The following is an 81,372-nucleotide window of genomic DNA, read 5'->3' on the forward strand; positions in this document are numbered from 1 at the left end:
GCTGTTCCTTCAGAATCTGATTCAGGATAAAGTGAAAGAATGGGGCAAGGCTTAGGGTTGTCATTAAGTGTACGTGATACAATTATAACTCACTGTTTACTAGCTATGTTCGTTTGTAACTGGTGGGTGCGTTAACTCTGATTTTTATATCGTCTCTAAGGGTATCTTGGTAAAGTTATATTTTATATTAAATGTAACTCTTTGGTGCTTACTGAGTACTTCGTGTTTTTAGCCCTAGTTTCATTTTAATACTTCTTTAATGTAGGTTTATGCAAACGTTCCCGACAACGGTTGCATAAATAAATATCGGAAATCATTTTATTATTTCTTGATAAATACATAAATCAAATCGGGTTTCAGGAATAGGACAATTTGATTATTTTTTGGAATTCCTGCTTTATCACAATTCTTTCTTTCATCAAATTTCTTAGTAGAACAGCATTTTATGCAATCGGTTGAAGTGTCCGTATAAAAATTTTCAGTTACAAATTTTATTATGATTATATCAATTTTATTTTGAATATTTTTACTTAAATAAATCACCTTTATCAGTTTTCAAAGTCAGCTTTTTAATTAAAAATCCATAACAAGTATGAAACAAAACTTTACCAGTATTAGTCGTTATCTGCTCGGTTTAGCTCTTACGGGAGTGCTGGGTATGAGTAACGTCGCTCACGCGAAATCCCTTCCATTGGTGATCAAGGAGCGAACAGTAGACAGAACTGTTTCAGGGACTATCGTGGCAGCAGAAGATAATCTTGCGGTGCCCGGAGTTTCGGTGGTGTTGAAAGGAACGCGTTCAGGTACAAACACGGATGCAGATGGAAATTTCAAAATTGACATTGTGGATGATAAATCAGTTCTGGTGTTTTCGGCGGTAGGGTTTGTGACACAAGAAGTGGTTGTGGGAAACAAATCAACTTTTGCTATAGCGCTGGTGAGTGATATGAAAGCGTTGAGTGAAGTGGTTGTGGTAGGATATGGAACGCAAAAGAAAAGTCAGACAACGGGCGCTATTTCATCGGTTTCGGCAAAAGAAATCACTGAAATGCCTATTACCAACCTTGGGCAGGCATTGCAGGGGCGTACAGCAGGTGTGGATGTGAGCCAGTCGGGGTCGAAGCCAGGTGCGGCACCTAAAATTCTGATTCGTGGTCGCCGTTCATTTAATGCGGGAAATGATCCTTTGTATGTTGTGGATGGTATTCCATTGTCGGCAGGATATGAAGATATCAACCCCAATGATATTCAGTCGATGGAAGTATTGAAGGATGCGACTGCAACTGCGATTTATGGAGCACGTGGTGCGAATGGTGTGGTGCTTGTAACTACCAAACGCGGTGGTGCAAAGGGGAAAACGACAGTTACTTATGATACCTACTTTGGTCAGTCGCAGGCGCTTAATAAATTGGAATTATTCAGCGGTCCTGAATTTGCTGAGTATGTCAGAGAAGCATATCGATCTACAAAAAATAGCCAGGGGCAAATCATCTATACGGATGCTAATGGTAACTACGTTCCTACAGGAAAATCTGATCCTGCGGCGGATGCGAAAATTGCGGTGTTAGGTGGTGATCCTAACGTGAAGGCGGGGATAGATGCAGGAAGAAGTACAGACTACCAGGATCTTATTCTAAGAAAAGGATTCCAGCAAAATCATACTCTTGGTGTTCAGGGAGGAAGCGACAGAACTCAGTTCTATATTTCTGCTGGTGTGTTTCAGGATAAGGGGATTACCAAAGGACTTGACTTTACCAGAACTTCAGTCAGAACGAATATTGATCATAGTATCAATAAAAGGCTGAAAGTGGGGATATCTTCGTATTTGATGTACAGCAACAGAAACGGAGAAACCCTGAATCCATACAGTTTCACGATCAATCAAAACCCGCTGGGAGCTCCGTATAAGGAAGATGGGAGTATCAACTTCGCTCCTACGAACGATGCCCTTCTGACCAATCCATTGGCAGAAATTGTTGACGGTGCTCAGGTAGATAATACTAAAAAATACCGGATCTTCAATAGTATTTATGCTGAAGTGCAAATTCTGGACGGTTTAAAATACCGTGTCAATTTCGGGCCGGATATTACCGTAACACGTTGGGGCAGATTTATCGGTGCGCAAACCAATGCCCGTAAAGGTGGAGATGCGCAGGCAAGTAATCTGAATCGTTTTGGTTTCAACTGGACGGTAGAAAATATCCTTAGTTACAATAAAACGTTCAACAACAAGCATAACCTTGGTGTAACTCTGGTTCAGTCTATCCAGCGCGACAGATTTGAAAATTTCGGTACCAATGTTCAGGGTGTCCCTGTTGAAAAACAGCAGTTTTACAACATGGGAAATGCCAGTTCAATCCTGCAAACAGTAAGTGGTTTAAGCGAATGGACAATCAATTCTTTTCTTGGACGTCTTAACTACGACTTTAATGACAAATATCTGATCACGTTAACATTACGTCGTGATGGTTCGAGCCGGTTTGGAGAAAATACCAAATGGGGTAACTTTCCTGGCGTAGCGGTGGGCTGGAACATTAGCAATGAACCTTTCCTGAAGAGCACGCCATGGCTGGATCTGTTAAAATTGAGAGCTGGTTGGGGTAAAGTGGGTAACCAGGGTGTGGCACCTTATCAGACTCAGGGATTGCTTGCCAGAACTGTTTATGCATGGGATAACACAGGTGCATTCGGTTACAGACCAGGTTCCATCGGAAATCCTGATCTGCGCTGGGAGAGTTCTGCTTCCACTAACGTAGGTGTCGATTTCAGCCTTTTAGCTGGTCGTGTACAGGGATCTCTTGAAGTGTATCAAACCAATACCACTGATCTTCTTTTGTCTGATCAGCTTCCGGGATCAATTGGATTCAGTGCTGTAACGCGTAACGTAGGTGAAACCAGAAACAGAGGTATTGAATTAGGTATCACTACGACCAACGTTAATTCAAAAGGTGGGTTTAAATGGAGCACCGATTTTCAGTTTACTAAAAACACTGAGGCAATTGTTTCTCTTTATAACGGAAAAGTGGATGATGTTGGTAACAGGTGGTTTATTGGTAAGCCATTAAATTCATTCTTTGACTACAAAAAAGCAGGGATCTGGCAGGTCAGTGAAGCTGAGCAGGCTAAAAAATTCTATCCTGGTGATCAGAACAATGCTTTGGGAGCTGGTGTAGGTCAGGTGAAAGTACAGGATACAAATGGTGACGGTGTCATCAATGCGCAGGACCGTGTTTTGCTTGGATCTGATGTGCCGGATTTCAGCATGGGACTAACGAACCGTTTCTCCTACAAAGGGTTTGACCTTTCTTTCTTCTTCTTCGGACGTTTCGGTCAGACGATCATAAGTGGGTTTCATCAGAATAACAACGCTTTGGCTGGTCGTTATCAGCAGATTAAAGTTGATTACTGGACGCCAGATAATCCGGATGCACAATTCCCGAGACCATTCAGCAGCCAGGAGTTTCCTCAGTATAACACAACGCTTATTTACTTTGATGGTTCTTTCATCAAACTTCGTAACATTAACGCCGGCTATACTTTCCCAAACCGCTTAACGAGCAAACTGGGGCTGGAATCTTTGAGGATATTTACCAGTATTCAGCAGCCTAAAATCTGGTCAAGCTTCATTTCAAAATACAATGGTGTTGATCCCGAAACTGACGGAACAGCTGTTAATAATGGTATTACACCGGCTACCAGAGTATGGACATTTGGGTTAAACGTTAAATTCTGAGACGTGTTTTCGAAAAGAAGCAAGTCATAACTACTAATTTTACAAGACATGAATTTCAAATATATAATAACAAAACCCGCCAAAATTATGGCCTTAGCTGCCTTGATGCTTTCCGGGCAGGCGTGTAATCATTTGTTGGATGAAGAAGTAATATCAGGAATTGATACCAACTACCTCAATACAGCCAAAGGATTTGAGGATGGCGTAAATTCGGCTTATTCTGCACTGCGTATTTATTATGCTACTCAGCTTGGACTGACGATGACCGAATTCGGGACTGATATTTATGCTACCGGAGCGGATGGGGGATACAAAGGGTTCCATTTTTATGATACACAAATGAACCCGACCGTAGATTATCTGGCTATTTTGTGGGATGAGTTTTATCGTGGCATCAATACTTGTAATGCTATTATCGACAGAGCACCCAATGTTTCTGGAGTCGCAGATGATATCAAAAAGTTACGTATTGCTGAGATGAAATTTCTGCGCGCGCATTATTATTTCATCCTGTTTCAGCAGTATGGTGGAGTGGATCTACGCCTGACTGAAACATTATTGGCAACGAAAGAAACCAAAAGGTTTACTGATGCAGAAATGTATGCTGCCATAATTAAGGATATGACGGAGGCAATTACTGATCTGCCGGCAACATCTGCTCAGTATGGTCGTATTATCAAGCCTGTTGCCGAGATGGGGTTGGCGAAAGTATATCTGGCTAAGGCGTATTCTGCGCAGAAAGCAGCAGATGATTTTACCAAAGCCGCAGACCTTTGTAATAATGTAATCACAAAATATAGTTTTAAGCTACAGGATGACTTTGCAAGCGTGTTTGATGAAGGAAATCAGAGAAATACAGAGATCGTATGGGCGGCGCAGTATACATCTGATCCACTTACGAACCTGACAAACAATACGGGAGCAACCAATGGAGGAAACAACCTGCACTTATTTTTTGGAATGCAGTATGATGTACAGGCAGGTATGCAGCGCGATATCCTGAACGGTCGACCATTCAAACGTCTTCGTCCGACGACTTACTGCACAGATGTTGTTTTTGGGGAAAGAGTGAACGATTCACGCTACAAGAAAACGTTCAAAGACACCTGGTTGTCTAACAAGCCAGGTACCTATAATACAGCTTTTGACGATTCAAAAACCAGTGTAACTTTCGCAGCAGGAGATACAACGATCTTTATTCCTGGTTTTGAAATGTCTAAAGCAGACAGAGCGAAAAAGAAATACCAGGTGCTGGTTCCAAGCAAATATTCCGAAGCATTGTTTCCGACTTTGCGCAAGTTTTTTGATACCAAACGTCCTGATATGACATATGAAGCAGGAAGTCGCGATTACTTTATTTTCCGTTTGGCAGAAACTTATCTGATGTTGTCAGAAGCCCAGTTAGGTGCAGGGAAAGCTAAGGAAGCGACAGATGCGATCAATATGGTACGTGCAAGAGCGGGCTGGGCAGGTAAAAAAGAAGCCATGGCAATTACGCAGGCGCAAATGACATTTGAATTTCTGATGGAAGAACGTGCGAGAGAATTGGCAGGCGAGCAGTCACGTTGGATGGATCTGAAACGCTGGGGAAATCTTGTAGATCGTGTGAAAAAATACAATCCACAGGCGGCAGCAAACGTAGGTCCACAACATTTACTGCGACCTATCCCTCAAACACAAATTGACCGTAGTGCTAAAAATACTGAAGGCGTTTCAGTATTTGCTCAAAATCCGGGTTATTAATTCCAGGATCTTGAAAAGATTAACTTAAGCAAACAGGGCTGAGGAATTTTCCTCAGCCCTGTTTGCTTAAGTCGTTATCATAAATGGAATTTAGCTCCATCCTTGCGCTGTAATCGGTACTCTGTTGTCTCCTTTTGTATGCAGCACAATTTCTTCTTTATTATCAGTCACATACCCTATAACTGTAATTTTTGGATTGTTTTTAACTAACTCGTAGGCATCCTGAGAAATTGTAAACAAAAGTTCATAATCCTCGCCGCCGTTCAACGCTGCGGTAATCGGGCTTATATTGAGCTCGGTGGCAGCAAGGAATGTATGGTCATCGATAGGTAATCTTTCTTCATATACGATGGCTCCTACCTGCGATTGGGCGCAAAGGTGAAGTAAATCTGAAGCAAGTCCGTCAGACAAGTCGATCATGGCAGTTGGAAGTACGCCTGCTTCTGCAAGTTCATATACCACATCCATTCTGGCCTCAGGACGAAGCTGGCGCTGGATTACGTAGTCGTTCCCCTCCAGTTCGGGCTGCATATTAGGGTTTGCAAGGAAAACTTGTTTCTCTCTTTCCAGTAGTTGTAAGCCAAGGTAAGCACCGCCTAAGTCGCCGGTAACGCATAGAATATCATTGGCTTTGGCTGTGTTACGGTACGTAATCAGATCTTTCTTCACTTGTCCGAACACACTCACAGAAATCAGCAGTCCTGATCTTGAAGAAGAAGTATCTCCTCCGACGAGGTCCACGTTGTAGTCTCTACACGCAGCATGAATACCTGCATAGAGCTCGTCTACTGCTTCTACAGAGAATCGGTTGCTCAATGCAAGACTTACAGTAACCTGCTTTGGAATACCATTCATGGCTGCGATATCAGAGATATTAACGGCAATTGCCTTATAGCCCAAATGTTTCAGCGGGAAAAATGTAAGATCAAAATGGACGCCCTCCAGGAGCATATCTGTAGTGAGCAATCCGTAATTTGTATCCAGATCTATAACTGCTGCATCATCGCCGATACCACATACGGTTTCAGGCAATGAGGTTTTAAATCCTTCGTTAATTTTCTTTATAAGGCCAAATTCGCCTAAACTGCTTATTTCTGTTCTTGCTTCCATACTGTAAAATTACACAAAAAAACGGAGCCGCTTCCCGTCTGGAAAAGGCTCCGTTTTTTAAGCTATTTCAAATGCTTTTAGTTCCTGATTAACGAATGAGTGATCAGGGATTGGTAAGCGTATATTCGTTGATTGTATCGCCCGTCTTTTTACTGGGATTTACATTTTTAATCACCAGTTTAGAGTCATCGATTGATATGATATTAAACTCTACGGTGCCACCTGTACCTGAGGGTTCAGGATTTAATCCTTTCAGAATCAATTTTGAATCTCCTTGTAATTCCCAGGTTCCTGCAAAGGTCTTATTGTCCCATTCTGTATAAACAGCACCATTAGAAGCTCCCGTAAGGTTAAGCCTGAAATTCGAATAGCCTGGAACAGAATTGCCGGATCCGCCACGTACATAAACGGATGTAGTGTTGTGTTTAACAGCTTCCGCAGTCCATGCTTTTGCGATTCGCTCAGAAAGAGGTTTTACTTTTTTCTTGCAACCTGCCGAGAAAAAGATGAGGCTCATTGCCAGGCAGCAGAGGAACGCATAGTTTCTTTTCATATTATAAATATCAGAATTTACCTTATTAAGGTGCCAAGTTCATACTTTTTGCTGTTATTTTCAAAATATTAGTCATTAGTAAAATAAAAATTAAGTCAAAAAGCCGAATGATTAAATTGCAGGCTAAAATTTATCTTTGATGAGAGAATATACCAAAGCGCAGCTGGCATTACGTAACGGGCAGGATCGTGAGGAAATCTGGTGTGCATATAAGGGCATTATTTATGACGTGACATCATCCCGGCTTTGGAGAAACGGACATCATTATGAGCATTGGGCAGGGCAGGATTTGACAAAGGAGCTTGGCGATGCGCCACATACAGACCGTGTTTTTGAGAAATTTACAGCCATAGGCAAGTTAACTACAAGCTGATAACTCACGAATTAATTCACACACCAAATATATTGTTTTATGAATTTGGAATTCAGTTTGCTCATTGCAGATAGTGGTTCTACTAAAACCGACTGGGTGTATCTTTTTGGAGATAGTAAGATCCATTTTCAGTCATCAGGATTAAATCCTTTCTATCAGTCCAAGGAGGAGGTTTTTAAGGTGCTGGAGCAGGAAGTAGCTCCACATATCTCCGGGAAGGTGGATTACATTTTCTTCTATGGGGCAGGCTGTGCAGATGCAGCTTCTTCCAAACCTATATCTGATGCGCTCTCTCAGTGCTTCACCGATACGATTGAAGTCGAAGTGGCATCTGATATGTTGGGTGCATCACGTGGGCTTTGTGGCCATGAACCAGGGGTGGTCTGTATACTGGGAACGGGCGCAAACAATGCGGTTTATGACGGGAAATATAATATCCGATCTGTAGGTTCGCTTGGTTTCTGGCTGGGAGATGAAGGGAGCGGCTCGTATCTGGGAAAAAAACTGGTCGTACATTTCCTTCAGAAAGAGTTACCGGAGGATTTGTCGTTGCGGTTTGCAGACAGTTTTCCGGAAATTAACCGTCTTTTCGTTTTGGATAAAGCTTATAAACAGCCGTTTCCTAATCGCTTTTTTGCAGCTTTTACACGATTCATAGGACAAAATGTTACACACCCGTTTTTGAATGAAATGATTGCGGCAAGCTTTGCGCTGTTTATTGAGAAATATGTACTGAAACACCCGGAATCAAAGACACTTAAAGTCCATTTTGCCGGGTCAGTGGCTTATTTTTTCAAAGAGATTCTTGAAAATTGTCTGAATAGTAAAGGCTTAATGATTGGGAATATAGTAAAAGCGCCTATGGAAGGGCTGATTCACTATCATACTGTGACACAGCAGAAATAAAAATGGATGAATCGAATTTTACAGTAGTAATCACCGTTACATAACGCATAGACAATAGAGCTGTAACTTTTATGTCAGCCGGGAAGATCAATCAGAATTAAGGATGTCGAGAAGAACTATTCAGCTGCTTACTCTATTTTCAGCGTTACTTATAATAGGTGTGGTTATCACACAGATCTATTGGGTTAAACAGGCTGTTGAATTGAGGCACCGCCAGTTCAACCAAAATGCGCATGTTGCACTGCAGGACGTGGCTTCAAAACTGGCGCAGGTGAATGGTGTAATGCAGACGACAAATCCTGTGGAGCAACTTTCCCCGGAGTATTTTTTGGTGAATACCAATGCGACTACACAACCTGACCTTCTCGAACTTTTTATCAAGGATAGTTTTCAAAAACATAAACTGATCACCGATTTTGAAGTAGGTATATATGATTGTACCACAAACCGGATGCGGTACGGGATGGCTCTCAGCACGAAAAATAACGAGAAGTCTCCCACAGCAACATCCGGCTGGTTCAAAACAGATAAGTATCCCTATTATTTTGGTGTCAGGTTTCCTGAGCAGGTGACCTATCTGGGCGGAAGTATCAATGGAGCCATCTGGTCGTCGATACTGGTACTTGTGGCGGTGTCATTTTTTGCCTACGCTCTGTTTGTCATTTTGCGGCAAAAACAGCTTTCGGAGGTGCAGCGTGACTTTGTCAATAACATGACGCATGAACTCCAAACGCCTATTTCGACTATACGCATCGCAGCAGATGTGTTGAATACTGAGACGATTGTGCAGCAACCGGAACGACACAACCGCTATGTGCGCATTGTACAGGAAGAAATCTCACGGTTGCAGGGGCAGGTGGAAATGGTTTTGTCGATGGCGAAAGCAGAGCGTAATGCACTGATACTAAAAGAAGAAATCATTAATGTCAATGATGTAATCGCATCAGTTTTGGTTCCCTTTGAAGGTAAAATAACTATTCTGCCGGAAGCGTCAGCCAGCATTGTAAAAGCAGACCCCTTTCATTTTCGCTGTATGCTGACTAATCTGATTGATAATGCTTTGAAATATTCTGATACGGACCCACAGGTAATTGTAAAAACTGTTAATAAAAATAATAATCTTGTGGTTTCTGTTCAGGACCAGGGAATGGGTATCGCCCCGGAATATCAGAAAAAAATCTTCAACCAGTTTTTTAGAATACCTTACGGAGACGTACACAATGTGAAAGGATTTGGGATTGGTCTGAGTTATGTGAAACAGATTGTGCGTGCCCATGGTTGGATTCTGAACCTCGACAGTGAACTGGGGAAGGGTAGTACTTTTACCATTACAATCCCCTCCGCCAGATTGAATGCGGATAATGTCTGATTATTGTTGAACTTTTAATACACTATAACGAATTGAAAAAGAAGATTCTATATGTAGAAGATGATCCCAATCTGGCGTTTGCCACGAAGGATAACCTGGAGCAGTTCGATTATGAGATTGTGCATGCCCAGGATGGGGTAGAGGCGCTGGATATATTTGGTAAGGAACATTTTGATATTTGTGTGCTGGACGTAATGCTTCCTAAAATGGACGGTTTTACGCTTGCAGAAAATATCAGAAAAGCGGACAGCCAGGTGCCGATTCTTTTTTTAACTGCCAGATCGCTGCTGGAAGATAAGATAAAAGGATTGCAGCTGGGTGGGGATGATTATGTTACCAAGCCTTTCAGTATTGAAGAGCTCCGGTTGCGTATTGATGTATTCCTGAGAAGAAGCAAGGCAGATCAGCCTGCTTCCGCGAAACCTGATTCTAACAAGGTAGGAAGGTATGTTTTCGACTTCCAGAAATTGACTTTATTGCTGGATGGGAGCGTGCAGACACTTACATTCCGGGAAGCGGAAGTACTCAAATATTTGGCAGACCGCCCCGACCAGGTAATCAAACGGGACGACTTACTGAAAGCCATTTGGGGTGACAACGACTATTTTATGGGAAGGAGTCTGGACGTTTTTATTTCCAGGTTACGTAAATACCTTTCGCTGGATTCTGACATCAAAATAGACAATATTCATGGTGTAGGCTTCCGTATGCGGTGGTAATCAGCTTTTTTTGCAAAATTTTTTAGGTAAAACTTGCGGTTCAAAAAAATAGTACGCATATTTGCACCCTCATTTGGAAAAATAGTAAGGTCATGGCTAAGGTTTGTCAAATATCAGGTAAAAGAACTCGTGTTGGAAATAACGTTTCCCACGCTAACAATAAAACTAAACGCAAATTCTTCCCGAATTTGCAGAAGAAGCGTTTCTTCCTTCCTTCAACTGGAGAATGGGTTACGCTTAAAGTAGCAGCATCTGCACTTCGAACCATCAACAAAAATGGTATAGAAGCTACTATTCAAAAATCTTACGAAAAAGGAACACTTACGTTCTAAGAAATTTACGAATTTATTGGAAAGGACTTCTCTCTATCGGGAAGTCCTTTTTTTCGTATTCTTTCATGAATCAATCAATGGAGCAATCAACTGGAAAGGTTTATTTACTTCTGGGTTCTAATCTGGGTGACAGGTCAAGAGTATTGCAACTTGCCATTGATCGCATCGGTGAGCGTGTTGGTAAAGTGGTTCGTGTTTCAGGAATATATGAAACAGCTCCGTGGGGTGTTGTTGATCAGCCTTCATTTCTGAATCAGGTAATTGCTGTAGAAACTCTGTATGCACCAGAAGAGGTGCTCAGGCTTGTTCTGGACATAGAGCATGAACTTGGGCGTGTCCGTTACGAACGATGGGGAGCCCGCGTAATTGATATTGATATCCTTTTTTATAACGACCTGATTCTGGATTCAGCCAGGTTAACAGTTCCTCATCCCCGCTTGCACGAGCGAAGATTCACCCTCATTCCTCTCGCTGAAATAGCTCCGGACTTTGTTCATCCCGTTTTTAACCAATCTCTTACAGAGCTTCTCGCTGCCTGTGCTGATGACAGTGAGGTAAATCCTTTTTGAGAAGAAATTTGATTTTTCTAATTGTACTGTAAAATTTCGGCTCTTCCGCTCATTCCACTTTTTCGGCACTTTATCATTTAATAATATCCTGCAAGGCTTTTTATGGCGTGTTTTACGTTGAGTTTTATATCCGATAAAATTATTTTTTTTTAGGGTATACGTCCTTTGGGTTGTCAAGGGATTGAAAAAGTCAATTTTACACCACCTAAAATGAGTCATGATTAACAAACTATTGAAGACCTGGCTGTGCGTTTGCCTCATATGCATCAGTCTCACATCATCCTTTGGGCAAGGAAAGCAAACAGTAAGTGGTTATGTGAAAGATGCGTCTAACGGAGAGGGCCTGATAGGTGTTTCTGTATATGTTCGCGAAGCCGAAACCGGAGTAGTAACCAATTCTTACGGATTTTACTCCATTACATTGCCGGCAGGAGATTACACACTGGTATACACCTACATGGGTTATCAGAAAACGAAGCAATCAGTTGCGCTTACTTCTGATAAGACTGTTAGCATTGAAATGAAAGATGAAAGCAATGAACTTGCTGAGGTGACTATTTCGACCAAAAAAGACGATGAAAATGTGAAAAGCATTGAGATGTCTGTCAATAAGGTGGAAATGAAAACCATCAAAAAAATGCCGGCGTTATTCGGAGAAGTTGATCTTGTACGTAGTATTCAGCTATTGCCGGGTGTAACTACTGTGGGTGAAGGTGCATCGGGTTTCAATGTTCGTGGAGGAGATGTATCTCAAAATCTGGTTTTGCTGGATGAAGCTCCGGTATATAATTCTTCTCACTTATTCGGTTTCTTTTCAGTTTTCAATCCTGATGCAGTTAAAGATGTGAAACTGATCAAAGGAGGAATTCCTGCGCAGTACGGTGGTCGTATTTCTTCCATTCTTGATGTAAGGATGAAGGAGGGTAATTCCAAAAAAAGAGAGATTAACGGAGGCTTAGGGACCATTTTCTCCCGCTTAACTTATGAGCAGCCATTTGCAGAAGGAAAAGGATCTTTCATTGTAGCGGGCCGCCGTTCCTACATCGATGTATTGGCAAAGCCATTCTTGAATAAAGACCTTAGGGATTCGAAATTCTACTTTTACGATCTTACCGGTAAGGTCAATTATCAGCTGGGCGACAAGGATACGTTTTATGCCTCGGGTTATTTTGGAAAAGATGTGTTTGGAGGTGGAGATTTTGCATTTGGCTGGGGGAATGCAACTGCAACTGCAAGATGGAACCACATTTTTTCGAGTAAGTTGTTTATGAACCTGACTGGTTTCTATAGCAACTACGACTATTCGCTCGGACAAAATGTAAATGATGATAGCGCAACTGATAAATTCGATTGGAAATCAAAAATTATCAGTACAAGTATCAAACCAGATTTTACATATTACCTGACTCCTAATAACCAGATTACCTTCGGTGGGCAATACATTCGCTACGACTCACGTCCCGGTACTGCCACAGCTATTTCAGAAGGAGAAGAGACTAACATCAGTCAGGAGCCTCGCTACGGTGATGAATGGGCATTGTACGCAGGAAATGAGCAAAAGTTAACAGACCGTATATCCTTGCAATATGGTATCAGATATTCCTATTTCAGAAGTCTGGGTCCCGGAACTGAATACGATTTTATACCTGGTAAAAAAGGAGAGCGGGAAACTCCGGTGATTCCGGGAAGAGAATATGGTAAAGGTGATGTGATTAAATCATATGGTAACTGGGAACCACGTTTTGCTGTAAACTTTGGCTTATCATCATCAACTTCGTTGAAAGCAAGCTATAACCGTACTTCTCAATATCTGCACTTGTTATCCAACACAGCTGCAAGTTCACCGCTGGATGTCTGGACATTGAGCTCTTCAAGAATAGCACCGGAAAAAGCGGATCAGGTTGCTTTAGGTTGGTTCAGCAACTTCAAAGAAAATACTTACGAAGCGTCTGTTGAGGTGTATTACAAAAAGCTATACAACCAGATAGACTATGTTCCGGGCTCGGAGTTGCTCCTGAATTCCTTCGTAGAAGGAGATTTGCTTTCCGGAAAAGGCCGTGCTTACGGAGCGGAGTTTTATGTAAAGAAAAACAAGGGAAAACTTACGGGTTGGATGAGCTATACGCTGTCACGTACCGAAAGACTTGTCGAGACGATCAACAACGATGAGTGGTTTCCTGCCCGTTTCGACAAACCTCATAATTTTACGGCAGTTGCAATCTATGAATTGAAAAAAAGACTTTCGTTGTCTGCCAACTTCACTTTTGCTACAGGTACACCGGCTACATTTCCAACGACGCGGTACTCTGTTGGGGATATTCCTGTAGGTGAGAATTACAGTGGCGCAAGAAACAACAGCCGCATTCCTGCTTACCACCGTCTGGATTTGGCGGCGACGCTTAAGTCAAAGAAAAAGCTGTTTGGTGTAGGAGAGGGCGAATGGGTATTCTCAGTGTATAACGCCTACAACAGGAGAAATGCCTTCTCAGTATACACCAGAGCTAATCCTGACACGCCACTTCGTACAGAAGCGATCCGTTATTCAGTAATAGGAAGTTTCATCCCGGCGATTACTTACAATTTCAAGTTCTAAATTTCAGCTATGAAAAAGCAAAATCATATATATATAATCAAGCATGCAGTATTGAGCGTTTTTTCATTATTCCTTCTTGCAGGTTTAACCAGTTGTGAGGATGTAATTGACCTCAATACGGCAACCGGTCCTACCCAACTTGTGGTTGACGGCTGGATTAATAATCAGCCCGGTAATCAAAAGATCAAGCTGACTTGGTCTGCCAATTACTTTGATAACTCGGCTCCGAAACCAGTACAGGGTGCGGAAGTGACTGTGACTGATAACCTTGGAAATGTATTCGTGTTTGAAGATCTGGCCAATGACGGCAATTACATCTGGAAAGGAACGGGTACTGATACGTTAGGTAAAGTCGGAAGGACGTATGCGCTCAGTATTAAAAATGGTGAAGATGTATACACCGCAAGCAGCGAAATCAAAAGGGTTCCTAAAGTTGACTCAGTAGTTTACCAAAAAGAAACGTTACCGTTCAATCCCGACAAAGGGCCGAAGGAAGGTTACATCGCCTCATTTTATGCACGTGACTTGCCGGGAGAGGGAGACAGATATTGGATTAAGCCTGTGGTGAGTGGAAAGATAGCGATTAGTAAAGCGTCGGATCTGACAGTCGCTTATGACGCAGGTCCGAGTGCAGGTGCTCCATCCGACGGACTGATATTTATTTTGCCACTGCGTCAGGCTATCACCCGGGATTCTCTTTATCTGGCAGGAGCATCCGTGGGAGTAGAGTTGCATAGCATTACACCGGAGGCATTTGAATTCATCAAACAAGTAGCAGAGCAAGGCTCTAACGGTGGATTATTTGCGACACCGGTTGCGAATGTAAAGTCGAATGTGACAAATACAAATCCTAACGGCATCAGACCATTGGGCTTTTTTGGAGCGACGGCAGTTAGCAGAATGGAAACAACCATTGATCCTGCCAAAGCACGGCCGGAAGATTGAACGAACTGAAAATATTAATAGAGCCACCTGTAACAATCTTGCAGGTGGTTTTTTCGTATATGAGCTAAAATGTTTTCCCTGATTCTATGAAAAGCCTTTCTGTGTTGATTTTCCTTGGTCTGGCAACCGTTGCACAGGCACAACAGCGTGCGCGCGAGTTGGGAATTAAAATGGGTGTTTTACCAACGGGTGCATTAAATGCAATTACCGATGTGGAAGGTGTCAAAGTAGGCCAAATTACTTTGCTGGAAGGGGAAAATGTACGAACCGGTGTTACTGCAATTTTACCGCATTCGGGGAATATCTTTCAGCAAAAAGTACCTGCAGCGATTTACATCGGAAATGGTTTTGGAAAACTGGCTGGTTATTCCCAAGTCGAAGAGCTGGGTTCTTTGGAAACACCGATCGTATTGACCAATACACTGAGTGTGCCTGTAGCCTCTGATGCATTGATTGACTGGACATTGGGGCAGGCAGGAAATGAAAATGTGCGGTCGGTGAATCCTGTGGTGGGCGAAACGAATGATGGTTATCTCAACGACATCAGAAGCAGGTATGTAAAAAAGGAACATGTATTGAATGCACTGGCTCAGGCCGTAGGAGGTGCTGTACAGGAGGGGAATGTAGGAGCTGGAACGGGTACTGTCAGTTTCGGATGGAAAGGTGGAATAGGGACGTCGTCGAGGAAATTACCTCAGAAGTTGGGCGGATATACAATAGGTGTTTTGGTTCAGACGAATTTCGGAGGCGTGTTGAAAATTGATGGTGTACCAGTTGGAGAAGAGCTGGGCCAATATGCCTTTAAGGAAGCATTGGATAAGTCCTCAGATGGATCCTGTATGATGGTCGTTGCTACTGATGCGCCTCTTGATGCTCGTAATCTGAAAAGGCTTGCGAAGAGAGTATTGCTCGGTTTGGCGCAGACGGGCGGTATCGCTGCCAATGGAAGCGGGGACTATGTGATCGCATTCTCAACTGCAAACCGGATTCTGCATGAAACGCCGCAAGCTACTTACGGAGCTACCTACCTTCACAACGATTATACTTCTCCACTTTTTATGGCCGCGATAGAGGCCACAGAAGAAGCGATTGTCAATTCATTGATGATGGCAAAAACCAGTTCAGGAACACAGGGACACAAAATAGAGGAACTTCCCAAGGACAAAGTACTTGAATTAATGGAGCGTTATGGGCGGCTGAAGAAATAGGCTCAGATTAAAATAAGTGCCTGATATTTGCGATTGTAATATTTTACATTAAAATTTGCGGTTTAGTAGAGAAACGACAAAACGTGCAGACCAGACGCTTTATAAATCAGGCAATTACTTTACTCATGGCAACCATGCTTCTGATGGTGGCCGGTGTGAGGTCGTGGGATGCAGAACAAACGTTTTTTAAGACCGGGAAAATCGCTCTTTCTGATATTGCCGGTGACGATGCAACCAAGGCTCCGGTGGGAGACCCGGTTGGCGATCAGGCGATGGTCAGTTCACTTTCTCTCAATGCAGTAATTACACCTGCAATTTCCTTCGATTTTTATCAATACTTTTATTTTCTCCCGTCTGCTATCTGGAGTTTCGAACCTAAAGAGGTCGTTTCTGAGGTAGCCTATGCTGAGACTACCTATCTGCTTTCCTGCTTCAACAGGATTTTTGGCCGGTATATAGTCACCAACGCTCCCTGATCATCGGGGTATCTCACTTTTGTTTATAGGTTTTATTTTGAATAGTAATTCGATAATACTATTCCTAGAATTATAGCAATTAGCATTTTGTGCTCTTCCAATCTTTGTAAATAACAATCAATTTATAATACCGATGACCAATAAAAATGGAGTAATTGGGTTAACCCTGGTGCTCGCCCTTATCAGTGTGTATTACCTTTCTTTTACGTTCGTTTCGCGTAATATTAAAGGTAAGGCAGAAACCTACGCCACCGGTGCCGATGGCAAAGTAGATGTTTCCAAAAAACAACATTACATCGATTCTCTGTGGAGAGAAGATGTATACCTTGGACAAACGCTTCAGGAAGTAATGGAACGCGAGCTTAGCCTCGGTCTTGACCTTCAGGGCGGTATGCACGTAGTGCTTGAAGTTTCTCCGGTAGACATTCTGAAAGGAATGGCGGGTGGAAATGCGCGTAGTGCAGCATTCCAGCAGGCGCTTAAAAAAGCAGGTGAAGATAAAAAAGCCAGCAACAGTACTTTTATTAACCTTTTTGTAAAGGCATTTAAAGAAGCTGCTCCTAACACAAGCCTTGCAAGTGTATTTGCCAACAGCGCTAACCGTGGAAAAATCAACAGTACTTCTTCGGACAGCGATGTAATCAAAATGCTGAATACGGAGGTTGATAGTTCAATCGAACGTGCTTTGCAGATTACTCAGGCTCGTATTGATAAATTTGGTGTAACCAACCCGAACATTCAGCGTCTGCCTGGTAAAAACCAGATTCTGGTAGAACTTCCTGGTGTTGATAACCCTGAGCGTGTTCGTCGTCTTTTGTCAGGTGCTGCAAAACTTGAATTCTCTGAAGTATACCTGACCAACGAACTGGCTTCAGGATTGGATCAATTGGGTAAATACCTTTCGAAGCAAGCAGAAATTGAAAAAGCATCCGCAAAAACTACCGCTACTACAACTGCAGCAGCTGCTACAGATACAACCAAGAAAACTGGATTGAGCGGATTGGCTGCTCAGCTTGAACAAAAAGGTGCCGATTCAACTCAGACTGATTCTTCTGCTTTGGCAGCTCAGAGTGCAGCGTTGACAAACCTGTTTGTACCAATGCCACAAGGTTTGGGCGTATACATGAAAGATACTGCACGTGCGAACGAAATCCTTGCTCGTCCTGAAGTTAGATCTTTCTTCCCTGCTGATCTTGTATTTATGTGGGATCGCAAAGGAATGGATGGAGCTAACAACCAATTGATCCTGCCTTTGTACTTCATTAAGAAAAGCAATGGCCAGGCTGCTATGGAAGGTGACGTGATCGTGGATGCAAATCATGACTACGATGACCGTGGCCGTCCGGAAGTAACGATGCGTATGAATGGTGAAGGCGCACGTAAATGGAAAACACTTACAGCAAGAAGCATTGGCCGTCCGGTTGCGATTATTATTGATAACCTTGTTTACACTGCTCCGACTGTACAGGGGGAAATTCCAAATGGTAACTCCAGTATCACTGGTAACTTCACAGTTGAAGAGACAAAAGATATGTCGAACGTGTTGAAAGCGGGTAAACTTCCTGCTCCGACGCATATTGTTGAAGAGGCTGTTGTAGGTTCTACATTGGGTGCTGAGGCTATCTCACAAGGTGTATGGTCTTCTCTGGTAGGTTTGGTGATCGTATTGGTATTCATGGTTGCATACTACAGCAAAGCAGGTTGGATCGCTGACCTTGCCCTGTTTATCAACCTTTTCTTCCTGTTGGGTATCATGGCTTCTTTGGGAGCGGTTCTGACTCTTTCAGGTATTGCGGGTATCGTGTTGACAATCGGTACCGCCGTGGATGCGAACGTACTGATTTATGAGGGTATTAAAATTGAGATTGAAGAAGGTAAGCCTTACAAACAGGCAGTAGTTGATGGTTTCAAAAATTCCCTTTCGGCGATCATTGACTCCAACGTTACAACCTTTCTGACAGGTATCATTCTTTACGTATTCGGTACAGGTTTGGTATTGGGTTTTGCTACAACGTTGCTGATCGGTTTGGTAACTTCGTTCTTCACAGCTGTATTTATCACAAGATTGATTCTTGAAAAACAAAGCGAAGCTGGTCACGTGTTTAAGTTCTATTCAGGACTGACTAAAAACTGGTTTAAGGATAACAATTTTGACTTCATCTCTCAGCGTCGTCGTTTTTATGTAATCTCTACCATCGTTATTATCATTGGTATTGGTTCGTTTATCTTCAAAGGATTCGGATTGGGTATTGATTTCAAAGGAGGTCGTTCTTATATCGTACGTTTCGAGCAGTCTGTAGAAACAGATGATCTTCGTGCTGCAATGGATGAAGTATTGGGTGCTCCAACCGAGATTAAAACTTACGGAGGTTTTGACCAGGTGAAAATCACAACTCCATATCTGATTGAAGATGTAACACCGGAAGCGGATAAACAAGCAGAAGCGAAAATCCTTGAAGGTGCTGCGAAATTGAAAGGAAATCCTGCTAAGATCGTGAGCTACTCGAAGGTTGGACCTACAATGGCTTTTGATACAATGATTTCAGCGGTATATGCCGTATTGCTTGCTCTGGCTGTAAACTTTGTGTACATCTTTATTCGATTCAGAAGACTTGCATTTAGTTACGGTGCTGTTGTGTCTCTGTTCCACGATGTAATTATCCTTCTGGCGGTTTACTCGCTGTTCAACGGATGGCTGCCTTTCTCATTGGATATCGACCAGGCGTTTATCGGTGGTATCCTGACGATGATTGGTTACTCAATGAACGATACCATCGTAATTTATGACCGTATCAGGGATTACATGAATGAAAACAAAAGCAAAGGTGAAAGTCTTTCAACGGTAATCAACAACGCATTGAACAGTACATTGAGCCGTACCGCCGTTACCGGTATTTCGGTAATTTTGGTACTTCTTGTACTGATGGTATTCGGTGGTGTTGTATTGAGAGGATTTACTTTCTGTATGTTGCTAGGGGTTATCGTAGGTACCTATTCTTCACTTTTCGTATCTGCACCTATCGTGGTTGACCTTCTGCAAAAAGACAATGCAAGGGAAGCACTTAAGATGGCGACTGACGAAGTTGCTCAGCCGGCAGCCAGTGGTAAAAAACTGAAAGCATAATAAATAAAGGATAATAGGGGGAAAGTACTTTACTTTCCCCCTTTTTTATTCTGCTATTGCGTATACTTAGCAAATTTTATTTTAGTTTTAAGGTACGATGGTCAAATAACTACGATAAATAACACTTTATGGCAAATCAACTTTGGCTGAAAAAGCCTATTGAGAAATTATTAAAAGAATCTACAGGAGAAGAAAATCAGTTAAAAAGGTCACTGGGCTCTGCAAGTCTTGTTGCATTAGGTATTGGTGCGATCATCGGAGCGGGTCTTTTTTCGCTGACAGGTATTGCTGCTGCGGAACATTCCGGACCTGCGGTTACTATTTCATTTATTCTGGCAGCAGTGGGATGCGGTTTTGCGGGTCTCTGCTATGCTGAGTTTGCTTCGATGATTCCTATTGCGGGTAGTGCGTATACGTACTCTTATGCAACCATGGGAGAGTTTGTAGCCTGGATTATCGGTTGGGATCTTGTGCTTGAATATGCACTGGGAGCCGCCACTGTATCTGTGAGCTGGTCACGTTACCTGCTCGAATTTTTAAGTAAATTTGATATTCACCTGCCAGCTCAGCTGGTATGCTCTCCTTTTGAAGTATTAAAGTTGAGCGATGGTACCATCATTGATAATGGTATCGTAAACCTTCCTGCAATCTTAATCGTATGTGCATTGTCCCTGCTCCTGATCAGAGGAACAGAAGGATCGGCTTTCCTAAACAACCTCTTAGTAGTATTAAAAGTGGCGGTAGTATTGGTTTTCATCGCTTTGGGATGGAGCCACATCGATCCACAAAATTATGTTCCTTACATTCCTGAGAACACCGGAAACTATGAAAACTTCGGATGGAGTGGAATCGCAACTGGTGCTGCCGTAGTATTCTTTGCATTCATCGGGTTTGATGCTGTATCAACTGCAGCTCAGGAAGCTAAAAATCCTCAGAAAGGAATGCCAATAGGTATTCTTGGTTCATTGATTATCTGTACAATTTTGTATATCCTTTTTGCTCACGTCATGACGGGGCTTGTAAATTATACAGAGTTTGCGAACGATGCTAAGCCTGCTGCCACAGCATTCGCTAAAACGGGTTATGACAGCCTTCAGACTGGCCTGATCATTGCTATTCTTGCCGGTTATACTTCTGTAATGCTTGTGATGCTTTTAGGACAAAGCCGTGTATTCTATTCTATGAGCAAAGATGGTTTGTTGCCTAAATTCTTCAGCCAGATTCATCCTAAATTCAGTACTCCTTACAAGACTAACCTGTTCTTTATGGCGTTCGTAAGCATATTTGCGGGACTTGTTCCTGTAAGTGATTTGGGACACATGGTAAGTATCGGAACATTGTTCGCATTTGCGCTCGTTTGCGTAGGCGTGTGGATGTTGCGCGTAAAGAGACCTGATCTTCCCCGCTCATTCCGCACTCCGCTGGTACCGTTCGTTCCAATCATGGGAATCGTGGTATGTGGCTATCTGATGTACTCATTGCCTATTGAAAGCTGGTACCGTCTGGCTATATGGCTGGGACTGGGATTAGCTATCTATTTCGGATACGGAAAGAAAAACAGTAAACTGGGAAAAGAGAGCGGTTTATAACTCATCGGAATTGACCATTGTGAAAATCGCCTCATTTGCATTGTGCAAATGAGGCGATTTTGTGTTGTAACAGGTCTGTTTCTAAACTCTTGCCAGCACTCTCTCGGAAATAGTTTGTCCGATTGACAGTGATGATGTAGCAGCAGGCGAAGGCGCATTACATACATTGATAGCACCTTTGTTCTCAATGATAGAAAAATCGTCCAGCAAACCTCCGTCATAGTCGCAGGCCTGGGCGCGAACGCCCGCTCCTCCGGGAATTAAGTCGTCTTCCTGAATATCGGGAATCAGCTCTTGAAGCGCTTTGGTAAATGCTGCTTTTGAGAAGGAACGGTAGTATTCTCCCATACCTGTCTTCCAGTATTTAGTAGCTACTTTACGGAATCCCGGCCATGCAAGAGATTCAAGCGTCTCAGATATATTGATGTCTGTCTTTTTATATCCTTCACGTTTGAAGGCGAAAACTGCATTAGGTCCCGCTTCAATACCTCCCTCGATCATACGGGTAAAGTGTACGCCGAGGAAAGGGAAATTTGGATCTGGTACAGGATAAATCAGGTTTTTAACGAGATGATGTTTTTCAGGCTTAATTTTATAATATTCTCCCCGGAAAGGAATAATTCGGACTTTGATTTTTTCTTCCTGGGTAAACTGAGCTACTTTGTCTGAGTACAAACCGGCGCAGTTGACGACCAAACGTCCCTGAAAAACCTTTCCTGATTCGGAAATAACTTCTGAGTGGGAACCCTGATTTTTGATAGCTGTAATTTTCTCTCCAAAGTGAATGTCTCCACCCGACTTCAAAAAGCATTCTGCATACTTTTCTGATACAGCTTTATAGTCAATAATACCTGTGTAGGGAACCCATATACCTTCTACCCCTTTTACATGTGGCTCTATTTCCTTGATTTCTCCGGCAGAGATCATTCTGTTTTTTACAAGCCCGTTTTGCATACCACGCTCGTACAGGTTGCGGAGTAAAGGCTTCTGTTCGTCGCTTGTAGCAACAACTATTTTTCCGCATAGGTCAAAAGGTACACCTTCCTTTTCACAGAAGTTGATCAACATTTCATATCCGCGGATGCAATTGGTGGCTTTGAGGCTTCCCGGTTTATAATATAGTCCGGAATGAATGACACCGCTATTGTGTCCTGTCTGGTGTTTTGCTACTTCGTTTTCCTTTTCTAAAACGAGTACCTTAAGGGAAGGTTTTTGCTCCTTGACACGTAACGCTGTGGCCAGGCCTACTATTCCTCCGCCGATTACAATAATGTCGTACATGAAATGTATAAAATCTGTTTAAAGTAAATGGTTAAACTAACCGGGAAATGATATTTTGCCCATAGTAACGAGAGGCACTCCGCTACTCGACTTGAAAGTATCACTTGTTCCCGCTACGGCTTCATTGGCGAGAACTGTAAACAGCACGGCTTCTTTGGCATCTCCTGATATGCCCAGGATATCAAGAGGTTGTAAAGTGAAATCAGGCAATTGTTCCTGAATTGCTTGCATCAGCACAGGGTTATGGGCTCCGCCTCCACTTGCAAAAATATGATATGCTTCGCGTTTGTTGACGATTTTTTTAATGGCATCTGTGATCGTGTCCGCACTGAAACGTGTAAGAGTCGCGATCAGGTCGGCTGATGGGATTTCTGAAAGTCCGGCTTGTGTTATTGCATTCTCCACATAGGTTATGCTGAATACTTCGGGACCCGTGGTCTTAGGAAATGGTGCTTCAAAGAAGGACAAATTTTTAAGAGCAATTAATAAGGCTTCATTTATATTTCCCTGCCTTGCAGTTTCTCCGTTATGATCATAAGGTTTGTCAAAATACTTTCTCATAAATGCATCAATGAGCGCATTTCCTGGGCCTGTGTCGGTGGTAAAAACCGGCTGATTACTTATTTCAGGATCCGGGAGAATGGTAAAGTTGGCAATTCCACCCATGTTGAGCAAAATGCGGCTTTCCCCTTTTTTTGAGAAAAGAAAATAATCTCCGTATACGGCTAACGGAGCGCCTTCACCACCAGCGGCAATATGCTTTTGCCGAAAATCACTCAAAGTAATTATGCCTGTTTGAACTGCAATGTGATCACCATCGCCGATCTGCAATGTGGCATTTGGAAAACCAGGTACTTGATGCTGATTACTCGGTGCATGATAAACCGTCTGCCCATGGCTGGCGATCAGATCAACATCCTCAGCAGCAACGTTCCAGGATTTCAGGCATTCCAGAATCATTCTGCCATGTTCAATGCCTACAAATGGATTGAGAACACACAGATGCTGAAAGTCAATTTCTTTCTTTGCGAATATTTTGCGTATCTGATCCCGAAAATTTTCAGTGTAAGCTACAGTTGAAAACTGCTCCACATGAACGCGGGTATTCGTGCCACTCTTTTCGATGTTACACAAAGCTACATCAAGTCCGTCAAGAGATGTGCCGGACATAAGCCCGATGATCTTTCTGGAGCTTTTATTGGCTATAGAATGCAGCTTTTCTACGTGCTGTTTCATAGGAAGAATTGGATAAATAAAAAGTCAGGGTTTGAAGAATACTTCTTTGCCTGACTTTTCTTTTTTAACCTGCCTTCGTTGGGGAAGGAGCTGCTTGTGGTTTGTTATTATTGCCGTTGCGGTTCCGCGGCTTATTCTTTTTCTTTTTCTTCTTTTTCTGTTCTTCGCTGTATTTACGATCCAGATTTTCAAGGTCGCTGTTCAGCTTTTGCGGCACTTTTTCTGCCGCAGGAGGTTCCGGCGTCAGAATTTCGAGCGACTCAGGAATAATATTGTTTTTGTTGAGTTCAACAATTTCCAATACTTTACTGATCGTTACCGGATACCAGTTTGTGTCCTTTTCGAAACCAAACCACATGATCTTCTTGAAAATATCTGTTTTCTGAAGCGTGGCAATTCCCTTTTTGGTCTTTAACGGAGCATCCACTGTGGGAATGTCCCTCAAAGCATCAATATAGGTTTCCAGCTCGTAATTGAGACAGCATTTCAATCTTCCGCATTGTCCTGAAAGTTTTGCAGGATTAAGCGACAGATTCTGATATCTGGCAGCTGAAGTCGAAATATTCTTGAAGTCGGTTAACCAGGTTGAACAGCACAGTTCTCTTCCACAGGATCCTAATCCACCTAAGCGGCTGGCCTCCTGTCTGAGGCTGATCTGCCGCATTTCGATACGTACCTTAAATTCCGACGCTAGAGATTTGATAAGTTCGCGGAAATCAACCCTTTCTTCCGAAGAATAGTAGAAGGTTGTTTTGGTATTGTCAGACTGAAATTCCACGTCAGAAAGCTTCATATTGAGCTTCATCTCCCGGATAATCTCACGCGTACGGTACAAAGTCGGCATTTCACGTGCCATTGCCTGTGTATGCTTGTCGAGATCCTTTTCGTTGGCAACTCTGTATATGACGTGCAGATCATCATTGATTACTACACCCTTACGTTTCATTTGCAGCCGGACAAGTTCACCCTGCAGAGATATCGTTCCGATGTGCTGGCCAGAAGCCATTTCGCACACAACATAATCTCCGGTAATGAACTCCAGCTGATTTATATTTCTGAAATACTCTTTTCTTCCTCCTTTGAACTTAACTTCTACAACATCAAAGCGCTGACTGGTCGGAACATCCATATTGCTCAACCAGTCAAATACGTTCATTTTATTACATCCACCTGTTCCACAGGTGCCGCTACTTCCACATCCGGATACTGCCGACCCACCGGTACTGCATCCTCCGGACGAACATGATCCACATCCCATAGTGTAATTCTCCTCATCTAATCGTTATAACGAATTAAATCCATACCAATGTCGTGCCTGAAATATTTGCCTTCATATTGAATCACCTGCGCAGCGCGCTGAGATTTATGAACTGCGTTTTCAAGAGAATTTGCCATGCCTGTCATAGCCATTACGCGTCCTCCATTCGTTACGACTTCGGTATTTCCATTGAAGGTAGTGCCGGCATGGAAAAGCTGAACATCTTCCACCTTTTCACTTCCGGTAATAACCTTCCCTTTTTCATAATCGCCTGGGTATCCACCTGATACCAGCACAGTGGTGACTGCCACCTGAGGCGAAATTTTTATATCAAAATCATTTAAAGTTCCCTTTGCAGTTGATGCCATCAGCATCGCAAAGTCAGATTGTATACGTGGTAATACCACTTCAGTCTCAGGATCACCCATGCGTACATTGTATTCAATTACATACGGCTCTCCTTTGATGTTCATTAAACCGATGAAGATGAATCCTACATACTTGATTCCTTCACTATTCAACCCGTGCAAGGTAGGCTTAACTACTTTTTCCTCTACTTTACGGAGGAAGTTGCTGTCGGCAAAGCTAACCGGAGAAACGGCACCCATTCCACCAGTGTTAAGGCCGGTATCGTTTTCGCCAATTCTCTTATAATCTTTGGCTTCAGGCAATATTTTATAATTTTCGCCATCTGTCAAAACAAAAACAGACAGCTCAATTCCTTTCAGGAATTGCTCTACAACCACCTTGTTTCCGGCTGCACCAAACTTACCGTCTACAAGCATCTCATTAAATGCTTCTACTGCTTCAGCATGTTTTTCAGCAATAATCACCCCTTTTCCTGCTGCCAGTCCATCTGCTTTCAAAACGATCGGGAGGGGCAACGTTTCAAGGTATTCCAGTCCGATTGCCAGTGAATCAGCTGTAAATGTTTTTGATGATGCAGTTGGAATTCCATACTTCTGCATGAAGTTTTTCGAAAAATCCTTGCTTCCTTCAAGCTGAGCTCCTGCTTTATTAGGACCTATCAGTTTGATTTTTGACAAGTCAGCCCTTGATTCAAAATAATCAACGATTCCATTAACGAGAGGTTCTTCAGGTCCAACGATGATCAGTTCAATATTATGCTCCAGAGCTGCTTTTGCAACGCCGTCAAAATCGTTGTATGAAACAGGGATATTGACGGCAACCAACGCTGTTCCGGCATTTCCGGGAGCTACAAACAAATTATCACAAAGGGTGCTTTGAGCAATTTTCCAGGCAAAAGCATGCTCTCTACCTCCTGAACCTAATATAAGTATATTCATAGTAAATTATAAATTTTGTCAAACCTTCGATACCACTGTTTCAGGTATAATTAGTTTGCCAATTCGGATAAAAACTTAATTCTCACCAATCTTAATTCCTCTTCAGGGATTTCATCATCTGAAAACTCATTGAGCGCCGCTGCAATATTATCAGTTTCTGCCGTCATAAAATAATCATAGATATCTTGCTGACGGTCGCGATCAATAACCTGATTGATGTAATAATCGAGATTTAACTTGGTGCCTGAGTAACAAATATGTTCTACCTCTTCGATGATTTCCGACAAAGCCAGATTTTTGACTTCGGCAATCTCATCAAGGCTAACTTTCCTGTCAACCTGCTGAATGATGTAGATTTTTATTTTTGATTTATTAACGGTCGATTTGATGACTACATCTTTCGCCGTCTCTATTTCATTCTCTTCAACGTACCGCGTGATCAGATCAATAAACTGGCGTCCGAATTTCTGTACCTTACCCATCCCGACTCCGTTGATCTGAGCCATTTCCTGCTGTGTGGTAGGATAGGTGGTAGCCATTTCTTCCAGCGACGGATCCTGGAAAATAACAAAAGGAGGAAGATTTTTCTCTTTCGCAACTTTCTTACGGAGTGCTTTAAGCATACCCAGTAAAGCTTCGTCGTAAGCGTGAGCGCTTCCGGTACCAGCTTCCTTTTCTTCGTCTTCAGCTTTTACCTCTTCTTCTTCGAAGTTGTGATCCTTTTGAAGTGTTACAGGATAAGGATCGTTGAGATACGCACGGCCCTTTTCGCTGATTTTGACAACACCGTAATTCTCAACATCTTTTTCCAGATAATTCAGAATGACAAGCTGACGGATGGCAGAAATCCAGAAGTCTTTCGACTCATTAAGTTCAAGTCCCTTGCCGTAAACATCCAGTTTATCATGCTCGTAACTCTTCACATATTGGTTATCCGTTGCCGTAATCAAATCTGCAATGTGCTCACCATCAAATCTTTGTTCTGTCTGGTAAACTGCATTGAGTATCAATACAACCTCATCCTGCACTTTTGACTTTTCAGTTGGTTTTACGCAGTTGTCGCAAAAGCCACAATCCTTGTCAAGATACTCTCCGAAATAGCTTAATAATTGTCTACGGCGGCAAACACCGAGTGTGGAATAGGCAACCATTTCATTCAGTAAATGGCGTGCATTATCGCGCTCTGTTACGGTTTTGTCCTTATTGAATTTCTCCAGCTTCTGAATGTCGTCATAGCTGTAGAACATCAGACAGTTTCCTTCCAGTCCATCGCGTCCGGCTCTTCCCGTTTCCTGATAGTATCCTTCCAGAGACTTGGGAACATCGTAGTGAATCACAAACCTTACATCCGGCTTGTCGATCCCCATACCGAAAGCGATTGTGGCAACGATTACGTCACATTCTTCATTCAGGAAAGCATCCTGATTAGCCATTCTTGTATTACTGTCAAGTCCGGCGTGGTACGGCAGCGCACGTACATCGTTCACTGAAAGTAACTCGGCTACTTCTTCAACTGTTTTCCGGCTCAGACAGTATACAATACCCGATTTTCCCTTGTTGTTACGAACGTAGCGTATCAGCTGTTTTTTGGTATCCTTTTTAGGACGGATTTCGTAGTAAAGATTTTTTCTATTGAATGAGGATTTAAAGGTTTCTGCTTCCTCCATCTGGAGGTTTTTACGAATATCCTGCTGCACTTTTGGGGTGGCAGTGGCAGTTAAAGCAATAATTGGCAGGTTACCAATATTCTCAATAATGCCATAAATTCTTCTGTACTCAGGACGGAAATCATGGCCCCATTCTGATATACAGTGAGCTTCGTCAATAGCAACGAAGGAGATTTTTGCTTTCTTTAGAAAATCCAGATTGTCCTCTTTGGTAAGAGACTCAGGAGCAATGTATAACAGTTTTAAAATTCCGTCCAACGCGTCATTTTTTACGCGTGTCATTTCACCCTTTGTAAGTGTGGAGTTAAGAAACTGAGCATTAATACCAAAAGCAGTTAACTGGTCTACCTGATTCTTCATCAGGGCAATAAGCGGAGAAATAACAATGGTTAACCCATCACTTACAAGAGCTGGTAGTTGATAACAGAGCGATTTGCCTGCTCCGGTTGGCATAATTACAAACGTATTCTTTCCCAGGAGAATGTTTTGAATGATTATCTCCTGCTCCCCTCTGAACTGACTATATCCGAAAATTTCTTTAAGTCTTTCTTTTAACGTGTCTAAAACGACAGTATCAACCTTTTTTACCATACTCTGTCAACAAAATGGTTATCCCAAACTTCTCTATCTTTGTTTTTTGAAATGAATAATTACAATTGGTCCCCAATAAAACTGTGTTTCAGATTTGAAATTACTAAAAAATATTCAGTCCATAGCAAAAGAAGTGATACTGAAAGAGGCTGTAGCAGTTCATAATCTGGTTGAAAGGATTGATGAGGAATTTGAAAAGTGTGTGAACCTCATTCTCAACTCAGGAGGACGGGTTGTGGTATCTGGAATCGGCAAGAGTGCAATTGTAGGACAGAAGATTGTCGCGACGTTGAATTCGACCGGAACTCCTGCTCTTTTTATGCATGCCGGAGATGCTATTCATGGTGATTTAGGAATGATACAACACAATGATGTTGTAGTCGTAATATCGCGTAGCGGGGATACACCTGAGATTAAAGTGCTTATTCCGCTGTTGAAAAGGACTGGTGTGAACATCATTGCTATGCTTAGTAACCGGGATTCTTATCTGGGAAGAAATGCGAATTTAGTTTTACACGCTTTTGCTCCTGAAGAGGCCGATCCGCTCAATCTCGCGCCTACAACCAGCACTACTGTCACCATGGCATTGGGTGATGCACTGGCGATTTGTTTGCTCGAAGCACGGGGTTTCACACAGGAGGATTTTGCCAAATATCATCCGGGCGGTTCGTTGGGTAAGCGTTTGTACCTGAAAGTTTGTGATATTTATCCCAACAACGCTCTCCCGGTTGTTTCAGAAAATGCCACACTCCACGAGGTTATTCTTGAAATTACATCTAAGAGGCTTGGGGCGACTTCTGTTGTAAGAGCAACGGACGGCTCGATGGCTGGCATTATCACTGACGGCGACCTTCGCAGAATGCTGAATGAACATTCAGGTGTAGTTTTACCCGGATTAACGGCTGCTGATATCATGACAGTGAATCCTATTTCAGTCGGGCCTGACGAGTATGCTGTGAACGCATTGGAAATTATGCAGTCCAAATGTATAACTCAGGTTGTAGTTGTTGAAAACAACCAACTGCTTGGTTTCGTGCACCTTCACGATCTTTTGAGAGAGGGCCTTGTATAGCAGCCCTCTCATCTTTCTTTCTCTTAACGGAATCTGTTGGATTGTTGTACTGCTTTTTCGTCTTTACGTATAAAGCGATTGGCAAAAACATTGGAGAGCATAGAAGCCATCAATCCGTAAAATCCGATTTCATAATTTCCGGGATTCCCTTCATCAAAAAGCTTTGCTGTGGTGTAATAGGTGTAGTAAATCACTAAGCCTATGATCACAGTCATCAGAATAGAATTAACCGCACAGAGTGCTGATTGCAAAACCCTGTTTTTAAAGCTTAAAATGGCATAGGCTGATACAATCGCCACCAGGATCGCAAGGATGATAAAAAAGTAAATAGGTTTTACTTCAGATTGTACCGGATTAAGCTGATGTATCAGTTTAAGCGCATTCAGTTCAGCATGTTGGTCGCCTGCTGCAGATACTTTTGTCCAGATCGGGAAGGAAAGAAAAAGGCCCATTCCGATAATTGTAATTGCTAAAAATATGGTTTGAATTCTTTGTAACATCTTGAAATAAATGAATTTGGCTATATTGGATTGGTTATTACGATTCAGTAATCAGGAGATTACATCTCCATAAAGATCGAACTCCTCTGCATTGTTGATTTTAACATTAGCGAAATCACCCAGACGAACATACTGAGTTGCCGGAACGAGCACTTCGTTGTCCACCTCAGGAGAATCCGACTCGGTACGGCCAATGAAATGTCCTCCTTCTTTTCTGTCAAACAATACTTTGAAAGTCTGTCCTATTTTCTGCTGATTCAGTTCATAAGAAATACCTTGCTGCAGTTCCATAATGGCGTCAGCGCGTTCCTGCTTGATTTCCGCAGGTATATCATCAGGCATGGTATAAGAATGCGTATTGTCTTCGTGCGAATATTGGAAAGCGCCGAGCCTGTCAAATCGCATTTTTTCAACAAAGTCATATGTTTCGTCGAACAATGCTTCAGTTTCACCCGGGTGACCGACGATGAGCGTTGTCCGCAAAGTAATTCCCGGAACCTTTTCGCGGATAGAATCGATCAGCGTTTCTGTTTTTTCTCTCGTAATCCCTCTTCTCATAGATTTCAGAATCTCTGTAGATCCTGTTTGAAGTGGCATATCAAGGTATTTACAAATGTTGCTGCGTTCGTTCATCACGTCCAGGATATCCATCGGGAATCCTGCCGGATAAGCATATTGTAATCTGATCCAGTCAATTCCTTCCACATCCGATAAATGTGCCAGCAATTCTGATAGATTACGCTTTTTGTAAATATCCAGACCATAATAAGTAAGATCCTGCGCAATCAGAATAAGCTCTTTAGTACCCCGTTTTGCAAGTGATTTGGCTTCTTTAACCAGATCTTCAATGGAGCGGGAAACGTGTCCGCCACGCATGAGTGGAATGGCACAGAAGCTGCAAGGTCTGTCGCAACCTTCAGCAATTTTCTGATAAGCATAATGCGTAGGAGTTGTAAGCAGACGTTCCCCAACTAGCTCATGCTTGTAATCGGCCTTTAGGGTTTTGAGCAGGCGAGGCAGTTCATTGGTTCCGAACCATGCATCTACAGTTGGAATCTCCACTGAAAGTTCATCCTTGTAACGATGAGACAAACAGCCGGTAACATAAACTTTATCCACCATTCCTGCGCTTTTTGCATCAGCATAGCGCAAGATGGTATTGATGGATTCTTCCTTCGCATTGTCAATAAACCCGCAGGTATTAATTACAACGATCTGAGAATTATCCTTTTTAGATTCGTGGTCCACATCGAAGCCGTTCCCCTTTAGTTGGGTATACAGGACTTCCGAGTCAACCAGGTTTTTGGAACAACCTAGTGTAACGATGTTGACTTTGTTTTTTACTATTCCTTTGGTTTTCATTATGTGATTGCTGATAGCCGTCAGCAATAGGCTATCAACATGTTATGTTTTTCAAATAAACCGGCAGGCTTTACTTACAAGTAATTGATATTGAGTAAGCAAAACGGGCAGCAAAGATCGGCAAATTGAACAGGAAATTCTATTTTATGTAAGGAAATAGTTTAATCGTCTGCTGAATGGGGATTTTCTTGAAATATTCATGTATGACCCAAAGACCAGGCATACGGTCTGTGAGGATGAATTTTTCTCCATTGTTGAGATGGTAGATAAAATGGGTGAAGCTATTTCTGGAATCATTAGTGACGATCGTTAAGCTCTCAATAGTGTCTTTTTTGAGAGTAACTTCTTTACCTGCTATGTCTAACTTAATCTCATGTTTGTCAGGTACAGAAGTGATCACCACATCTTTTGTAAACTTCCAATAGTTGTGTATGAGTAAAATGTTGTGTGCGGACAAAAACGTCAATGCCATGAACATAGTTAATAGGAGCATGAAACCAATCCACGCGGCACTTCCTGAAGAAGAAAAGTTCATGGTAAAAAGGAAGTATAGGAATATACCGGCCAGTGCCAAAAATGAGTAGGAAAACACATAATCAAATCCTAAAAAATAGCTTATTGCCGATTTTTTATAAACCCGTTCCACTTTAAGCGGAGAATTGTCTCCGTAAGTATCTCTGGCAGCGAGATAAAGTTTCCAGATACCCCAAGCTGCAAAACCAAATACAAAAAGAAAGATCAAAAGCACGTCCATATAGCTATCCGGATTTCGTGGATAGGTAATATACGTAATTTTGACCTGAGAGAAAAGTGAACGCTGGTTTATGAAAGAATGACTACCCGATCTTTTTGAAAAGTGAGTCTACGAATTCGCTTCTGTCAAACACCTGCAGGTCGTCCATCGCTTCCCCTACACCGATGTATTTAACCGGAATTTTAAATTCGTCGGAAATGCCTACCACAACTCCGCCTTTGGCAGTACCATCCAGCTTGGTCACAGCGAGAGCAGTTATTTCAGTTACTTTGGTGAATTCACGAGCCTGTATCACCGCATTCTGACCAGTACTTCCGTCCAGGACCAGCAGCACTTCGTGAGGGGAATCCGGAATGATTTTCTGCATCACGCGCTTGATTTTAGACAGCTCGTTCATCAGGTTCACTTTGGTATGTAACCTTCCGGCAGTGTCGATTATAATCACATCCGCACCGATTTCCATACCTTTTTTCAGTGCGTCATAAGCTACAGAGGATGGGTCGGTATTCATACCATGGTCAATAACAGGAACATCGACTCTCTTTCCCCACAATTTCAATTGCTCCACAGCTGCGGCACGGAAAGTATCAGCGGCCCCGAGCACAACTTTATGCCCTCTGGACTGAAACTGGTGCGCCAGTTTGCCAATGGTTGTTGTTTTACCTACGCCATTTACACCCACAACCATGATCACATAGGGTTTGGGGAGATGCGCTGTTTCAAAACTATCGGTGAAATCAACAGATTTATTTTCGGTAAGCAGGGCTGCTATTTCTTCACGTAGTATAACATCCAGCTCAGCCGTAGTCGCGTATTTGTCACGGGCTACACGCTCTTCAATTCGCTTGATGACTTTCACGGTCGTCTCTACGCCAACATCGGAGCTTACCAGAATATCTTCCAGTTCGTCAAGAACCTCTTCATCAATGGTTGTCTTACCCACGATAGCGCGCGAAAGCTTACCGAAGAAGCTGTCCTTGGTCTTTTCCAGACCTTTATCCAATGTTTCTTTTTTCTCCTTTGAAAAAAAATCAAATAAGCCCATATCAGCGTAGGTGAATGTCGGTGAATTAAGTGTGCCCGTGCTATTCTTTACACGGGTTTGCTATTATAAGCCAAAATTAAAACAAAAAAAGTCCCGATAGGGACTTTTTAAAATGCAATATTGTCAGCAATGACTGAAAAACGATTAGTTTCAGTTTTTCAATGCTCCTTGTACGCCGTCAAGAGGTACAATCTCTTCTTTGAAGGTATAAGCTCCTGTTTTAGGAGATTTTACGGCTTTAATGACTTTAGCAAAAGCCTTACCGCCTTCTTTTTTCAGGGTAGCAACTACTTTCTTTGCCATGTCTGTATATTTTAAGTGTTATCGGTTTATCAACAATATATATTCAAGACGAACTCTGATTAATTGTGATTAACCAGATACACCTTTCTAAATCTTAAGGCAGCCTTATTTAATCTCTTTATGCAGAGTATAACGTCTCAGGAAAGAATTGAATTTCTTCAACTCCATACGGCCAGGCGTATTCTTACGATTTTTTGTGGTCACGTACCGTGACATACCTGGTACACCGCTTTCTTTTTGCTCAGTGCACTCTAATATAACCTGTACTCTATTACCTTTCTTAGCCATTGCGTTAATCGTTTTTACAAATAGGACTGCAAAAGTAAGAACATTTCAGATTATTCACAATAATTTATTTCAAATAAAAAATAAAATTCTGAGAATAAAATTTTACAAGTTAGTTATATGTGTCTTTAAATGAGTTAATTATGAGTAATTAAAGATAGTTTTTATGATTGGGGAGGTAAAATTTATGAGGGAAATTTAACGCAAACTTAGTTTCTTCGTGGTATAGATTATCGGGAAACGCGATAACATGGCGGAAATTTTTTAAATTTTTAAAACAATGACACTTAAAAAAAGTACTTCGCTGGCAATTATTGCTCTGGCGGTTTCGGTATGGATGGGTTGTTCTTCAAAGGAAGATAAAGCAAAGTATGACGAATATTACGGATCAGCAAGCAAGGCTCGTGAGGAAGCGTCTCTTGTGAATATCCAGAATGACAAAAAGAATGCTAAGCCTGCTGAAGCACCTGCTGCGACTACCACAGCAACATCCGGTACTCCCGGAGATACAGCCAAAGCAGGTGAAGCTGCACCAGCTGCCGAAGCTAAGCCGCAACGTAAAGCTGTACCGGCTGAAGTGTCTGCATTGCTGAACAAACATGCATGTTTCGCTTGCCACCAGGCATACGATAAGGTGATCGGGCCGGCATATGCTGACGTAGCGAAGAAAAAATATTCTGTTGATGAGATTGTGGCGCTTGTTCATAGTCCTAAACCAGAGCACTGGCCAGGATTTCCTCCGATGGCTCCTATGACGCATGTTCCGAAAGGAGATATTGCTATCATTGCTAACTGGATCAACTCCCTATAGTAACAGATAGTTGACATCATGTCATTATAAAATACGGGTCGTTCATAACATGGACGACCCGTATTTGTATCTTTGTGAAAGCATTTGCAACATAATATGACTCAATCTGAAATTTCTCCCTCAACAATAAGTGAAGAAGTACTGGCCGGTTACGAAAGTGTGATTGGTTTGGAAGTTCACTGTCAGCTACAGACAGAATCCAAATTGTTTACTTCTGACCTGAATATGTTCGGGACGGAGCCAAATACCAATATTGGCCCCATTACGATTGCTCTTCCGGGAACGCTGCCTAAGGTGAATAAGAAGGCAATTGAATATGCTGTCAAAATGGGGCTGGCCTGCGATTGTTCTATCAGCCGCAGAACTATTTTTGATCGTAAAAATTACTTCTATCCTGATCTTCCAAAGGGATATCAGATTTCTCAGGATAAAAAACCGATCTGTGAAAATGGAGGGGTAACCATCACTACTAAGGGTGCTGATGGTAAAGACGTGGAGAAGAGAATACGATTTCATCATATTCACCTGGAAGAAGATGCAGGGAAATCAGTTCACGATGGGAGCGATACTGCCACGTTACTAGATTACAACCGGGCCGGAACTCCTTTGGTAGAAATGGTGTCTGAGCCGGATCTGCGTTCTGCAGATGAGACCGGCGCATTCGTTACCGAAATTCGCCGTATTGTACGCTACCTTGGTATCAGCGATGGGAATATGGAAGAGGGATCTTTGCGTTGCGATGTGAATGTTTCAGTGCGCAAAAAGGGTGATACAAAGCTTGGTGTGAAGGTGGAGGTGAAGAACATGAACTCCATACGGAATATGATGCGGGCGATTAATTTCGAGACAACCCGTCAGATTGGTTTGCTTGAAACCGGCGGACAAATTTACCAGGAAACGAGGATGTTCGATGTGGAGTCCGGCAATACGTACGGTATGCGTATGAAGGAAACCATGAATGATTACCGGTATTTTCCGGATCCGGATTTGAGTCCGGTTGTTATTTCGGATGAGTGGCTGGCATCAATACAGGCTTCTATGCCTGCCTTACCAAAGGAACTGCGTGAAAAATTTGTTGAGGTTTATGGTATTCCGGCTTACGATGCACTGGTACTGACTGATACAAAGGAAATTGCGGACTACTTTGAAGCAGTTTGCAGCAAAACGAATTTATATAAGCAGGCTTCTAACTGGCTGATGGGACCGGTTAAGTCGTACCTGAATGAGCATGAAGGAGATATCGCCAAATTCCCGGTAAGTCCTGATAGTCTGGCAGCATTGATTGAACTGAGTGAATCAGGCACAATTAGTCATTCTGTCGCATCTCAGAAGGTATTTCCGGTCATGCTTGCAGAGCCGCATCGCGCTCCGGCAGAGATTGCTGAAACAAATAACTGGCAACAGAACAGCAATACCAATGAACTGGAAACGTTGGTAAATGAAGTACTTGCAGCTATGCCCGATAAAGTGGATGCCTACAGAAAAGGTAAAAAAGGATTGCTTGGATTGTTCGTTGGAGAGATCATGAAAAAATCGAACGGAACAGCAGATCCTAAACTGGTAAACCAGCTTCTTGGCAAGCAGTTAAACTAATCGTTTCACTACTCTAATTTTAAAAGATGAAGAAGTCATATCAGAAGTTTTTTCTAACGGCTACTCTGCTATTGGGTACTCTGGTAACCTTTGCACAAATTTCACCATTAGAATTTACTGTGAATGGAAAAGTGCAGGGCGGTGCCAAAGGAGAAAAAGTGATTTTGTTACAGTCGGCTGCCAACGGGACAGGCGTTAAGGTAGATTCTGCGCAACTAGCTGCCGATGGAAGTTTTACTATTAAGGGTACAGAAAAAGACAGAGGTAGTTTTTTTACACTTAATATCGCTGATCGCCAAAGAGCGGTATTGCTTGTAGAAGGTGGTGAAACTTTTAATGTAAAAGCAGGAGGACAAGGCAAAGTGCTGGTGTCAGGTTCTAAAAATATGGAGTACTACTCCCAAATTGATGAGCTGATGCAAAATTTCGCAGCGAAGGTTACGAAATGGAACGAGGAATTCGCTGAAGCAGAAGAAAAGAAAAACACGAAGAAAGTACAGGAAATCCAGGCTGCCTATGCTGCGGAAGATAAGGTGAGACAGGATGTCATTAAAAAAATGTTACCGGAAATGGGTACGTCATTGGTTGCACTTTTTACAGCCAATAATTTCCTGAATCCGGATCAGGACATGGATATACTGAAAAGTTTGGCAGCTGATTTTGAAAAAGTAAATCCTGTTCCTACGCTGGCACAAGGCTTTATCGGACAAATTAAACGTGCCAAAGGAGTTGCTGTAGGAGAGATTGCTCCTGATTTTACGTTAAATGATCCGGAAGGTAAACCTGTTCAGTTAAGCTCGTTAAGAGGTAAACTGGTATTGATTGATTTCTGGGCTTCGTGGTGCGGGCCTTGCCGTCAGGAGAATCCTAATGTGGTAAGGATGTATGACAAATTCAAAGACAAAGGTTTTTCAATATATGGCGTTTCTCTGGATAAAGAAGCAAATGCATGGAAAGCAGCCATCAAAAAGGATAAGTTGACCTGGCATCATGGTTCTGATTTGAAATTCTGGAATTCGGTAGTAGCACAGACGTACGGTGTAAGCGCTATTCCGGCTACTTATCTTTTGGATAAAGAAGGAAAGGTTATTGCTAAAAACCTGCGTGGAGCTGCACTGGAAGCTAAATTGACAGAACTTCTTCCTTAATAAACAGAAGGTAATCAGATTCAATATGAATGTATGTCAAGTCCGCCGGATGTGTCTCCGGCGGACTTTTTTAGTTTATGGTTTCAATTCGTAATAGAACTCCAATGGATTGGGATACTTGAAATTGCTATCGTAGTGTTCATTTAGTTTGTCCCCTGAAATAATCTTGTAATCCGGAGCGGTTTCAGGTTCAAGATATGTGGGTGTTTCCCATCCGAATTGTTTGCAATTGCTGTCATATACCTCACGTCGGGTAGGATGAAGGGGAGCAACTACGTTAAATGTTTCATTCTGAATTTGTTGCTCAATCATCATTGCCATCACCGAAACTGCATCTTCGGGATGGATATAATTAACGGGTAGTGATCCCGTTGTCAGCCCTTTTTTACCCTTCACATATTTACCCGGTATTCTGTCTAAACCAATGAGACCCGCAAGACGGAGTATAGCTACTGTTCGTTCGGTTCGTAAGTTGGTAATCATGTTTTCGGCAGCAACCATTTCTGCCGACGCAGATTGTTCAGGTAAGTTGACGTCCGTTTCGTTTACAATACGATTGAGATCAGGATAAACACCGGTCGAACTCAGGAAAATAATTTCTTGTATTGAGGAGTCTTTAATTTTCTCAATTACATTTTTAACTTGCTGCAGATAATGTCCTGGCTCACTTTTGCTCAGGCGCGGAGGCAAAGAGATCACAAGTGTATCTGTATCGAAAAAGTGGGCTATCGTACTGTCCGGTGCTGTAAAGCTGGGGTTCAGGTTGAATAAAAATCCCTCAATTCCTTCGTTATTCAGGAGAGCTAACTTTTCCGGAGAAGTAGTACTGCCTTTTACCTGATATGAAATATCCTTTTGAAGCAGGCGTTTAGCTAATGGCAGCCCGAGCCAGCCACATCCCAGAATGCTTATTCGTTTTTTTTCTACTTTTGATTTTTCGTTTAACATTTCGTTTTCCTTTAAGCCAATGACCTTCTTTCGCAATCTGGCCATTTTAAGTTGTCTTTATTTTTTAGTCTCTGCCTGTAAAACTGATAACCGGGAAATAGCCGATGTGTCTTCGGTAGAAATGGATATTTCTTACGAAAATCTTGATCAGGAGCTTTTGAATAGTAAATCGGTTAAAGATGTACAAAGTTTCCTGAATCAGCATAATTACCTGAAGACGCAGTACTTCGCAGATGGACAAACAGATACATCCCGGTTGGCTGAACAGCTGTTTGGTATTATCCAAAATCCGGGATTTCAGGATTTCAGTACGCAGGTGGATTCCATTATCGGAGATAGAAAAAGTCAGATTATCGAGCCTTTGCAAGATGCGCTGAAGAGAGTTAAATTAATTTATCCTGATTTCAAAGCGCCTGAAATAAAGTTTATAAAAACCGGGTTTACCGGCAGCGATCTTTATGTATCGGACTCACTGATCATAGTCGGACTCGATTTCTTTGCAGGTCCCAAAGCCTATTTTCGCCCCAATGTATTTGATTATCAGTTGCGTAAATATCAGAAGGAGTACATTGTGCCATCAATTGTATTCTATTTGTCCAATCAATATAATCAGTTGGAAACCGATCCTACCTTACTTTCTGAAATGATTGGTTATGGAAAAGGGTATGCATTTGTTAAGCAAATAATGCCTCAGGAACCGGATAGCCTGGTCTTTGGATTGTCAGCTGAAAATTTGCAACGTACGTATAACAGTCAGCAGGATATATGGGCCTACTTTATGACTAATAAGCTTTTGTATGAAAAAAATGAGCTTAAAAAACAGAAGTATATAGGAGAACGACCTTATACAACGGAAATAGGAGATAAAGTACCCGGAGGAATTGCGAAGTGGCTGGGATGGCGGATTGTGGAGTTATATCTGAAAGAAAATCCTGATGTGACGTTGGCAGAGTTGATGAAGAATGGAAATTCTACGTTGATTTTACAGGAATCGGGGTATAAAGGGCAAAAGGACGAAGAGTAGTGAAGTTTGGATTACTTTTATGATTAATTTTACTTTGTCCAAATCACATTCCGTGACTCTATCTGATACATCGGAATGATATCAACGATTGATTTTCTGCAATGCCTGTAACATTACTTATTTTTCTTCTTGCTGTACCTGGTTTCGTAGTATTAGGTGTGTACCTTGAACGTAAGGTTTCTGCCTTTATACAAGACAGGATGGGGCCGATGGAAGTGGGAAAATGGGGTTTGCTTCAGCTTTTTGCCGATTTGCTCAAACTTTTGCAGAAAGAAGATATCGTACCCAAAGCTGCCGATAGAAAACTATTCCTGATTGCTCCAATTGTCATTTTTGTGTCTGTGTTTGCGGGCTTTGCAGTGGTTCCGCTGGCTCCTGGTTTGAGCGGATCGGGTGCTGCTGTAGGTGTATTCTTTCTGATGACTATTGTTTCTGTAGATGTAATCGGGCTGTTAATGGCAGGCTGGGGCTCCAATAACAAATTTGCTTTATATGGTGCGATGCGTGCAGTCGCGCAAATCATTTCCTATGAAGTACCGCTTGGTCTTACGATCCTTTGTGTGGTGATGCTTTCACAAACCCTGGATTTACAGGTAATCAGTTTCCAACAGGGTATATTCAGCGCTGAAAATATTTATTTGTTCGGGATTAAATCGCTTGGAATAGACGTGACGCAAATAGGAGGATTTTTAACATGGAATATTATTCGGAATCCATTTTTGCTGATTGCGTACATTGTATTCTTTATTGCTTCTCTTGCTGAATGTAATCGTGCTCCGTTCGATCTGCCAGAAGGGGAGTCCGAGCTTGTGGCAGGTTTTCATACAGAGTATTCCGGTATGCGCTGGGCCCTGTTTATGCTTTCAGAATATGGTATGATGCTACTTGTGTCTCTTCTTGGAGCGATATTGTTTCTGGGTAGCTGGAATACACCTTTCCCTAATATTGGCCCGCTCCGGTTGGCAGACTGGACCAGCGGTGAACCCGGCACCTGGTTCGGCTATATTTCGGGTGCTTTCTGGTTATTAAGCAAAGCTCTGGCAGGAGTTATCATCCAAATGTGGGTACGCTGGACATTCCCCCGTCTGCGGGTAGATCAGCTGATGTATCTGGGTTGGAAAGTACTTACGCCGGTTGGACTTGTGCTATTTTTTATATCAGGTATCTGGCGCCTGATCGGTATTTAAAACAATCTTTGGAGTCATTACTCTGTAATTTCTGCAGCGTCCAGAATGTAATTCATTTGATAAATATCATCAGCATTCAGCTTTAGAGTTCCTGTCAGAGTCAGACGTTCGTCTGTTTTGAACTTTCTTCCTTTTTTCTTGAAATTCAATGTCATTACAGTTTCAGGACCAGCTCCGCCGCAAAAAAAACAAGCGCTGAATGGAAATGCAGAAAGGACATAAAGATTTGCGTCAAGGTCTACTGGTAATATGTAACCAGTAATAGTAACCTGTTGATTTTTAAGCTTCTGAACGCCCGGTCCGAATGTCGGGTGAAGCATGTAAATAGATTCTTCGGCATACCATTTTTTCTTAAATGTCACATCGCGTAATTGTTCCCAGGTTACCTTGATAGGCGCTTTAGGATCAGAAGCAGGCGTGAAAGCAGATAGAGATGCGATAAGAGCGAATAGAATGATGAAGCGAAAATATCTCATGTTCAGGATGATTGATTTAAAAAGCATAGATTCAGGCACTATAACAAAGCTACAAAGAATATCATTCCTCAGCCAGCGTACGTGATATATTGAGTCGGTAGATCCCTATGGATGGCAATGCAGCAGCAAGCAGTCCTATCAATATAGCACCGCCCAGTAACATTAACTCTTCGGGAAGTATGCTAAAATCTTTGAGCGAGTAATGAAAATCTTTTTCTGCTGAATGATTAAAAGCATACAATCCAGCGCGGCTTAAAATAATACCGGCCGCATAACCCATTACAGCAAGCATCAATCCTTCCAGAAGTAGCATCAGAAACAGTTTGGTTCTTGTTGCACCCATAGAAAGCATGAGAGCCATTTCGTATTTTCTTTCCTTCAAAGAATTGTAAAGCGAGATAAAAACGCTTACTCCCGCAATGCTGATAATGATGATGGCCAGTGCACGTAGCGTCTCTATACCTATGCCTAACAGAGAAAATAAGCGGTTGATCTCTATACTGGGTAGGGCAGCCTGCATGGAAGTATTCTCATTGATCTGGCGGGGAAGTGCAATCAATCCCATCGGATTTCTGAAGCGAATCAGCGCGCTGGTAACTTGTTTTTCTTCCTCATGATGCTGTTCTTCATGCTCTTCGTGAGCACCCTCTTCTGCATGCTCGTGAATATCCCATACGCTTGAAAGACCTGTTAATATCACCTGGTCAATCACAGAACCTGTGGCTTCATATATACCAACAACCTTGTATTTTTTATCCCCATGTTCATCTCCTCCGGCGTCCAATCCGTGCGAACTGGCAAATGTGCTGCCAATTTTGAGCGCGCCGGAAGCGGCGACTTTGCTGCCGATTACCACCTCCATCGATTCATCAAAAGACTTTCCTTGCGAAATTTTGGCTTCAAAATGTTCCGGATAGGCTGCTGTGGTTCCCACAATCCGAAAGCCATTGAAGTTGTCACCCATGGAAAGTGGGATCACTGTTTTTACAAAGGGGTTTCGTTTTAAAGTATTTACTTCGTTGAGAGGAATGTTTCCTGTAGGAGCATCAATCTGATAAATACTGGATAAAATAATTTGTAGCGGACTTCCCTTTGCCCCGACAACCATATCAATGCCACGGATATTTCTTCTGAATTGTTCATCAAGCTGTTTATTCAGAAGCAGAAGCAGAGAGATTATGCCTATACCAAGCGTCAGGAGCAATACACTCAGGAAGCTATTGAGCTTTTTTTCTTTTAAATTGGCTATACTGATTTTGAAGAGATTCATATTGTATCATTGCCTGTATCCGGCGGGAACTCTGTTAGAAATGTAATTATAGAAAGACGCGGTTATGAAATTCGTCTTTCAGGCGCTGATCATGCGTCACGACTACAAGACTAGCTCCTATCTCAGCGGACTGTGTTTTGAGCAGACTGATTACTCTGGCACAATTGTCGTCATCCAGACTTGAGGTGGGCTCGTCGGCCAGAATCACGCTTGGATTATTCATCAGCGCTCTGGCAATGCTTACACGTTGCTGTTCGCCTTGGCTTAATTGATTCGTCTTTTTTGAGAGGTGGTCTGCAAATCCCAGTTCCTGTGCAAGGAATCGCGCTTTCTCCTTGTCCAGTTTTTGTCCTGCGAAATAATTAGGTAGTAAAATATTATCAATCACTGAAAGTGAGCTTGTAAAATGAGCACGCTGGTAGATAATGCCGATCTGGCTTGCTCTCACGCTAGTGATTTCAGCTATGGAGAGGTTACGGATCAGCTTATTGTTGATCGCTATTTCACCATGCTGAGGCTTCAATAACAAGGCGAGCAAATGAAGCAATGTGGTTTTTCCTTTTCCGGATTGGCCAAGTATAAGTAAAGTTTCTTTATCACCACAGGCGATATCCGGAAATGTGAAGTGTTTGTGATTGGAATAGGAAAATTGCAGATTCTTACTTGTAATCATTACAATGCAGGATTTTGGACTATACAATTATAAGCAAGTTTTCACCTTGTTCCTGCCCGTAACCATTATTTTATTATTACAATGAGGCTATTGATACAGAGAATAACCTGTATGTAACTGAAATTCGAAAATAGGATTATATAAATTTTGTTCACTCTCCAAATAAATGAATGGGAAATACGTTGAAAAGGAGATATAATCTGTGGAAAACCATCAACTATTATATTTTTGCACAAAAAAGATTTCAAATGCGTAGAAAATCTGAACTGAAAAAAGTATCCGGAGCATTGTCAATGATCCTGATCTTAAGTTTTCTAATGACGGATGCCCGTGTGATGGCACAAAGCCGGGGTATCTTTATGCCCTACTCATCTGTAGGTTTTGGGTTGGGGACTTCCAACTATTATGGAGATATGGCTCCTTACAGAAGGCCGATTGCCTCAACATTTACCATGATGCGTTGGAGTGTTGCAGGAAACTATACAAGACACTTTACACCACGATTAGCTGCCAGAGCTAGTTTTACTTATGCACGTATTGCAGGAGATGATTACGTGATGAACAGAGGTTCAAAACACCAGAGTAATATTTTCTTTGCCCGCAACCTTCATTTCCGTAATGATCTGAAAGAATTTTCAGTACAAGGTATTTTTAAATTGACTCCTGACAACAGAAGCTATGACAGACGTCCCCAGTTCGGAGCTTATCTGTTTGCCGGGATTGCACTTACTGCTCACAATCCGAAAGCATTGGATTCTCTGGATAATGGAACCTGGGTGAAATTGCAGCCCCTGGGTACGGAAGGGCAGGGGAATGCAGGATATAAGGATAAATATTCTTTAATAACTTTCGCAATACCTGTCGGTGTTGGTGTAAGATATAAAATCAATTCACGATTTGATATTTCAGCTGAGCTGGGTTTCAGAAAGACTTTTACTGACTATCTGGATGATGTAGCGGGTGCCTATGCGGATCCTGCATTGTTTGCTGATAGTCCTGTTGCCGCTCACTTCGCAAACAGAACGCAGGATAGAGTTGCCGTGAGAAAAGGCGCAGACAGAACTGAAGGTCTCCAAAAGTTTGTACAAGCCAATTATGTCGGAACTGCTCCTGACGCTGATCCTTATGCAGTAATGCTTCAAAATGGTTTCGGCAATCCCGGGACAGACAGAGGTAATAGTCCAAGTCTGAAAGACAATTATCTGATCGGTCAAATCCAGATACATTACATAATTCCGGCTCAAATCAAATGCCCTCCATTGAGATAAAATGTTGTTCCTTTGACTACTAATCATACATATACTAGAAATAGATACTTGTCGTTACTGGCAAGTATTTGTTGTTTTATAATTTTTTTAACGTCATCTGCTTCAGCTCAGAAAATTGAGTTGGGAGCAGGACTCGGGGGCTTTAATTATAAAGGAGATATCGCGCCTCACCTGAGGCTACGTTTTTTTAAACCCGGAGGAAGTCTGTTTTTTCGCTATAATCCCAATTCGGCTTTATCCTTACGTGCAGAAATTGCAGGCGGGTTAATAGGAGCCGATGACGCTGTAAGCAATGATCCGTTTCAGCAGGCAAGAAATATGTCTTTTCGTACGCGCATTATTGAAGGAAGCGCGGTTGCAGAATATAATTTCCTTGATTATAAAGACAGACGTTTTGCCGTAAACTGGACGCCTTATGTTTTCGGCGGAATAGGAATAAATAGTTTTAAACCCAATATCGTAACATCTGAATATAAAACCAGTGGGCTTGTATTGCCTTACGGTGTAGGCATTAAGTACCAGTTTAAGCGCCCTTGGAATTTAGGAATTGAGTACGGGGCAAGGAAGACTTTTACAGATTATTTGGATAATTTGGGTGGCGATCCGATATCGACGGACAAACTCGTACAGGGTGATCCTTCAACAAAAGACTCCTATTATTTTCTTAAACTTTCTGTTACCTACACCTTCTACCGTATTTTCTGTCCCTGATTGCCTGTGAAAAAAGCGCTCTCCTTATCTTTTCTTTTTGCTTTTATAGTTATGGCGGGATTTTTCGGTTATCGTCGCTATAGCCGATCTTTAAGTCCGGCAGCTTCGGTGGTGTGGGAAAAAGATAAGTTGAATGTGGAAGTCCTGTACGGTCGTCCGGCAAAAAAGGGTAGGTATATTTTCGGAAGAGAAAAGGATAAAGCATTGGTTCCTTATGGAAAAGTATGGCGTACCGGGGCCAACGAAGCAACAGAGGTAATTTTCAAAGAAGACGTCAACTTTAGAGGTGAAAAATTGAATGCAGGCAGTTACTCGTTGTGGACAATTCCAGGTCCTGGTAGCTGGATTGTGATTCTTAATTCGGAAACAGGCCAGTGGGGAACAGAATATAATGACGGAAAGAATCTCCTAAAAGTAGAAGTGCCGATCCGAATTCATCCGAAGGCGCAAGAGCTGTTTTCTATATATTTCGAAGAAATTCAAGGTGGAGTCAATATGGTTCTTAGTTGGGACCAGACAGAAGCTGTTATTCCTATACAACCCAGGTAAATATTTACCAGCCCTTTTTCTATGTTTGTTGAAGCCATTGAGTCAGTTGATCAGTTTACCCGCCCCATTCATTTTATTCTCCGTTATTACAATGGCAGTGATATAGTACCCGGAACAGCTACCTTATTTTTTGTTAATCAGGATGGTTTTGCAGTGACTTGCAGGCATGTGGCCAGGCAAATCTTATACGCGAATTCTATTTACGAAAACTATGTGAAATTTAGTGGCGAGCTCAGAAAGTTTGAGCGTGACCCGGGGTTACAACGGCAGCGAACAATTCTGGAATCTAAGTACCGTATCAATACTGAAACACCGATCAGGATATTATTTAATTTTATTAATTGTGTTTCTGCTTACAAAAGCCTGACTATTCACCTGCATCCTACACAGGATCTGGCAATTATTCAGTTTCGTGACTTTGAGAGTGTTCAATATTCTGGTCATGCCAGGTTTCTGAAAGATACGCGCTTCATCAAGCAAGGGCGTTATCTCTGCAGATTAGGATATCCCTTTCCTGAATTCACAAACTACCGTTACAATAAAGACATTAACGATATCGAATGGCTCAAAACAGGGAGGATTCATACTCCGGGTTTTCCTATAGATGGAATTGTAACGAGACATATTGGTGACCAAAATGAAGTAACAGGCATAGAAATGAGCACACCCGGACTGCGTGGACAGAGCGGAGGACCTCTTTTCGACCGTAGCGGGCTGGTTTATGGTCTTCAGAGTTCCACCCGTCATTTACATCTTGGGTTTGATCAGATAAATAAGGAGGTAATGACAGATGGACAACGTAAGAGAGTATCCAACTATCCTTTCTTAAATGTAGGTCAATGTGTGCATGCTGATGTAATCAAACAATTCCTCAGAGAGAAAAAGGTAACATTTTACGAAGAAGACTATCAGTTATAAAATGTTAATCAAAGGATTAGCATTAACTCTTCCAGCCGTCTGATATCGTAAGTTGGGTTTTGATCAAATTTCAGTCCGGCCGGATTGTAATAAACTGTATCGAGCCCGAATTCGCTGGCACCCATAATATCTGCAATCCAGTTGTCTCCGATCATGATGCATTCGTCATGAGTTGCGTTGGCCTTATCCAGTGCGTATGCAAATATGCCGGGATCGGGCTTTTTTGCGTTTGCATTTTCAAATGTTACAATGTTTTCGAAATAATGGCTTATTCCGGAGCTGGCAATTTTCCGTGCCTGGATTTCCGTGAAACCATTTGTAACGATATGCATTGAGTAGCCACTTTCCCGGGCGTAATCCAAAGTTTCCAGAGCACCTTGCAACAGGTGCTTTTTGGAAGGAAGCGTATGCAGGTATAGTTCACCTATTTCCAGATGATTGGGAGGACATGCAATCCCAAGCTCTTCAAACACCATCAAAAAACGTTTTTCACGAATGTAGGAGTGAGGTAATCTGCCTCTGTCGAAGTCATCCCAAAGTTTAGTGTTTATTCGAATAAAGCAGTCTACAAAATTTTCCATAGAGCTTACACCATGATCGGCTAGTGATAACTGGTGAAAGATATCCTGAAGTGATTCGGAGGAGTTTTTCTCAAAATCCCATAGCGTATGATCAAGGTCGAAAAAAAGATGTTTATATTTCATTTCTCGGAATAATGCAATTCTGTTTTTTGGGTTATATTGTGTGTTTAAGGTATTTTTTTTGGGTATAAAACAAACCTTCGATCCAAAGCATATTTGCTTGTCGTATATTATTTGATAAGTTCAATATTTTGGAGTAATATGAATAGGAAAACGATTTTTTGAGGAAATAGTTATAATCAGGCCTCTAGATTGTTAACATCTGTTAATTGAAAATAATTTGTTCAAAAAAGAAACATAAACATTTGCAAATCATTTCCCAAATCCATTTCTTTGATTAACAATATTAAAAATCATCTGATTTTTACTTCATTATATCACTAAAACAGAAAGGAGAAACAATATCGGCCAACTGCTCTACGTTAACTAAATCGAATAGTAAAAATGGAGAAAGTCCAAGTTAGCGACAGTGAGTTGGTAACATTGTATATCCGTGGTAATGAAAAAGCCTTTGAAAAGCTTGTTCAGCGCCATAAATCCAGAATCTACACCACTATTTATCTGATTGTCAAAGACCAGTATGTTGCAGAAGACCTATTGCAAGATACATTTATAAAGGCGGTGGATACAATAAAGGGTGGTAGATATAATGATGAAGGCAAGTTTTTGCCCTGGATTATACGAATCGCACACAACCTCGCCATTGATTATTTCAGACGTGATAAACGCTACCCCAATGTAGTGTTCGAAGATGGTAGCAGTGTATTTAATACATTGGATTTTTCGGAGGATTCCGTTGAGTCGATCCAGATTCGTCAGGAGACTCATGAGCAACTCAGGGAGATGATCCAGAGGTTGCCCGATGTGCAAAAGCAGGTACTGATCATGCGTCATTATGAGGACATGAGTTTTCAGGAAATTGCTGATGCTACAGGTGTGAGTATTAATACGGCATTGGGTAGAATGCGTTACGCGTTAATTAACCTGCGTAAGCAATTTAACCAGCGTGCCCCGCAATATGACAAAAACTTTTACCTACGATGATGTTGTCCGGTATATCTACTGTGAAACGACAGAAAATGAAAATGATTTAATCGTTGAAGCCTTGGCGCTTGACGACGATCTGATGAGTTTTTACATTGATTCTCTGGAGATAAAAGGCCAGATGAACAAAATTGTCCGAACGCCAACGGAAAGGACGATTGGAAAAATTCTCGGTTATTCCCAACAATTTTCCACAAAGAGACCTGCTGCTCTCTCTTTTTAGAATGAGTAACAGGTCATTATTATGCCAGTCATTGTGTAACAGTGGCTGGTTGTTTGGGTTTATACCTAATTAACACCTGAATTGTATGCTGAGAAAAGAGCGTTTCAAAATGCTTCTGGATTATTTTACCACTAATTTTCCGGAGCCTGAAACAGAACTTGTTTATGGAAATCCATTTGAATTACTGGTAGCTGTGATATTATCCGCACAGTGTACCGACAAACGGGTGAATATTGTTACGCCTCCTCTTTTTGAGCGTTTCCCGGACGCCGAATCATTGGCTCTGTCAAATGCTGAGGAAGTGTTTGGCTATATCAGATCCATTTCTTATCCCAACAATAAAGCCAAACACCTTGTGGGAATGGGACGGATGCTGGTGGAGCAGTTTGATTCCCAAATTCCGGCTTCTGTGGATGAGCTTCAGAAACTACCGGGCGTGGGGAGGAAAACTGCAAATGTAATTGCATCTGTAATTTTTAATCAACCGGCAATGGCTGTAGATACGCATGTGTTTCGGGTATCGCACAGGCTTGGTTTGGTTCCTTCAACTGCTACTACTCCTTTGGCTGTAGAAAAAGTATTGATGCGTTATATTCCTTCTGAAATGGTACCTAAGGCACATCACTGGCTTATTCTGCATGGAAGATATGTATGTATCGCCCGCAGTCCAAAATGCAAATCCTGTGAGCTAAAGTCATTCTGTGCCTACTATGCCAAAAATGTAGCTGCATAATTTTTTTAGTAGTCGTTGCAACTCTTTCTCATTAGACGGAGTCTGGTAAGAAATGGTGTTATTAAAGTATTTGTAAATCAAAAGTAAAATCGAAATGGGTGGTAAGTTTTTGAAAATCGGGATTTTGGTCGCAGCGGTGGTAGGGATGATATCCTGCAACAACATCGAGAATCAGGATGAGCAGAGAATTATTGAGAATGAACAGGCAATTGAGAAATACATTGCAGATAGTTCATTGAGTCTGACAAAAGATAGCAATGGGTTTTATTACAAAATTACCCAGACGGGTTCTGGAGTTAAACCTGAAGTTGGAGAAGAGGTAACTGTGAAGTACGATGTTTATCTTTTGAACGGACTAAAAGTTTGGACATCTGCAAAGGACACTGTGAAGACAGCTAAATTTCCGGCCTTTACAGGTTATATGTTCGTTGTTCCCGGTATGGAACTGGCGCTTAATTTAATGAAACCAGGAGACAAAGCTACAATTCTTGCACCTTTTTATCTGGGGTTTGGAAATTACACGTCTATACTGTCCGGATTTTCGACAAATGCGACTATTCCGCAGTACTCACCTGTTCGTGTAGATATGGAATTTGTGAGTAAGCGCACGGAAGTACAACAGATTGATAGTTATCTGACAGCGAATAAACTGACTCCGACATACAGAACCTCCGACAATCTTATTGTTGTTAAAACTGCTACCGTAACTGAAGGAGATACTATCGGACCAAATAAAGTAGTTAAGATCAAATATGTTGGAAAGTTACTGAATGGGACTGTATTTGATGAAGGTAAAGATGTGTTGCAGTTTACGACCGGAACCGGGAACAGTAATCTGATTACAGGTTTTGATCGTGCTATCCGCAAAATGAAAGTGAACGAAAAAGCAACAATTATCCTGCCATCTGCAACTGCATATGGAAAAACAGGTAGAGCTAATTCACAAGGAAGCAATTTCGTTATTAAGCCTTACGAACCAATTATGTTTAACGTTGAGGTTCAGCCATAAGTGTTGACTTACTGACCCAAAAATATCTTTCGCTCATTCGGGTGAAGGATATTTTTGTTTATGAGTGATACATAATATTATTTCCCTCATTATTAATTCTTTCTCTTCCAGAGAAAGAGATGATCCCGACGGCAAACAAAGTCCTTCGGCAAAAAGCTGTTCACTGATCGAGCCACCAAAATAGGGAGCATTCCTGAAAAGCAGCTGCATATGCATCGGTTTCCAAACGGGTCTTGATTCTATGTTACAGCTTTCTAAATGTTTACGGAGTATTTCGCTTGTAGTTCCTGTTAGGTTTGGATCAATTCTGATTGCGGTAAGCCAGCGGTTAGAAATGACCTCTGCTGCCTCGGGCTGAAAGGAAATCCCTGGAAAAGGAGATAACATTGCATGGTAAAACGTATAATTTGCACGCCGTTGTCTGACGCGTTCATCCAGGACTTCAAGTTGCCCCCGACCTATTCCAGCCGAAATATTACTCATTCTGTAATTGTATCCTATTTCTGAATGCTCATAGTGAACGGCTTCATCCCGTGCTTGTGTAGCCAAAAATCTTGCTTTCTTGATCAGTTCAGAATCATCGGAAACCAGTGCTCCTCCTCCGGAAGTGGTGACGATTTTATTTCCGTTGAATGAAAATATCCCCATTTTTCCAAAGCTACCGGCTTGTTGGTTATTATAGATACTACCGAGTGCCTCGGCAGCGTCTTCAAGAAAAGGGACATCATATTTGTCACAGAGATAAAGAATTTCATCCAGCTTACAGGGCATTCCATAGAGGTGTACACCGATGACAGCTTTAGGTTTTTTGCCAATCCGATGGTAATACTTTAAAGCTGTTTCCAGCGCATCAGGACAAATATTCCAGGTATCCGGTTCGCTGTCAATAAATACAGGGATGGCACCCTGATATAAAACAGGATTGGCAGTGGCAACGAAAGTCAGTGATTGGCATAAGACGATATCATCCTTTTCTACATTCGCAAGAACTAATGCCAGATGAATTGCAGAGGTACCTGAAGATAACGCCGCAACATGGCTCATTCCGGTATATTGTCCCAGCTCTTTTTCAAATAAGGTAATGTGAGGACCAACTGGAGCTACCCAGTTCTCTGCAAATGCTTCATTTACGTAAGCATATTCTTTGCCACTCATGTGAGGCGGAGAAAGCCATATCCGTTTATCCATCTTCAGAATAGTGATTTAATAATACGTCCGGGATTCCCGCGAACAACCGAACCGTCAGGAATGTTGCGGGTAATGATGCTTCCTGCGGCTATACGACAATGCATCCCGATTTTTATTCCTGGAATTACCACACTGCCCGCTCCGACAAGCGTAAATGCGCCAATCTCTACATGACCGCACAGGATGCTGCCGGGTGCTATATGGACGTAATCAGCAATGAAACAATCGTGATCTATTCTTGCTCCGGTATTGATAATAACCTGCTCACCGATTTTTGCTCCTGTTTGAATGATACTACCGTGGAGAATTACGCTACCTGCTCCAATCTTTACAGATTCATCCACCAGTGCAGAAGGATGTACTTGTATGCCAAATGGATGTTTGATCCTCTGAGCAATCTGATAGCGTAATTGATTACTACCTATAGCGATTAAAACAGGCGTACCCGGATATTTATCAGGTTGATAAACACCGTCCACCTTGTAATCCAGAATCTGATGTTTTGTTTCATCGTCATCAAAAATAGCGTCAACCGGGAGACGGTTGGCTTTGAGGCAACTGATTAATACACGTGCATGTCCACCGGCACCGTAGATAAGCATGAGATAATTCGGATGGTTGTAGTCGTAGTACGGGAAAAGTGAACAGAGGTAATGGTTTCAGGAATATTGATGCCATTATCCTTTAAACTTTTCCGGAATTTCAGTTTCCCTTAGGTCTCCGAAAGGACGTTTTAGCAGTTTCAAGGCCGTGATCAGAATAATACGTAGGTCAAGTATAAAAGAGACATTTTGTGCATACCATACATCCATATCCAGCTTCTGTTCCCAGGTAATTGCGTTTCTGCCATTGATTTGCGACCATCCTGTAATTCCTGGTTTTACTGTGTGTCTCAGTTTTTGCTCCCGATTATATAACTCCAAATATTCGACCAACAGAGGACGCGGCCCGACTATACTCATTTCTCCTTTCATCACATTCCACAATTGCGGAATCTCATCCAGCGAAGTTTGTCTCAAAATTTTCCCTAACCGTGTAATTCGTTTTTTGTCTTCCAAATCACCTCTAACAGAGGATTCATCAGTCATGGTCCTGAATTTGACTATGTTGAAAGTGTACCCATTCAACCCCGGACGGGATTGAAGAAATAATGGATTGGAACGATCTATCAGATAGATCAATAGAAAAATACAAACAAAAAGCGGGAACAGGATGATCAATCCTGCTCCCGCAACAATGAGGTCCAAACATCTTTTTCCCCAACGCTTATACATGCTTTTTTATCTAGTAAAGCTCAGGAAAAAGTTGTGGGTCGGATTCATGCATCATCTTGTACACTGTATCCATTATATCGTCGGTATTAGGTTTTGTGAAGTAATCTCCGTCTGATCCATACGGCGGACGATGGTCTTTCGCTGAAATAGTTACAGGCGCAGAATCAAGCCAGCGGTATGCATTTTGTTTTTCTACAACCTGCTGCATCATATAGGCTGATGCGCTTCCCGGCATATCTTCATCTGCAAAAATTACCCTGTTCGTTTTCTTAATGGAATCTACAATGCTGTTGTTGATGTCAAATGGCAACAACGTTTGTACATCAATGACTTCAGCATCAATCCCCATTTTAGAAAGCTGCGAAGCTGCCTCCATCACAATCCGGCACATAGAGCCATACGTAACGATAGTAATATCTTTTCCTTCTTTCAGGATTTCCGGAACACCCAGAGGCAGGCATATCTCTCCAATATTATCAGGTAGAGTTTCTTTTTGGCGATATGAATTCAATGGTTCCACTACCAGTGCAGGATCATCTCCTTTCAGAAGTGTGTTGTAAAATCCTGAAGCCTGTGTGAAGTTACGTGGTACGATTACATGCAACCCTCTTAAACTACTCAGAATTGTGCCCATGGGAGATCCCGAGTGCCAGATACCTTCCAGCCTGTGGCCTCTTGTTCTGATAATCAAAGGGGCTTTTTGTCCCCCTGCAGTACGATATCTTAGTGATGCAAGGTCATCAGTTAGTGTAGCCAGTGCATAGTAGATGTAATCAAAATATTGAATCTCAACAATAGGGCGAAGACCGCGCATGGCCATGCCTATACCTTGCCCGATAATAGTAGTTTCGCGTATGCCGGTATCTGTAATACGTAACGGTCCGAATTTTTCCTGTAAACCAGCCATTCCCTGATTCACATCTCCGATCATACCCACGTCTTCTCCTATGGCAACAACACTTGCGTTGTTTTCAAACAAAGCGTTGAAGTAAGACCTTATCACTTCGCGCCCATCCACAACCGGACTCGTGTCGCTGTAAACAGGGAATACGGGCTCAACAAAAAGTGGTGACTCTGGTGAATCGCTGTATAAATATGTGCTGAAACGATCGGAATTGTCTTTCAGGCTTTTTCTAAGAGAGGCTTGTAATTGTATTTTTACAGATGAGTTATCATTGCTCATCAGTCGCAGCGCTTTGCGAACGCTGGAAACCATATCTTTTCTGGTTGGCAGATATGTCTTTGACAATTCCAATACCAGCTGGCTAATCTCATTTCCTGCATTACTTTCTTTTGAAGCATTTTGCAGAAGTTCTATTGTTGCCAGATATTCTTTGTCAAGTTCTTTCCTGTAAGCCTGCCATGCCTTATTTCTTGACTGGTTTGCAGTTTCCTTCGCTTCAGCTTCAATCTGTTCAAGCTCTTCCTCTGTGCAATATCCATTCTGTAAAATCCATTCGCGAAAACGTTTATTACAATCATGATCTGCTTCCCAGTTGAGTCGCTGGCGGGATTTGTACCTCTCGTGAGATCCGGAGGTAGAATGCCCCTGAGGCTGCGTAAGCTCTGTAACATGTACCAGTACTGGTATTTGTTGCTCCCTGCATAGTTCTGCTGCGCGTTGATAAGTTTCAACAAGTGCAGGATAATCCCACCCGGAAACAGTAAATATTTCTAATCCTGGTTCATCTTCATTGCGTTGCAAACCGGCCAGCGCTTTGGAAATACTTCCTTTGGTGGTCTGGTATTCTATTGGAACGGATATGCCATAGCCATCGTCCCAAACAGATGTAAGCAAAGGGATTTGTAATACTCCGGCAGCATTCATGGCTTCAAGGAACATTCCCTGAGATGTAGAAGCATCGCCTATTGTGGCAAAGACGATTTCGTTGCCGTTTCTTGAAAAATTCGAAAGGTATTGAAGATCTTTATTTTCTCTGTAAAGTTTGGAAGCATAAGCCAGACCGACAGAACGTGGAATTTGTCCGGCAGTAGAAGAAATATCACAAACAGAATTATAAAGTTTTGTCTGATCCAACCATTGTCCGTTTTCATCCAGCCATCTCGTGGAGAAGTGCCCGTTCATTGACCGGCCTCCTGTACTTGGTTCATGCTGAATATCGGCATGCGCATACATCTGCGCGAAAAAGCTTTGCCAGGATATATTTCCAACAGCAGCTTCAATAGTCTGGTCGCGGTAGTAGCCCGAACGGAAATCTCCCTGTCTGTAAGCCCTTGCGAGAGCAATCTGCGCTACTTCCTTTCCATCCCCGAAGATCCCGAATTTAGAGCGGCCGCCCATCGTATCCTTTCTACCCAACAAACTTACCTGACGGCTTTCGCACGCAATCCGGTAGTCGTTGGTAACACTTTCCTTACTCAACACGCTGGAACCAGTCAAACTATCATTCTCAATCATAAGCAAACATTACGGGTTTGAATCCGTAGTTAAGTTACATTTTTTTGGAAGCACCCCAAAATTATACAGGAAAATAATATTCATAACAATTATCTCCTGTTCTTTGAAGCCTTTGTTAATATTGGTTAATGTTTATTAAATTTAAGCTTTATCAATTAATCTTGTTCTTGAATTATTTTTCACCACTTAATATACCTATACAATTATGAAAGTTTTCTTTTCAGCATTAGTTCTGATCCTGGGCTTAACAACAGTTAGCTTTGCACAAAAAGGTGTTTTGAAATTCAAAGAAGAGACACACAAATTTGGTAAAGTACCACAAGGTACTCCTGTTACTCATGAGTTCGTTTTTACAAACACAGGTACTGAACCGGTAGTAATCTCAAACGTAACTGTTTCATGTGGTTGTACTACTCCTGTGTGGTCTAAAAATCCTGTTGCTCCGGGAAAAACAGGTACTGTAAAAGCAACTTTCAATGCAGCTGCATCAGGTCCTTTCAATAAGCCTGTAACTGTTTTCAGTAACACTGAAGGTGGTGCTATCACACTTTACCTGAATGGTGAAGTGGTGCCAAAAGCAGCGGCAAAAACTTCTAAATAATATTTAGAGATATAATTTATATGAGTAGCCATCCGAAAGGGTGGCTACTTTTTTTGTATACATACTTGTTCCGGTAGCTGCTGAGGTAATCCGAGGAAATCTTAATATTCACCCAAATCTCTGAATGAACGGCGGCGGGTAACTTTCAAATCCTGTAGTACACTTGATTTTACTTTCAAGGTAAAGCTGTAGTTACTCGCACGCATGGCACTTCCGGCGAATGGCGTCCAGCTGAAACTCATATCCCAGCAGTGGAGGTCGCGGTAAAGCGTAAGGGAGGTAATCGTCGGCTGAAAAGCAGCAAAGTCAAAACCTGTATTCACACTGACTTTAAAGTTCTTAGATAAACTCAAATCCCCCGTAACCTGTACAGCCTGAATAATTTGCGCAGCGGAAAGTCCCGGCTTGGTAAGGCCAAAGTTGTAGTTCAAAGATACGTTCCAGGGAATATTGAAATCCACATACATATCAGGATTGTTCTGTACAAACTCACGTTGTTCCGGGGTAGCTGTGCTATTTCCACCGGGCGCAGGTTTATTTTTATCAGAGGAAGATGACTTCGGAGAGAAATTCGTACCTAGCGTAAAGCCCAGATTTTGCAGGTTTGCTAAACCTTGTCCCTGCGTGATTGCGTATTTATTAACCTTACGTCCGGATAAACTTCCGTTTGCCTCATAAGCATAAGGATCCAGGTTCATGTTAAAGTTCAGGTTGAGATTTTTCCCGATCCTTGCATTGGCATTAATGGCGATATTGGATAAATTCAATGAGTCGGCCATGAGGTTATAATTACCTCCTAAGCTGAAGTTATCTAACAGCGATACTTTTTCAAACTGCTGCGCTGCTGTATCACTCTTTGATTTCAGCTTCATTTCGAAAGAGTTGTTCAAGCTGAAATTAATCACACTGGAAGCGCGTCCGTTACTCGTTGTGTTACCTACACCCCGGAAGCGCGAAAGACGCTTTGTATCTCCCATGATGTTGTACTGCACATTTTGATAAAAACCAAAGTTGTCGCCAGTAAAATCCGGCGTATAACTAAAAGATAGAGAAGGGATTACTGTATGCCTGATAGCTTCCAATCTTCTCCCTTTTACAAAGAAAGTACCGTAGAACCGCGTGTTAAGCCCACCTCCGAAGGAATAAGAATACTCAGTTCCGGCCTTATTGATCGTATCAATTCTTACATTATTTCCACCGACATAGGTATAATGGTACTGCTTGGTGAAAACTTCACCATTCAGTGACATACTTGGTGTAAGGTTAATGAATTTTAAAAGTTTGAAGTTAGGCAGCGATATAGGAAGACTATAGCGACCTGTAAATTGAGCATCTTTGAAAATAGCGGGAAAATTTCCCGAGTTAAATGCAACGATGTCAGTTTTGCCTAATCTGGCAGTATCTGCAATAAGATTTGTAACTTTGAATCCCAGTCGCGAATAGGATGTGTCGATAGCAGAAAGCGTATTACTCAATGCATAAGCTCCGCTGAAATCCAGTCCTAAACGAAAGCTCTCATACCATTTCCCTCGCCCACCATTCATAGCAAAAGGAGCAATCTGATTTACACCCATACTGAAATCAGATGAGACGTTTGTAGTCCCGTTCTCTCTCCTGCCTGTAACACTGTTCAGTTGTCCGAAGTTCTGGTTTACCCTGAGACTTGCAGCACCACGGACGTATTGCCCCATGGTGCGGGTATACTGTACAGAGGAAGTAGCTACGTTGGAGGTATATTTTGCAGTGGAAAGTTCCTGGGTCTGGTTATAGCTATTGCTGGTTATATTGACATTTGCTGAGAACGTCGAGTTGCCCCTTGCCTTTGGAGCATGTGACCAGATGAGGCTAAAGTCGTTGGTAACACCTTCGCCTGTTCTTTGTCGTATTTCGTCGCTTGACCGGTTTCTTGCTATTCTGAATGCAAAGTTACCGTTGTATTGATAGCGCTTGGAATAGGTTGAGGCAAGCCCCACACCCCAGCTACCAGACGAATAGATCTGGCCGGTAATAGCAGCGTTAACATATTCGCTGATGGCAAAATAATAACCTCCGTCCCGCAGATAGAAACCGCGGCCATTGGGCTCTTCTCCATAAGTCGGGAAAAGAATACCTGATGTTCCAATCTCCTTTTTCTTAGGGAATGGGAAGAAACCGAAAGGCAGGGCAATAGGCAGAGGCACATCTCCGATCACCAGATTAAAAGGTCCTGAAATGACCTGTTTCTGGTTCACCATTTTAATCTTAGGGGCATTGATAAAGTAGTGCGGGTGAGTCAGGTTACAGGTCGTATACATCGAATGCTGAATATAGAAATTGCCCTCAGCATCTTTTTTTACTTTCTCCCCCCGAATATTTCCATCGCCTTCAGTTGTTACAATTCCTTGAATAATAGCGCGTTTAGACTTGAAGTTATACCGAATTTCTTTGGTGTTGTAAATCTGGGCACCGTCCTGAAAGATGGGCTCCCCAGCCATTTTTTTAGCTGTTGAATCGTATGTGCCCACGGCATACACCTCATTGGTAACCCAGTTCAACCGGATATAATTGGCTTTCAGGTTGATTGTCCCATAGGTAACAACTGCATTACCATATAAGTGAACTTGTTTTAAAACTACATCGGATATGGTGGAATCTTCGGAATCATATTTGACCATGAATTCCAGATCATCTTTTGCAAGAGAATCGGCTGCAGTGGAATCAGAAGCAATGGCAACACTGTCCCGTACAGATAAGGTATCTCCGGGAGTCTTTATGGCAGCTTTGACGGTATCGGGCAATGATTTGTTTGCAGTTGTCCCGGCCATGGAAAGCGTGTCACGTTTTGGTACTACCTGGCTGGTTCCTTTTTCTTTATTAAGGTTTTTACCGGATCGCCCCAAGCGCAACTGCACACATCCCATCGTGCCGATCAGAAGAAACGTCACAAATCCTAGCGATATAATAATCGCCTTTCTTTTCAGTTCTAACAAATAGAGTATTTTTGCATAAGGAATATCAAAATTAGTGGAGAAACCCCTAAAGAATAACGCCGTAACTAAAAAATAATGTTAAAAGTTCTTAAAACCCTGATTTTAGCCTGTTTTCTATTCACGAGTCTTGCTTTTGTATATCAGGAAGGACCAGTTTCAGCATCTAAAGTCGATAGTAAAGTTAAAGTAGTGGTTATTGATGCCGGGCATGGAGGTAAAGATCCCGGAACTAGAGGGAGAAATACTAAAGAAAAGGATGTTGCTCTCAGTGTTGCACTTAAACTGGGGCGAAAAATAAAAGAAGAAACTCCTGATGTAAAAGTCCTTTACACAAGATCCACCGACGTTTTTATCGAGCTTGGTGAACGTTCCGCTTTCGCAAACAGAAATAATGCCGACCTTTTTATTTCGATTCACTGTAATGCTACTCCACGTTCCAAAAGCGTGAGGGGAACTGAAACGTTCGTAATGGGTTTACACAAAACGGAAGGTAACCTTGAAGTTGCAAAACGAGAAAACTCGGTAATCTTACAGGAAACGAATTATAAGCAGAAGTACAAGGGGTTTGATCCTGAATCTCCGCTCGCGCACATCATGCTTGCCAATTACCAGAGTGCATTTATTTCCAGTAGTTTACGATTCGCGGATCAGGTTGAGAAGAAGTTTCAGTCCGTATCCGGGCGTGATAGCAGAGGTGTAAAACAGGCCGGATTTCTGGTTTTGTGGAGAGCAGCTATGCCAAGTGTCCTGATCGAGACAGGTTTTTTATCTACTCCGGATGAGGAGGAATATCTGAGGTCTGATGATGGCCAGGATGAGGTAGCCAACTCAATTTTGCAGGCATTTAAAGTTTATAAGAAAGAAATGGATCAGTAGATAAACTGATACAGTTTCTGAATTTTGCGTATTATTTTCAATACTTTGGCCTGTGTCAAAGCAAATTTTTTAGGCCATGAAAATTTCTAAAGAAGCAAAAGTTGGGGCTATGGCATTGGTAGCTATTATCATGCTGTACTTCGGTTTTCACATATTGAAAGGATCCGATGTTTTTTCAAGAACGTATAAATATCACGTCATTTACGATAATATTGACGGCTTAACGGCGTCGAACCCAGTTCTGCTGAATGGACTTAATATAGGTCGGGTTCAGGGAATCAAATTGTTACAGAATCGGCAGAATAAACTTCTTGTAACATTGGATATACAAAAATCCATTTCTTTACCGAAAGGCACTGCTGCAACGCTTGCGGATGGTGGACTGCTGGGAGGAAAAGTGATACACCTGGCCATGGGGAAATCGGATAAATTCCTGACAGATGGAGATACATTATCTGCAATGAAAGAAGCCGGGATCTCAGCGCTGCTTCAGGAGAAAGCACTTCCACTGGTTACGCATGCCGATTCGCTGGTGCGAAACCTTGACTTGGTAGCATCGGGCTTCAAAGAAACCGGCCTGATATTGAATCAGGTACTTAAAAACTATGATCAGGCAGGTAGTGATGTACAGGGATTGTTGAAAGATAACCGTAAAAACCTGCTTGCCATCACCACTAATCTGAATAAACTATCCACTTCTCTTGTGGAGACAGAAAAGGAATTGAAACCTTTGCTTGGCAAGGCGGGTACGCTGGCGGATTCGTTGAATGCGCTAAGACTTGGAGAAACGGTGCAAAGCGCCAATAAAACCATTGCGGAACTGCGTCAGATACTGGCAAGTATTGAGGCTGGAAATGGGACTGCAGGCAAGCTGGTGAAGGATGAGACATTGTACAGAAATCTAAATAGCACGATGGTGAGTCTGAATAAGCTGATGACCAACTTCCGTGAACATCCGAAGAGGTATGTACATTTGTCTGTTTTTGGTAAAAAAGATAAAGGTCCTGCTGAGTCTCAGCCTGATACTACTACGTTGATAAAGTAAAGTGATTCCACTTCAGAAAAATCTGAGAAAGTCGTTTGCAAGTCCGCAAACGACTTTCTTTTTTACCGGCAATGTTGCAAATCGTGGTATTTGTGTTTATACTGTATAAAATTGAATTATCGGATTATGGTAAAACAACAAACTATTCAGGAATTGCTGGAGGTACTTCATCAGAAATATGAGCTGGTAAAACAAGGCGGTGGTGCGAAGAAAATAGAAACACATCATAAAAAGGGAAAACTTACAGCACGTGAAAGGATTGATTATCTGATTGACCCGGATTCGTACTTTTTGGAAGTGGGAGCCTTCGTGGCGGATGGTATGTATCAGGAAGAAGGCGGGTGCCCGTCGGGTGGAGTGGTAACCGGCATCGGTTATGTAGCAGGGCGGCAATGTATGATCGTTGCCAATGATGCCACCGTGAAAGCGGGTGCCTGGTTTCCAATTGCGGCCAAGAAAAACCTGCGCGCTCAGGAAATCGCAATGGAAAACCGTTTGCCGGTGATTTACCTTGTAGATAGTGCCGGTGTATATCTTCCGATGCAATCAGACGTTTTTGCTGATAAGGAGCATTTTGGGAGAATTTTCAGAAACAATGCAAAAATGTCTTCTATGGGGATCGTACAAATCGCCGCCATTATGGGGAGCTGTGTGGCCGGAGGCGCGTATTTGCCAATCATGTCGGATGAAGCCTTTATTGTGGAAGGAACGGGATCTGTATATCTGGCGGGCCCATATCTCGTAAAATCGTCGATTGGTGAAGATGTGGATTCAGAAACATTGGGAGGAGCAGAGATGCATTGTGAGATTTCAGGTGTTACCGACAATAAATTTCCGGATGATAAATCTTGTCTTGATGCGATCAGAAAACATATTGATAGAATAGGGCAACCTGCCTCGGCGGGGTTTGATCGAAAAATTGCTGTTGATCCTGCCAAAGATGCCCGGGATATTTATGACCTGATTCCTGCAGATCGTCTCAAACCGTATGATATGCGATCCGTCCTGGAATGTATTGTAGACGCTTCTGAACTGGATGAGTACAAACCTGACTATGGCAAAACGCTGATTTGCGCCTATGCCCGCGTGGATGGCTGGGCGGTTGGAATTGTGGCAAATCAGCGAAAGATGGTAAAGTCCGGAAAAGGAGAAATGCAGATGGGAGGGGTTATCTATGGTGAATCTGCCGATAAAGCTGCTCGGTTTATCATGAATTGTAATCAGAAGAAAATTCCGCTGATTTTTTTTCACGATGTGACTGGCTTTATGGTTGGGAGCCGTGCAGAGCAAGGTGGAATTATTAAGGATGGTGCCAAAATGGTCAATGCCGTTGCTAACTCAATAGTGCCCAAATTCACTTTTATTGTCGGGAATTCTTATGGCGCAGGTAACTATGCCATGTGTGGAAAAGCGTATGATCCCCGCCTGATTTATGCCTGGCCGACTGCACAAATGGCCGTGATGAGCGGAGCTACTGCTGCCAAAACATTATTGCAAATCCAGACTGCTACTTTGAAAGCAAGAGGAGAAGTACTTTCGGCGGAAGCAGAAAAAACGATGCTTGATGAAATTACAGATCGCTATAACGAGGAATTGTCACCTTACTACGCTGCCTCCCGACTGTGGGTAGATGGAATTATTGATCCTGTTGAAACCAGGAAAATTATATCAACAGGAATTGGAGCGGCCAATCAGGCGCCTGTTAATGAACGTTTTAGTGTGGGGGTAATGCAGGTTTGAACAATATATTTAGTACCTTAATGCTCTTTGATATGTAGCTCAACCTCCCTTCACATTTATCTAAAACTTTTATGTTAAGATTTGTATGTTTTTTTCTGGTTCTCTTTGCTACTGCTTTACCTGATAATGCTGTTGCGCAGAGAAAGAAAGTAAAATTACACCGGCTTACTATCGTGCAATTTGACGATTCGAAAGTGAAAGGCATATTGTATGATATTACAGAGAAGGGAATTATATTGATTCAAAAAAAGGATTTGAGAGATCCGAGATATGAGCTATTATCAGGTGCCGTAAAAGACGGTCTGATTCAAACAACTGATGTACCTTACAATAGCGTAAAGACGATATACGTACGTCGAAAAGGATCGGTAGGACGGGCTTTTGGAATTGGTGCAGCTAGTGCATTTGCGATTACGGGTCTGATTACCATGGGAAATACGGTTTTTGGGGATGGATGTGGCTGCGCTGGTCCACCAGCAGTTTTGATTTTACCTCCAATCGCTGGTATTCTTGGCGGTATTGTCGGCTCAATAGTAGGACTCGCTCCTAAAAAAACAATCCAACTGGACACTCACCGGCTATATGACAGTGCTGAGTCGAGGTTACGCAAATATTCACTGGCAGGGCAGGTTATGCAGGGAAACTGAAAACGTTAACCTGGTTCCTTGTATACCTAAAAAGCTGCCCTTTGAGCAGCTTTTTAGGTTCTTATTTTATTCTTCACGTGCTAGTTAGATTCGCTGAATTCCAATAACATTTCGTCAGTGATTTTGTTTGCTGATTTGAACTCAGAAACGGTTTCCGTGAATGACGAATGCAATCCTTCAATATTTTCAAGGTTTTTGTACGCGCCGTCATATACTTCGGAAATAGATTTTTCCAATTGCTGATTGCTCAGATTCATGTTTTCAGTTTCAATCTGCCCGATCTTTTTGATTACCGCAGTTTCACTGTTCTTTAGATCCTCTATCTCCCTCAGAATCTTTTCCATTGTCTTGAATTTCTCAATCTTATCCATAAAATTTTCATTTAATGATACAAGTTGGAGTTAAAATACCATGCCAGTCGTTAGATTAAATTTCTGATCCTGTTCTAATAACTGGTAAATTTTGTGGCTTCTGATCTTTTAAATACATGAAACAAATGTATCGGACGAGCGCGTTGTCATTTCTATATCTTTTAATTGTTTTGGCCTCATATGGGCAATCTGTTCCCGAAGTTGTAGCCGGGGCGAACAGCAATTGGAAAGGGTTTGAAAAAGTGGAGTTTCGGTTCAATGGTCGGGATGCCTGGTACGTAAAACCGAAAAATGCTGTACACGGAAATCCGTGGGTTTGGCGGGCACATTTTCCTGACTGGCACACCGAAATGGATAGTATTTTACTGAGTCGAGGTTTCCACGTAGCTTATGTAAATACCAACGACATGTTTGGTCATCCCAAAGCAATGCAGGTTTGGGATGCTTTTTATGACTATCTGACTGAACAAAAACAGTTTGCTCCTAAGGTTGCTCTGGAAGGTGTAAGCAGGGGAGGTTTGTATGTATATGGTTGGGCAAAACGTAACCCGGATAAGGTGAGTTGCATCTATGCAGAAGCGCCTGTATGTGATCCCAAAAGCTGGCCTGGCGGAAAAGGCAAGGGGCCTGGTTCAGAAAAGGATTGGGCGGCGTGGTTGCAACAGTATAATCTTACCGAAAAAGAAGCAGAAAATTTTGAAGAGATACCGCTGAATGATTTGAAAGGATTGGCTGCTTTCAAAGTGCCTGTTCTGCATGTGATAGGGCAACAGGATAAGCTGGTACCTCCTTCGGAAAATTCGGATTTACTTATTGAGAATTATATAAAACTTGGAGGGCCGGCCAGCGTGTACCCTATGACGCGCGGTGAGCAAACGCTGGAAGGACACCATTTCCCCATTGAACATCCTGAAATTTTTGCAAGTTTCATTTATGAAAACAGCGTTCCGGTTTTAAAGCCGTTGCAACGTCAGCCCTATATTGAAATAAACGCCGGACTGAAAAATGCATATGACAAATTCCAAAATGAAAAGAAGGGTACGGTGGCTTTTTTAGGTGGGTCTATCACGCATAATCCGGGCTGGCGGGATAAAACATCGCAATATCTGAAAGAGCGCTTTCCTGATACAGAGTTTACTTTCATAGCTGCAGGAATTCCCTCGCTGGGAAGTACGCCGCATGCATTTCGTTTTTCCCGTGATGTGTTAGCCAAAGGAACCCCTGATTTGCTGTTTCTGGAAGCAGCCGTGAACGACAGAGGTAATGGCTTTAGTGAAAAGGCGCAGATACGTGCGCTGGATGGAATCATGAAGCAGCTGTATGCGCACAATCCGAAGGCTAATGTAATCCTAATGGCATTCGCAGAGCCCCATAAGAATACCGATTACGAAAATGGAAAAGAGCCTGTTGAGGTAGCGGTACATCAAAAAGTGGCTAAATATTACGGAGCTGTGTACATCAACCTTGCAAAAGAGGTTTATGACAGAATTAAGGCCGGAGAGTTCTCATGGAAATATGATTTTAAGGACCTCCATCCTTCACCTTACGGACAGGAGGTTTATTTTCAAACAATTAAAGAATTGCTGAAGATTTCACCTTCTGCTACTCCAGTAGTGGTAAAAAAATCAGGAATGGATGTGTACGCGTATGAAAAGGCAGCGTATCGGGACATCAAAGAAGCTAAGCGGTTATCAGGCTTTAAAACTGAAGCCAATTGGAAACCGGTTGACAAAACACCAACCAGAGCTGGTTTTGTAGATGTACCCATGTTGACAGGTGAAACGTCCGGCTCCTCGTTTGCATTTGACTTCAAAGGCAGAGCTGTAGGTATCGCTGTTATTTCGGGTCCGGATGCCGGCAAAATAGCTTATAGCGTAGACGGCAAAAATCCGAAGACGTTAGATTTGTTTACGCCATGGAGCAATCAGTTACATTTGCCATGGTACCTGATGCTTGCGGACGAACTGAAGTCGGGCAGGCATACTTTGAAAGTTACGCTCTTGCCGGAAAAAAATGAAAAGAGCGCAGGTTATGCGCTGAGACTTGTTCATTTTCTGGTAAACGAGTGAGGGTTCCAGACCACCGAGCAGGATGACTCTATTTTTTGTATTTTAGTAAAAACTTTATGAATTCATCCAAACCAGAACCAATGCCTGAGATATCACGTTTTTTCGGAATAATAGTTTATATGTATTTCAAAGATCATTTGCCACCGCATTTTCATGTTGAGTATAATGGTCAGGAAGCGCAATTTTCAATTGAGACAGGAAATATAATTGTTGGAGACTTACCAAGAAAACAAACCCGGTTGATTCAAGCTTGGGTAGAACTTTACAGGGAAGACTTGTATAATAATTATGAAGAATCCCAAAAAGACAATGGACATTTGAGAAAGATAAAGCCATTACAATAATGAATCCGAGAATCGAAAAAATCATCTCTATAGATCCTTTCATTATAAGGGCTTTATGGACAGATAAACAAGTCAGGACTATCGACTTCGGAAGGTTTTTATCAGAATATTTTGATAAAGAGGAAAGCATTTTTCATAGAATATTGAATAAAAATGCTTTCCTGGGTGCCAAGACTGATGGCCGTACAATTTATTGGGAAGGAATTACTGAAATGGAGGACTATAACGGAGAAGTCATTTCAGCCCCTTTAGACTTTTGCCCGGACGTGCTTTTTGAACAGTCTGTATTGGAAGAGTAATCACTTCGAGGTTTGTGTCGTATACGTGCTTTCAAAGATTTTATCTGCATTAGCAGCTTCAAATCCATCACGACGATGCTTCCTGGTAATCTGATCTTTATGTAGATCCTGAAACTCCGGTAAAATCTTCCGCTCTGCAAATTCTACATAAGAACCTGAAATCCGAAGTGTTTCTCCATCTGCAAATGAGGCATTAATCATTTCCGCCACAGTCGCACTTTGGATCAAGCCACCATCCGGACTCGTTTTGACCTTACCACCCGAGGTATTAAGTTTTATGCCTATTCCCTCCAGAAACTGATTGAAATCGGCCACGGTATTATATCCTTCAGGCAGGTTATGTACACTAATCGTAAAATGATTCAGATAATACCGATTGTAAATCACCCAGGCTGCATATTCACTTTCTTTGAGCAATGTCTGGTACTCAGCGACAGTCGGAGTTCTCCATAATGGTTTATGCAAAAAATGATCTACTTCTTCTCCGTTATCAAGATTGAGTGAATCAGCCGGATCAGTTTTTACTTCATCTGTATAGCTGCGGATAATACGCTGACTTTCTTCTGATAAATCACCCACGCGCAGTTCACTCACGAAAATGCGCGGGTCTGTTTCTCTGGGTGGACTATACCACCATGCATCCAGCTTTTTGCCCTCGAAATAATAATGATCACGTTTCTTGTAACCATAATGCAGGAATATTTTCTCAAAAGACTTAACTCCGAGATGGGGTAGACCCATGGTACGGAAGGCGATATGGTCATTTTCAATGTCATTGCTGGTCGTGATCATGCCCGAAGTTACCATTGCATCCATAATCGTTTTCACATCAGGTACCCTTTCTGTATAGCGGCGCATCAGTCCGTTCAATATTATATCCAGGGTTTTTAAGTTTTGTGATGAATTTTCCATAATTTAATATCTGGTTGATTATTAAATATTTATATCTGTTTTTGATCGTGAAAGGATATAAATGCAGGTAGGATTTCTTTTGTACTGATTTAACCTGTTTGGTATTATATCTTTTCCAATCTCAATTGCTTATGATAAGATTGGAAAATGTGAGCTAAAAGAAAAATCTCTGCCAATAAATTTTATTTTTATAAATATATTGTGAAAAAATTTAATATAAATTAAGTCGTCATCCAATGAAAAAGCAGATTTCCCTCCTGATAGCATTGTCGGCATTCTTCGGGATCATTGCTTTTTCATGCTTTCAAAAAACGGGTGTACTGAATAAGAAGTCAGGCGACGCGATCAGCTACAATTTTGATGTGCGACCCATTCTTTCTGACAAATGTTTTGCCTGTCATGGTCCTGATGCTAATAAGCGTGAAGCGGGTTTAAGATTGGATCTTGCGGAAAGTGCCTATGCAAAGCTCAAAGATGGAAAAGGTGTAGCCATTTTCCCGGGGAAGCCTGAGCAGTCAGAAGTATATAAACGTATTACATCCGTTGATCCGGACTATCAGATGCCCACCCCGGAATCACATCTGGGATTGCTCACAGTGAACGAAACAGGGATTATTAAAAACTGGATTGAGCAGGGTGCCAGGTATGAGAAACACTGGGCATTTATAGCGCCGGTCAGTCCGAAAGTGCCGGAAGTGGATGGAGATTGGGCAAAGAATGAAATAGATCATTTTGTGCTCACAAATATGGAAAGCGAGGGTTTGAAACCTAATGATCAGGCAGACCAGAGCCAGTTGCTCAAAAGGTTATCTCTGGATCTGACAGGGTTACCTCCTTCACTTGAACTTCAGAAGCAATTTGAAGGCAATAGAAGTGAAAAAGCGTATGAGCAAATAGTGGATCACTTGCTCAATCAAAAATCGTATGGAGAAAAAATGGCTGTTTACTGGCTGGATCTGGCCCGGTATGCAGACTCGTACGGTTATCAGGATGATGAGGTCAGAACGCAATGGCCATGGCGCGACTGGCTGATTCATGCTTTTAATAAAAATATGTCCTATGATCAGTTCCTGACCTGGCAGATTGCCGGCGATATGTTGCCGGGCGCAAGTAAAGAACAGATTCTGGCAACAGCTTTTTTTCGAAATCATAAGTATACCGAAGAGGGCGGTGTGATTCCCGAAGAATATCGGATTGAATACAATATTGATAAGACCAAAACTTACAGTACCGGAGTGCTAGGATTGACCGTGGAATGTGCACAGTGTCATGATCATAAGTATGATCCCGTTTCCCAGGAAGACTATTACAGGTTGTTTGCTTTCTTCAACAATTCAAAGGAAGTGGGGTATGAAGGCGATGTTTCTCAATCGAAGCCAGCTAAAAATCCGATGATGTCTATCACTGATAGGGAAGCAAAATCGCTGTTGTCATTCATCAACCGTCCTGATACCAGCCGTCTGATTGTTTCAGTGCTGGGCGACCTGGATACACTCCGTCCCACGCATATTCTGAACCGTGGTGTATATGATGCGCCAGGCAAAATTGTAACAGCCAGGGCGCTCCCGGCAGTAATGAAGTTTGATACTGCAAAATTACCGCAGAACCGGCTCGGACTAGCAAAATGGACTACCAGTAAAAGCAATCCACTTACGGCAAGGGTTTTTGTGAATCAGATATGGCAGGAGTTCTTTGGCCGGGGTCTCGTGAAAAGTACCGGCGACTTTGGTATGCAGGGAGATTTGCCCACACATCCCGAATTGCTGGACTGGTTGGCGGTAGACTTCATGAATCATGGTTGGAATATCAAAAGGCTGGTGAAACAGATCGTCACGTCTGCTACCTACAGGCAGTCTGCAAAGAGTACTCAGGAAAAACTGAATGCTGATCCCGAAAATATTTATCTTTCCCGTGGGCCTCGTTACCGTTTACCAGCAGAATTGGTGCGGGATATGGTGCTGTCGTCAAGCGGTTTGTTGATAAGCAAAATCGGGGGGGCAAGTGTAAAACCTTATCAACCCAAAGGATTATGGGAAGCGGCTACTTCCGGTAGGGGGTCGCTCCGAACGTATCAGCAGGATCGGGGAGAAGCTTTGTACCGGAGAGGTATGTATACATTCATCAAACTCACTGTGCCACCACCGTCCATGATCATTTTTGATGCAAGCAACAGGGATCATTGTGAGATAAAACGCTCTAAAACCAATACGCCGCTGCAAGCTTTAGTGATGCTGAATGATCCCACAGTACTGGAAGCATCACGTGTTTTAGCAGAAAAATTAACACTGAAAACAATCAGTACAGAAGATAAAATCAAGGAATCTTTCCAGCGGATTATTTGCAGAAAACCATCTGACAAAGAGTTGAAACTGTTGGTCGAATATTACAGGGAAGAGGAGAAGGGTTTTGTTAAAGATAAAAAACAAGCCTTTAAAGTGCTGAACGTAGGAGAATACCGGCACGAGAAAAAGGTAAAGGAAAACGAGGCTGCAGCCCTGATGAGGGTGATTAATACGCTGTACAATATGGAAGAGGCGATCACGAAATCTTAGTGAGCTCTTAGCTTTGAGCAGTTGGCTTTTAGCTTTTCAAAAAATACTAACAGGAGCTAAATTGAGATATTCATCAGAAAGCAAGATTAAAGCTAATGGCTGATAGCCAGCAGCTAAAAGCTAACAACATGGAAAAACAGGTTTTTGATTTTGGAATGAATACGACCAGGCGGCATTTTTTGTCCAGGCTAAGTCTTGGATTGGGAAGTGCTGCGCTGGGCTCTTTACTGATTCCAGATATTTTTAAAGGAAATGCTGAGAGCGATGTGAATGATCTGGTGGCAGGTTTACCCCATTTTGCTCCGAAGGCTAAACGTGTCATTTACCTGTTTCAGAATGGAGCACCATCTCAGCTGGATCTTTTCGATTATAAACCATTACTTAATAAAATGCATGGGCAGGATTTGCCGGAATCCATTCGTGGCGGGCAGCGACTTACCGGCATGACGGCCAGTCAGGCTACGTTTCCGCTTGCTGGTTCGATCTTCAATTTTAAGCAATATGGAAAATCCGGTGCCTGGATGAGTGAGCTGCTTCCTTATACCGCCAGTATCGTGGATGATCTTTGTATTATTAAAACACTCAATACAGAAGCGATCAATCATGATCCGGCACTAACTTTCTTTCAGACCGGCGCGCAGGTAGGAAACCGGCCGAGTATGGGAGCATGGCTGAGTTATGGTTTAGGAAGTGAAAATCAGAATCTGCCTGGATTTTGTGTTCTGTTATCGAGGGGAAAGGGTAATGGACAAGGAGTTTATTCCAAATTGTGGACAAATGGGTTTTTGGATTCGGTACACCAGGGGGTGCAATTTAGCAGTGGAGAAAATCCGGTTTTGTACCTCAATGATCCCGATGGTATGGATCGTACGCAAAGACGTAAAATGCTCGATAAGTTGTCAGAGCTGAATCAGGGTACTTATGAGAACTTCGGAGATCCTGAAATAACTGCAAAAATTCAGCAGTATGAGATGGCATATCGCATGCAGACTGCCGTACCGGAAATTACCGATATGTCCAAAGAACCTGAATCCATCATCAAAATGTATGGCCCGGAATGTCTTGTCCCCGGTACCTATGCGGCCAATTGCCTTTTAGCCAGAAAGCTTTCCGAACAGGGAGTGCGGTTTATTCAATTGTATCACCAGGGATGGGATAGTCATGGCGGGCTTCCCAATGAAATTAAAGGTCAGTGCATGGATGTGGACCAGGCATCTGCCGCATTGGTGACAGATTTGAAACAGCGTGGATTGCTGGATGAAACGCTGGTCATATGGGGAGGTGAATTTGGCAGAACGAACTATTGTCAGGGAACACTCACCAAAGATAATTATGGTAGGGACCATCACCCGAGAGCATTTACTGTCTGGATGGCGGGAGGAGGTATCAAGCCGGGGATTGTGTATGGCGAGACAGACGACTTTGGCTATAACATTGTCAAAGATCCTGTGCATGTACATGACTTCCACGCCACAATCCTGAACCAACTCGGTTTGGATCATGAGAAGCTTATTTTTAAAAATCAGGGGAGACGCTACCGGCTTACAGATGTTGCCGGAAAGCTGGTAAACGGTATTATAGCTTAAATGAACCCGAAAAATAACCCTGCTCAGCATCAGTTTCCGGAAGAGAATACGAGAGAGAAATCAACGTCCTGGTGGGATCGTTTGGCTTATCATATCGCTTTTTTTCTGAATGGCTTACTCATTTTTCTACTCATTTTTGAGAGCCGGTTTGTTGCGCCGCAATGGATGAAAGCTGTCGGGAGAATTCATCCTCTTGTACTTCATTTTCCATTGGTGGTGCTGATGTTGTATGGAGTTTGGGTGTTGATATCAGGGAAAAAGGAGTCAGGAAGATGGAATCAGAGATTGGCAGAAATCCTTCTTTTGATCGGAGTTTTTACTGCTTCTGTTGCTGCATTTTCAGGTTTTATATTGTCCAAAGAGGAGGGTTACGAGCTGGAAACGCTGGTCTGGCATAAATGGACGGGTGTGGCAGTTTCGTTGTTCAGTATTATCTGGTACAGTTACCGCCATTATTTTTTGCCATGGAAAATTACTTCCAAAATCGTTGCTGTCAGCTTCATTGCAGTTCTTACAATCGCAGGTCATTTAGGAGGGAATCTAACGCATGGGAATGATTTTCTGATCTCTCCGCTTCCCGCTCCGGAAAAGAAGAAAGTGGCGATCGAAGATGCATTGGTATATGATGATCTGGTTCAGCCTGTGCTGCAGCAAAAGTGTTATGCGTGCCACAACGGAGAAAAGTCGAAGGGGGATTTGCAAATGCATACACGCGAATTACTGGCGAAAGGAGGCAAAAGTGGCATGCTTTGGGATACTACAAAGGCCGACCTGGGATTGCTGTTACAAAGGATTCATTTGCCGGCCGAAGATAAAAAACATATGCCTCCGAGAGGGAAAGTACAGCTGACAGATGATGAAGTGATGTTATTGGCTGCATGGATCAAAAGTGGTTCGAGGTTTGATCAGAAAGTAAGCACTCTTTCGCCGCAGGATCCTGTTTATAGCTATGCGATCAATATACTGGGTGGTGGCAGGATTGAAGAATATGATTTTGTAGCTGCTGACCCGGCAGCGATTCAGAAATTAAATACGAACTATAGGTTGATAAGGCCGCTCTCTGCTGAATCCCCGGCTTTGTCTGTGAACTTTTATAACAGAGCAAGTTTCAAATCAGAAGATGTAGCCGGTTTGTCGGCATTGGCGAATCAGATTGTTTCAATGGATCTGAGCAAAATGCCTGTAAAAGATGAAGATTTGAAATCGCTGGCTCAATTTCCTGAACTACGCAAACTAATCCTGAATTTTACAGATATAGAAGGCAAAACGTTGGGTGAATTGCGCAAGCTAACCAGGTTGAGGGAATTATCTTTAAGTGGAACACAGGTAACTATAGCCGACGTTAAGGTACTCGCCGGCATGCCTTCTCTTCAGAAAGTATATGTCTGGAGTACTTCGGTGAAGCCGGAAGACATTTCAGCTTTTAAAGTGCAGACTAAAATACAGTTTGAAACAGGTTACCAAAGTGATACCGTGATTCTCGCTTTGAATCCTCCTATTATTGAAAATCAAAATCAGATACTTTCGGGCAATGCAACCATAAAGCTGAAACATCAGATTCCTGGTACGACAATTCGCTACACCATTGATGGTTCAGAACCTGATAGTCTGACCTCGCTTGTTTACAAAGAACCAATTCGTATTGCTAAAAATACCAAGGTCAAAGCCCGTGCATTCAAATCAGGTTGGTATGGAAGCAAGGGAGCAGAGAAGTTCTTTTTTCTTTCAGCTTTTCCTATTGATAGCGTGAGACTCATTACCCCTCCCGATCCAAAGTATCCTGCACAGAAAGACGCTACTTTGGCAGATGGTATCAAAAGTGATAATTCACAGTCGAGCGGTAAATGGCTTGGTTACAGAGATACCGACTTTCAGACTTACCTGTTTTTTAGGAAGCCTGTACATGCTCAAAATGTTACAATTAGTATGCTTCAGTCGATAAACGGATACATTTTCCCTCCCGTAAAAGTTGAAGTGTGGGGTGGGGCAAATGAAAACAACCTCAAATTACTCAAAACGATTACCCCGGACAGGCCTGTAAAAGAGAGTCAAAATGTGGATAATCTGGCGATTGAAGCTGATTTTCAGCCACAGGATATCAGTTGTATTAAAATTAAAGCTGTTCCGCTCAACAAGTTACCAGCCTGGCATCCCGGAAAAGGTGAAAAGGGATGGATATTCGTAGATGATGTTTTTGTGAATTGATTACATAGAAAACGAACGCAGGATAAACCCGGCAACCAGCGCTCCGGCAATGGGGCCGACTACCGGAATCCAGCCATAGCTCCAGTCTGAAGAGCCTTTTTCGGGTATAGGAAGAATAGAATAAGCTAATCTTGGGCCTAAATCCCGTACAGGGTTAATGGCATAACCAGTAGTGCCACCAAGCGACAGACCTATACTCCACACCAGCATACCTACCAGATAGGGGGCAACACCGGACGGAATACCTCCTTTATCCGGATCGGCAGTCCCGGAATAACCGATGGCCACTATTCCGACGATCAGTATCACTGTGGCAATAAATTCACTGAGAAAATTAGGAATGGTTGCACGTACTGCAGGGCCAGTCGAGAAGCAGGCAAGTTTGCTACCTGCATCTTTGGTGAGTTGCCAATGAGGATAGTACTGTACCCAAACCAATACAGCACCCAGAAATGCGCCGATTAATTGTGCCAGAATATAGGAGGGAACCATGCTGTAATCATTTTTCAGAGCCGCAAAACCGAAAGTAACTGCGGGATTGAGATGAGCAGCGGCACTCCCGAAAGCATTGGCTGTAAAAACGCCGATCATTACTGCAAATCCCCATCCGGCTGTAATGACGATCCAGCCACCGCTTTCTCCTTTTGTATTTTTGAGGACTACATTGGCTACGACGCCGTTACCCAATAATATCAGAACCATCGTTCCGATTAACTCGCCAAGAAAAGGAGATTGCTGCATTTTAATTAAGATGTTCAGATTTGGTCAGCGAATATGCGAATTGTTTTAAAATATCTTACATAGATACTAAAAAGAATATTTCATAGACCTGTTACCGGTTTTCGATACCTATTTCTACTAACTTTGTACGATAATCTATTTTTCTGTATTGAAAATCATGTCATTAAACCAACTCACGGCTATTTCACCGGTAGACGGCCGTTACTACAAACAAGTCTCGGAACTTTCGGCCTACTTTTCGGAATACGCATTGATTTACTATCGCGTATATGTTGAAGTTGAATACTTTATAGCATTGTGTGAAACATCGCTTCCGCAACTTGCCGACTTCGACAAAAGTAAATATGCCTCTCTGCGTAAAATTTATGAGGATTTTTCGGAGCAGGACGCCCAACATATCAAGGACATTGAAAAAACGACCAACCACGATGTGAAAGCGGTTGAGTATTTCATAAAAGAAAAATTTGTTGCTCTTGGAATTGAGACCTATCAGGAATTTATTCACTTCGGACTTACTTCGCAGGATATCAACAACACTGCCATTCCACTTTCATTGAAAGATGCTATGGAACGCCAGGTGAAGCCCCTGTTCCGTCAGGTACTTTTCGTTTTGAAAAGGATGTCTATAGAATGGAAAAATGTACCTATGCTCGCATTTACACACGGACAACCTGCTTCTCCTACACGCGTAGGGAAAGAATTTCTGGTTTTTGTTGAGCGTTTGGAAAGACAGCTGGAAATGCTGGATAAAATTCCAAATTCTGCGAAATTCGGGGGGGCAACAGGAAACTTCAATGCACATCACGTAGCTTATCCAAAGCAGGACTGGATGGCTTTCGGGAATCATTTTGTGGAAGGTCTTGGACTGAAAAGAAGCAAGCACACTACACAAATCGAGCATTACGACAACCTGGCTGCGACTTTCGATTGTCTTAAGCGTTTGAACACAATTCTTACCGATTTGAACAGAGATATGTGGACTTACATATCAATGGGTTATTTCAAGCAAAAAATCAAAGCGGGAGAAATAGGATCGTCGGCAATGCCTCACAAAGTGAATCCGATTGATTTTGAAAACTCGGAAGGTAACCTTGGTTTAGCTTCGGCGTTGTTCGAGCACTTTGCAGCAAAATTGCCTGTTTCCCGTTTACAACGCGATCTTACAGATTCCACTGTACTTCGTAACATTGGTGTTCCAATTGCACATCAGTGCATCGCGCTCAATTCTTTAATTAAGGGATTAGGTAAAGTGGAGTTGAACGGCGAAATACTGAAAGCAGAACTGGAAGATAACTGGGCTGTAGTATCAGAGGCTATCCAGACTATTCTGCGCCGTGAAGGTTATCCGAAACCCTATGAAGCCTTGAAAGAACTAACGCGTACAAACGAAAAAATCACACACGAGTCAATTTCAAGGTTCGTTGAAACGCTTGATGTGTCTGAAGAAATTCGTGAGGAATTGAGAGGAATCAGCCCTTATAATTACCTTGGGGTGGTTGAGGAGACGAAATAAATCTTGACAGAAACCATAAAATAAATCGGGTCAGAATTGTACAATTCTGACCCGATTTATTTTACCCACACTTCGAACTCCCGCAATCCTTACATGTCAGACAACCTTCCTGATACATCAGGTTAGTCGAATTACAATTCTGGCAGCTCTGCTTTTTCACTTCCGTTCCATCCGGTACATAACGTTTCAGGGCGCGTGCTACACCGTTTTTCCAGGTATTGATGGACTCGTCCAGTTGCAAACTGCTGATCAGATCCACCACTTTTTCAATTGGCATACCGTGGCGTAGTGTACTCGAAATCAGTTTGGCATAATTCCAGTATTCAGGATTGAACTTGTGCGACAGCCCTTCAATCGTCGTTTTATAACCTCTTGTGTTTTTATATTGAAAATCGTAACGGGAACTTCCGTCCGCCTCACGGTTTTTGATAATCAAACCTTCATCAACCCATCTTGGGATCAGAATACCGTCTTCATCATCTGCAAACCCGGTAAAAATTTCATAAGGCTGATCATCAATTAATCCGATGAATGCGATCCATTTGTCTTTTTTGTTTTGAAAACGAACTACTTCAGCTTCCAGAACCTGCGGTCTGATCGTCGGGAAAGGGGTATTGGCTACCACTTCAGGTTCCTTTTGCTTGTCATCTGTTGAGATCAATACACCCGAGCGTGAACCGTCGCGGTATACAGTCACACCTTTGCAACCTGCTTTCCACGCTTCCATGTAACATTCGCCCACCAATTCCTCTGTCACGTCATTCGGCATGTTAATGGTCACACTAATGGAGTGGTCTACCCATTTCTGAATAGCTCCCTGCATTTTCACCTTATTCAGGTAGTTTACGTCATTGGAAGTCGCTTTATAGTAAGGCGATTTTTTAACAATTTCTTCCAGTTCCTTTTCTGAATAATTGATGGTGATATCATAACCATTGATTTCCATCCACTGCTTGAAACGATGATGGAAAACAATATATTCTTCCCATGAATCACCTACTTCATCCACGAAATCCACACGAACGTCCTTGTCGTTCGGATTCACTTTCCTTCTTCTTTTATATACAGGAAGGAATACCGGTTCAATACCCGAGCTGGTTTGCGACATCAGGCTGGTTGTTCCTGTAGGAGCAATTGTCAGCAACGCAATGTTTCTGCGGCCGTACTCCAACATTTCATAATACAGCTGTGCATCGGCTTCCTTAAGTCGGAGAATGAACGGATTATTTTTTTCTCTGTCTGCATCGAATATTGTAAACGCTCCACGCTCTTTTGCAGTACGTACAGATGCCCTGTAAGCTTCGATGGCAACTGTTTTATGAATTTCAACAGAGAACGCTGTTCCTTCTTCGCTGCCATATCTGAGTCCTAGTGCGGCAAGCATATCACCTTCTGCTGTGATACCGATTCCCGTTCTGCGTCCTTCTTTCGCTTTGGTTTGGATATTCAACCAAAGATTACGTTCAGTACGTTTGATTTCTGCATCTTCCGGATCTTCATCAATTTTCTGCAGAATGGAATCAATCTTTTCAAGTTCCAGATCAATGATGTCGTCCATCATTCTCTGTGCTGCACCAATATGTTTTTTGAACAACTCCCAGTTGAACTTAGCCTCTTCGGTGAAAGGGTTTTCAACATAAGAAAACAAATTGATCGCCAGCAAACGGCACGAATCATACGGGCACAATGGAATTTCTCCGCAAGGATTTGTGGATACCGTTTCATACCCAAGATCAGCATAACAGTCAGGAACTGACTCGCGGATGATGGTATCCCAGAACAAAATTCCTGGCTCAGCCGAACGCCATGCGTTATGGACAATTTTCTTCCACAATGCGTTGGCATCTATATTTTTCTGGTATAAAGGACTTGTGCTGTTGATCGGATATTGCTGTTGATAGGAATTACCGGCCTCAACAGCTTTCATAAATTCATCGTCGATACGAACGGAAACGTTGGCTCCCGTCACTTTACCAGCTTCCATTTTGGCGTCAATAAAGTTCTCTGAATCCGGGTGTCTGATCGCGACAGAAAGCATCAGTGCACCCCGACGACCATCCTGCGCCACTTCACGTGTCGAATTCGAGTAGCGCTCCATAAACGGTACTATACCCGTTGAAGTAAGTGCGGAGTTTTTAACAGGAGAACCTTTCGGGCGTATGTGCGACAAATCATGCCCCACACCTCCGCGGCGTTTCATCAGCTGAACCTGCTCCTGGTCCACTTTCATAATGCCTCCGTAAGAGTCGGCAGCAGAACCATTGCCGATCACGAAACAATTGGACAACGAAGCAATCTGGAATGGGTTACCGATTCCGGTCATCGGACTTCCCTGCGGAATGATATATTTGAAATCTTTGATCAGATCGAAGATTTCGTCCTCATTCAGAGGATTCGGGTAACGTACTTCTATTCTCGCTATCTCTTTCGCAATGCGGCGGTGCATGTCGTTTGGAGTAGCCTCATAGATGGCGCCGTAAGAATCTTTAAGAGCATATTTGTTTACCCATACACGGGCAGCCAAATCATCTCCTTTAAAGTATTGAAGTGAAGCCTGAAACGCCTCTTCGCTAGTATAAGTTTGTGCTGTTTGCGGGGTCTTTTCGATTTCCATTTGGTGTGTAAAATGGTGTAGGATTTGTGAAGACTGTATATTTACAAATTTAAACATTTACTATTTCTGATGCTGTATACGTTAAATAAGTTTCCCGAAATAATTTTTAATTCATTGTATTATAATCGATTGTGTATTTCTGAGAGAAAAAAGTGTGCAAAAAATGATGAGTTGTTAAAGCGGTATAACGTAATGGGCTGATCTGACTAAGCACTAGGAGTTTACAAAAAAGAGATCGGCGTACACCGATCCCTCTGACTATTTTTTATCGAAATAATTTAATCCCTTCAGGAAGCTTAACCTGCCTTTTCAGTGGTCTTAGGTTTGAGGTATTTGTCCAGAAAATCGAGCGTCTTTTTTGAAGTGGTAATCTGATTTTCCTTTTTCACAAAGCCATGCCCTTCATCCGGATAAACCACATATTCCACAGGCACTCCGTTTTTCTTCACACCTGCCACAATCTCATCGCTTTCCACCTTCAAAACCCTTACATCATTAGCGCCTTGAAATACGATAAGTGGCTTTTTGATTTTTTCATAGTTGAACAACGGAGAGATACTTTTTAAGCGCACACTGTCTGCCGTTGAAGGGTCGCCCAATTCGTCATACAGCGCTTTTCTGGCCGCTTCCCAGTAGGGAGGAATACTTCTCAATGTTCTCAGCCAGTTAGCAACACCGAACAAATCGACGCCTACTTTAAATTCTTCCGGCTGAAAAGCAAGTGCTGCCAGTACCATGCAGCCTCCATAACTCCCACCGTAAATCCCGATCGCGCTGCTATCAATATAATCCTGACTGGCGAGCCACTTTTTACCCCACACGCAATCCTTCAAATCTCCGTTGCTATGGTCTTTGTTATCCATTTTATAGAACGTCTTTCCGTAGCCGCTGCTCCCGCGGTTGTTGACAGCCAGCACCGCATAGCCATGATTCACGAGATATTGTATGGAGTTGCTGAATCCCACACGACTCTGCCCGCCCGGACCGCCATGTACCCACACCAGTGCCGGTACCTTTGTATCTTTGCTTGCCTGTAAAGGTTTGTAGTAAATGGCTGGAATCTCTTTACCGTCGAAAGATTTGAATCTGACAACTTCAGCTTTGACCAGATCATTTTCATCAATGGCTTTGTTGAGTGTAGAGGTCAGCTGTTTCAGTTCTTTTTTCTCAATGTTATAGGTGTACAAATTGGCTGGACTGGTACTGCTCCCGACCGTCAATAGCAGGTTGTTTTCACTTGGTGAAATAATGACATTTAAGACATCTGCATCCTTGATATCAGGGAAACTGACCGCCTTGCCCGTGGCGTGGTCAAACAGTAATACTTTGTTTTTACCATCGTCATTGATGAAAATAGTGTGGTATTTTTCATTTTCGCTCAAACTCATATTGACCACATCCCATTTATCCTCAAAGTATTTTTCGGCTTTCCCGCTATTGATATTGTATTTGGTGATGTAGCTAAACTCACTGCCGTCGCTGGTGGCATAATACATAATGCTGTCGTTTTTCTCAAAAGCCAGCGGATACCAGGTTGCTTCATTGTCGTTGCTCAGGCGTTTGGTCGCTTTTGTATTGCGGTCGTACAGGTAAAGATCATTTTTATCTGCAGTGATTTCTTTTGTAAGTGCGATGTAACGTTCACTTTTACTGATACCCGACGGACTGTATCCTTCTTTATTTTCAAAAAGCAGTGTCGGTTTCCATGATGCCGTTTCCAGTTTCCAGATATCGAAATATTTTTGGTCGCGTTGGTTGCTGCTCACATACATCGCCTTTTTGTCGTCGCTCCATCCCGCAAAACTATTCGCACTTTTGGGCCAGGGCGTCAGGTCTTTAACTGTGGAATCGGTTTTACTTTTCAGATAAAGATGTGTGTTTTCATCACCTCCCTGATCTGCCGAATAAATGTATTGCTCGCTTTTAGGTAGATAATCCACCGCGAAAAATGATTCTTTTTTGGAAGCAGTAAGCGGTTTGGAAGTTGTATCCGCAATATTGAGCTCGTATACATTGAAAATCCCGGATGCATTATTGCTCACCAACACTTTGGATTCGTCGCTATTGAAACCAGCCGCAGAGATAGACAGATTACTCGCCAGATCTTCGATGGCATATTGTTTGGGCGTTCGGGGTTGGCCTTCGTCCTTTTTGGCGCAGCAGCCCAACAGCCCGGCCATCAGCACCGCAGCTAACACTGATTTTGATTGAAGCATTTTAGTTGAAGTTTTAGTAAGAGAATTTGATTGTATAAAGATATGAAATACAATTACTTACTAATGATGGAGGGGAAGTATTGAGTGAGCGGTTGGGTTTCATTTCAACCTTATAGAGAATTGGAATATATCTTTACCCATGTCTTCTGAGTACTCAGCCACTAATATGTATAAACAATAATGACATCATTGTGAGAATGCCGTCAGGCATATAATATTGGTAGTACATGTTTTGATGAGAATTACAGCAAAATGCCGTCAGGCATGTAATATCGGTAGAGCAATGGATATGTGATCTGGTATTTATGAGTTACATCCCTAACGGGATTTATGAGGTGGTTATGGTTATATATTTCTACCAAAATTGCATCGCTACGCGATTTTGATATAATAATACTAGTACTATTGTCGAATACTGTCTGGGATACTGTTAGGAGGACTATGTATGATTGCTTGTAGTGGCTACAAGCTATAATGTTGGCAGTGCCTCACTTTTTGAAAGGTAATCAACTGCGACAAAAGATTCCTTTTTTGGAATAGGAACCCTACAGCCCGGCCATCAGCACCGCAGCTAACACTGATTTTGATTGAAGCATTTTTGTTGAAGTTTTAGTAAGAGAATTTGATTACATAAAGATTTGAAATACAATTACTTACTAATGATGGAGGGGAAGTATTGAGTGAGCGGTTGGGTTTCATTTCAACCTTATAGAGAATTGGAATATATCTTTACCCATGTCTTCTGAGTACTCAGCCACTAATATGTATAAACAATAATGACATCATTGTGAGAATGCCGTCAGGCATATAATATTGGTAGTACATGTTTTGATGAGAATTACAGCAAAATGCCGTCAGGCATGTAATACTAAATCAGAATTATACTGACGTATTTTTAATGTAAGGAAAGCACGTCAAGGAAATTACATTGTCCGCTGACTCAGAAATCTTTTCGACGATCT

70 protein-coding genes (1 of these 70 cut by a window edge) are annotated in these 81,372 nt (G+C 42.3%); 41 read left to right on the top strand and 29 right to left on the bottom strand.

Going from position 1 to position 81,372, the window contains the following annotated elements:
• The 3 genes from DSL64_RS20075 to DSL64_RS20090 form a co-directional block, all read left to right on the top strand.
• A protein-coding gene (locus DSL64_RS20075) for an aminotransferase class IV (protein ID WP_115832722.1) crosses the window boundary here: on the top strand, window positions 1-55 show its end. 779 nt of this gene lie to the left of the window's left edge; the window shows 55 of its 834 coding nt (coding positions 780-834); its start codon lies off the left edge, out of view; its stop codon occupies window positions 53-55.
• A gap of 603 nt (window positions 56-658) precedes the next feature.
• Complete coding sequence (locus DSL64_RS20085; RefSeq protein WP_115832782.1) at window positions 659-3,733, top strand: SusC/RagA family TonB-linked outer membrane protein; 3,075 nt, start codon at window positions 659-661, stop codon at window positions 3,731-3,733.
• An 87-nt stretch (window positions 3,734-3,820) separates the two neighbouring features.
• Window positions 3,821-5,476 (top strand): RagB/SusD family nutrient uptake outer membrane protein, encoded by a 1,656-nt coding sequence (locus DSL64_RS20090; RefSeq protein ID WP_229217160.1) that lies wholly within the window; start codon window positions 3,821-3,823, stop codon window positions 5,474-5,476.
• 90 nt (window positions 5,477-5,566) lie between these two features.
• Here the strand turns inward: DSL64_RS20090 and thiL are convergent, their stop codons facing one another.
• Both thiL and DSL64_RS20100 read right to left on the bottom strand, forming a co-directional pair.
• A complete protein-coding gene (gene thiL, locus DSL64_RS20095; RefSeq protein ID WP_115832725.1) occupies window positions 5,567-6,586 on the bottom strand; it encodes a thiamine-phosphate kinase in 1,020 nt (339 codons plus the stop codon).
• A gap of 103 nt (window positions 6,587-6,689) precedes the next feature.
• The gene (locus tag DSL64_RS20100; RefSeq protein WP_229217161.1) at window positions 6,690-7,139 is read right to left on the bottom strand and encodes a hypothetical protein; all 450 of its coding nucleotides are present in this window, start codon (window positions 7,137-7,139) and stop codon (window positions 6,690-6,692) included.
• Between the two features lie 139 nt (window positions 7,140-7,278).
• On the opposite strand from DSL64_RS20100, the gene DSL64_RS20105 reads away from it, so the two are divergent.
• The 12 genes from DSL64_RS20105 to DSL64_RS20160 all read left to right on the top strand — a co-directional run bounded on the left by DSL64_RS20105 (window position 7,279) and on the right by DSL64_RS20160 (window position 21,342).
• Window positions 7,279-7,512, top strand: coding sequence for a cytochrome b5 domain-containing protein (locus DSL64_RS20105; RefSeq protein ID WP_115832726.1), 234 nt, complete (start codon window positions 7,279-7,281; stop codon window positions 7,510-7,512).
• Window positions 7,513-7,551: 39 nt separating this feature from the next.
• On the top strand, window positions 7,552-8,418 hold the full coding sequence (locus tag DSL64_RS20110; RefSeq protein WP_115832727.1) for an N-acetylglucosamine kinase: 867 nt from the start codon (window positions 7,552-7,554) through the stop codon (window positions 8,416-8,418).
• Between the two features lie 103 nt (window positions 8,419-8,521).
• Window positions 8,522-9,787: a sensor histidine kinase gene (locus tag DSL64_RS20115; protein WP_115832728.1), complete on the top strand. Its 1,266-nt coding sequence runs from the start codon at window positions 8,522-8,524 to the stop codon at window positions 9,785-9,787.
• Window positions 9,788-9,819: 32 nt separating this feature from the next.
• Window positions 9,820-10,506 (top strand): response regulator transcription factor, encoded by a 687-nt coding sequence (locus tag DSL64_RS20120; RefSeq protein ID WP_115832729.1) that lies wholly within the window; start codon window positions 9,820-9,822, stop codon window positions 10,504-10,506.
• A gap of 92 nt (window positions 10,507-10,598) precedes the next feature.
• Entirely contained in the window at window positions 10,599-10,838 is a 240-nt protein-coding gene (gene rpmB / locus DSL64_RS20125; protein ID WP_115832730.1) for a 50S ribosomal protein L28, read from the top strand.
• 77 nt (window positions 10,839-10,915) lie between these two features.
• Window positions 10,916-11,407 carry a 2-amino-4-hydroxy-6-hydroxymethyldihydropteridine diphosphokinase gene (gene folK / locus DSL64_RS20130; protein WP_115832731.1) on the top strand — a complete coding sequence of 164 codons (492 nt, stop codon included), beginning with the start codon at window positions 10,916-10,918 and terminating at the stop codon, window positions 11,405-11,407.
• A gap of 217 nt (window positions 11,408-11,624) precedes the next feature.
• A complete protein-coding gene (locus DSL64_RS20135) occupies window positions 11,625-14,000 on the top strand; it encodes a TonB-dependent receptor (RefSeq protein ID WP_115832732.1) in 2,376 nt (791 codons plus the stop codon).
• Window positions 14,001-14,009: 9 nt separating this feature from the next.
• Complete coding sequence (locus tag DSL64_RS20140) at window positions 14,010-14,945, top strand: DUF4249 domain-containing protein (protein ID WP_115832733.1); 936 nt, start codon at window positions 14,010-14,012, stop codon at window positions 14,943-14,945.
• An 86-nt stretch (window positions 14,946-15,031) separates the two neighbouring features.
• Window positions 15,032-16,153, top strand: a complete 1,122-nt coding sequence (locus DSL64_RS20145; protein ID WP_115832734.1) for a DmpA family aminopeptidase — start codon at window positions 15,032-15,034, stop codon at window positions 16,151-16,153.
• A gap of 83 nt (window positions 16,154-16,236) precedes the next feature.
• Window positions 16,237-16,629, top strand: a complete 393-nt coding sequence (locus tag DSL64_RS20150; protein WP_229217162.1) for a hypothetical protein — start codon at window positions 16,237-16,239, stop codon at window positions 16,627-16,629.
• A 133-nt stretch (window positions 16,630-16,762) separates the two neighbouring features.
• Window positions 16,763-19,753: a protein translocase subunit SecDF gene (gene secDF / locus DSL64_RS20155; RefSeq protein WP_115832736.1), complete on the top strand. Its 2,991-nt coding sequence runs from the start codon at window positions 16,763-16,765 to the stop codon at window positions 19,751-19,753.
• A gap of 128 nt (window positions 19,754-19,881) precedes the next feature.
• A complete protein-coding gene (locus tag DSL64_RS20160) occupies window positions 19,882-21,342 on the top strand; it encodes an amino acid permease (protein WP_115832737.1) in 1,461 nt (486 codons plus the stop codon).
• An 81-nt stretch (window positions 21,343-21,423) separates the two neighbouring features.
• Here the strand turns inward: DSL64_RS20160 and lhgD are convergent, their stop codons facing one another.
• From lhgD to recQ, 6 genes are all read right to left on the bottom strand, one after another.
• Entirely contained in the window at window positions 21,424-22,623 is a 1,200-nt protein-coding gene (gene lhgD, locus DSL64_RS20165) for an L-2-hydroxyglutarate dehydrogenase (protein WP_115832738.1), read from the bottom strand.
• Between the two features lie 36 nt (window positions 22,624-22,659).
• Window positions 22,660-23,859: an anhydro-N-acetylmuramic acid kinase gene (locus DSL64_RS20170; protein ID WP_115832739.1), complete on the bottom strand. Its 1,200-nt coding sequence runs from the start codon at window positions 23,857-23,859 to the stop codon at window positions 22,660-22,662.
• A gap of 64 nt (window positions 23,860-23,923) precedes the next feature.
• Window positions 23,924-25,015, bottom strand: a complete 1,092-nt coding sequence (locus DSL64_RS20175) for a PSP1 domain-containing protein (protein WP_115832740.1) — start codon at window positions 25,013-25,015, stop codon at window positions 23,924-23,926.
• Window positions 25,012-25,134, bottom strand: coding sequence for a hypothetical protein (locus tag DSL64_RS29420; RefSeq protein ID WP_262512417.1), 123 nt, complete (start codon window positions 25,132-25,134; stop codon window positions 25,012-25,014). Before DSL64_RS29420 ends, DSL64_RS20175 begins: the two co-directional genes overlap by 4 nt.
• Window positions 25,135-26,424 (bottom strand): phosphoribosylamine--glycine ligase, encoded by a 1,290-nt coding sequence (gene purD / locus DSL64_RS20180; protein WP_115832741.1) that lies wholly within the window; start codon window positions 26,422-26,424, stop codon window positions 25,135-25,137. It lies immediately after the preceding gene.
• A gap of 50 nt (window positions 26,425-26,474) precedes the next feature.
• On the bottom strand, window positions 26,475-28,682 hold the full coding sequence (gene recQ, locus DSL64_RS20185; protein ID WP_115832742.1) for a DNA helicase RecQ: 2,208 nt from the start codon (window positions 28,680-28,682) through the stop codon (window positions 26,475-26,477).
• 94 nt (window positions 28,683-28,776) lie between these two features.
• On the opposite strand from recQ, the gene DSL64_RS20190 reads away from it, so the two are divergent.
• Window positions 28,777-29,754, top strand: a complete 978-nt coding sequence (locus DSL64_RS20190) for a KpsF/GutQ family sugar-phosphate isomerase (protein ID WP_115832743.1) — start codon at window positions 28,777-28,779, stop codon at window positions 29,752-29,754.
• A gap of 23 nt (window positions 29,755-29,777) precedes the next feature.
• Here DSL64_RS20190 and DSL64_RS20195 read toward each other — a convergent pair whose 3' ends face one another.
• The 6 genes from DSL64_RS20195 to rpmG form a co-directional block, all read right to left on the bottom strand.
• Window positions 29,778-30,254: a DUF4293 domain-containing protein gene (locus DSL64_RS20195; RefSeq protein ID WP_115832744.1), complete on the bottom strand. Its 477-nt coding sequence runs from the start codon at window positions 30,252-30,254 to the stop codon at window positions 29,778-29,780.
• Between the two features lie 51 nt (window positions 30,255-30,305).
• Window positions 30,306-31,616, bottom strand: coding sequence for a 30S ribosomal protein S12 methylthiotransferase RimO (rimO, locus tag DSL64_RS20200; protein WP_115832745.1), 1,311 nt, complete (start codon window positions 31,614-31,616; stop codon window positions 30,306-30,308).
• A 139-nt stretch (window positions 31,617-31,755) separates the two neighbouring features.
• Window positions 31,756-32,370 carry a PH domain-containing protein gene (locus DSL64_RS20205; protein WP_115832746.1) on the bottom strand — a complete coding sequence of 205 codons (615 nt, stop codon included), beginning with the start codon at window positions 32,368-32,370 and terminating at the stop codon, window positions 31,756-31,758.
• A gap of 82 nt (window positions 32,371-32,452) precedes the next feature.
• Window positions 32,453-33,415, bottom strand: coding sequence for a signal recognition particle-docking protein FtsY (ftsY, locus tag DSL64_RS20210; RefSeq protein WP_115832747.1), 963 nt, complete (start codon window positions 33,413-33,415; stop codon window positions 32,453-32,455).
• Between the two features lie 150 nt (window positions 33,416-33,565).
• Window positions 33,566-33,718, bottom strand: a complete 153-nt coding sequence (locus DSL64_RS20215; RefSeq protein ID WP_015813059.1) for a DUF4295 domain-containing protein — start codon at window positions 33,716-33,718, stop codon at window positions 33,566-33,568.
• Window positions 33,719-33,823: 105 nt separating this feature from the next.
• Entirely contained in the window at window positions 33,824-34,006 is a 183-nt protein-coding gene (gene rpmG, locus DSL64_RS20220) for a 50S ribosomal protein L33 (RefSeq protein WP_015813060.1), read from the bottom strand.
• 277 nt (window positions 34,007-34,283) lie between these two features.
• On the opposite strand from rpmG, the gene DSL64_RS20225 reads away from it, so the two are divergent.
• From DSL64_RS20225 to DSL64_RS20235, 3 genes are all read left to right on the top strand, one after another.
• Window positions 34,284-34,814 carry a c-type cytochrome gene (locus DSL64_RS20225; protein ID WP_115832748.1) on the top strand — a complete coding sequence of 177 codons (531 nt, stop codon included), beginning with the start codon at window positions 34,284-34,286 and terminating at the stop codon, window positions 34,812-34,814.
• Window positions 34,815-34,910: 96 nt separating this feature from the next.
• Window positions 34,911-36,407, top strand: coding sequence for an Asp-tRNA(Asn)/Glu-tRNA(Gln) amidotransferase subunit GatB (gatB, locus tag DSL64_RS20230; RefSeq protein WP_115832749.1), 1,497 nt, complete (start codon window positions 34,911-34,913; stop codon window positions 36,405-36,407).
• 26 nt (window positions 36,408-36,433) lie between these two features.
• Window positions 36,434-37,555: a TlpA disulfide reductase family protein gene (locus DSL64_RS20235; RefSeq protein ID WP_115832750.1), complete on the top strand. Its 1,122-nt coding sequence runs from the start codon at window positions 36,434-36,436 to the stop codon at window positions 37,553-37,555.
• A gap of 75 nt (window positions 37,556-37,630) precedes the next feature.
• Here the strand turns inward: DSL64_RS20235 and DSL64_RS20240 are convergent, their stop codons facing one another.
• On the bottom strand, window positions 37,631-38,503 hold the full coding sequence (locus tag DSL64_RS20240) for an NAD(P)H-binding protein (RefSeq protein WP_115832751.1): 873 nt from the start codon (window positions 38,501-38,503) through the stop codon (window positions 37,631-37,633).
• Window positions 38,504-38,522: 19 nt separating this feature from the next.
• Between DSL64_RS20240 and DSL64_RS20245 the strand changes: the two genes are divergently transcribed.
• Window positions 38,523-39,527 carry a gliding motility protein GldB-related protein gene (locus tag DSL64_RS20245; protein ID WP_115832752.1) on the top strand — a complete coding sequence of 335 codons (1,005 nt, stop codon included), beginning with the start codon at window positions 38,523-38,525 and terminating at the stop codon, window positions 39,525-39,527.
• A gap of 101 nt (window positions 39,528-39,628) precedes the next feature.
• The gene (locus DSL64_RS20250; protein ID WP_115832753.1) at window positions 39,629-40,714 is read left to right on the top strand and encodes a complex I subunit 1/NuoH family protein; all 1,086 of its coding nucleotides are present in this window, start codon (window positions 39,629-39,631) and stop codon (window positions 40,712-40,714) included.
• Window positions 40,715-40,731: 17 nt separating this feature from the next.
• Here DSL64_RS20250 and DSL64_RS20255 read toward each other — a convergent pair whose 3' ends face one another.
• From DSL64_RS20255 to DSL64_RS20265, 3 genes are all read right to left on the bottom strand, one after another.
• Window positions 40,732-41,190, bottom strand: a complete 459-nt coding sequence (locus DSL64_RS20255) for a DUF3299 domain-containing protein (protein ID WP_115832784.1) — start codon at window positions 41,188-41,190, stop codon at window positions 40,732-40,734.
• 61 nt (window positions 41,191-41,251) lie between these two features.
• Window positions 41,252-42,460, bottom strand: a complete 1,209-nt coding sequence (locus DSL64_RS20260; protein ID WP_115832754.1) for an ABC transporter permease — start codon at window positions 42,458-42,460, stop codon at window positions 41,252-41,254.
• Between the two features lie 46 nt (window positions 42,461-42,506).
• Window positions 42,507-43,133, bottom strand: coding sequence for an ABC transporter ATP-binding protein (locus DSL64_RS20265; RefSeq protein WP_115832755.1), 627 nt, complete (start codon window positions 43,131-43,133; stop codon window positions 42,507-42,509).
• Window positions 43,134-43,381: 248 nt separating this feature from the next.
• On the opposite strand from DSL64_RS20265, the gene DSL64_RS20270 reads away from it, so the two are divergent.
• From DSL64_RS20270 to DSL64_RS20285, 4 genes are read left to right on the top strand one after another with little or no spacing between them, the layout of a single operon-like run.
• Window positions 43,382-44,401, top strand: a complete 1,020-nt coding sequence (locus tag DSL64_RS20270) for a DUF6089 family protein (protein WP_229217163.1) — start codon at window positions 43,382-43,384, stop codon at window positions 44,399-44,401.
• 48 nt (window positions 44,402-44,449) lie between these two features.
• A complete protein-coding gene (porG, locus tag DSL64_RS20275; protein ID WP_262512418.1) occupies window positions 44,450-45,112 on the top strand; it encodes a type IX secretion system protein PorG in 663 nt (220 codons plus the stop codon).
• A gap of 51 nt (window positions 45,113-45,163) precedes the next feature.
• Complete coding sequence (locus DSL64_RS20280) at window positions 45,164-45,661, top strand: DUF2911 domain-containing protein (protein WP_115832787.1); 498 nt, start codon at window positions 45,164-45,166, stop codon at window positions 45,659-45,661.
• Window positions 45,662-45,682: 21 nt separating this feature from the next.
• Window positions 45,683-46,579, top strand: coding sequence for a trypsin-like peptidase domain-containing protein (locus DSL64_RS20285; protein ID WP_115832756.1), 897 nt, complete (start codon window positions 45,683-45,685; stop codon window positions 46,577-46,579).
• Window positions 46,580-46,587: 8 nt separating this feature from the next.
• On the opposite strand, the gene DSL64_RS20290 is transcribed toward DSL64_RS20285, so the two are convergent.
• Window positions 46,588-47,283 carry a YjjG family noncanonical pyrimidine nucleotidase gene (locus DSL64_RS20290; protein WP_115832757.1) on the bottom strand — a complete coding sequence of 232 codons (696 nt, stop codon included), beginning with the start codon at window positions 47,281-47,283 and terminating at the stop codon, window positions 46,588-46,590.
• A 381-nt stretch (window positions 47,284-47,664) separates the two neighbouring features.
• Between DSL64_RS20290 and DSL64_RS20295 the strand changes: the two genes are divergently transcribed.
• The 4 genes from DSL64_RS20295 to DSL64_RS20310 all read left to right on the top strand — a co-directional run bounded on the left by DSL64_RS20295 (window position 47,665) and on the right by DSL64_RS20310 (window position 50,229).
• Window positions 47,665-48,264, top strand: a complete 600-nt coding sequence (locus DSL64_RS20295; RefSeq protein WP_026632052.1) for an RNA polymerase sigma factor — start codon at window positions 47,665-47,667, stop codon at window positions 48,262-48,264.
• Window positions 48,239-48,487, top strand: a complete 249-nt coding sequence (locus DSL64_RS20300; protein ID WP_115832758.1) for a hypothetical protein — start codon at window positions 48,239-48,241, stop codon at window positions 48,485-48,487. Before DSL64_RS20295 ends, DSL64_RS20300 begins: the two co-directional genes overlap by 26 nt.
• A gap of 85 nt (window positions 48,488-48,572) precedes the next feature.
• Window positions 48,573-49,220 (top strand): endonuclease III, encoded by a 648-nt coding sequence (gene nth, locus DSL64_RS20305; RefSeq protein ID WP_115832759.1) that lies wholly within the window; start codon window positions 48,573-48,575, stop codon window positions 49,218-49,220.
• 94 nt (window positions 49,221-49,314) lie between these two features.
• Window positions 49,315-50,229 (top strand): FKBP-type peptidyl-prolyl cis-trans isomerase, encoded by a 915-nt coding sequence (locus tag DSL64_RS20310; RefSeq protein WP_115832760.1) that lies wholly within the window; start codon window positions 49,315-49,317, stop codon window positions 50,227-50,229.
• Between the two features lie 33 nt (window positions 50,230-50,262).
• On the opposite strand, the gene DSL64_RS20315 is transcribed toward DSL64_RS20310, so the two are convergent.
• The 4 genes from DSL64_RS20315 to DSL64_RS20330 form a co-directional block, all read right to left on the bottom strand.
• Complete coding sequence (locus DSL64_RS20315; protein WP_115832761.1) at window positions 50,263-51,417, bottom strand: DegT/DnrJ/EryC1/StrS family aminotransferase; 1,155 nt, start codon at window positions 51,415-51,417, stop codon at window positions 50,263-50,265.
• Window positions 51,418-51,419: 2 nt separating this feature from the next.
• Complete coding sequence (locus DSL64_RS20320) at window positions 51,420-52,019, bottom strand: acetyltransferase (protein ID WP_115832762.1); 600 nt, start codon at window positions 52,017-52,019, stop codon at window positions 51,420-51,422.
• A gap of 75 nt (window positions 52,020-52,094) precedes the next feature.
• Window positions 52,095-52,691, bottom strand: coding sequence for a sugar transferase (locus DSL64_RS20325; protein WP_115832763.1), 597 nt, complete (start codon window positions 52,689-52,691; stop codon window positions 52,095-52,097).
• A 10-nt stretch (window positions 52,692-52,701) separates the two neighbouring features.
• Entirely contained in the window at window positions 52,702-55,110 is a 2,409-nt protein-coding gene (locus DSL64_RS20330; protein WP_115832764.1) for an alpha-ketoacid dehydrogenase subunit alpha/beta, read from the bottom strand.
• 205 nt (window positions 55,111-55,315) lie between these two features.
• Between DSL64_RS20330 and DSL64_RS20335 the strand changes: the two genes are divergently transcribed.
• On the top strand, window positions 55,316-55,711 hold the full coding sequence (locus tag DSL64_RS20335; RefSeq protein WP_115832765.1) for a DUF1573 domain-containing protein: 396 nt from the start codon (window positions 55,316-55,318) through the stop codon (window positions 55,709-55,711).
• 101 nt (window positions 55,712-55,812) lie between these two features.
• Here the strand turns inward: DSL64_RS20335 and DSL64_RS20340 are convergent, their stop codons facing one another.
• On the bottom strand, window positions 55,813-58,680 hold the full coding sequence (locus DSL64_RS20340; RefSeq protein ID WP_115832766.1) for a putative LPS assembly protein LptD: 2,868 nt from the start codon (window positions 58,678-58,680) through the stop codon (window positions 55,813-55,815).
• Window positions 58,681-58,755: 75 nt separating this feature from the next.
• Here DSL64_RS20340 and DSL64_RS20345 point away from each other — a divergent pair, with 75 nt between their 5' ends.
• The 4 genes from DSL64_RS20345 (at window position 58,756) to DSL64_RS20360 (ending at window position 62,988) form a co-directional block, all read left to right on the top strand.
• Window positions 58,756-59,556 (top strand): N-acetylmuramoyl-L-alanine amidase family protein, encoded by an 801-nt coding sequence (locus DSL64_RS20345; protein WP_115832767.1) that lies wholly within the window; start codon window positions 58,756-58,758, stop codon window positions 59,554-59,556.
• Between the two features lie 76 nt (window positions 59,557-59,632).
• Window positions 59,633-60,601 (top strand): MlaD family protein, encoded by a 969-nt coding sequence (locus tag DSL64_RS20350; RefSeq protein WP_115832768.1) that lies wholly within the window; start codon window positions 59,633-59,635, stop codon window positions 60,599-60,601.
• 126 nt (window positions 60,602-60,727) lie between these two features.
• Window positions 60,728-62,341, top strand: a complete 1,614-nt coding sequence (locus tag DSL64_RS20355; RefSeq protein ID WP_115832769.1) for an acyl-CoA carboxylase subunit beta — start codon at window positions 60,728-60,730, stop codon at window positions 62,339-62,341.
• 71 nt (window positions 62,342-62,412) lie between these two features.
• On the top strand, window positions 62,413-62,988 hold the full coding sequence (locus DSL64_RS20360) for a hypothetical protein (protein WP_115832770.1): 576 nt from the start codon (window positions 62,413-62,415) through the stop codon (window positions 62,986-62,988).
• An 80-nt stretch (window positions 62,989-63,068) separates the two neighbouring features.
• Here the strand turns inward: DSL64_RS20360 and DSL64_RS20365 are convergent, their stop codons facing one another.
• Window positions 63,069-63,359, bottom strand: coding sequence for a hypothetical protein (locus DSL64_RS20365; RefSeq protein WP_115832771.1), 291 nt, complete (start codon window positions 63,357-63,359; stop codon window positions 63,069-63,071).
• 116 nt (window positions 63,360-63,475) lie between these two features.
• Here DSL64_RS20365 and DSL64_RS20370 point away from each other — a divergent pair, with 116 nt between their 5' ends.
• The 3 genes from DSL64_RS20370 to DSL64_RS20380 are packed head-to-tail and all read left to right on the top strand — an operon-like array spanning window position 63,476 to window position 66,071.
• Complete coding sequence (locus DSL64_RS20370) at window positions 63,476-65,428, top strand: SGNH/GDSL hydrolase family protein (RefSeq protein WP_229217165.1); 1,953 nt, start codon at window positions 63,476-63,478, stop codon at window positions 65,426-65,428.
• A gap of 56 nt (window positions 65,429-65,484) precedes the next feature.
• Window positions 65,485-65,772, top strand: coding sequence for a DUF4160 domain-containing protein (locus tag DSL64_RS20375; protein ID WP_229217166.1), 288 nt, complete (start codon window positions 65,485-65,487; stop codon window positions 65,770-65,772).
• On the top strand, window positions 65,772-66,071 hold the full coding sequence (locus DSL64_RS20380; RefSeq protein WP_115832772.1) for a hypothetical protein: 300 nt from the start codon (window positions 65,772-65,774) through the stop codon (window positions 66,069-66,071). Before DSL64_RS20375 ends, DSL64_RS20380 begins: the two co-directional genes overlap by 1 nt.
• On the opposite strand, the gene DSL64_RS20385 is transcribed toward DSL64_RS20380, so the two are convergent.
• Window positions 66,072-66,983, bottom strand: coding sequence for a DUF1338 domain-containing protein (locus DSL64_RS20385; RefSeq protein WP_115832773.1), 912 nt, complete (start codon window positions 66,981-66,983; stop codon window positions 66,072-66,074).
• 236 nt (window positions 66,984-67,219) lie between these two features.
• Between DSL64_RS20385 and DSL64_RS20390 the strand changes: the two genes are divergently transcribed.
• The 3 genes from DSL64_RS20390 to DSL64_RS20400 all read left to right on the top strand — a co-directional run bounded on the left by DSL64_RS20390 (window position 67,220) and on the right by DSL64_RS20400 (window position 73,326).
• The gene (locus DSL64_RS20390) at window positions 67,220-69,535 is read left to right on the top strand and encodes a PSD1 and planctomycete cytochrome C domain-containing protein (protein WP_115832774.1); all 2,316 of its coding nucleotides are present in this window, start codon (window positions 67,220-67,222) and stop codon (window positions 69,533-69,535) included.
• Window positions 69,536-69,663: 128 nt separating this feature from the next.
• The gene (locus DSL64_RS20395; protein ID WP_115832790.1) at window positions 69,664-71,121 is read left to right on the top strand and encodes a DUF1501 domain-containing protein; all 1,458 of its coding nucleotides are present in this window, start codon (window positions 69,664-69,666) and stop codon (window positions 71,119-71,121) included.
• Window positions 71,122-73,326, top strand: coding sequence for an FN3 associated domain-containing protein (locus DSL64_RS20400; protein WP_115832775.1), 2,205 nt, complete (start codon window positions 71,122-71,124; stop codon window positions 73,324-73,326).
• Here DSL64_RS20400 and DSL64_RS20405 read toward each other — a convergent pair whose 3' ends face one another.
• On the bottom strand, window positions 73,327-74,067 hold the full coding sequence (locus DSL64_RS20405) for an MIP/aquaporin family protein (protein ID WP_115832776.1): 741 nt from the start codon (window positions 74,065-74,067) through the stop codon (window positions 73,327-73,329). It lies immediately after the preceding gene.
• Window positions 74,068-74,224: 157 nt separating this feature from the next.
• On the opposite strand from DSL64_RS20405, the gene purB reads away from it, so the two are divergent.
• Window positions 74,225-75,580, top strand: a complete 1,356-nt coding sequence (gene purB / locus DSL64_RS20410) for an adenylosuccinate lyase (RefSeq protein WP_115832777.1) — start codon at window positions 74,225-74,227, stop codon at window positions 75,578-75,580.
• Between the two features lie 61 nt (window positions 75,581-75,641).
• On the opposite strand, the gene DSL64_RS20415 is transcribed toward purB, so the two are convergent.
• Entirely contained in the window at window positions 75,642-78,194 is a 2,553-nt protein-coding gene (locus tag DSL64_RS20415) for an adenosylcobalamin-dependent ribonucleoside-diphosphate reductase (RefSeq protein WP_115832778.1), read from the bottom strand.
• Between the two features lie 296 nt (window positions 78,195-78,490).
• Window positions 78,491-80,410, bottom strand: coding sequence for a S9 family peptidase (locus DSL64_RS20420; protein ID WP_199539453.1), 1,920 nt, complete (start codon window positions 80,408-80,410; stop codon window positions 78,491-78,493).
• Between the last annotated feature and the right edge of the window lie 962 nt (window positions 80,411-81,372).

The sequence above is a fragment of the Dyadobacter luteus genome, assembly GCF_003383615.1.
Lineage (GTDB): Bacteria > Bacteroidota > Bacteroidia > Cytophagales > Spirosomataceae > Dyadobacter > Dyadobacter luteus.

Bases quoted from the DNA above. Each gene is read 5' to 3' on its own strand.
- nth (WP_115832759.1), top strand. From the start codon at position 48,573: ATGCTGAGAAAAGAGCGTTTCAAAATGCTTCTGGATTATTTTACCACT.
- DSL64_RS20170 (WP_115832739.1), bottom strand. From the start codon at position 23,859: ATGAAACAGCACGTAGAAAAGCTGCATTCTATAGCCAATAAAAGCTCC.
- DSL64_RS20105 (WP_115832726.1), top strand. From the start codon at position 7,279: ATGAGAGAATATACCAAAGCGCAGCTGGCATTACGTAACGGGCAGGAT.
- DSL64_RS20325 (WP_115832763.1), bottom strand. From the start codon at position 52,691: ATGTATAAGCGTTGGGGAAAAAGATGTTTGGACCTCATTGTTGCGGGA.
- DSL64_RS29420 (WP_262512417.1), bottom strand. From the start codon at position 25,134: ATGAGGAGAATTACACTATGGGATGTGGATCATGTTCGTCCGGAGGAT.
- rimO (WP_115832745.1), bottom strand. From the start codon at position 31,616: ATGAAAACCAAAGGAATAGTAAAAAACAAAGTCAACATCGTTACACTA.
- DSL64_RS20250 (WP_115832753.1), top strand. From the start codon at position 39,629: ATGCCTGTAACATTACTTATTTTTCTTCTTGCTGTACCTGGTTTCGTA.
- DSL64_RS20300 (WP_115832758.1), top strand. From the start codon at position 48,239: ATGACAAAAACTTTTACCTACGATGATGTTGTCCGGTATATCTACTGT.
- gatB (WP_115832749.1), top strand. From the start codon at position 34,911: ATGACTCAATCTGAAATTTCTCCCTCAACAATAAGTGAAGAAGTACTG.
- DSL64_RS20255 (WP_115832784.1), bottom strand. From the start codon at position 41,190: ATGAGATATTTTCGCTTCATCATTCTATTCGCTCTTATCGCATCTCTA.
- DSL64_RS20395 (WP_115832790.1), top strand. From the start codon at position 69,664: ATGGAAAAACAGGTTTTTGATTTTGGAATGAATACGACCAGGCGGCAT.
- DSL64_RS20355 (WP_115832769.1), top strand. From the start codon at position 60,728: ATGGTAAAACAACAAACTATTCAGGAATTGCTGGAGGTACTTCATCAG.
- DSL64_RS20135 (WP_115832732.1), top strand. From the start codon at position 11,625: ATGATTAACAAACTATTGAAGACCTGGCTGTGCGTTTGCCTCATATGC.
- DSL64_RS20405 (WP_115832776.1), bottom strand. From the start codon at position 74,067: ATGCAGCAATCTCCTTTTCTTGGCGAGTTAATCGGAACGATGGTTCTG.
- DSL64_RS20290 (WP_115832757.1), bottom strand. From the start codon at position 47,283: ATGAAATATAAACATCTTTTTTTCGACCTTGATCATACGCTATGGGAT.
- DSL64_RS20245 (WP_115832752.1), top strand. From the start codon at position 38,523: ATGACCTTCTTTCGCAATCTGGCCATTTTAAGTTGTCTTTATTTTTTA.
- DSL64_RS20145 (WP_115832734.1), top strand. From the start codon at position 15,032: ATGAAAAGCCTTTCTGTGTTGATTTTCCTTGGTCTGGCAACCGTTGCA.
- DSL64_RS20365 (WP_115832771.1), bottom strand. From the start codon at position 63,359: ATGGATAAGATTGAGAAATTCAAGACAATGGAAAAGATTCTGAGGGAG.
- DSL64_RS20110 (WP_115832727.1), top strand. From the start codon at position 7,552: ATGAATTTGGAATTCAGTTTGCTCATTGCAGATAGTGGTTCTACTAAA.
- lhgD (WP_115832738.1), bottom strand. From the start codon at position 22,623: ATGTACGACATTATTGTAATCGGCGGAGGAATAGTAGGCCTGGCCACA.
- folK (WP_115832731.1), top strand. From the start codon at position 10,916: ATGGAGCAATCAACTGGAAAGGTTTATTTACTTCTGGGTTCTAATCTG.
- DSL64_RS20415 (WP_115832778.1), bottom strand. From the start codon at position 78,194: ATGGAAATCGAAAAGACCCCGCAAACAGCACAAACTTATACTAGCGAA.
- DSL64_RS20115 (WP_115832728.1), top strand. From the start codon at position 8,522: ATGTCGAGAAGAACTATTCAGCTGCTTACTCTATTTTCAGCGTTACTT.
- DSL64_RS20310 (WP_115832760.1), top strand. From the start codon at position 49,315: ATGGGTGGTAAGTTTTTGAAAATCGGGATTTTGGTCGCAGCGGTGGTA.
- DSL64_RS20330 (WP_115832764.1), bottom strand. From the start codon at position 55,110: ATGATTGAGAATGATAGTTTGACTGGTTCCAGCGTGTTGAGTAAGGAA.
- DSL64_RS20360 (WP_115832770.1), top strand. From the start codon at position 62,413: ATGTTAAGATTTGTATGTTTTTTTCTGGTTCTCTTTGCTACTGCTTTA.
- DSL64_RS20140 (WP_115832733.1), top strand. From the start codon at position 14,010: ATGAAAAAGCAAAATCATATATATATAATCAAGCATGCAGTATTGAGC.
- DSL64_RS20235 (WP_115832750.1), top strand. From the start codon at position 36,434: ATGAAGAAGTCATATCAGAAGTTTTTTCTAACGGCTACTCTGCTATTG.
- rpmB (WP_115832730.1), top strand. From the start codon at position 10,599: ATGGCTAAGGTTTGTCAAATATCAGGTAAAAGAACTCGTGTTGGAAAT.
- DSL64_RS20375 (WP_229217166.1), top strand. From the start codon at position 65,485: ATGAATTCATCCAAACCAGAACCAATGCCTGAGATATCACGTTTTTTC.
- DSL64_RS20205 (WP_115832746.1), bottom strand. From the start codon at position 32,370: ATGGACGTGCTTTTGATCTTTCTTTTTGTATTTGGTTTTGCAGCTTGG.
- DSL64_RS20260 (WP_115832754.1), bottom strand. From the start codon at position 42,460: ATGAATCTCTTCAAAATCAGTATAGCCAATTTAAAAGAAAAAAAGCTC.
- DSL64_RS20315 (WP_115832761.1), bottom strand. From the start codon at position 51,417: ATGGATAAACGGATATGGCTTTCTCCGCCTCACATGAGTGGCAAAGAA.
- DSL64_RS20370 (WP_229217165.1), top strand. From the start codon at position 63,476: ATGAAACAAATGTATCGGACGAGCGCGTTGTCATTTCTATATCTTTTA.
- DSL64_RS20270 (WP_229217163.1), top strand. From the start codon at position 43,382: ATGCGTAGAAAATCTGAACTGAAAAAAGTATCCGGAGCATTGTCAATG.
- DSL64_RS20090 (WP_229217160.1), top strand. From the start codon at position 3,821: ATGGCCTTAGCTGCCTTGATGCTTTCCGGGCAGGCGTGTAATCATTTG.
- DSL64_RS20400 (WP_115832775.1), top strand. From the start codon at position 71,122: ATGAACCCGAAAAATAACCCTGCTCAGCATCAGTTTCCGGAAGAGAAT.
- thiL (WP_115832725.1), bottom strand. From the start codon at position 6,586: ATGGAAGCAAGAACAGAAATAAGCAGTTTAGGCGAATTTGGCCTTATA.
- rpmG (WP_015813060.1), bottom strand. From the start codon at position 34,006: ATGGCTAAGAAAGGTAATAGAGTACAGGTTATATTAGAGTGCACTGAG.
- DSL64_RS20285 (WP_115832756.1), top strand. From the start codon at position 45,683: ATGTTTGTTGAAGCCATTGAGTCAGTTGATCAGTTTACCCGCCCCATT.
- DSL64_RS20380 (WP_115832772.1), top strand. From the start codon at position 65,772: ATGAATCCGAGAATCGAAAAAATCATCTCTATAGATCCTTTCATTATA.
- DSL64_RS20195 (WP_115832744.1), bottom strand. From the start codon at position 30,254: ATGTTACAAAGAATTCAAACCATATTTTTAGCAATTACAATTATCGGA.
- secDF (WP_115832736.1), top strand. From the start codon at position 16,763: ATGACCAATAAAAATGGAGTAATTGGGTTAACCCTGGTGCTCGCCCTT.
- DSL64_RS20100 (WP_229217161.1), bottom strand. From the start codon at position 7,139: ATGAAAAGAAACTATGCGTTCCTCTGCTGCCTGGCAATGAGCCTCATC.
- DSL64_RS20280 (WP_115832787.1), top strand. From the start codon at position 45,164: ATGGCGGGATTTTTCGGTTATCGTCGCTATAGCCGATCTTTAAGTCCG.
- DSL64_RS20265 (WP_115832755.1), bottom strand. From the start codon at position 43,133: ATGATTACAAGTAAGAATCTGCAATTTTCCTATTCCAATCACAAACAC.
- DSL64_RS20390 (WP_115832774.1), top strand. From the start codon at position 67,220: ATGAAAAAGCAGATTTCCCTCCTGATAGCATTGTCGGCATTCTTCGGG.
- DSL64_RS20240 (WP_115832751.1), bottom strand. From the start codon at position 38,503: ATGTTAAACGAAAAATCAAAAGTAGAAAAAAAACGAATAAGCATTCTG.
- DSL64_RS20345 (WP_115832767.1), top strand. From the start codon at position 58,756: ATGTTAAAAGTTCTTAAAACCCTGATTTTAGCCTGTTTTCTATTCACG.
- DSL64_RS20385 (WP_115832773.1), bottom strand. From the start codon at position 66,983: ATGGAAAATTCATCACAAAACTTAAAAACCCTGGATATAATATTGAAC.
- DSL64_RS20335 (WP_115832765.1), top strand. From the start codon at position 55,316: ATGAAAGTTTTCTTTTCAGCATTAGTTCTGATCCTGGGCTTAACAACA.
- purD (WP_115832741.1), bottom strand. From the start codon at position 26,424: ATGAATATACTTATATTAGGTTCAGGAGGTAGAGAGCATGCTTTTGCC.
- DSL64_RS20350 (WP_115832768.1), top strand. From the start codon at position 59,633: ATGAAAATTTCTAAAGAAGCAAAAGTTGGGGCTATGGCATTGGTAGCT.
- DSL64_RS20175 (WP_115832740.1), bottom strand. From the start codon at position 25,015: ATGAACGTATTTGACTGGTTGAGCAATATGGATGTTCCGACCAGTCAG.
- DSL64_RS20215 (WP_015813059.1), bottom strand. From the start codon at position 33,718: ATGGCAAAGAAAGTAGTTGCTACCCTGAAAAAAGAAGGCGGTAAGGCT.
- recQ (WP_115832742.1), bottom strand. From the start codon at position 28,682: ATGGTAAAAAAGGTTGATACTGTCGTTTTAGACACGTTAAAAGAAAGA.
- ftsY (WP_115832747.1), bottom strand. From the start codon at position 33,415: ATGGGCTTATTTGATTTTTTTTCAAAGGAGAAAAAAGAAACATTGGAT.
- DSL64_RS20085 (WP_115832782.1), top strand. From the start codon at position 659: ATGAGTAACGTCGCTCACGCGAAATCCCTTCCATTGGTGATCAAGGAG.
- DSL64_RS20420 (WP_199539453.1), bottom strand. From the start codon at position 80,410: ATGCTTCAATCAAAATCAGTGTTAGCTGCGGTGCTGATGGCCGGGCTG.
- DSL64_RS20295 (WP_026632052.1), top strand. From the start codon at position 47,665: ATGGAGAAAGTCCAAGTTAGCGACAGTGAGTTGGTAACATTGTATATC.
- DSL64_RS20320 (WP_115832762.1), bottom strand. From the start codon at position 52,019: ATGCTTATCTACGGTGCCGGTGGACATGCACGTGTATTAATCAGTTGC.
- DSL64_RS20160 (WP_115832737.1), top strand. From the start codon at position 19,882: ATGGCAAATCAACTTTGGCTGAAAAAGCCTATTGAGAAATTATTAAAA.
- purB (WP_115832777.1), top strand. From the start codon at position 74,225: ATGTCATTAAACCAACTCACGGCTATTTCACCGGTAGACGGCCGTTAC.
- DSL64_RS20225 (WP_115832748.1), top strand. From the start codon at position 34,284: ATGACACTTAAAAAAAGTACTTCGCTGGCAATTATTGCTCTGGCGGTT.